At 61.3% G+C, this 108401-nt stretch carries 122 protein-coding genes and 1 pseudogene (2 of these 123 running past the window's edge); 76 read left to right on the plus strand and 47 right to left on the minus strand.

Annotated elements, in window-relative coordinates:
• Both MOV63_RS02970 and MOV63_RS02975 read left to right on the plus strand, forming a co-directional pair.
• On the plus strand, positions 1–194 hold the 3' portion of the coding sequence (locus MOV63_RS02970) for a hypothetical protein (protein WP_247031551.1). 1144 nt of this gene lie to the left of the window's left edge; only the last 194 of its 1338 coding nucleotides appear in the window; the start codon falls outside the window, past its left edge; it ends in the stop codon at positions 192–194.
• Complete coding sequence (locus MOV63_RS02975; protein ID WP_247031553.1) at positions 181–957, plus strand: hypothetical protein; 777 nt, start codon at positions 181–183, stop codon at positions 955–957. The genes MOV63_RS02970 and MOV63_RS02975 overlap by 14 nt, the downstream gene beginning before the upstream one ends.
• Before the next feature lie 27 nt (positions 958–984).
• Here MOV63_RS02975 and MOV63_RS02980 read toward each other — a convergent pair whose 3' ends face one another.
• Positions 985–1545 carry a glyoxalase superfamily protein gene (locus MOV63_RS02980; RefSeq protein WP_247031555.1) on the minus strand — a complete coding sequence of 187 codons (561 nt, stop codon included), beginning with the start codon at positions 1543–1545 and terminating at the stop codon, positions 985–987.
• Positions 1546–1767: 222 nt separating this feature from the next.
• Positions 1768–2127, minus strand: coding sequence for a hypothetical protein (locus MOV63_RS02985; RefSeq protein WP_038548570.1), 360 nt, complete (start codon positions 2125–2127; stop codon positions 1768–1770).
• A gap of 128 nt (positions 2128–2255) precedes the next feature.
• Between MOV63_RS02985 and coaBC the strand changes: the two genes are divergently transcribed.
• The gene (gene coaBC, locus MOV63_RS02990; RefSeq protein ID WP_247031557.1) at positions 2256–3461 is read left to right on the plus strand and encodes a bifunctional phosphopantothenoylcysteine decarboxylase/phosphopantothenate--cysteine ligase CoaBC; all 1206 of its coding nucleotides are present in this window, start codon (positions 2256–2258) and stop codon (positions 3459–3461) included.
• 3 nt (positions 3462–3464) lie between these two features.
• Here coaBC and MOV63_RS02995 read toward each other — a convergent pair whose 3' ends face one another.
• Entirely contained in the window at positions 3465–4259 is a 795-nt protein-coding gene (locus MOV63_RS02995) for a class II glutamine amidotransferase (RefSeq protein WP_038548565.1), read from the minus strand.
• A gap of 194 nt (positions 4260–4453) precedes the next feature.
• Between MOV63_RS02995 and otsB the strand changes: the two genes are divergently transcribed.
• Positions 4454–5269: a trehalose-phosphatase gene (gene otsB, locus MOV63_RS03000; protein ID WP_247031559.1), complete on the plus strand. Its 816-nt coding sequence runs from the start codon at positions 4454–4456 to the stop codon at positions 5267–5269.
• Positions 5270–5286: 17 nt separating this feature from the next.
• Positions 5287–6663 carry an alpha,alpha-trehalose-phosphate synthase (UDP-forming) gene (otsA, locus tag MOV63_RS03005; RefSeq protein ID WP_247031561.1) on the plus strand — a complete coding sequence of 459 codons (1377 nt, stop codon included), beginning with the start codon at positions 5287–5289 and terminating at the stop codon, positions 6661–6663.
• A gap of 103 nt (positions 6664–6766) precedes the next feature.
• On the opposite strand, the gene MOV63_RS03010 is transcribed toward otsA, so the two are convergent.
• Positions 6767–7474, minus strand: coding sequence for a glutathione S-transferase family protein (locus MOV63_RS03010; RefSeq protein WP_247031563.1), 708 nt, complete (start codon positions 7472–7474; stop codon positions 6767–6769).
• Positions 7475–7585: 111 nt separating this feature from the next.
• Between MOV63_RS03010 and MOV63_RS03015 the strand changes: the two genes are divergently transcribed.
• Complete coding sequence (locus tag MOV63_RS03015) at positions 7586–8479, plus strand: LysR substrate-binding domain-containing protein (protein ID WP_038548552.1); 894 nt, start codon at positions 7586–7588, stop codon at positions 8477–8479.
• A 62-nt stretch (positions 8480–8541) separates the two neighbouring features.
• Positions 8542–9486 (plus strand): threonine/serine dehydratase, encoded by a 945-nt coding sequence (locus tag MOV63_RS03020; RefSeq protein ID WP_247031565.1) that lies wholly within the window; start codon positions 8542–8544, stop codon positions 9484–9486.
• A gap of 14 nt (positions 9487–9500) precedes the next feature.
• On the opposite strand, the gene MOV63_RS03025 is transcribed toward MOV63_RS03020, so the two are convergent.
• Positions 9501–11084 carry a peptide chain release factor 3 gene (locus MOV63_RS03025; RefSeq protein ID WP_247031567.1) on the minus strand — a complete coding sequence of 528 codons (1584 nt, stop codon included), beginning with the start codon at positions 11082–11084 and terminating at the stop codon, positions 9501–9503.
• A gap of 98 nt (positions 11085–11182) precedes the next feature.
• Between MOV63_RS03025 and dut the strand changes: the two genes are divergently transcribed.
• Positions 11183–11653 (plus strand): dUTP diphosphatase, encoded by a 471-nt coding sequence (dut, locus tag MOV63_RS03030; protein ID WP_247031747.1) that lies wholly within the window; start codon positions 11183–11185, stop codon positions 11651–11653.
• Positions 11654–11782: 129 nt separating this feature from the next.
• Complete coding sequence (gene cysK / locus MOV63_RS03035; protein WP_038548543.1) at positions 11783–12751, plus strand: cysteine synthase A; 969 nt, start codon at positions 11783–11785, stop codon at positions 12749–12751.
• Between the two features lie 267 nt (positions 12752–13018).
• Here the strand turns inward: cysK and MOV63_RS03040 are convergent, their stop codons facing one another.
• From MOV63_RS03040 to rsmI, 9 genes are all read right to left on the minus strand, one after another.
• Positions 13019–14554 carry a YifB family Mg chelatase-like AAA ATPase gene (locus MOV63_RS03040; RefSeq protein WP_247031749.1) on the minus strand — a complete coding sequence of 512 codons (1536 nt, stop codon included), beginning with the start codon at positions 14552–14554 and terminating at the stop codon, positions 13019–13021.
• 195 nt (positions 14555–14749) lie between these two features.
• Positions 14750–15700: a glutathione synthase gene (gene gshB, locus MOV63_RS03045; RefSeq protein WP_038592651.1), complete on the minus strand. Its 951-nt coding sequence runs from the start codon at positions 15698–15700 to the stop codon at positions 14750–14752.
• Positions 15701–15774: 74 nt separating this feature from the next.
• Positions 15775–16278 carry a cupin domain-containing protein gene (locus MOV63_RS03050; protein WP_247031569.1) on the minus strand — a complete coding sequence of 168 codons (504 nt, stop codon included), beginning with the start codon at positions 16276–16278 and terminating at the stop codon, positions 15775–15777.
• A gap of 108 nt (positions 16279–16386) precedes the next feature.
• Positions 16387–17487, minus strand: a complete 1101-nt coding sequence (locus MOV63_RS03055) for a sn-glycerol-3-phosphate import ATP-binding protein UgpC (RefSeq protein WP_038548531.1) — start codon at positions 17485–17487, stop codon at positions 16387–16389.
• Between the two features lies 1 nt (position 17488).
• Entirely contained in the window at positions 17489–18337 is an 849-nt protein-coding gene (ugpE, locus tag MOV63_RS03060; RefSeq protein WP_247031571.1) for a sn-glycerol-3-phosphate ABC transporter permease UgpE, read from the minus strand.
• A gap of 9 nt (positions 18338–18346) precedes the next feature.
• Entirely contained in the window at positions 18347–19231 is an 885-nt protein-coding gene (ugpA, locus tag MOV63_RS03065) for a sn-glycerol-3-phosphate ABC transporter permease UgpA (RefSeq protein ID WP_247031573.1), read from the minus strand.
• A 77-nt stretch (positions 19232–19308) separates the two neighbouring features.
• Complete coding sequence (gene ugpB / locus MOV63_RS03070; protein WP_247031575.1) at positions 19309–20631, minus strand: sn-glycerol-3-phosphate ABC transporter substrate-binding protein UgpB; 1323 nt, start codon at positions 20629–20631, stop codon at positions 19309–19311.
• Positions 20632–20744: 113 nt separating this feature from the next.
• Entirely contained in the window at positions 20745–21134 is a 390-nt protein-coding gene (locus tag MOV63_RS03075; RefSeq protein WP_051900016.1) for a YraN family protein, read from the minus strand.
• Positions 21115–22035: a 16S rRNA (cytidine(1402)-2'-O)-methyltransferase gene (rsmI, locus tag MOV63_RS03080; protein ID WP_247031577.1), complete on the minus strand. Its 921-nt coding sequence runs from the start codon at positions 22033–22035 to the stop codon at positions 21115–21117. Before rsmI ends, MOV63_RS03075 begins: the two co-directional genes overlap by 20 nt.
• A gap of 269 nt (positions 22036–22304) precedes the next feature.
• Between rsmI and dnaN the strand changes: the two genes are divergently transcribed.
• The 7 genes from dnaN to MOV63_RS03115 all read left to right on the plus strand — a co-directional run bounded on the left by dnaN (position 22305) and on the right by MOV63_RS03115 (position 27357).
• Positions 22305–23423 carry a DNA polymerase III subunit beta gene (gene dnaN, locus MOV63_RS03085; protein WP_247031579.1) on the plus strand — a complete coding sequence of 373 codons (1119 nt, stop codon included), beginning with the start codon at positions 22305–22307 and terminating at the stop codon, positions 23421–23423.
• A 120-nt stretch (positions 23424–23543) separates the two neighbouring features.
• Positions 23544–24137 carry a phospholipid N-methyltransferase PmtA gene (pmtA, locus tag MOV63_RS03090; protein WP_247031581.1) on the plus strand — a complete coding sequence of 198 codons (594 nt, stop codon included), beginning with the start codon at positions 23544–23546 and terminating at the stop codon, positions 24135–24137.
• A gap of 2 nt (positions 24138–24139) precedes the next feature.
• The gene (locus MOV63_RS03095; RefSeq protein WP_247031583.1) at positions 24140–24733 is read left to right on the plus strand and encodes a histidine phosphatase family protein; all 594 of its coding nucleotides are present in this window, start codon (positions 24140–24142) and stop codon (positions 24731–24733) included.
• Complete coding sequence (gene pyrF / locus MOV63_RS03100; protein ID WP_247031585.1) at positions 24730–25422, plus strand: orotidine-5'-phosphate decarboxylase; 693 nt, start codon at positions 24730–24732, stop codon at positions 25420–25422. Before MOV63_RS03095 ends, pyrF begins: the two co-directional genes overlap by 4 nt.
• Before the next feature lie 152 nt (positions 25423–25574).
• Positions 25575–25862, plus strand: coding sequence for a DUF1330 domain-containing protein (locus tag MOV63_RS03105; RefSeq protein WP_037079589.1), 288 nt, complete (start codon positions 25575–25577; stop codon positions 25860–25862).
• 102 nt (positions 25863–25964) lie between these two features.
• The gene (locus MOV63_RS03110; RefSeq protein ID WP_247031586.1) at positions 25965–26945 is read left to right on the plus strand and encodes a complex I NDUFA9 subunit family protein; all 981 of its coding nucleotides are present in this window, start codon (positions 25965–25967) and stop codon (positions 26943–26945) included.
• 259 nt (positions 26946–27204) lie between these two features.
• Positions 27205–27357, plus strand: a complete 153-nt coding sequence (locus MOV63_RS03115) for a hypothetical protein (RefSeq protein WP_007763306.1) — start codon at positions 27205–27207, stop codon at positions 27355–27357.
• A gap of 147 nt (positions 27358–27504) precedes the next feature.
• Here the strand turns inward: MOV63_RS03115 and MOV63_RS03120 are convergent.
• A pseudogene (locus MOV63_RS03120) lies at positions 27505–28305 on the minus strand (undecaprenyl-diphosphate phosphatase); the annotation flags it as partial.
• A 155-nt stretch (positions 28306–28460) separates the two neighbouring features.
• On the opposite strand from MOV63_RS03120, the gene MOV63_RS03125 reads away from it, so the two are divergent.
• The 13 genes from MOV63_RS03125 (at position 28461) to guaA (ending at position 41856) form a co-directional block, all read left to right on the plus strand.
• Positions 28461–29153, plus strand: a complete 693-nt coding sequence (locus tag MOV63_RS03125) for a glutathione S-transferase family protein (protein ID WP_247031588.1) — start codon at positions 28461–28463, stop codon at positions 29151–29153.
• Complete coding sequence (gene queG, locus MOV63_RS03130) at positions 29134–30309, plus strand: tRNA epoxyqueuosine(34) reductase QueG (RefSeq protein ID WP_247031590.1); 1176 nt, start codon at positions 29134–29136, stop codon at positions 30307–30309. Before MOV63_RS03125 ends, queG begins: the two co-directional genes overlap by 20 nt.
• Positions 30309–31181 (plus strand): SDR family oxidoreductase, encoded by an 873-nt coding sequence (locus MOV63_RS03135; protein WP_247031593.1) that lies wholly within the window; start codon positions 30309–30311, stop codon positions 31179–31181. The genes queG and MOV63_RS03135 overlap by 1 nt, the downstream gene beginning before the upstream one ends.
• A gap of 382 nt (positions 31182–31563) precedes the next feature.
• A complete protein-coding gene (locus MOV63_RS03140; protein WP_247031595.1) occupies positions 31564–31974 on the plus strand; it encodes a septal ring lytic transglycosylase RlpA family protein in 411 nt (136 codons plus the stop codon).
• A gap of 97 nt (positions 31975–32071) precedes the next feature.
• Positions 32072–33361, plus strand: coding sequence for an RsmB/NOP family class I SAM-dependent RNA methyltransferase (locus MOV63_RS03145; protein WP_247031597.1), 1290 nt, complete (start codon positions 32072–32074; stop codon positions 33359–33361).
• A gap of 134 nt (positions 33362–33495) precedes the next feature.
• On the plus strand, positions 33496–34773 hold the full coding sequence (locus tag MOV63_RS03150) for an imelysin family protein (RefSeq protein WP_247031599.1): 1278 nt from the start codon (positions 33496–33498) through the stop codon (positions 34771–34773).
• 53 nt (positions 34774–34826) lie between these two features.
• On the plus strand, positions 34827–36365 hold the full coding sequence (locus tag MOV63_RS03155) for a di-heme oxidoredictase family protein (protein ID WP_247031601.1): 1539 nt from the start codon (positions 34827–34829) through the stop codon (positions 36363–36365).
• Complete coding sequence (locus MOV63_RS03160; RefSeq protein WP_247031603.1) at positions 36365–37468, plus strand: imelysin family protein; 1104 nt, start codon at positions 36365–36367, stop codon at positions 37466–37468. Before MOV63_RS03155 ends, MOV63_RS03160 begins: the two co-directional genes overlap by 1 nt.
• Before the next feature lie 4 nt (positions 37469–37472).
• Positions 37473–38555, plus strand: coding sequence for a DUF1513 domain-containing protein (locus MOV63_RS03165; RefSeq protein ID WP_247031751.1), 1083 nt, complete (start codon positions 37473–37475; stop codon positions 38553–38555).
• 37 nt (positions 38556–38592) lie between these two features.
• Positions 38593–39045 (plus strand): TspO/MBR family protein, encoded by a 453-nt coding sequence (locus tag MOV63_RS03170; RefSeq protein ID WP_038548487.1) that lies wholly within the window; start codon positions 38593–38595, stop codon positions 39043–39045.
• 72 nt (positions 39046–39117) lie between these two features.
• The gene (locus MOV63_RS03175) at positions 39118–39567 is read left to right on the plus strand and encodes a PaaI family thioesterase (RefSeq protein WP_038548484.1); all 450 of its coding nucleotides are present in this window, start codon (positions 39118–39120) and stop codon (positions 39565–39567) included.
• On the plus strand, positions 39564–40217 hold the full coding sequence (locus tag MOV63_RS03180; RefSeq protein ID WP_247031605.1) for a 5'-methylthioadenosine/S-adenosylhomocysteine nucleosidase: 654 nt from the start codon (positions 39564–39566) through the stop codon (positions 40215–40217). The genes MOV63_RS03175 and MOV63_RS03180 overlap by 4 nt, the downstream gene beginning before the upstream one ends.
• A 61-nt stretch (positions 40218–40278) precedes the next feature.
• Positions 40279–41856 (plus strand): glutamine-hydrolyzing GMP synthase, encoded by a 1578-nt coding sequence (guaA, locus tag MOV63_RS03185; protein ID WP_247031607.1) that lies wholly within the window; start codon positions 40279–40281, stop codon positions 41854–41856.
• Positions 41857–42097: 241 nt separating this feature from the next.
• On the opposite strand, the gene MOV63_RS03190 is transcribed toward guaA, so the two are convergent.
• On the minus strand, positions 42098–42487 hold the full coding sequence (locus tag MOV63_RS03190; RefSeq protein ID WP_247031609.1) for a nuclear transport factor 2 family protein: 390 nt from the start codon (positions 42485–42487) through the stop codon (positions 42098–42100).
• Positions 42488–42620: 133 nt separating this feature from the next.
• Between MOV63_RS03190 and MOV63_RS03195 the strand changes: the two genes are divergently transcribed.
• Positions 42621–43529: an AraC family transcriptional regulator gene (locus MOV63_RS03195; protein WP_247031611.1), complete on the plus strand. Its 909-nt coding sequence runs from the start codon at positions 42621–42623 to the stop codon at positions 43527–43529.
• Positions 43530–43749: 220 nt separating this feature from the next.
• Here MOV63_RS03195 and MOV63_RS03200 read toward each other — a convergent pair whose 3' ends face one another.
• Both MOV63_RS03200 and MOV63_RS03205 read right to left on the minus strand, forming a co-directional pair.
• A complete protein-coding gene (locus MOV63_RS03200) occupies positions 43750–44211 on the minus strand; it encodes a GFA family protein (RefSeq protein WP_038548399.1) in 462 nt (153 codons plus the stop codon).
• A gap of 39 nt (positions 44212–44250) precedes the next feature.
• Positions 44251–45678, minus strand: coding sequence for a coniferyl aldehyde dehydrogenase (locus MOV63_RS03205; protein WP_247031613.1), 1428 nt, complete (start codon positions 45676–45678; stop codon positions 44251–44253).
• A 97-nt stretch (positions 45679–45775) separates the two neighbouring features.
• On the opposite strand from MOV63_RS03205, the gene MOV63_RS03210 reads away from it, so the two are divergent.
• Entirely contained in the window at positions 45776–46387 is a 612-nt protein-coding gene (locus tag MOV63_RS03210) for a TetR/AcrR family transcriptional regulator (RefSeq protein WP_247031615.1), read from the plus strand.
• Positions 46388–46514: 127 nt separating this feature from the next.
• On the opposite strand, the gene MOV63_RS03215 is transcribed toward MOV63_RS03210, so the two are convergent.
• Together MOV63_RS03215 and MOV63_RS03220 are read right to left on the minus strand one after the other, a co-directional pair.
• The gene (locus MOV63_RS03215) at positions 46515–47126 is read right to left on the minus strand and encodes an NADPH-dependent F420 reductase (RefSeq protein ID WP_247031617.1); all 612 of its coding nucleotides are present in this window, start codon (positions 47124–47126) and stop codon (positions 46515–46517) included.
• A 190-nt stretch (positions 47127–47316) separates the two neighbouring features.
• Positions 47317–48051 carry an SDR family NAD(P)-dependent oxidoreductase gene (locus MOV63_RS03220; protein WP_247031619.1) on the minus strand — a complete coding sequence of 245 codons (735 nt, stop codon included), beginning with the start codon at positions 48049–48051 and terminating at the stop codon, positions 47317–47319.
• A 274-nt stretch (positions 48052–48325) separates the two neighbouring features.
• Between MOV63_RS03220 and MOV63_RS03225 the strand changes: the two genes are divergently transcribed.
• On the plus strand, positions 48326–49240 hold the full coding sequence (locus tag MOV63_RS03225; RefSeq protein ID WP_247031621.1) for a LysR family transcriptional regulator: 915 nt from the start codon (positions 48326–48328) through the stop codon (positions 49238–49240).
• Positions 49241–49247: 7 nt separating this feature from the next.
• Here the strand turns inward: MOV63_RS03225 and MOV63_RS03230 are convergent, their stop codons facing one another.
• Positions 49248–50138, minus strand: coding sequence for a transcriptional regulator GcvA (locus MOV63_RS03230; RefSeq protein WP_038549974.1), 891 nt, complete (start codon positions 50136–50138; stop codon positions 49248–49250).
• A 141-nt stretch (positions 50139–50279) separates the two neighbouring features.
• Here MOV63_RS03230 and MOV63_RS03235 point away from each other — a divergent pair, with 141 nt between their 5' ends.
• From MOV63_RS03235 to MOV63_RS03245, 3 genes are read left to right on the plus strand one after another with little or no spacing between them, the layout of a single operon-like run.
• Positions 50280–50522, plus strand: a complete 243-nt coding sequence (locus MOV63_RS03235; RefSeq protein ID WP_247031623.1) for a hypothetical protein — start codon at positions 50280–50282, stop codon at positions 50520–50522.
• Positions 50523–50564: 42 nt separating this feature from the next.
• On the plus strand, positions 50565–51017 hold the full coding sequence (locus MOV63_RS03240; protein WP_038549972.1) for a VOC family protein: 453 nt from the start codon (positions 50565–50567) through the stop codon (positions 51015–51017).
• Between the two features lie 52 nt (positions 51018–51069).
• Entirely contained in the window at positions 51070–51801 is a 732-nt protein-coding gene (locus tag MOV63_RS03245) for an SDR family oxidoreductase (RefSeq protein ID WP_247031625.1), read from the plus strand.
• 275 nt (positions 51802–52076) lie between these two features.
• Here the strand turns inward: MOV63_RS03245 and MOV63_RS03250 are convergent, their stop codons facing one another.
• Positions 52077–53348: an FAD-dependent monooxygenase gene (locus tag MOV63_RS03250; protein WP_247031627.1), complete on the minus strand. Its 1272-nt coding sequence runs from the start codon at positions 53346–53348 to the stop codon at positions 52077–52079.
• 68 nt (positions 53349–53416) lie between these two features.
• On the opposite strand from MOV63_RS03250, the gene MOV63_RS03255 reads away from it, so the two are divergent.
• Positions 53417–54028, plus strand: a complete 612-nt coding sequence (locus MOV63_RS03255) for a TetR/AcrR family transcriptional regulator C-terminal domain-containing protein (RefSeq protein WP_038548372.1) — start codon at positions 53417–53419, stop codon at positions 54026–54028.
• Between the two features lie 49 nt (positions 54029–54077).
• Here the strand turns inward: MOV63_RS03255 and MOV63_RS03260 are convergent, their stop codons facing one another.
• A complete protein-coding gene (locus tag MOV63_RS03260) occupies positions 54078–54974 on the minus strand; it encodes a LysR family transcriptional regulator (RefSeq protein ID WP_038548368.1) in 897 nt (298 codons plus the stop codon).
• 150 nt (positions 54975–55124) lie between these two features.
• Between MOV63_RS03260 and MOV63_RS03265 the strand changes: the two genes are divergently transcribed.
• Both MOV63_RS03265 and MOV63_RS03270 read left to right on the plus strand, forming a co-directional pair.
• Complete coding sequence (locus MOV63_RS03265) at positions 55125–55778, plus strand: hydrolase (RefSeq protein WP_247031629.1); 654 nt, start codon at positions 55125–55127, stop codon at positions 55776–55778.
• 522 nt (positions 55779–56300) lie between these two features.
• Complete coding sequence (locus MOV63_RS03270; protein ID WP_247031631.1) at positions 56301–56891, plus strand: YqaA family protein; 591 nt, start codon at positions 56301–56303, stop codon at positions 56889–56891.
• A gap of 47 nt (positions 56892–56938) precedes the next feature.
• On the opposite strand, the gene MOV63_RS03275 is transcribed toward MOV63_RS03270, so the two are convergent.
• Together MOV63_RS03275 and MOV63_RS03280 are read right to left on the minus strand one after the other, a co-directional pair.
• Positions 56939–58906 (minus strand): phospholipase D-like domain-containing protein, encoded by a 1968-nt coding sequence (locus tag MOV63_RS03275; protein WP_247031633.1) that lies wholly within the window; start codon positions 58904–58906, stop codon positions 56939–56941.
• Between the two features lie 116 nt (positions 58907–59022).
• Positions 59023–59580, minus strand: coding sequence for a methylated-DNA--[protein]-cysteine S-methyltransferase (locus tag MOV63_RS03280; RefSeq protein WP_247031635.1), 558 nt, complete (start codon positions 59578–59580; stop codon positions 59023–59025).
• A gap of 155 nt (positions 59581–59735) precedes the next feature.
• On the opposite strand from MOV63_RS03280, the gene MOV63_RS03285 reads away from it, so the two are divergent.
• The 5 genes from MOV63_RS03285 to MOV63_RS03305 all read left to right on the plus strand — a co-directional run bounded on the left by MOV63_RS03285 (position 59736) and on the right by MOV63_RS03305 (position 63425).
• Positions 59736–60506, plus strand: a complete 771-nt coding sequence (locus MOV63_RS03285) for an AraC family transcriptional regulator (RefSeq protein WP_247031637.1) — start codon at positions 59736–59738, stop codon at positions 60504–60506.
• A 95-nt stretch (positions 60507–60601) separates the two neighbouring features.
• On the plus strand, positions 60602–61324 hold the full coding sequence (locus tag MOV63_RS03290) for an alpha/beta hydrolase (protein ID WP_247031639.1): 723 nt from the start codon (positions 60602–60604) through the stop codon (positions 61322–61324).
• A gap of 48 nt (positions 61325–61372) precedes the next feature.
• Positions 61373–62020, plus strand: coding sequence for a nuclear transport factor 2 family protein (locus tag MOV63_RS03295; RefSeq protein WP_247031641.1), 648 nt, complete (start codon positions 61373–61375; stop codon positions 62018–62020).
• Between the two features lie 278 nt (positions 62021–62298).
• Entirely contained in the window at positions 62299–62862 is a 564-nt protein-coding gene (locus MOV63_RS03300; protein WP_247031643.1) for a 2'-5' RNA ligase family protein, read from the plus strand.
• An 80-nt stretch (positions 62863–62942) separates the two neighbouring features.
• Positions 62943–63425: a VOC family protein gene (locus MOV63_RS03305; RefSeq protein ID WP_244447458.1), complete on the plus strand. Its 483-nt coding sequence runs from the start codon at positions 62943–62945 to the stop codon at positions 63423–63425.
• A gap of 20 nt (positions 63426–63445) precedes the next feature.
• Here the strand turns inward: MOV63_RS03305 and MOV63_RS03310 are convergent, their stop codons facing one another.
• Positions 63446–64840: a methyl-accepting chemotaxis protein gene (locus tag MOV63_RS03310; RefSeq protein ID WP_247031645.1), complete on the minus strand. Its 1395-nt coding sequence runs from the start codon at positions 64838–64840 to the stop codon at positions 63446–63448.
• A 179-nt stretch (positions 64841–65019) separates the two neighbouring features.
• On the minus strand, positions 65020–65184 hold the full coding sequence (locus MOV63_RS03315; RefSeq protein WP_173426764.1) for a hypothetical protein: 165 nt from the start codon (positions 65182–65184) through the stop codon (positions 65020–65022).
• Positions 65185–65357: 173 nt separating this feature from the next.
• On the opposite strand from MOV63_RS03315, the gene MOV63_RS03320 reads away from it, so the two are divergent.
• Genes MOV63_RS03320 through MOV63_RS03330 form a run of 3 tightly spaced genes read left to right on the plus strand, consistent with a single transcriptional unit; the run spans position 65358 to position 67097 of the window.
• The gene (locus MOV63_RS03320; RefSeq protein WP_247031647.1) at positions 65358–65711 is read left to right on the plus strand and encodes an ArsC family reductase; all 354 of its coding nucleotides are present in this window, start codon (positions 65358–65360) and stop codon (positions 65709–65711) included.
• A 16-nt stretch (positions 65712–65727) separates the two neighbouring features.
• Positions 65728–66201, plus strand: coding sequence for a Cys-tRNA(Pro) deacylase (ybaK, locus tag MOV63_RS03325; RefSeq protein ID WP_038548349.1), 474 nt, complete (start codon positions 65728–65730; stop codon positions 66199–66201).
• Between the two features lie 8 nt (positions 66202–66209).
• Positions 66210–67097 carry an MBL fold metallo-hydrolase gene (locus MOV63_RS03330; RefSeq protein WP_247031649.1) on the plus strand — a complete coding sequence of 296 codons (888 nt, stop codon included), beginning with the start codon at positions 66210–66212 and terminating at the stop codon, positions 67095–67097.
• Positions 67098–67126: 29 nt separating this feature from the next.
• Here the strand turns inward: MOV63_RS03330 and MOV63_RS03335 are convergent, their stop codons facing one another.
• A complete protein-coding gene (locus tag MOV63_RS03335) occupies positions 67127–67936 on the minus strand; it encodes a hypothetical protein (protein ID WP_247031651.1) in 810 nt (269 codons plus the stop codon).
• A 79-nt stretch (positions 67937–68015) separates the two neighbouring features.
• Here MOV63_RS03335 and MOV63_RS03340 point away from each other — a divergent pair, with 79 nt between their 5' ends.
• The 3 genes from MOV63_RS03340 to MOV63_RS03350 are packed head-to-tail and all read left to right on the plus strand — an operon-like array spanning position 68016 to position 69903.
• On the plus strand, positions 68016–69269 hold the full coding sequence (locus tag MOV63_RS03340) for an aminopeptidase (RefSeq protein ID WP_247031653.1): 1254 nt from the start codon (positions 68016–68018) through the stop codon (positions 69267–69269).
• Positions 69270–69319: 50 nt separating this feature from the next.
• Entirely contained in the window at positions 69320–69616 is a 297-nt protein-coding gene (locus tag MOV63_RS03345; RefSeq protein ID WP_038548341.1) for a type II toxin-antitoxin system RelE/ParE family toxin, read from the plus strand.
• A complete protein-coding gene (locus MOV63_RS03350) occupies positions 69616–69903 on the plus strand; it encodes an addiction module antidote protein (protein ID WP_038548338.1) in 288 nt (95 codons plus the stop codon). Before MOV63_RS03345 ends, MOV63_RS03350 begins: the two co-directional genes overlap by 1 nt.
• A gap of 48 nt (positions 69904–69951) precedes the next feature.
• Here the strand turns inward: MOV63_RS03350 and MOV63_RS03355 are convergent, their stop codons facing one another.
• Both MOV63_RS03355 and xseA read right to left on the minus strand, forming a co-directional pair.
• Complete coding sequence (locus MOV63_RS03355; protein WP_247031655.1) at positions 69952–70545, minus strand: NAD(P)H-dependent oxidoreductase; 594 nt, start codon at positions 70543–70545, stop codon at positions 69952–69954.
• Entirely contained in the window at positions 70545–72152 is a 1608-nt protein-coding gene (xseA, locus tag MOV63_RS03360; RefSeq protein WP_247031657.1) for an exodeoxyribonuclease VII large subunit, read from the minus strand. The genes MOV63_RS03355 and xseA overlap by 1 nt, the downstream gene beginning before the upstream one ends.
• A 302-nt stretch (positions 72153–72454) precedes the next feature.
• Here xseA and MOV63_RS03365 point away from each other — a divergent pair, with 302 nt between their 5' ends.
• The 3 genes from MOV63_RS03365 (at position 72455) to MOV63_RS03375 (ending at position 73380) form a co-directional block, all read left to right on the plus strand.
• The gene (locus MOV63_RS03365; RefSeq protein ID WP_038548331.1) at positions 72455–72718 is read left to right on the plus strand and encodes a hypothetical protein; all 264 of its coding nucleotides are present in this window, start codon (positions 72455–72457) and stop codon (positions 72716–72718) included.
• Between the two features lie 18 nt (positions 72719–72736).
• Entirely contained in the window at positions 72737–73009 is a 273-nt protein-coding gene (locus MOV63_RS03370; protein ID WP_247031659.1) for a hypothetical protein, read from the plus strand.
• A gap of 140 nt (positions 73010–73149) precedes the next feature.
• Positions 73150–73380, plus strand: a complete 231-nt coding sequence (locus MOV63_RS03375; RefSeq protein WP_038548326.1) for a hypothetical protein — start codon at positions 73150–73152, stop codon at positions 73378–73380.
• Positions 73381–73398: 18 nt separating this feature from the next.
• On the opposite strand, the gene MOV63_RS03380 is transcribed toward MOV63_RS03375, so the two are convergent.
• Complete coding sequence (locus MOV63_RS03380; protein WP_247031661.1) at positions 73399–75240, minus strand: hypothetical protein; 1842 nt, start codon at positions 75238–75240, stop codon at positions 73399–73401.
• 136 nt (positions 75241–75376) lie between these two features.
• On the opposite strand from MOV63_RS03380, the gene MOV63_RS03385 reads away from it, so the two are divergent.
• From MOV63_RS03385 to MOV63_RS03400, 4 genes are read left to right on the plus strand one after another with little or no spacing between them, the layout of a single operon-like run.
• Positions 75377–76384: a glycosyltransferase gene (locus MOV63_RS03385; protein WP_038548323.1), complete on the plus strand. Its 1008-nt coding sequence runs from the start codon at positions 75377–75379 to the stop codon at positions 76382–76384.
• Entirely contained in the window at positions 76381–77079 is a 699-nt protein-coding gene (locus MOV63_RS03390; RefSeq protein WP_247031663.1) for a bifunctional 2-polyprenyl-6-hydroxyphenol methylase/3-demethylubiquinol 3-O-methyltransferase UbiG, read from the plus strand. The genes MOV63_RS03385 and MOV63_RS03390 overlap by 4 nt, the downstream gene beginning before the upstream one ends.
• A gap of 9 nt (positions 77080–77088) precedes the next feature.
• Entirely contained in the window at positions 77089–77451 is a 363-nt protein-coding gene (locus tag MOV63_RS03395) for a transporter (protein ID WP_247031665.1), read from the plus strand.
• A gap of 7 nt (positions 77452–77458) precedes the next feature.
• The gene (locus MOV63_RS03400; protein ID WP_247031667.1) at positions 77459–77824 is read left to right on the plus strand and encodes a hypothetical protein; all 366 of its coding nucleotides are present in this window, start codon (positions 77459–77461) and stop codon (positions 77822–77824) included.
• Here the strand turns inward: MOV63_RS03400 and MOV63_RS03405 are convergent.
• On the minus strand, positions 77821–78807 hold the full coding sequence (locus MOV63_RS03405; RefSeq protein WP_247031669.1) for a Gfo/Idh/MocA family protein: 987 nt from the start codon (positions 78805–78807) through the stop codon (positions 77821–77823). The genes MOV63_RS03400 and MOV63_RS03405 overlap by 4 nt on opposite strands.
• Before the next feature lie 191 nt (positions 78808–78998).
• Between MOV63_RS03405 and MOV63_RS03410 the strand changes: the two genes are divergently transcribed.
• The 3 genes from MOV63_RS03410 (at position 78999) to MOV63_RS03420 (ending at position 81441) form a co-directional block, all read left to right on the plus strand.
• On the plus strand, positions 78999–79949 hold the full coding sequence (locus MOV63_RS03410; RefSeq protein ID WP_247031671.1) for an aldo/keto reductase: 951 nt from the start codon (positions 78999–79001) through the stop codon (positions 79947–79949).
• Positions 79950–80009: 60 nt separating this feature from the next.
• Entirely contained in the window at positions 80010–81005 is a 996-nt protein-coding gene (locus MOV63_RS03415; RefSeq protein ID WP_247031673.1) for an aldo/keto reductase, read from the plus strand.
• A gap of 76 nt (positions 81006–81081) precedes the next feature.
• The gene (locus MOV63_RS03420; protein WP_247031675.1) at positions 81082–81441 is read left to right on the plus strand and encodes a nuclear transport factor 2 family protein; all 360 of its coding nucleotides are present in this window, start codon (positions 81082–81084) and stop codon (positions 81439–81441) included.
• 15 nt (positions 81442–81456) lie between these two features.
• On the opposite strand, the gene MOV63_RS03425 is transcribed toward MOV63_RS03420, so the two are convergent.
• The 7 genes from MOV63_RS03425 to infC all read right to left on the minus strand — a co-directional run bounded on the left by MOV63_RS03425 (position 81457) and on the right by infC (position 87616).
• The gene (locus MOV63_RS03425; RefSeq protein ID WP_247031677.1) at positions 81457–82074 is read right to left on the minus strand and encodes a hypothetical protein; all 618 of its coding nucleotides are present in this window, start codon (positions 82072–82074) and stop codon (positions 81457–81459) included.
• A gap of 80 nt (positions 82075–82154) precedes the next feature.
• Positions 82155–84578 (minus strand): phenylalanine--tRNA ligase subunit beta, encoded by a 2424-nt coding sequence (pheT, locus tag MOV63_RS03430; RefSeq protein WP_247031679.1) that lies wholly within the window; start codon positions 84576–84578, stop codon positions 82155–82157.
• A gap of 3 nt (positions 84579–84581) precedes the next feature.
• On the minus strand, positions 84582–84980 hold the full coding sequence (locus MOV63_RS03435) for a hypothetical protein (RefSeq protein WP_247031681.1): 399 nt from the start codon (positions 84978–84980) through the stop codon (positions 84582–84584).
• Between the two features lie 16 nt (positions 84981–84996).
• Positions 84997–86079 (minus strand): phenylalanine--tRNA ligase subunit alpha, encoded by a 1083-nt coding sequence (pheS, locus tag MOV63_RS03440; protein WP_247031683.1) that lies wholly within the window; start codon positions 86077–86079, stop codon positions 84997–84999.
• 154 nt (positions 86080–86233) lie between these two features.
• The gene (rplT, locus tag MOV63_RS03445; RefSeq protein WP_037079680.1) at positions 86234–86638 is read right to left on the minus strand and encodes a 50S ribosomal protein L20; all 405 of its coding nucleotides are present in this window, start codon (positions 86636–86638) and stop codon (positions 86234–86236) included.
• A gap of 39 nt (positions 86639–86677) precedes the next feature.
• On the minus strand, positions 86678–86881 hold the full coding sequence (gene rpmI, locus MOV63_RS03450; RefSeq protein WP_007751830.1) for a 50S ribosomal protein L35: 204 nt from the start codon (positions 86879–86881) through the stop codon (positions 86678–86680).
• 198 nt (positions 86882–87079) lie between these two features.
• The gene (gene infC / locus MOV63_RS03455) at positions 87080–87616 is read right to left on the minus strand and encodes a translation initiation factor IF-3 (protein WP_038548290.1); all 537 of its coding nucleotides are present in this window, start codon (positions 87614–87616) and stop codon (positions 87080–87082) included.
• Positions 87617–87797: 181 nt separating this feature from the next.
• Here infC and MOV63_RS03460 point away from each other — a divergent pair, with 181 nt between their 5' ends.
• The 3 genes from MOV63_RS03460 to MOV63_RS32740 all read left to right on the plus strand — a co-directional run bounded on the left by MOV63_RS03460 (position 87798) and on the right by MOV63_RS32740 (position 91067).
• On the plus strand, positions 87798–88601 hold the full coding sequence (locus MOV63_RS03460; protein WP_247031685.1) for a carboxylesterase: 804 nt from the start codon (positions 87798–87800) through the stop codon (positions 88599–88601).
• Positions 88602–88731: 130 nt separating this feature from the next.
• Positions 88732–89346, plus strand: a complete 615-nt coding sequence (locus MOV63_RS03465) for a transglutaminase-like cysteine peptidase (protein WP_247031686.1) — start codon at positions 88732–88734, stop codon at positions 89344–89346.
• A gap of 140 nt (positions 89347–89486) precedes the next feature.
• On the plus strand, positions 89487–91067 hold the full coding sequence (locus MOV63_RS32740) for a sensor histidine kinase (RefSeq protein WP_247031688.1): 1581 nt from the start codon (positions 89487–89489) through the stop codon (positions 91065–91067).
• A 102-nt stretch (positions 91068–91169) separates the two neighbouring features.
• Here MOV63_RS32740 and mbfA read toward each other — a convergent pair whose 3' ends face one another.
• Positions 91170–92153, minus strand: a complete 984-nt coding sequence (gene mbfA, locus MOV63_RS03475) for an iron exporter MbfA (protein WP_038548275.1) — start codon at positions 92151–92153, stop codon at positions 91170–91172.
• Positions 92154–92393: 240 nt separating this feature from the next.
• Here mbfA and MOV63_RS03480 point away from each other — a divergent pair, with 240 nt between their 5' ends.
• Entirely contained in the window at positions 92394–93500 is a 1107-nt protein-coding gene (locus MOV63_RS03480) for a TRAP transporter substrate-binding protein (RefSeq protein ID WP_247031690.1), read from the plus strand.
• A gap of 54 nt (positions 93501–93554) precedes the next feature.
• On the opposite strand, the gene MOV63_RS03485 is transcribed toward MOV63_RS03480, so the two are convergent.
• Positions 93555–93839 (minus strand): helix-turn-helix domain-containing protein, encoded by a 285-nt coding sequence (locus MOV63_RS03485; protein ID WP_405029297.1) that lies wholly within the window; start codon positions 93837–93839, stop codon positions 93555–93557.
• 190 nt (positions 93840–94029) lie between these two features.
• Here MOV63_RS03485 and MOV63_RS03490 point away from each other — a divergent pair, with 190 nt between their 5' ends.
• From MOV63_RS03490 to MOV63_RS03510, 5 genes are all read left to right on the plus strand, one after another.
• Positions 94030–95136 (plus strand): TRAP transporter substrate-binding protein, encoded by a 1107-nt coding sequence (locus MOV63_RS03490; RefSeq protein WP_247031692.1) that lies wholly within the window; start codon positions 94030–94032, stop codon positions 95134–95136.
• A 358-nt stretch (positions 95137–95494) separates the two neighbouring features.
• Positions 95495–95704, plus strand: a complete 210-nt coding sequence (locus tag MOV63_RS03495; RefSeq protein ID WP_007770461.1) for a cold-shock protein — start codon at positions 95495–95497, stop codon at positions 95702–95704.
• Positions 95705–95830: 126 nt separating this feature from the next.
• Positions 95831–96118, plus strand: coding sequence for a hypothetical protein (locus MOV63_RS03500; RefSeq protein WP_038548261.1), 288 nt, complete (start codon positions 95831–95833; stop codon positions 96116–96118).
• 51 nt (positions 96119–96169) lie between these two features.
• Positions 96170–96412 (plus strand): 30S ribosomal protein S21, encoded by a 243-nt coding sequence (gene rpsU / locus MOV63_RS03505; RefSeq protein WP_038548258.1) that lies wholly within the window; start codon positions 96170–96172, stop codon positions 96410–96412.
• Positions 96413–96453: 41 nt separating this feature from the next.
• A complete protein-coding gene (locus MOV63_RS03510) occupies positions 96454–96675 on the plus strand; it encodes a hypothetical protein (protein WP_038548255.1) in 222 nt (73 codons plus the stop codon).
• Positions 96676–96735: 60 nt separating this feature from the next.
• Here MOV63_RS03510 and MOV63_RS03515 read toward each other — a convergent pair whose 3' ends face one another.
• Both MOV63_RS03515 and MOV63_RS03520 read right to left on the minus strand, forming a co-directional pair.
• Positions 96736–97950, minus strand: coding sequence for an MFS transporter (locus tag MOV63_RS03515; RefSeq protein WP_247031694.1), 1215 nt, complete (start codon positions 97948–97950; stop codon positions 96736–96738).
• Between the two features lie 200 nt (positions 97951–98150).
• Positions 98151–98321 carry a hypothetical protein gene (locus MOV63_RS03520; protein ID WP_167551681.1) on the minus strand — a complete coding sequence of 57 codons (171 nt, stop codon included), beginning with the start codon at positions 98319–98321 and terminating at the stop codon, positions 98151–98153.
• Positions 98322–98509: 188 nt separating this feature from the next.
• Here MOV63_RS03520 and MOV63_RS03525 point away from each other — a divergent pair, with 188 nt between their 5' ends.
• The 3 genes from MOV63_RS03525 to MOV63_RS03535 all read left to right on the plus strand — a co-directional run bounded on the left by MOV63_RS03525 (position 98510) and on the right by MOV63_RS03535 (position 101563).
• Positions 98510–99118 (plus strand): TetR/AcrR family transcriptional regulator, encoded by a 609-nt coding sequence (locus tag MOV63_RS03525; RefSeq protein WP_038548249.1) that lies wholly within the window; start codon positions 98510–98512, stop codon positions 99116–99118.
• Between the two features lie 35 nt (positions 99119–99153).
• Positions 99154–100368: an MFS transporter gene (locus MOV63_RS03530; protein ID WP_247031696.1), complete on the plus strand. Its 1215-nt coding sequence runs from the start codon at positions 99154–99156 to the stop codon at positions 100366–100368.
• Between the two features lie 112 nt (positions 100369–100480).
• On the plus strand, positions 100481–101563 hold the full coding sequence (locus MOV63_RS03535) for a dienelactone hydrolase (protein ID WP_247031698.1): 1083 nt from the start codon (positions 100481–100483) through the stop codon (positions 101561–101563).
• Between the two features lie 8 nt (positions 101564–101571).
• Here MOV63_RS03535 and MOV63_RS03540 read toward each other — a convergent pair whose 3' ends face one another.
• The 4 genes from MOV63_RS03540 to MOV63_RS03555 all read right to left on the minus strand — a co-directional run bounded on the left by MOV63_RS03540 (position 101572) and on the right by MOV63_RS03555 (position 103968).
• The gene (locus MOV63_RS03540; RefSeq protein ID WP_247031700.1) at positions 101572–102045 is read right to left on the minus strand and encodes a hypothetical protein; all 474 of its coding nucleotides are present in this window, start codon (positions 102043–102045) and stop codon (positions 101572–101574) included.
• 301 nt (positions 102046–102346) lie between these two features.
• The gene (locus tag MOV63_RS03545; protein ID WP_038548243.1) at positions 102347–102736 is read right to left on the minus strand and encodes a hypothetical protein; all 390 of its coding nucleotides are present in this window, start codon (positions 102734–102736) and stop codon (positions 102347–102349) included.
• A 108-nt stretch (positions 102737–102844) separates the two neighbouring features.
• Positions 102845–103366 carry a GNAT family N-acetyltransferase gene (locus MOV63_RS03550; RefSeq protein ID WP_247031702.1) on the minus strand — a complete coding sequence of 174 codons (522 nt, stop codon included), beginning with the start codon at positions 103364–103366 and terminating at the stop codon, positions 102845–102847.
• A gap of 26 nt (positions 103367–103392) precedes the next feature.
• Complete coding sequence (locus MOV63_RS03555; protein WP_247031704.1) at positions 103393–103968, minus strand: helix-turn-helix domain-containing protein; 576 nt, start codon at positions 103966–103968, stop codon at positions 103393–103395.
• A 174-nt stretch (positions 103969–104142) separates the two neighbouring features.
• On the opposite strand from MOV63_RS03555, the gene MOV63_RS03560 reads away from it, so the two are divergent.
• The 5 genes from MOV63_RS03560 to MOV63_RS03580 form a co-directional block, all read left to right on the plus strand.
• On the plus strand, positions 104143–105396 hold the full coding sequence (locus MOV63_RS03560; RefSeq protein ID WP_247031706.1) for an MFS transporter: 1254 nt from the start codon (positions 104143–104145) through the stop codon (positions 105394–105396).
• Positions 105397–105477: 81 nt separating this feature from the next.
• A complete protein-coding gene (gene lepA, locus MOV63_RS03565) occupies positions 105478–107304 on the plus strand; it encodes a translation elongation factor 4 (protein ID WP_038548234.1) in 1827 nt (608 codons plus the stop codon).
• Positions 107305–107359: 55 nt separating this feature from the next.
• Complete coding sequence (locus tag MOV63_RS03570) at positions 107360–107590, plus strand: type II toxin-antitoxin system CcdA family antitoxin (RefSeq protein ID WP_105438741.1); 231 nt, start codon at positions 107360–107362, stop codon at positions 107588–107590.
• Positions 107590–107889 carry a CcdB family protein gene (locus tag MOV63_RS03575; protein ID WP_038548227.1) on the plus strand — a complete coding sequence of 100 codons (300 nt, stop codon included), beginning with the start codon at positions 107590–107592 and terminating at the stop codon, positions 107887–107889. Before MOV63_RS03570 ends, MOV63_RS03575 begins: the two co-directional genes overlap by 1 nt.
• Positions 107890–108123: 234 nt before the next feature.
• On the plus strand, positions 108124–108401 hold the beginning of the coding sequence (locus MOV63_RS03580; protein ID WP_247031708.1) for a flagellin. The gene runs 670 nt beyond the window's last position; 278 of the gene's 948 nt are visible here — the first part of the coding sequence; its start codon is at positions 108124–108126; the stop codon falls past the right edge of the window.

A 108401-nucleotide genomic window follows, 5' to 3' on the forward strand; every position in this document is an offset into this window, starting at 1 on the left:
TTCTCAGGGCGCTGGAGGTGCAGCGCGCCGTTACCGCCAGCGGCGTCACCATCGAACAGGCCGTTTCCAAAACAGACGCGAAGAGCGAAACACCAACGTCAAATCCGGAATTGTCGCCGGAGACCGAGCCGAACAATATCACCGCCATCGACCTCAAGTCGCGCAGCCGGGACCGGACGCATGAGGATCGGTGAGGCGATCAGCAAACTCGACGAAGGCGTGCTGATGCGCGCCGCCTTCTACATGCTGCTCTCGGCCGCGGCGGTGTTCCTCGTCGTCGATATTCGCGACATGACGGTGATGAACGCCGCCTTGCCCGGCTTCGATCCGATGCACGAGGACCAGCCCGTGCTGCCGCCGGCGCTGACCGAAGGCGTGCCCGCAGCACCGCCGGTGCAGCCCGCCAGCCCCAAGGAAGTGCTGCGCAAGCCGATCACCTTCGAGCTCACCACAGGCGGCGTGCTGCTCGCCGAAGGGACGATCGACCGGGGCGCCGCCGCCCGCTTCTCAAAGGAGATCGAGACCCGCGGGGAATATGTGAAGACGGTGACGCTCAACTCCCCCGGCGGCTCGGTTGACGATGCCCTCGCCATGTCGAAGCTGATCCGCGACAGGAAGCTCGACACGAAGGTCGCGTCAAAAGCGCTCTGCGCCTCTTCCTGCCCGATCGTATTTGCCGGCGGCGTCGGGCGTTTGGCGGAAAAGGATGCAGTGATCGGCGTGCACCAGGTGTTCAACGGAGCCAAGGACCGGCCTTCGGCGGAACAGGCGATGTCCGCCGCGCAGGCGACCACCGCGCGGGTCGCACGGCATCTCGACCAGATGGGAATTGGCGCGGGCCTCTGGATCCATGCGCTCGAAACGCCGCCGGACCGGCTCTATTATTTGACGCCGAAGGAAATGACGGATTTCAAGCTGACGACCGAGCCGCTCGCGACCGCCAGGAAGAAGATCTAGCGTCCCGTCGGGCCTCGAGAGGCTAGGTCAGGCTTGGGGCTTGATCTCCCGCTCGCAGAAGGTGATGCGGTTGCTAAACGGGTCGGTGACCGTCACTTCCAGTCCCCAATCCGCCTGTTCGAGCCCTGGCTTCATATAGGGGTAGTTCTTGCCGATCAGCTCCTGCTGGAAGGCGCGCGCACCCGTCATCGGCACGAAGACCCTTGCTGCCGGCGACGCATCGCCTGCATGCTCGGAAAGGTGCATCAGCATGCCGCTTCGCGAAATCTGGCAATAAAGCGGGAAGTTTTCGCCGAAGCGATGCTCCCAGTCCACGGTAAAGCCTAAGAAATCGCGGTAGAATTCCATCGCCTTATCGACGGAGAATATCCGGAAGATCGGGATCGCCGGCTGGATCGACACCGCATCCGGCTTCCTCTGCTGCGGCTCTGACGCGTCGATCTTTGCAGCAAGGATATTCCAGTTGTCGTAGCCGAACTGCGCTGCGACCAGTTCCAGGACCTGGCTATGCGTCAGCTCGACCTTACGTTCGGCAAGCGCCTCGCGCAGGTTTTTGGCCATCAGTTTTGCATCGCGGAAATCGCGCATCTCATCATCCTTTCAACAGACGAGCAAAGACCGGTCAGGTCCATCAATCAGCGCCCGCATTGCTGATCCGTTCGTCATCGCTGGCCGGATTGGCAAAGGATGAGAGGCGGTGGATGCGTTCACCTTAGCGCTTGAGGCGCCGCGGGCGGCTGGCCGCATCCGGCCGCAAACAGGAGTAGTGCAGTCCAGAATCTAGCGCAAGATGTCCAAACCGCCTTCGCGTCAGTGCGTGACCGGTTCCGGGAAAATCCGGCCCTCCTTCGCCTTTGCGCTTGCCTTGAAGAGAGAGCGCGTCGGGCTGGTGACGACGTCGATCGCTGCTGCAGTTGCGCTCTCGATCGCCTCGCCTGCAACGCTTGCGGCAAGGGCGCGTCTGCGGCCGCTTATCTTGCCGGGCTTGCGGACATCGGCCCGCTCGTCGGTCAGGACGGCGGCGGCGGCATTGGCGCCTGCGACGAGGGCTCTCGCCAGCATCTGCCGGCCGGTGCGGCTTGCCAGCATGTTGCGCAGCAGTGACGACTTGCGCACGGATTTCGGCACCTTGAACCCCGCGACCTTCTTCGGAACGATCTTCTTTTTCATGACGGCTCTCCTTTGCCGTTGAACTCCCATCGGCTGCAACTGTTCCGTGACGCCGTCAAATGGGGAAGGCAATTGCAACTTGGCGACCGAAAGCTTAGCTTCCGGCCATTCTGGTATCGGGTAACGGCATGGAACTCTCCGGCAAGCGTATTCTTCTGATCATCTCCGGCGGCATCGCGGCTTATAAAAGCCTCGATCTCATCCGTCGGCTTCGCGAGCGGGGCGCATCGGTTCGTCCGATCATGACCAAGGCGGCCCAGGAATTCATCACACCGCTCGCGGTCGGCGCGTTATCCGCCAGCCACGTCTATATCGATCTGTTTTCCCGCGAGGACGAGCAGGATGTCGGCCATATCAGGCTCGCCCGCGACAACGACCTCGTGATCGTGGCACCCGCCAGCGCCCACCTGATGGCCAAGATGGCGCATGGCCTGGCGGACGATCTGGCGAGCGCCGTGCTGCTTGCCACCGACCGCCCGGTCCTGGTCGCACCCGCCATGAACCCGAAGATGTGGGCGGCGCCCGCGACCAGGCGCAATGTTGAAACGCTGAGGGCAGATGGTATCCATTTCATAGGCCCTATGGCCGGTGAGATGGCCGAAAGCAACGAGGCGGGCACCGGCCGCATGGCCGAGCCGCTGGAAATCGTCGTGGCAGCGGTCAAACTGCTGGACGGCGCACCGAAGCCGCTGACCGGCAAAAAGGTGATCGTCACATCCGGCCCGACCCACGAGCCGATCGACCCGGTGCGTTATATCGCCAACCGCTCCTCCGGCCGTCAGGGCCATGCGATCGCCGCAGCACTCGCAAAGCTCGGCGCAGATGTGACGCTCGTCTCCGGACCGGTGAACATACCCGATCCGGTTGGCGTGAAGACCGTACATGTGGAACGCGCCGAGGAGATGCTGGAAGTAGTGATCTCGCGCCTGCCAGTCGATATCGCGGTCATGGTCGCGGCCGTTGCCGACTGGCGCGTCGCCTCGTCGGCCGGCCAGAAGATCAAGAAGCAGCCGGGCGAGGCCCCGCCTCCCCTGTTGCTGACCGAAAACCCGGACATCCTGAAGACCGTGGGTCATCACGAAAAGCGGCCGAAGCTGGTGGTCGGCTTTGCCGCAGAGACCCAGGATGTCGAGAAGAACGGCCGCTCCAAGCTGGAGCGCAAGGGCGCCGACCTGATCGTTGCCAACGACGTGTCGCCGGAAACCGGCATCATGGGCGGCACCCGCAACCGGGTGAAGATCATCAGCGCCAAGGGTGTCGATGAATGGCCCGAGTTTGACAAGGACGAGGTGGCGGAGCGTCTCGCTACGCTGATCGCCTCGAAGCTCGGGTAGATCTCAAGCCGCTTCCGAGAGCGCCTTCGGCCGGAAGAGCGTGGCCTGCAGGCCATCGGCACCAACCACGACGGCGCTGCCGTCCGGGATTTCCACCCAGGTATCGACTTCATCGTTGAGCGGCTCGGAAACAAGGCAATAACCCGTCTTGCCGCCCATCGGTGCCGCGTAGAGCGTCGGCGGTTTATGGTCGGTAGCGTAACGCACCGCATAAAGTTCGCGGCCGTTGGAATAGGCGGCGGTGAAGCGCACCAACGCCTCGCCCGATTTTTCCAGAGACAGGTCCTCGACCGTGGCGATCGCCTTTTCCATGGCCTGGAACGGATCGGTATCCAGGCCAAATTGCAGGGCGAGCAGGAAGAGAAGCTCGGAATCGGTCGTGCCGTTACGGGCTTCGAACAGCGCGTCCGAAAGCATGCCCTCCATATGCCGGCGGATGCGCTCGAAGCCGGAGATCTGGCCATTGTGCATGAACGACCAGTGGCCCTGGACGAAAGGGTGGCAATTGTCGCGCCGCGTCGCGCCATTGGTTGCCGCCCGCACATGGGCGAGGAAGAGCGGCGAACGGATCTGCCGCGCCAGGCTCTTCAGATTGCAATCGGACCAGGCAGGCAGGATGTCGCGGTAACGGCCCGGTTCCGGCCGGTCTCCATACCAGGCAATTCCGAAACCATCACCATTCGTCGCGGTCTTGGCGCGGGTGGCGCAATGAGACTGCTCGATCAGGGAATGCGCCGGCGAGGATACGAGTTCTTCGAGATAAAGAGGTTCGCCGCGATAGGCTGCCCAACGACACATGAGTATTTCTGCTCCGACGTTGCCGCCCGTCCGCGGCCTGAAAATCCAGGAATTTCAGGGTCTCTACAAAGGCTTAATGAAACATGAATTCAATGGTTACATGCCAGCTTCTTGCTAAAGAATGTATCACTTTTTGCGACAGAGCGTGATCTTTCGAGGTTGCCGCCGGAGTTTGGCGGCCTAGATAGAGGCTCATGTCGCGTAAAGAACAGCCGAGCCCAGCTACTGCAGAAGCGCCCCTTCCGGAGGATTCCGTTCTCGCCAGGCTGATGCTCGAACCGGAGCGATGGGCGCTGTTTCTCGATATCGACGGCACGCTGATTGAGCTTGCCGAGACCCCGGACGCGATCGTCGTACCGCCGGATCTGCCCGAGAACCTGCATCGTCTTTCCATGAGGCTCGGCGGCGCGCTGGCGCTGGTCACAGGCCGGGCTCTTCCCTATGCCGACCAGCTTTTCACCCCGTATAAATTCCCGATCGCAGGCCTGCACGGCTCGGAGCGCCGCGATCCCTCCGGGGCGATCAGCCGCGTCGAGGTCGGTGCCGCGTTCGAGGATCTGAAGGCGGCTCTTTTCCGCGAAGCCCGTCAGTGGCCGGGCGTTCTGGTGGAGGACAAGGGGGCGGCCGTCGCCGCCCATTATCGCCAGGCGCCGAAGCAACGTGAAGCGGTCGAGGCGGCCATGCCCCGCTACCTCGATATGGCAGGACCCGACTTCACGCTCCAGCACGGCAAGATGGTGATGGAGATCCGGCCGGCCCAGGCGAGCAAGGGCCACGCATTGCAGGCCTTTCTCGATCAACCGCCCTTCAAGGGCCGCAAGCCGATCGCGATCGGCGACGACGTGACCGACGAGGCGATGTTCCGCACCGCCAACCAACTCGGCGGCCATTCCATCCGCATCACCGAGACGCCGGGTGACACGGAAGCCAAATCCACCCTCCCCTCGGCCGCTGCCTTGCGCGCGGCAATCAAAGCGCTCGCGAGTGGCGTCAAGCCCGACGCCGCGTGAGCCGAAAGGACAATATCTTGAGCCGACTTGTCGTCGTTTCGAACCGTGTCTCCCTGCCGCAGAAGAGCGGCGATGCTCCAGCCGGCGGGCTGGCTGTCGCGCTGCAGGCCGCTCTGGAGGAGCACGGCGGCATCTGGATGGGATGGTCCGGCAAATCCAGCGGCGCGAAGGAGCCGGCGCCGCTCGACATGCAGCAGCACGGCAACATCACCTATGCGCTCACCGATCTCACCAAGACGGATGTCGAGGAATATTACCACGGGTTTGCCAACCGGGTGCTCTGGCCGATCTGTCATTACCGGATGGATCTTGCGGAATATGGACGAAAGGAGATGGCCGGGTACTTCCGCGTCAACCGCTTCATCGCCCATAAATTGGCACCGCTCATAGAGGACGATGACGTCATCTGGGTACACGACTATCACCTGATCCCGCTTGCCGCAGAACTGCGCCAGATGGGCCTCAAGAACAAGATCGGCTTCTTCCTGCACATTCCCTGGCCGCCAGCGGACGTGCTCTTCACCATGCCTGTCCACGAGGAGATCATGAAGGGGCTGTCGTATTACGATCTTGTCGGGTTCCAGACAGACCATGACCTTGCCAATTTCGTCGGCGGGCTCGTGCGAGAGGGCATCGGTGACGCACTCGAGGGCGGGAAACTGACCTCCTATGGGCGCACCTTCAAGGGCGGCTACTACCCGATCAGCATCGAGACGGCGATGTTTGCGGAATATGCGAAGAAGGCAGCGAGCAACGTCATCGTGCGTAAGGCCAAGCAGAGCATCGAAGGGCGGGACCTGATCATCGGCGTCGACCGGCTGGATTATTCGAAGGGCATCACCCAGCGGATCGATGCCTTCGAACACTTCGTCAAATCCAACCCTGCCCATCATAACCGCGTAACCTATCTACAGATCACGCCGAAATCCCGCTCCGAAGTGCCGGAATACGAGCAGATGCAGCGCATGGTGGCCGAGCAGGCAGGCCGCGTGAACGGTGCGATCGGCACGGTCGACTGGGTGCCGATCCGCTATATCAACCGCTCGATCGGCCGGCCCGTTCTGGCAGGCCTTTATCGGCTCGCCAAAATCGGGCTCGTCACGCCGCTTCGCGACGGCATGAACCTGGTCGCCAAGGAATATGTGGCGGCCCAAGATTCGGACAACCCGGGCGTTCTGGTGCTGTCGCGCTTCGCGGGTGCTGCGCGGGAACTGCGTGGGGCGCTGCTGGTCAATCCCTATGACATCGAAGGCACGGCAAACGCGATCGCGCGCGGCATCAACATGCCGATTGAAGAGCGCAAGGAGCGCTGGGGCCGGATGATGGAGCATCTCCTCGAATACGACGTGACACGCTGGTGCGACGACTTCCTCAAGGACCTCACCGCGGCGTAAGTTCGTTGAACTCCTAAGGATCAAATCCGAGTATCATTTCAGACAAGCGCCTCAGGTCGCAGCGCCCACCAGGGACGCCACGACTGCGCATGGATATCGGCGATCACGCCGCCTGCTTCAAAGACCCGAGCGCTTCGTCGAGGCTCACATGGCCGAGGAACTGGCCGCTCGTCTGCGCTTCTTCCTGATGTTCGATGGCCCAGGCGAACTGCACCGCCGGGTCCTGCTGCAGACGCTCGTAGAGCGCATTGAGCCCCGGAAACTGCCTCCGGTCGACGACCTGGTGGAAATCGTTCCAGCGGGCGATGCCGGCGAAATAGGCATCCGCAAAGCTTTTCTCGTCGCCGAGTAGCCATTCGCATCCACCCAAGAGCGTTTCGAGTTGCGCATGCGCCTTCTCGACCTTGGCGATACCATAGGTGCGAAGTGCCTGGTTGGCCTGCGGGTCGAGTTCATGCTCCGCTGTGTGCCAGAGCGGGCCGAAGGCGTTGAAGAAAGCGGTATTGAGGAAGGCCAGCATCTGGTTCATCCGGTCGAATTTTTCCGACTTCGGATCGAAACCCCAGCCCTTGCCCACCGTGCGCGCGGCGATATGATTGAGGATTGCCATGCTCTCGCTCATCACCCGGCCGTCCGGCAGCATCAGCGACGGAGTTTCGCCGATCGGGTTGACCGGCTTATAGGCCTCGCTCGAAACCACGGCCGGCATTTCGATCCGGCATAGCCGATATGGCGCGCCGGTCCATTCGAGCGCGACGATCGAGCCGAAGGAACATCCTTCCGGTACGCCGTAAAACAGGATCGGTGTCATTTTCATACTCCCTGGATTGAAATTTTGAGGCCCCGGCAATATGAATTTGTGGACACTGGCGCGGTAGACACCAATTTTCCGCCTTTAAGTCTACAGGCATGGAAGCTGAGAATGACTTTGCCCAACCTCAACGATCTCTATTTCTTCGTGCAGGCAGTGGAGCATGGCGGCTTTTCCGCGGCAGGCCGCCGGCTCGGCGTGCCGAAATCCACCGTCAGCAAACGCGTGGCGGAACTCGAGGACCGGCTTGGCGTGCGGCTGATCCAGCGGACATCCCGCAGTTTCTCGCTGACCGACCTCGGCCGGGATTTCTTCCGGCACGCGCAGGCGTCAGTAATCGAGGCGGAGATGGCGGAAACCATCGTTCGCACCCACCTCGGCGAACCGAGCGGCATCGTGCGGATGACGGCCGCAGTGCCGACCGCGCAATTCGTACTCGCCGATCATCTTGCCGAGCTTTCGACCCGTTATCCGAAGCTGCATCTTTCGCTGCATGTCAGCGACCGGTTCGTCGATATCGTTCAGGAAGGTTTTGACATCGCGGTACGCAGCCACCAGGCGCCGCTACCGGATTCGACACTTCTGCAGAAGAAGCTCGCGGTGCACTCTTTCTTCGTCGTCGCCTCACCGGATTATGTTCGCATCCATGGCGAGCCCTTGCAGCCGGAAGATCTCGCCGGACACAGGGCGGTCACTGCCGGCCCGACGGATACGGTCTGGAAGCTGGCCTCCGAGGATGGCGAAGCGGTTGTGGTGACACCTCAATCTGTGCTTTCCGCCGACGAGCCGATGGTGATCATGAAGGCGACGATGACAGGCCTTGGCCTGACCTGCCTGCCGACGTCCGTCTGCCGCGAAGCGCTTGCCGAGGGCAGGCTGATCCGCCTGTTGCCCGATTGGACCGCCGGCAGCATCACTACGACGATCCTGATGCCGCATCGACGCGGGCAGCTTCCGGCCGTGCGCGCCGTCGTCGACTTTCTCAGCGAACGGATCGGCGCCTAAAGGGACTTTCCTTTCGGCGACTTGGCGGCTACCCATGGCCGTTCCATTCCCAAGAGGCCATCATGTCGATCGAACACACCGTCACGCCCGAACGCATCGCGGAAACCGAAACGCTCATCCGCCCGCATATCCGCCGCACGCCTGTGATGCGCGTCGACATGCGGGATTTCGGCGGGGCACCGCTGCCGGTCGACCTGAAGCTCGAGCTGCTGCAGCATTCCGGCTCGTTCAAGGCTCGCGGCGCCTTCACCAACCTTTTGACGCGCAATGTCCCGGCGGCCGGCGTCGTCGCCGCGTCCGGCGGCAATCATGGAGCGGCCGTCGCCTACGCAGCGATGAAGCTCGGCGTTCCGGCGCATATTTTCGTGCCGAGCGTGGCCTCGCAGGCGAAGATCGACCTCATTCGTTCCTATGGCGCGGAACTGGTGGTCGGCGGCGATCGCTATAACGATGCGCTGGCGGCGAGCCAGACATATGTGGCGACGAGCGGTGCAATCGCCGCCCATGCTTATGACCAGGTGGAAACCCTGCTCGGCCAGGGCACGCTCGGCAAGGAGATCGATGACGGCCTGCCGGAGATGACGACGCTGCTGGTCGCTGTCGGCGGTGGCGGACTGATCGGCGGCATCGCCTCCTGGTTCCGCGGACGGGCGAAGATCGTCGCGGTGGAATCCGACGGCGCGCCGACCCTTTACGAAGCCTTCAAGGCGGGTCACCCGGTGGATGCGCCGACCGGCGGCATCGCCGCGGATTCGCTTGCGCCAAAGCAGGTCGGCGAACTGATGTTCCCCGTTGCCCAGAAATTCCTCCAGCCGCCGATCCTGGTGACCGACGATGAGATCCTCGCCGCTCAGAAGGCACTGTGGGCCAGCGCCCGTATCGTTGCCGAACCCGGCGGCGCTGCGGCCTTCGCCGCCCTGCTTTCCGGCAAATATGTTCCCAGCCCCGACGAACGCGTCTGCGTGCTGGTCTGCGGTTCCAACACGACGGCGGTCAAGTTCGACTAAAACACAGGATGGTATCAGGCCGCCTTGGCGACCTGATATTCCTTGATCGCGACCATCTTGATCGCTGGAAAACGCTCCGACTCATAGCGCAGCGAGAAGCTGTCCTGCGCCAGGAAAACCGGATCGCCATCGAGATCGCGGGCGATATCGCCGCGCTTTACCGTCAGGAACTTGTCGAGATCGGCCTGATGATCGGCCGAGATCCAGCGGCAGATCGAGAACCGCGACATTTCGAAGGAGACCGGCAGGCCGTATTCGCCCTGCAGCCGTTCCTTCAAGACGTCGAGCTGCAGCGCGCCAACGACCCCGACGATGGCCGGCGAGCCGTCTTCCGGCGAGAAGAGCTGCACGACGCCCTCTTCCGCCATCTGCTGCAGCGCTTCCTTGAGCTTCTTCGCCTTCATGGCATCTTCCAGCCGCACACGGCGGAGGATTTCCGGCGAGAAGTTCGGCACGCCCTGGAACACCAGTTGCTCGCCTTCGGTCAGCGTATCGCCGATGCGCAAAGTGCCGTGGTTCGGGATGCCGACCACATCGCCGGCATAGGCAGTATCGGCCAACTGGCGCTGGGATGCGAAGAAGAACTGCGGCGCTGTCAGCCCGAGCTGCTTGCCCGTGCGCGACAGCCGCGCCTTCATGCCACGCTCCAGCTTGCCCGAGCAGATGCGCGCAAACGCGATACGGTCGCGGTGGTTCGGGTCCATGTTCGCCTGGATCTTGAAGACGAAGGCCGTCATCTTGTCGTCGGTCGCGTGCACCGTGCGGATGTCGGCCACCTGGTCTCGCGGCGGCGGGGCGAAATCGCCCAGCGCATCGATAAGGTCGCGCACGCCGAAATTCCGCAAAGCCGAACCGAAGAAGACCGGCGTCATGTGGCCTTCGAGGAAAGCCTTGCGGTCGAACGGCCGGCAGGCCTCGATCGCCAGTTCGGTCTCTTCGACGAAGGCCGCGCGTTCGTTTTCCGGCAGGCGGTCGGCAATGCTCTGGGGTCCGTTGACAGGCGTCGCCTTGACGTCCGTATCCGAGCCGCGGACGGTATTGTCCGCCAGGTTATAGGAACCGCAAAAACTCTTCGAACGGCCGATCGGCCAGGTGACCGGAGCGGTGTCGAGCGCCAGCTTCTCCTCGACTTCATCGAGTATCTCGAACGGATCGCGGCTTTCACGGTCCATCTTGTTGACGAAAGTGATGATCGGGATATCGCGCATGCGGCACACTTCGAACAGTTTCAGCGTCCGCGGCTCGATGCCTTTTGCGGCGTCGAGGACCATGACCGCGGCATCCACCGCCGTCAGCGTGCGGTAGGTGTCGTCGGCGAAGTCTTCGTGGCCGGGCGTATCGAGGATGTTGAAGACGTTGCCGTCATATTCGAAGGTCATCACCGAGGTGACGACCGAGATGCCGCGTTCGCGCTCGATCTTCATCCAGTCGGACCGGGTCTGGATACGGTCCCTCTTCGCCTTCACTTCGCCGGCGAGCTGGATCGCGCCGCCGAACAGCAGCAGTTTTTCGGTGAGCGTCGTCTTGCCCGCGTCCGGATGGGCAATAATTGCGAATGTGCGGCGGCGGGAAACCGCCTCGGCAATCGTTTCGGGCATTTTTTCTAGATCCTTTACGTTGCCGCGTATCTAACGACTCCGTGGATAACTTTCAATTCGTGTTTGACCGGAGCGACCGTGGGTCGACAAATGACATGATGAACATTCACGCCCCCTCCTCACCGAAACTCAATCTCGTCCGCCTTCCTCACGGCGCCGGCCTCGATCTGCCGGCCTATGAAACCGCCGGCGCTGCCGGCATGGACCTGCGCGCCGCCGTCGAGGACGACATGCCGCTGACAATCGCCCCCGGCAAAAGAGCACTGGTGCCAACAGGCTTCATTTTCGAAATTCCGGAAGGTTTCGAGGCGCAGGTGCGGCCGCGCTCAGGCCTTGCCTTCAAGAACGGCATCACCTGTCTCAACACGCCAGGCACGATCGACAGCGATTATCGCGGTGAGGTGACGGTGCTGTTGATCAATCTCGGCGACGAGGATTTCGTCATCACCCGCGGCATGCGGATCGCGCAGATGGTGATCGCGCCGGTGACACAGGCTCGGCTGGCCGAGATTACGGAAACCTCGATGACGGCACGCGGCGCCGGTGGCTTCGGCTCGACCGGCCTTTGAACGCAAAGGCGTTTTCGTTCCCGACCACTTCCGGGAACAAAATTTCCATTTCTCTTTCCGTCCGGTTCCGCCTTGCTGGCATTCGTGGGGAACACGCCCTAACTTCTCTCCAAACTCAGGGAGAGCACCATGCCAGAGACCAGAAAGCCGGGCCGCGGCCGAATCTATTCCTCGATCACCGAAACCATCGGCGACACGCCGATCGTGCGCCTCGACAAGCTGGCTAGGGAAAAGGGCGTGAAGGCCAACCTTCTGGCCAAGCTCGAATTCTTCAACCCGATCGCTTCGGTGAAGGACCGTATCGGGGTGGCGATGATCGAAAGCCTGGAGGCCGAAGGCAAGATCGCGCCTGGCAGGACGACGCTGGTTGAGCCCACATCCGGCAATACCGGCATCGCACTCGCCTTCGCGGCCGCCGCCAAGGGATACAAGCTGATCCTCACCATGCCGGAAACCATGTCGATCGAGCGCCGCAAGATGCTCGCCCTGCTCGGCGCCGAACTGGTGCTGACCGAAGGCCCGAAAGGCATGAAGGGTGCGATCGCCAAGGCGGAGGAACTCGCCGCTTCGCTTCCGGATGCAGTCATCCCGCAACAGTTCGAAAATCCGGCCAACCCCGAAATTCATCGCAAGACGACGGCCGAGGAAATCTGGAACGATACCGACGGCAAGATCGACATCTTCGTCTCCGGCATCGGCACCGGCGGCACGATCACCGGTGCCGGCCAGGTGCTGAAGGAGCGCAACCCGGCACTCAAGATCATTGCCGTCGAACCGGAAGAATCGCCCGTGCTCTCCGGCGGACAGCCCGGGCCGCACAAGATCCAGGGCATCGGTGCAGGTTTCGCTCCGAAGATCCTGGACACGCACATCTATGACGAGATCATCACCGTCAACAGCGGTGAGGCGATGGAGATGGCCCGCCTGGTGGCCAGGCTCGAAGGCGTGCCGGTCGGTATCTCCTCCGGTGCGGCGCTGCAGGCCGCCATCGAAGTCGGCAGCCGCGAAGAAAACGCCGGCAAGACCATCGTCGTCATCATTCCATCCTTTGCCGAGCGTTATCTGTCGACGGCGCTGTTTGAAGGATTGGGTGGTTAGCTGCACTTCTTCAGGTCGTCATCCTCGGGCTTGACCCGAGGATCCACGGCCAAGCCCACCAGGGTTGACTACATTAGGGCGGGTCGCCAGGCGGATGGATCCTCGGGTCAAGCCCGAGGATGAACGACGGAAGGGTATGTTATCCGCGTCTGCCTAAGCGGCGGTCCGCCTAAGTGGAGCTTGGTCATCGGTGACGACTGCCCTGGCCGCAGAGCAAATTCATCGCCATCTCCCGGCCCTCGCAACCCCCATCCCTAACCTTCTGCCTCACGCCGCGGCCGTCGCCAGCCGTTCGCCGGCCATGCGATAGGAAATCGCCTCGGCGAGATGGAGGCGGCCGACGGTATCCTTGCCGTCAAGATCGGCGAGCGTGCGTGCGACCTTCAAAATGCGGTGGTATCCGCGGGCTGAGAACTTGAGCTTTTCCGCCGCATCCCTGAGCAGTTGGAGACCGCCGGGATCGGGTTCGGCGATCTTCTCGATCAACGCCGTCGAGCAGCGAGCATTGGTGAGCACGCGCGGATAACCGGCCTGTTCGAACCGCTCCCGCTGCCTGTCACGCGCAGCCGCCACGCGCCTGGCGACATCCGCGCTGCTTTCCGCCGGCCTCGGGCGAATGAGATCTGCAGCGGACACGGCCGGCACGTCTATGCGGATATCGATCCTGTCCATCAGCGGCCCTGAAATGCGGCCCTGGTAGTCCGATATGCATTTTGGTCCACGTGCGCAGGAATGGCCGGGTTCGCCCGCCATGCCGCAGCGGCATGGGTTCATGGCGGCGACGAGCTGGATACTGGCGGGATAGGAAACCCGGTGGTTGGCGCGGGCGATAATGCATTCGCCGGTCTCCAGCGGCTGGCGGAGCGCGTCAAGCGCCTGCGGCGAGAATTCCGGGAATTCGTCGAGGAACAGCACGCCGTGATGGGCAAGCGATGCCTCCCCGGGCCTGGCGCGCAGGCCACCACCCACCAGCGCTGCCATGGTGGCCGAGTGATGCGGCGTGCGGTAAGGCCGGCGGTCAGAGAGCTTGCCGCCGGAAAGCTGGCCGGCGATCGAATGGATCATCGACACTTCCAGCAGTTCGGCAGCCGAAAGCGGCGGCAGGATGGACGGCAGCCTAGCGGCAAGCATGGATTTTCCGGAGCCGGGAGGGCCGACCATCAGGAGATTATGACCGCCGGCAGCGGCGACTTCCAGCGCCCGCTTGGCGCTTTCCTGACCTTTGATGTCGATGAGATCCGGCAGATTGGCAGGCAAGGCACGGATCGCCGGCTGCGGACGCGAGATGACCTGAGTGCCGCGGAAATGGTTTGCGAGCGCGATCAGGCTGCGCGGCGCGATGATATCGATATCGGCCCCTGCCCAGGCGGCTTCCGCGCCGCTGTCGGCCGGGCAGATCAGACCCTTTCCCAAAGCGTTTGCGGCGATTGCCGCCGGAAGTGCGCCGGCCACGGGCGCAAGCGTGCCGTCGAGGTTCAGTTCTCCGAGCACGACATAACCGGTGAGCGCATCTCCGGGAACGGCGCCCAGTGCCGCCATCAATGCCAGCGCGATCGGCAGGTCGAAATGCGATCCTTCTTTCGGAAGGTCGGCCGGCGCCAGATTGACGGTGATCTTCTTCGGCGGCATGGCAAGGCCCGAGGCATGCAACGCCGCCTGCACCCGCTCGCGGCTCTCGGCCACCGCCTTGTCGGGCAGGCCGACGATATGCATGTTGATTTTTCCGGGTCCGACCATGACCTGCACGTCGACCGGAACGCCTTCAATGCCCTGGAACGCAACTGTGCTGACGCGCGAAACCATATCCACCCCGCCCCTAACCTCATGTCCAGGACGCCAGCGATACACGCTTTCCGTGCCAGGAATTGCAATCTGGCATAGAAATAAGAATGAAACAAGAACATTAATCGAACAACTTCACGCATCCGCTGCAAGTGGGTTGCAGGCGGTTGCAGCGCGAGAACAAAGGCGATCCGTATCCGAAACGCCTTGCCTTCATCAGGCGCGTTTTGCCTCGATTGCATCCCAGAGGAGGCTTGCGACGTCGGCGCCGCCGAACTTCTTGACTTCGCGGATGCCCGTCGGGGATGTGACGTTGATCTCGGTCATATAGTCGCCGATGACATCGATGCCGACGAAGATGAAGCCGCGCTCGCGCAAGGCGGGTCCGATGCGGGAGCAGATTTCCTTCTCGCGCGGCGTGATCTCGGTCGCCTCGGCGCGGCCACCGACATGCATGTTGGAGCGGCTGTCGTGTTCGGCGGGAACCCGGTTGATCGCGCCGACCGGCTCGCCGTCGACCAGAAGGATACGCTTGTCGCCTTTGCGCACGGCCGGCAGATAGGCCTGGGCGATATAGGGTTCGCCGCGATACATCTGGCCGAACATTTCGAGCAGCGACGTGAAATTGCGGTCGTCCCGGGCGGAATGGAAAACCCCGGCGCCGCCATTGCCGTAGAGCGGCTTCAGGATGATATCGCCCATCTCCTCTCGGAAGCGGGCGATTTCGCCCGGATCGCGGCTGATCAGAGTTGCCGGCATCAAATCGGCAAATTCGGTGACGAAAATCTTCTCCGGCGAGTTGCGCACCCAGGCGGGGTCGTTGACGACAAGCGTTTTCGGGTGGATGCGCTCGAGCAGATGGGTCGAGGTGATATAGCCCATGTCGAAGGGCGGATCCTGGCGCAGGTGAACGACGTCCATCTCCGAGAGGTCGATGCGCTCCTTGTCGCCGAGCGTGAAATGATCGCCCTTGACGTCGCGCACCTGCAGCGGTTCGACGGCAGCGAAGATCTTGCCGTCGCGCATGGTCAGGCGGTCGGGGGTATAGTGAAAGAGTTCGAAACCACGCGCCTGCGCTTCGAGCGCCATGGCGAAGGTGGAATCGCCGGCAATGCTGATGCCGGAAATATGGTCCATCTGGAACGCGACCTTGCGGATTTTCGCCATGACTTCAGCCCCCTAGGATTGGCCCGCCTGATGTAGGATGGCGAGCCCCCAAAGGCAACTGCAATCGGCCGATATCACGCGGAGATGCCGACCTGCGTCTTTGCCCGCAACATGTTACGCAGGCGGAAAAGCATGGCGATCGGCTTCGGGAAAGGCCGGCGGATGAATGCTACCTTTTTCAGATAGTTGTCGATGCGCCAGGTGGCCCAGGTCCGGCCCTTGAAATAGCCGACATCGCCTGCCGTCAGCGTGCGCTGCGTGCCGTCATCGGCAGTCACGTGCACTTCGCCCTCAAGGATCACCACCGTTTCGTCCCAATGGAAGTACCAGCGGAACTCGCCGGCCGTGCATTCCCACACGCCGGTCGTGGCGCAATCGTCTTCTGCAGTGGAGTGGGAGGCGGCACGCGCGCGCGGATCACCGGCGAGCACCCATGTGGGCTCGATCGGCATCGGCTTCATCTCCAAAGAATGCGGGCAGGCGCCGATGAACGCCTTAACCTTCGGTTTCTCCGGCGTGTCTGACCTGTATCTGAATGCGATTGCCGCTGCGGTCGCGGCGAGGACATGCCAACTCATCTTTCCCCCAAAAGCTGCCAATTCCGGGAAAATGTAGCGGCAAAGAGTAAGGCTGCTGTTCAGGCCAATCGTACAATTTTAACGATCGGCCTGATTTTCGCACTCTCTTTAGAGAACCGGTTCGACCGGCGCGAGCTTTGCCTCCGCCGGTACGTTGCCCGGCAGCCGCTTGCCCGTATCGAGCGAGAAGAAGTGCAGGCGCTTGGCATCGACGGCGATGCGCATTTCCGCAGAGAGCGCAATCTCCGGCGAAACGGCGGCAGTGATCTGCTGATCGCCGACGGTGCCGTGGATCAGTCGCTGGGCGCCCAGTTCCTCGGTATATTCGAGGCGGAAAGGCAGGGCCTCTTCGTCGTCGCGCGCGATGCGCAGATCCTCAGCGCGGACGCCGACGGTAACGGCGCCCGAAGTCGGTGCAAAACCGTTGAGGCTGATCATCGCCGGGCCGATCGCCAGCTTGTCGCCATGCAACTCCCCCCTGACGAGGTTCATGGCCGGCGAACCGATAAAGCTTGCCACAAAGGTAGAGGCGGGTGCGTGGTAAACTTCCAGCGGCGCACCGATCTGCTCGATCTCTCCCCCGTTCAGAACGACGAGGCGGTCGGCGAGCGTCATGGCTTCGAGCTGGTCGTGGGTGACGTAGATCGACGTGGTGCCGAGGCGGCGCTGCAGGCGCTTGATTTCGCCACGCATGGAAACGCGCAGTTTCGCATCGAGGTTGGAGAGCGGCTCGTCGAACAGGAAGGCTGCCGGCTTGCGTACGATGGCGCGGCCCATGGCGACGCGCTGGCGCTGGCCGCCGGAAAGCGCGCGCGGCTTGCGCTCCAGATACTGGGTGATCTCCAGCATGCGGGCCGCTTCAGCGACACGCGCGTCGATCTCAGCCTTCGGCGTACCGCGGTTCTTCAGACCGTAGGCTAGGTTGTTATACACCGTCATATGCGGATAGAGCGCGTAATTCTGGAACACCATGGCGATATCGCGCTCGGCCGGCTCGACCTCGTTGACGACCCGGCCGGCGATTTTCACTTCGCCCGCGGAAATGGCTTCCAGCCCCGCGACCATGCGCAACAGCGTGGACTTTCCGCAGCCAGACGGACCGACAAGGACGATGAACTCGCCATCGGCTATGTCGATGGAGACGGAGCTTACCGCCTTTACGCCGCCGGTATAAACCTTTGAAACCTCTGAAATGTGAATGCCAGCCATGTTATTTCTCCGTTTCAGTAAGCCCGCGGATGAACAACCGCTGCATGAAAACCACGACGAGGATGGGGGGAAGCATGGCGAGTACGGACCCCGCCATGACGAGTTGCCACTCGATGACGCCGTCCTGCGCCGTGACCATGCGCTTCATCCCCATCATCAGCGTGTAATAACCGGGGTCGGTGGTCACCAGGAGCGGCCAGAGGTACTGAACCCAGCCATAGATGAAGAGGATGACGCATAACGCGCCGATATTGGTACGCGAGAGCGGCAGGAGGATGTCCCGGAAGAACTTCATAGGGCCGGCTCCGTCCACACGGGCCGCTTCCAAAAGTTCGTCCGGGACTGTCATGAAGAACTGGCGGAACAGGAAGGTCGCCGTGGCCGATGCGATCAACGGGACGGTCAGACCGGCCCAGGAATTCAACATGCCGAGGTCGGCGACGATCTTGTATGTCGGCATGATGCGCACCTCGACCGGCAGCATCAGGGTGACGAAGATGATCCAGAACGCCAGTAGCCGGAACGGAAACCGGAAATAGACGATCGCGAAGGCGGAAAGGATCGAGATGGCAATTTTTCCGGCCGTGATCGTCAACGCCATGATCAGAGAGTTCAGCGCCATGTGCGAATAATTGGGCAGGCCGTGAGCGGCCGCGGCGCTCGTCAGAATGGTCGAATAGTTGTCGATGAAATGCGAGCCCGGCAGAAGCGGGACCGGCCCGCTCATCAGCGTCGAGACGTCATGGGTCGACGCCATGATCGCGACATAGACCGGCAGCGCGACCACCAGAAATCCCAGGATCAGGAATGCGTGGGTGAGGAAAGTCAGGAAGGGGCGGTTTTCAACCATGATCGTTCCTCAATACTGGACGCGGCGTTCGACGAAGCGGAACTGAACAAAGGTCAGCAGCATCACGATCAACATTAGCAACACCGACTGCGCCGAGGACGAACCGATGTTCAGACCGACGTAACCGTCCTGATAGACCTTGTAGACGAGCGTGGTCGTCGCCTGCGCGGGCCCGCCGCCCGTCGTGGCATCCACGATCGGGAAGGTGTCGAACATCGTGTAGTTGACGTTGATGATGAACAGGAAAAACGTCGTCGGCGACAGAAGCGGCAGAGAGATGGTGAAGAAGCGCCTCACCGGGCCCGAACCGTCGATCGCGGCAGCCTCGATCAGCGACTGCGGCACCGACTGCAATCCAGCCAGGAAGAAAAGGAAGTTGTAGGAGATCTGCTTCCAGGCTGCCGCGATGATGATCAGGATCATCGCATGCGTGCCGTTGAGGTCATGGTCCCAGCGAATGCCGACGCGCTCAAGGAAAAAGGGCAGCAGACCGGTGGATGTATTGAAGAGAAACCACCACAGGACACCCGCCACGACAGGGGCGACGGCATAAGGCCAAACCAGCAGGGTGGTATAGATTCTGGCGGATCGCGTCACGCGGTTAACCGCGGCCGCGAATGCAAGGCCGAGCATCATCGAAAGGATGGTTACGGACACCGCGAATACGGCGGTGCGCCAGAGAGCATCCAGATAGTTCGGGTCCTCGATCAGCTGCCGATAATGGGTCAATCCGACGAAAACGGTAGAGAAACCAAAGGGATCTTCCCGCTCGAATGAAGACTTCACTGCCTGCGCGGCAGGCCAGATGAAGAAGACGAGCGTGATAGCGAGCTGGGGCGCGAGCAGCAAATAGGGCAGCAGGCGGTTATTGAAGGTTGTTCTTTTGGTATCCACCGTTCCCTCACCACAACGTAATAAGCAAGCAAGGGAGGGCCGGCGGTAGCCGGTCCTCCCTGCGGAGATCGGAACGATCAGTTCGAGTTGGCCGCCTCGAATTCACGCAGAAGCGCATTGCCGCGCTGCACTGCGCTGTCGAGCGACTGCTTGGCGTCCTTCTTGTTGGCGAGGAGTGCCTGGAACTCCTCGTCGATGATGGTGCGGACCTGGGTAAAGTTGCCGAACCGCACGCCCTTCGAATTTTCCGAGGGAGTACCGCGAGTGATCTGCTTGATGGCGATGTCGGAGCCGGGATTCTTTTCGTAATAGCCCTGCTTCTGGCCGAGTTCGTAAGCAGCATTGGTGATCGGCAGATAACCGGTGAACTGGTGCCAATCAGCCTGGACATCCGGCTTGGAGAGATAGCTGAAGAACTTGGCTACACCCTTGTAGGTCGCCTTATCCTTGCCGTTCAGCACCCAAAGGGTGGCGCCGCCGATGATGGAGTTCTTCGGCTCCTTGATCTCATCGTCGTAATAAGGCAGCGGGGCGAAGCCCGGCGTGAAGTTCTTGGCGTTGTTGATGACCCCGGCGCGGCCTGCGGAGGAGTTCATCGTGATGGCGCATTCCTGCGAATAGAACATGGTCGCCGCCTGGTCGCCACCGACCGGGCCACCATACTTGAACAGGCCTTCGTCCTGCCACTTCTTCAGGTTTGCCCAGTGCTTGACCTGCAGAGGACCGTTGAAGGTGAATTCGGACTTCACGCCGCCGAAACCGTTCTGCAGCGTGCCGAAAGGCTTATCATGCAGCGCCGAAAGGTTTTCGGTCTGTACCCAGGTAATCCAGGCCGAGGTGAGGCCGCACTTGGCAGCGCCGGAGGAAACGATCTTCTTCGAGAACTCCTCGACTTCCTTCCAGGTCTTCGGGGCAACTTCTGGATCAAGGCCCGCCTTTTTGAAGACGTCCTTGTTATAATACATGATCGGAGTGGAGGAATTGAAGGGCAGCGACAGGATGTTGCCCTTCGTATCGGAATAGTAGCCGGTAACCGGAGCCAGGAATGTCTTGGTGTCGAAGGGTTCGCCTTCGTCCGCCATCAGCTTGTAGACAGGATAGACGGCGCCCTTGGCAGCCATCATCGTGCCGGTGCCAACTTCGAAGACCTGGACGATAGCCGGTTGCTGGCCGGCGCGGAACGCGGCGATCGCGGCGGTCAACGTTTCCGGATAACTTCCTTTATAGACCGGAACGACTTTGTAGTCGGACTGGCTCTCGTTGAATTTCTGAGCGATTTCTTCAAGCTTCTTGCCGAGTTCGCCACCCATGGCATGCCACCAGGTGACTTCCGTCGCGGCAAGCGACGACGTTGCCGACAGCGCGACCGCGAATGCGGCCATTGAGAGTTTTCTCAACATTATTATTTCCTCCACCTTGATTGGTGTCGGCCCCCAAATAGGGTCCTCCCATGACACCACCGTTACAGTTTTATGTCATTTTTCTAACAGAGCAAGGACACTTGATTTGTTCGTTAGAATGCGTCGGGAAAATGCCGCGGCAGACGCCCTGGAAGCACTGCAATAATGTCGTAGCGCTGCGAAAGCGTCGCTACATGCTTCCGCTTCGAAAGCCACAGCGCGCTTGCCGCGCGAATACGGTTCTGGGTCATGTAGCCGACTGCGTCGATGGCTTCGCTTTCGCCTCTCCGCGCCTTGACCTCGACGAATATGACAAGGTCCCCCTTGCGGGCTATAAGATCGATCTCGCCGATCTTTGTGCGATAGCGAATGGCAAGGATGCGGTATCCCTTCACAAACAGATAGAGCGCGGCGAGATACTCGGAGAGATGGCCTCTTTTATAAGCCTTCTGCCGCTCGGCCTTTCGCCGCTTCAGGCTGTTGTCATTGCGCTCCGCCGCCATCCTCGCCCTTTAACTCCAGGAGCCGCTGATAAAGTACCTTGCGGGCAAGGCCGGTGAGCCGCGCAGCCTCGGCGGCGGCTTTCGCGGCTGGCATGGAGGATGAAAGCTGGCGCAGCAGCACGTCCACCTCGACTTCGCCGGGAGGTTCCTCGGCCTCTGGCGGCGCCAGAAGCAGCACGATCTCGCCCTTCACCACGCGATCGTCGTCGTAATAGGCGGCGAGCTCCTCCAGCGTACCGCGGCGAAACTCCTCGAAAGTCTTGGTCAATTCGCGGCAGACCGTCGCGCGCCGGCCAGTTCCGAGCACCTCGGCGGCAGCAGCGAGCGTTGCACCGATACGATGGGGCGATTCGAAGAAGATCAGCGTTGCCGGCACTTTCGAAAGCTCGGCCAGCCGGTCGCGACGGCCCTTGTCCTTGACCGGCAGGAAACCGGCAAACAGAAACGCATCGGACGGCATGCCGGAACCGACGAGTGCTGCGAGCGGCGCAGAGGCGCCGGGGATCGGCACGACCTTGTGGCCGGCCTGGATCGCCATCTGACCAAGCCGGTAACCGGGATCGGAGACCAAGGGGGTGCCGGCATCGGAGACCAGCGCCACGGACTTTCCTTCTTCCAAAGCCGCGATCAGCTTCGGCCCGACCTCGTCGGAATTGTGCTCATGGTAGGCATAGGGCCGGTTGACGATGCCGTAGCGGTCGAGCAGGACGCGGGTCACCCGGGTATCCTCGCAGGCGAGCACATCAGCGCCGGAGAGTGTCTCCAGCGCCCTCAACGTGATGTCGCCGAGATTGCCGATCGGGGTCGCGACCAGATAAAGCGCCGGCTCCAATGGCCGCGCGGCCACGAAAGTATTGGCGACGCGATAGCCGCGCTGGCTGCTCTTCAGGTCATCGGTCAAGGGGCGTCACGCACAAAAGGATGGTCATGTGCCTTTATGGGCAAGCCGACGGGCTTCGGCAAGTAAAGCCCAAGCTGTTGAGAACGCATATTTTCTGTGTGCAGCGCGTGAGACAGATGCGAAATGACTTGCTAACGCCTTGTTCACCTCTTGCTTTTCGAACGGGTTGTCTGCCATTTTGCCGGTCCACATCATCCGGCTGGCCCAAAGCCGGCAGAATATCAGGGTCCGGCCCTGCCGGATCGCCACGGTCGAAAGCGATTGCGTCCATGCGTATTACTCTTGAGCGGTCAAACCTTCTGAAGTCGCTGAACCACGTGCATCGCGTGGTGGAGCGACGGAACACCATCCCGATCCTCTCCAACGTGCTGATGCGCGCGTCCGGCGCCGGTCTCGACCTGAAAGCGACCGACCTCGACCTCGAAATCACCGAAGCCCTTCCGGCCATGGTCGAGACTGCCGGCGCCACGACGGTTCCGGCGCACCTGCTTTACGAAATCGTCCGGAAGCTGCCGGATGGTTCGGAAGTGCTGCTCGCCACCAATCCGGACGGCAGCTCGATGACGGTGCAATCCGGCCGCTCGAAATTCTCGCTGCAGTGTCTGCCGGAATCGGACTTCCCCGACCTCACCGCCGGCAGCTTCACGCATACGTTCAAGCTGAAGGCGACCGATCTGAAAATGCTGATCGACCGCACCCAGTTCGCGATCTCCACCGAGGAGACCCGTTATTACCTGAACGGCATATTCTTCCACACGATCGAAGCCGATGGGGATCTGAAGCTTCGCGCAGTCGCAACCGATGGTCACCGCCTGGCCCGCGCCGATGTGAAGGCGCCATCGGGTTCCGAAGGCATGCCGGGCATCATCATTCCCCGCAAGACGGTCGGCGAGCTCCAGAAACTGGTCGATGATCCGGAATCGGTGGTCACGATCGAAGTTTCGGACGCCAAGATCCGGGTCACGATTGGCTCAATCGTGATGACCTCCAAGCTGATCGACGGTACTTTCCCGGATTACCAGCGCGTCATTCCGACAGGCAATGACAAGGAAATGCGCGTCGATTGCCAGAGCTTTACCAGGGCTGTCGACCGCGTCTCGACCATTTCCTCCGAGCGCGGCCGTGCCGTAAAGCTGTCGCTGACAGACGGCCAGCTGATGCTGACCGTCAACAATCCGGATTCGGGCAGCGCCACGGAAGAGGTTGCAGTCGGTTACGACAACGATCCGATGGAAATCGGCTTCAACGCCAAATACCTGCTCGACATTACCGCCCAGCTTTCGGGCGACGACGCGATCTTCATGCTGGCGGATGCCGGTTCTCCGACATTGGTGCGAGACACTGCGGGCGACGACGCGCTCTATGTGTTGATGCCGATGCGCGTTTAACATCATCAAGGCGGCCGGAAGCTCCGGCCGCCTTTTTCATGCGGTTTTCCCAGGTGCGACATTTTTCCTTGCTTTTGCGGCATCGGGGTTCCACATGGGGCAAAAGGGAGAGGATAAAAAATGGAACTGCGCTTGAAGGAACGGCTTGGCCGCAAGTTCGATGATGAGATCCGGTTCTTCAAAGGCTGGATCGACGGCCCGAAACGGGTTGGCGCGATCTGCCCCACCTCCTCCGTCACCGCCAAACGCATGGCAAGCGTCATCGACACGGCCTCCGGCCTGCCTGTCCTCGAACTCGGGCCCGGCACCGGCATCATCACCAAGGCGATCCTGAAGCACGGCGTCTCGCCGGAAAACCTGGTCTCCATCGAATATTCGACCGATTTCTTCCAGCACCTAGTCCGCACCTATGAAGGCGTGAACTTCATCAATGGCGATGCCTTCGATCTCAAGCGCACGCTCGGCGCCTTGAAGGACACGACATTCGACAGCGTTATTTCGGCAATCCCGCTTTTGAGCTTCCCGATGGAGCGCCGCATCGCGCTGCTCGAAGACCTGCTCGACCGCATCCCGGCTGGCCGGCCGGTAATGCAGATCACCTATGGCCCCGTCTCGCCGATCATCGCCCAGCCCGACCGCTACCGGATCAAGCATTACGATTTCGTCGTCCGCAATATTCCGCCGGCGCAGCTCTGGACCTACAGCCGCGGCTGACCATGGCATTCGGCCTCTACATCACTCATCCGCAGGTCCGTATCGACCCGAACGTACCGGTGCCTCGGTGGGGGCTCTCCGACGTTGGCGCCGCCCGCGCTCGCGCGGCCGCCCAATCCGAATGGGCAAGGAAACTCGGCCGGATCATCTCCAGCGACGAGGTGAAGGCGATCGAGACTGCCGAGATCCTCAGCCTCGCCTCGGGCATTTCGATCGAGATCGCTGAGGACACCCACGAGAACGATCGCTCGGCGACAGGCTTTCTGCCGCCGCCGCAGTTCGAGGATGCGGCCAACTGGTTTTTCGCCCATCCGGAAGAGAGCTTCAAGGGCTGGGAACGCGCCGTGGACGCCCAGAGCCGCATCGTCTCGGCGGTCACCAGAACTCTTGCCGAGCACGACCCGAGCACGCCGATCGCCTTCGTCGGCCATGGCGGCGTTGGAACGCTGTTGAAATGCCACCTCACCGGCTCGCCGATCGCTCGCGACCGGGACCAGCCGGGCGGCGGGGGAAATCTCTTCTGCTTCACCCTTGCGGATCGGACGCTCTCATGCGACTGGACGCCCATCGAAAAATGGGAAGGGTTCCAGGCATGACAGCTCGTGATCGCCTCATCGTAGGCCTCGACATTCCGACCATCGGCGAAGCCGAAAAGATGGTCTCCACGCTCGGTGACACCGTTTCCTTCTACAAGATAGGTTATCAGCTCGTGTTTGCTGGCGGTCTCGAACTTGCACGCGATCTCGCAAAGGATGGCAAGAAAGTCTTCCTCGACATGAAGCTGCTCGACATCGACAACACGGTCGCGAAGGGCGTCGAGAATATCGTCAAGATGGGCATGACCATGCTCACCCTGCACGCCTATCCGAAGGCGATGCGCGCCGCTGTCGAGGCGGCCAGGGGTTCGGACCTCTGCCTGCTCGCGGTCACCGTCCTGACCTCGATGGACGAAACGGACCTCGTCGATGCCGGTTACGAATACGATCCGCACACGCTGGTTCTGCGACGCTCGGAACAGGCCCTGGCTGCCGGCATGGGCGGTATCGTCTGCTCGGCCGAGGAGTCGGCTGCGGTTCGCAAGATTGTCGGCCCTGATCTGGCGATCGTCACGCCCGGCATCCGCCCTGCGGGTTCGGAAGCGGGCGACCAGAAGCGGGTGATGACGCCGGCCGACGCATTGCGCGCCGGATCGAGCCATCTGGTCGTCGCCCGCCCGATCGTCAAGGCGCCGGATCCGAAGGCGGCGGCGCAAGCCATCCTCGCCGAGATGCAGGGCGTGCTCTGATAATCCGTCGTTGCCGGAGAGATATCCTGCCGGTCGCGATCCGGGACGAGTCCCGGTGGCCGCCGGACAGGTACGCAACGCCCGCCATATTGACTCGCCCGGGAATTTGCCGGAAGTCGTCCTAACCGAAAACACGCTGGAGGAGAGATACCATGGCCAAGGGATATTGGGTCGCTCGCGTCGATGTCCGCGACCCGGAACGCTACAAGGATTATATCGCAGCGGCCACGCCTGCCTTCGAAAAATACGGCGCCAATTTCCTTGCCCGCGGCGGCGCCATGGCGGCGATGGAAGGCAAATCCCGCGCCCGCAACGTCATCATCGAGTTCCCGTCGATGCAGGCCGCCATCGACTGCTACAATTCCCCCGAATATGCGATCGCCATCAAGATCCGCCAGGAAGTGGCGGATGGCGAAATCGTCGTCCTCGACGGCCTTTAAGAACCGGTTATCGCGAGCGGTGCGGCAGTGGAGACACTTCCACCCGTGCCGCGATTCGGTTAAACAGCACTCATCTCGTCCCACAGGCTCCCGGAGCACGCCATGACCATCAACAACCTTCCGCCGCTCGTCACCGTTTTCGGAGGATCGGGCTTCGTCGGCAGGCATGTGGTGCGTACGCTTGCCAAACGCGGTTATCGCGTCCGGGTCGCCGTCCGCCGTCCGGATCTTGCCGGTTTCCTGTTGCCCGCCGGTTATGTCGGGCAGATCTCGCTGGTCCAGGCAAACCTGCGCTACCGCCAATCGGTCCTGAAGGCCGCCGAAGGCGCTTCGCACGTCGTCAACTGCGTCGGCATTATGTTCGAGAGCGGCCGCAACACGTTTGACGCGGTCCAGGATTTTGGCGCTCGCGCGGTTGCCGATGCGGCACGTGCTGCCGGCGCCAGGCTTACCCATATTTCCGCGATCGGCGCCGATGCCAGGTCGGAATCGTCCTATGCCCGCAGCAAGGGCCGCGCCGAGGCGACGATCCTTTCGACGCTGCCAGATGCGGTGATCCTGCGGCCGTCGATCATGTTCGGGCCGGAAGACAGCTTCTTCAACAAGTTCGCCTCGATGGCCCGCACCTTCCCTGCGCTACCGCTGATCGGCGGCGGCAAGACGAAGTTCCAGCCGGTTTATGTGGAGGACGTCGCCGAAACCGTCGCCCGCTCCGTCGACGGCACGATCGCGTCCGGCAAGATCTATGAGCTCGGCGGCGGCGAGGTCATGACCTTCCGCCAATGTCTCGAAACGATGCTGCGCGTCACCAATCGCACCAATGCGCTCGTCTCGCTGCCCTTCGGCATCGCATCGCTGATCGGCAGCATCGCGTCGTTGATCCCTTTTGTCCAGCCGCCGATCACCAGTGACCAAGTGAAGCTCCTGAAGATCGACAATGTCGTTTCCGATGCGGCCGCCACGGAAGGCCGCACGCTGCAGGGAATAGGCATCCGCCCGACGCTCGCGTCCTCTATCCTGCCATCTTACCTTGTGCAGTATCGCCCGCAGGGCCAGTACACAGGCTCTGGCCGCGCGGCCTGATATCATTAACCATATCCAGCAATTTGTTTCGCTTCGACATTCCGGTCGTGCCCGCTGAAAAATCGGGCACCCCTTTGTTGTCGCTCATGTTTCGGGCAAGGATAGTGGCACAAAGGTCGCAGTGGCCGAAGCAGTCGCGTTAACGGCCGGTTCAGCAAAATCCTTTATTGAATTCTTCTAATCCAACCCATAAATCCTCCCTCACCAAACAAGCGGCGCAACCGTGACGATAAAATCTTCCATCGAAAGGCATTCCTCCATGGGCAAGCCCATCGCCCTCTTTTTTGCATGCGCAGCGCTGATCATCCTCGCGGGCTCGTTCATGGCCCCGACGACGGGCGCAGCCGGCAAGAGCGAATGCACGCCCGCATACGGTGTTGATCCGTGCAGCACGGCATCCATTCATCACTAAGCATCGACAAAACAAAAAGGCCGCTCCTTAGCAGCCTTTTTGTTTCAAAGAATTGAGCGCCCTTCACTTTAGCAGTGCAGGACGCAGGGCAGTCTCGGCCGGCGCGACGGCGCTTGAGACTACGGCACTCTGTTCACCGCGTTGCGGGACAGATCCCAGGGCGATCAGGCCGAGCAACAAAAATCCGAGAACGATTCTATAGATCGCGAAGACGGTGAAGCGGTTGCTGCGGATATAGGTCAGCAGCCATTTCACGGCGATGAAGGCGACGATCGTCGACACGACGAAAGCCACGCCGAGCGAGGTCCAATCCTCGTGCGCGGCGCTGCCGTCCTTGAGCGTCTTCAGCAGCTCGTAGCCACTGGCCGCATACATGGTCGGAATGCCGACGAGAAAGGCAAACTCGGTGGCCGCGGCCCGGCTTCCGGTACCGGCCAGCATGGCGATGAAGATCGTGGCACCCGAACGCGACGTGCCGGGAAAGACGCCCGCAACCACCTGCGCAATGCCGACCAGGATCGCGACGAGCCAGGTTATCTGGGTGGAAGCCGGCCTGCGCGCAGCGGCCCATTCCGCAAAGATCATCCAGATGCCGCCGATGATGAGTGCCCAGGCAATCGGTGCCGCGTCCTCGGGAAGCGCGAAACCGAGCTTCTTGACGATCAGGCCGAGAGCCGCCGTGATCAGGAAGGCAACGATCAGCTTGGCGGCATAGTCGCGATTTGCCGGCTCCCGCCAGCCGAGCAACAGGTTAAGCAGGCGACGCCAGTAGATGATGGTTACCGCGATGATGGCGCCGGCCTGGATGACGATATTGAACGTATCAGACCGGTGACCCAGCCATTGTTCCGCGATGATGAGATGGCCGGTGCTGGAGATCGGCAAAAACTCGGTAATACCCTCGATCACACCGAGAACGAGGGCGCTGATAATCGACTGATCAGCCATTCTTAATCCTTTGTTGAGCAGATAAGGACAGTTTTAAGCAGTTTATGAGCCGTTGCTTGTGTTGGACCTACCAAATCCATATAGCTGCCATATGTCACGCGGGCGCGCTACGTGCCCCATCCTTCGTATACGATATTCGTGAAGTTCAAGTATCCATGCCCACGCTCTATCATCATTCCATGTCTTCGGCCTCGCGGTTCGTCCGGCTGATTCTCGCCGAATATGGCTTCCAGGCGGACCTGATCGAGGAGCAACCGTGGGAAAAGCGCCGGGAATTCCTGACGCTCAATCCTGCGGGCACGCTCCCGGTTTATGTCGACGACAGCATGAGAGTGCTTTGTGGCCCTTCCGTGCTCCTGGAATTCCTCGACGAAACCCATGGCGTGCTGAAGCGTGACCGCCGGCTGTTGGCCGAAGACCCGTGGCAGCGCGCCGAAATCCGGCGTCTGACAGAATGGTTCCTGCAGAAGATGGAGCAGGATGTCACCCGGCCGCTGACCCGGGAGCGGGTCTTCAAGCTGCAGATGACGACGGCTCAAGGCGGCGGCGCGCCGGATTCGAAGGTGTTGCGCACGTCCCGCGCCAATATCCGCCAGCATATGAAATATCTCTCCTGGCTTGCCGGCTCACGGCCTTGGCTTGCGGGCGATCGCCTGAGTTATGCCGATCTGGCCGCCGCCGCCTCGATTTCAATCCTCGACTATCTGGGGGAGATCGACTGGTCGGAGACGCCGGTCGCCAAGGACTGGTATCAGCGGCTGAAATCCCGACCCTCCTTCCGGCCGATGCTTTCCGAACGCATCCGCGGCCTCACCCCGGTATCCCATTATGCGGACCTTGATTTCTGACGCGCCCGCGCGCGAGGAAGAAAAGGCGCTCCGGCGGCGGGAGAAGCTGACTGCCTTCATTCGCGAGGAAGCGGCGGCTCAGGGCTTCGATCTTTGCCGGATTACGGCCCCGGACAGCATTCCACGGGCGCCGGAGCGGCTGGAGATTTTCCTCGCCGACGGCCACCACGGCAGCATGGACTGGATGGCAGAGACGAGGCTGCGCCGCGCCGATCCGAGGGTGCTATGGGATCAGGTGCGTTCGATCGTGATGTTCGGGCTGAATTACGGGCCGGACGAAGACCCGCGCGGCATTCTCGACAAACCCGACAAGGCCGCGATCTCCGTCTATGCGCGCAACCGCGATTATCATGACGTCATCAAGGGCCGGCTAAAGGAGATCGCCACCCGCTTTGCGGCGCGCGCCGGCGAGGACGTCAAGGTGTTCGTCGATACGGCGCCGGTGATGGAAAAACCGCTGGCGGAGGCGGCCGGGCTCGGCTGGCAGGGCAAACATACCAATCTCGTCAGCCGCACCCATGGTTCCTGGCTGTTCCTCGGCAGCCTGTTCACCACGGCGGACCTTATCGTCGATGAGGCCGAAACAGACCATTGCGGTTCCTGCCGGGCATGCCTCGACGCCTGCCCGACGGCGGCGTTTCCGGCTCCCTATCGGCTCGACGCCCGCCGCTGCATCTCTTATCTGACGATCGAACACAAGGGTCCGATCGATCCGGAATTCCGGCCGCTGATCGGCAACCGCATCTATGGCTGCGACGACTGTCTTGCCGCCTGTCCCTGGAACAAGTTTGCGGCAAGCGCCTCGGAGATGAAACTGCAGGCGCGCGACGACTTGAAGGAACCGTCGATCGCGTTTCTGCTGACCCTGGACGATGCGGCCTTTCGAACCTTCTTCAGCGGCTCACCTGTCAAGCGCATCGGCCGCGACCGGTTCATTCGCAACGTGCTGATCGCCGCCGGCAATTCCGGCGATGCCAGCCTCATCGGACAATGTCTCGAACTTGCGGGCGACCCCTCGCCCGTGGTGCGCGGCATGGCTATATGGGCCCTGAAGCGCCTGATGACGGATGTGGACTTCGCGCGGTTTGCCGAGGCGCGCAGCGCCGAAGAGGATCCGGAAGTGCAGCAAGAATGGCGATTGGCGGGAGCGGCCTGATGAATGTGATGATCTTCGGATGCGGCTATTCGGGCCAGGCAATCGCCGAGGCCTTCAAATCCGAAGGCCATCGGGTCTCCGGCACGGTCAGGACGGCCCACAAGGCACTGGAACTCGCTGCCCGTGACATCAAGGCCTTCGTGTTCGACGGCAGCCCGTTCAGCGGCGAACTGCTGGCGGAGCTTCAAGAGGTGACGCATCTGGTGCAGTCGATCCCGCCCGGCACCGAGGGCGATCCACTGCTGAAGCTCGTCTCCGGACGGCTGCGTGCGCTTTGCCCGAAGCTCGAATGGATCGGCTATCTCTCGACGGTCGGCGTCTACGGCGATCACGGTGGCGGCTGGGTCACCGAGGAGACGCCGGGCAGCCCGATCCAGGGCCGGTCGATCGAACGGGTCGATACGGAAGATGCCTGGGCTACCGAAGGGCGGGCCGCCGGTCTACCTATGGCCAGCCTGCGCCTCTCCGGTATCTATGGCCCCGGCCGCAACGCTTTCGTCAACTTGGCGCGCAGCACGGCGCGGCGCATTATAAAGAGAGACCAGGTCTTCAACCGCATCCGCGTCGAAGACATCGGCGGCGCGGCGCTCTTTCTCGCCGGAGGCAATATGGGCGGCATATATAATGTCACCGACGACGAGCCCGGTCCGCCGCAGGATGTCATCGTCGAAGCCGCGCGCCTGATGGGTGTCGAGTCGCCGCCGGAACTGGATTTCGAGACCGCTGACATGACGCCGATGGCGCGTTCCTTCTATGGCGCCAACAAGCGCGTTTCCAATGCCAAAATCCGCGCCGCGGGGTTCGAGTTCCTCTTCCCCAATTACCGTATGTCGCTCGCCGAAATGTGGACTTCGGGCCGCTGGCGAGGATAAAATTCCCATTATGAAACGGTTGAAATTTCCATCCTGATCGGTTGATCTAGTTATTATTTCTTAATACTTACGGCTGAGCGTCACAAAATTTGCCCAAATGAGGCAATAAATCACGTATCGCGACAAATTTTTTTCTGCGGTTTTCGTGATCACGGACTCCCTGCGAGTCTCACTGAAACTACATTCCGCTTTCTGACTGTTTTTAAAGGTTTTCTTCCGCAGAAGCTTAGCTGGCTTCTTAAAAAGATCAGCGGCAATCTAATCACAAATGTTACAGACTGTAATGTTCCGTGATCGAAAGCCTCACTTTTTCGCCACTTTTCGCCCCGCTTAGCCGTTTTGCACGCAACGTGCAGGGACAAAACGAACGGGGACGACCGACTTGACAACAATTCGACGCTCGACTTTCGCCGCGGCCTCCATTGCTGCTTTTGCAACTCTCGGCTCCGCGCAGGCCAATGCTGCGCCCGGGTGCGGTCACGCATCCTGGTATGCCCTCGGATCCAAGACGGCATCCGGGGAACGAATGAACCCTTCTCTCATGACAGCGGCCCACCGGACGCTGCCCTTCGGCACCAAGGTGATGGTGACGAACAAGCGCAACGGCAAAAGCGTCGTTGTGCGCATCAACGACCGCGGTCCATTCATCCGCGGCCGGGTGCTCGATGTTTCCAAAGCCGCGGCCAAGGACATCGGCATGATCAGTTCCGGTACCGCCCAGGTCTGTTACCAGATCGTCGATGCCGGCGATCAGAAGGTCGCAGGCAAGGGCCTGAAAGCGATCGACGGCTGAAGCTGTTCAGAGAGACCGTTTAGGCCGGCCTCTTGCCCTATCGCGCAATCGCGGTTACGACCCGTGCCATACGGGTGCAACCGAGACGGAGACTGACATGCGATTGGGCGGACGAATTGCCGGGGCCATAGAGGTGCTGGCCGACATCGAGACGCGCAAACGCCCTGTCGCCGACGCGCTCAAGGACTGGGGCCTCGCCCATCGTTTCGCTGGTTCCGGCGATCGGGCGGCGATCGGAAATATCGTCTACGACGCACTGCGCATGCGGCTCTCGCATGCCTGGCTCATGGACGACGAAAGCCCGGCGGCCCTCGCTTACGCGGTTCTCATCCGGCAGTGGGGCCTGACGCCCGACGCTCTCCAGGCCGAGTTCACGGACGACCGCTTTGCACCGCCGGCTCTGACCGAGGCGAACCTTTCGTCGCTTGCCTCCCGCAATCTCGACGATGCGCCCCTGCATGTTCAGGGCGACATTCCGGACTGGATCCAGCCGTCCTTCGAAGCCAATTTCGGCGAGAACTGGCTGATTGAGGCCAAAGCGTTGGCCGGCCGTCCCACCCTCGATCTGCGTGCCAACACGCTGAAGGCATCCCGCGAGAAGGTCATCAAGGCGTTGGAACGCTCGAACGCAAAGACTTCGCGCATCGCCCGCAACGGCATCCGGATTGCCGCTGGCGAGGGAGCGTCCCGCCTGCCCAACGTCACCGCCGAGCTTTCGTTCCAGAAAGGCTGGTTCGAAGTTCAGGATGAAGGCTCGCAGATCGTTGCCGAGCTCGTGCAGCCCGGCGAACATCATCAGGTCCTCGATTATTGCGCCGGCGGCGGTGGCAAGACGCTCGCCATGGCGGCCGCGATGCACAACAAGGGCCAGATCCACGCCTATGACGCCGACCGCAAACGGCTGGCGCCGATCATCGAGCGGCTGCGCCGCGCCGGCACCCGCAACGTTCAGGTGCACGACGACGCGCGCCAGCTCAATGGCCTGAAAGGCAAGCTCGATGCGGTCCTGGTCGATGCCCCCTGCACCGGCACCGGCACCTGGCGCCGCCGTCCGGACACCAAATGGCGACTGACCCCGAAGAACCTCGACGAGCGCATCGCCCAGCAGCAGGAAGCGCTTTCCGAGGCTGCCGTCTTCGTGAAGCCGGGTGGCGCACTCGTCTATGTCACCTGTTCGATCCTACCGGAGGAGAACGACGCCCAGGTTTCCCGCTTCTGTGTCGAAAACCCGGAATTTTCGATCGTCCCCGCGGCAGAGCACTGGGACAGCATCTTCGAAAAAGATGGCCCGCAGCCTCGCTCGAAAGATGCCCTGACAGTGACGCTGACGCCCGCAAGTACCGATACCGACGGATTCTTTTTCTGCCGCATGCAACGCAGAGCTTGAACGCAGCGGAAGCGAAGACAAAGTCGAGTTCTACTTTCAAATTATTCTAAACTAGATTGTTTGACACCAGTTTCCAATTGCGCGATGAACCCTCTAACGGCCGGGGAGAGATCCGGGCCGTGAAGGAGAGGGACATGATCCGCAAGACCGTTCTTGGCGCCGCCCTGGCGCTTTTCGCCGCCTCCGCGGCGTTCGTCGTGACAGAGGCGCAGGCCGCCACCACATCCGCAGCCGTTCTCAAGCATTATGCCGAACTGGCGCATGCGAAATACGAAGATTCGCTGACAACAGCGCAAGCGCTCGACAAGGCCGTCAACGCGCTGATCGCCAAGCCGAGCGACGAGACGCTGAAGGCTGCCAAGGACGCCTGGATCGCCGCCCGCGCTCCCTACCAGCAGACGGAAGTCTACCGTTTCGGCAACCCGATCGTCGACAATTGGGAAGGCAAGGTGAATGCCTGGCCGCTCGATGAAGGCCTGATCGACTATGTCGATGCCTCCTACGGCACGGAGAGCGACGAGAATGCGCTCTACACCGCCAATGTCATTGCCAACCCGAAGATCAAGGTCAACGGCAAGACGCTCAACCTTTCGAAGTTCAACGCCAAGACGCTGCGCAGCCTGAACGAGGCCGGCGAGATCGAGGCCAACGTCGCGACCGGCTACCACGTCATCGAATTCCTGCTCTGGGGCCAGGATCTGAACGGCACCGGACCGGGCGCCGGCAAGCGTCCCTATACGGACTACGACAAGGCCAATTGCACCAACGGCCATTGCGATCGCCGCGCCGAATACCTGAAGGCCGCGTCCGCCCTGCTGGTCTCCGACCTCAAGGACATGGTCACCGCCTGGGGCCCGAAGGGCAAGGCGACCAAGAACGTCGAGGCCAATTCCAAGAAGGGCCTGACCGCCATCCTGACGGGCATGGGTTCGCTCTCCTACGGCGAGCTTGCCGGCGAGCGCATGAAGCTCGGCCTGCTGCTGCACGATCCGGAAGAGGAGCACGATTGCTTCTCCGACAACACCTACAACTCACATCTCAACGACGCGGTCGGCATCAAGTCGGCCTATACGGGCGAATATACTCGTGTCGACGGTACCAAAATGACCGGGCCTTCGCTCTCCGAACTGGTTGCCGCGACCGACAAGTCGTTGGACAGCGAGATGCTCGGCAAGCTCGACGCGACGCTCGCCGCCATGAACGCCATGGCCGACCGGGCGAAGAAGGTCGAGGCCTACGACCAGATGATCGGCGAAGGCAATAAAGAGGGCAATGCGGTCGTCCAGAAGGCGATCGACGGCCTGATCGACCAGAGCAAGAGCGTCGAGCGCGTCATTGCGTCGCTGAAGCTTGGCAAAGTGGAGCTTGAAGGTTCCGCCAGCCTCGATAATCCCAACGCCGTCTTCAAATAAGCAATGAAAAAGGCGGGCCGCGGCTGACCTTCAGCCTGCGGCCCGATGCGCATATGAGAACGCCCAAGTCTTTCATCTTCCTGTTGCCGTTGCTTTCGGGCGCTTTCCTTCTCACGCCGCTGATCGCGACCAGTGGCGATGCACTTTTCCCGACCGTCCGCACGGATCTCAATCCGAAGGACCAGAAACGCGTCGAGAGCGTTACCCGCCCGACGACCGATTTCTCCAAGCCCGAGCCATTCGAGACCATGTCGGGCGGGGCAGCGACGAGCCGCGCCGACGTCAATGGCGACGCTTTCTCGCATTTCTCCGCCAACATCACCTTCGAGGAAGAAGGGATGTTCAAGCTTGGCAATGCGCTGTTCACAAAACTCTGGGTCTCGGCGCCGTCCTCGACGCAGGCGTCCGACGGGCTGGGGCCGCTGTTCAACGCCCGCGCCTGCCAGAGTTGCCACCTGAAGGATGGCCGCGGCCACCCGCCGGAAGGGGGTGCCGACGCGACCTCGATGTTCTTCCGGCTCGCCCGTCCGGCGCGCACCGACGATGAGCGCGAGGCGGTCGCCGATTACAGGAAGCTCAATTTTCCCGACGCGATCTATGGCGAGCAGTTGCAGGACCTCGCCGTGTCCGGCCTCGCCTCCGAAGGCCGGATGGGGATTTCCTACGAGGAAATCCCCGTCAAGCTCGGCGACGGCGAGATCGTCCGCCTGCGTAAGCCGAGCTATTCGGTCGCCGACCTCGGCTACGGTGCTATGGAAGGCGACGTGACGTTGTCGCCGCGGATCGCGCCGCCGATGATCGGCATGGGCCTGATCCAGGCTATCCACGATGCCGACATTCTCGGCCTGGCCGACCCGGACGACAAGGACGGCGACGGGATCTCCGGCAAGCCGGCCATGGTGCGCGACCACAAGACCGGCGAGCTGAAGCTCGGCCGCTTCGGCTTCAAGGCGCAGAATGCCTCGGTCCGTGACCAGAGCTCGTCCGCCTTTGCCGGCGACCTCGGCATCTCCACTCCCGACAATCCGTTCGACCACGGCGACTGCACCAAGGCCGAGGCTGCGTGCCTCGCCATGCCGACCGGCGTGCAGCAGCGACTCGGGCCGGTCGAAGCACCTGATCCGGTCCTGCCGCTGGTTACCTTCTATTCCGAAAACCTAGCGGTGCCAGCCCGCCGCGATATCGGCGACAAGACGGTTCTGAAGGGGAAGGAACTGTTCTACCAGGCCGGCTGCACCGCCTGCCACACGCCGAAGTTCGTGACCAGCCGCGATGCCGGCAACAAGGCGCAGGTTTTCCAGCTAATCTGGCCCTATTCCGATTTCCTGCTGCACGACATGGGCCAAGACCTTGCCGACGGCCAGCCGGTTGGCGTTGCTACCGGCAGCGAATGGCGCACCCAGCCGCTCTGGGGCATAGGGCTGACCGAAACCGTCAACGCCCACACCTTCTTCCTGCATGACGGCCGGGCGAGAAACCTCACCGAAGCCGTCCTCTGGCACGGTGGCGAGGCGCAGAAGGCCCGCGATGCCTTCGCCGCGCTCGGAAGACAAGACCGTGCCGCCCTCCTCAAATTCCTGGAGTCTCTGTGATGCGCAAGACATTCTTTGCCGGACTCGTCTCGCTGCTTCCCGCCACCGCCTTTGCGCAGGAAGGTGAACCTGCTCCCTCGGTGAATCTGCCGATGGCTGACGTCACCAAGGCGATGACGGCGGCGGTGGACGGGTTTATCCGGCCGGGCTACGACGCATTCTACGCGTCCGCGGGCAAGATGACGACGGCGATGAAGACGCTCTGCGAGGCGCCCTCCAAGACGAGCTACGATGCCGCGAAAGGCGCCTTCCGCGACGCGGCGGTCAGCTGGGCACATATCGAGGTAGTGCGTGTCGGTCCCGTCATCGAGCAGAACCGCTTCGAGCGCATCCTCTTTTATCCCGACCGCAAGAGCACCGGGTTGAAGCAGGTCCAATCGGTCCTCTCCAAGGTCGACGAGACCGCCACCGACCCCGCCACGCTCGGAACAAAAAGCGTTGCGATGCAGGGTTTTGGCGCGCTCGAATATGTGCTTGCCGGCACCGGTTCCGACGAACTACTCAAGGCGAAGAACAGTTATCGCTGCCGCTATGGCGCGGCCATCGCCGGCAATATCACCAATGTCGCCAAGGAGCTTTCCGATATCTGGGACGCGCCCGACGGCATCCAGAAGACGTGGGAACAGCCGGGGCCCGACAACCTCAATTTCCGCACCGGCGGCGAGGCGATCACGGCGCTGCTCGGCATTCTCGTGCATGGCGCCGAAGCGGTGCGCGACCAGCGGATCGAAACCTTCTACAAGGGCGCCGACAAGGCGAAGTTCCCGAAACAGGCACTGTTCTGGCGCTCGGAAAACACCTGGCCCGCTATCAAGGGCAATCTCGAAGGCCTTTCGGCCCTGCTCGAAAAATCCGGCATGGTGGAACTGCTGAAGGAAAAGGACCGGCCGATCGTCGCCGCCACCGAGGCGAAGCTGACGTCGATGATCGAGCTTTCGGCGAAGATCACGCCGGACCTCGACAAGGCGGTCGAGAGTGCGGCCGAGCGCAAGAAGCTCGATACACTGCTCGCGGACGGAAAGGACGTGATCACCAAGCTCAACGACGGTTATGGCGGCGCGATCGGGCTCAGCTCCGGCTTCTCGTTTGCCGACGGCGACTAAGACCATGTGGCGCGGCGAGGCCATCGACCGGCGCGGCTTTCTGAAAGCGGCGGGTGTCATTTTCACCACCGCCCTTGCGCCGCGCTCGCTGATGGCGCTCGAACGCACAGATGCGGTCTATGCCTCCGGCTTCAAGGCGCCGGATGGATCTTTCGGCGTCGCCACCGTTTCCGAACGCGGCGAGATCATCGACCGCGTCGCCCTTCCCGCCCGCGCCCACGGCATGGCCTATAGCACCGCCACCGGTCGCACTGTCGCTTTTGCCCGCCGTCCCGGCACGTTTGCCATGGTCTTCGATCCATCACGACAGGCCGAGCCGATCATGATCACCTCGCCGGAAGGCCGGCATTTTTACGGTCACGGCCATTTTTCACCGGACGGCCGCTTCCTCTATGCCAGCGAGAACGATTTCGATGGCAATCGCGGCATGATCGGCGTCTACGACGCCCGGGACAAATTCCGCCGCATCGCCGAGTTCGACGCGCACGGCATCGGCACCCATGACATGACCGTCTCCGACGACGGAAAGCTGCTGGTCATCGCCAATGGCGGCATCGAAACCCATCCGGATTTCGGGCGCACCAAGCTCAATGTCGACCGCATGGAACCGTCGCTGGTTCTGCTCGATGCGAAGACCGGCGCCCTTATCCAGCGGCACCGCCTGCCCGCTTCGCTGAAACAGCTCTCCACCCGCCATCTCGACATCACTGACAACGGCCGCATCTGGTTCGCCTGTCAGTGGGAAGGTGCGCGTAACGCGCTGCCGCCGCTTGCCGGCTGGTTCTCCAAGGGCGAGGACCTTTCGTTCGTCTCGCTGCCGGAGAAAACGACCGTCCGGCTTGGCAATTATGTCGGCGCTATCGCCGTCAACCGCCGTGACGGCGTCGTCGGCCTCACCTCGCCGATCGGCGGGGCCGCAGTCACCCTCGACGCGAAAACCGGGGCCGTGCTGAAGGAAGAAACCGTCCGCGAGGCCGCCGGCGTCGCGCCCGCCGCGCATGGCGTTGCCGTTTCCTCCTATGACGGGCGGTTCAACCAGACACGCAGCCAAGTTGCCTGGGACCAGCACATCGTCCGGCTGGGCTGACCTTTCCTGGCTGCCGGAGCGCCCTAATTGCGGCGGGATGAGCAAGAACGTCGTTATGATCGCCTTCATCGTCGCCTGCGTCGCACTCGGCGCCTTGAGCGGCGCAAGCAACCAGCCTGGCGAGTGGTATCAATCGCTCGACAAACCATTCTTCAATCCTCCGAGCTGGATTTTCGCTCCCGTCTGGACGGTTTTGTACGTCCTGATCGGGGTCGTGCTTTCCGAAACCTGGTATGACGAGAACAACGGCCGCCGGCTCGTTCTCTTTGCCATACAAGCCGCGCTCAACCTCCTGTGGTCGCCGGCTTTCTTCGGCCTGCAAAGCCCCGTTCTCGGCCTCGTCGTCATCGTGCCGCTGCTGATCTCCATCCTACTATTCATCGGCGCAAGCTGGCGGGAAAACCGCAAATCTGCGTGGCTTTTCGTGCCTTATGCACTCTGGGTCGCCTTCGCGACGCTCCTCAACCTGTCGATCGTTCTGATGAATTAAGTACGCTCCATCGTACGGCTTGCCGAACATCGCCGGCCATGCCAATTTCGCAACTGCGAAAGGGGCGGGAACATGAACGGGAAAGATACGGGCGACTTCCGCGAGCGGGTGCGCCAGAGCTTCGCCCGGCAGGGCGCGATGGGGATGCTCGGCGCAGAGCTGACACGTGTCGAACAGGCGATAGTCGAGATCGAGCTCCCTTTCGACATCAAGCTTACCCAGCAGCACGGTTTCCTGCATGCCGGCGTGATTTCTGCAGCGCTTGATGCCGCCTGCGGTTATGCCGCCTATACGGTGATCGAACCGGACGCCTCGATCCTCACCATCGAATTCAAGGTGAACCTGATGTCGCCTGGCCGGGGTGAACGTTTTCTGTTCCGCGGCGAAATCACCAAGCCGGGCTCGACGATCATAGTCGCCGACGGCCGCGCCTATGCGATCGGCGACGGCCCCGCCAAACTCATCGCTTCCATGACCGGCACCATGATGGTGATCCGCGGCCGAGAGGACGTAACCGGATGACTTCTTCTCTTCCTCTCGGCGAGCCGAGCCTCGCCGGCGGCAAGTCCATTCTTTTCGTGATGGCCGTCGACGCCGAGTACGGCCCGGCGCTGAAATCCCGCATCAAGCCGCTAATGACTGGCGTCGGCCCGGTCGAGGCAGCCGTCGTGCTGTCCCATGCGCTGACGAGGCTGGAAGCGACAGACGACCTGCCCGATCTCGTCGTCTCGCTCGGCTCGGCCGGTTCCCGCAACCTCGAGCAGACAGAAATCTACCAGGCCTCGTCAGTCGCCTATCGCGACATGGACGCCTCGCCGCTCGGGTTCGAGAAAGGCCGCACGCCCTTCCTCGACCATCCGGCGATCATGCCGCTCCCCTTGCGCATCCCCGGCGTCAGGGAAGCCTCGCTATCGACAGGCGGCAATATCGTCTCCGGTGCCGCCTACGATCTCGTCGGTGCCGACATGGTCGACATGGAAACGTTCGCGGTGCTGCGCTGCTGCCAGCTTTTCGGCCTGCCGCTGATCGGCCTGCGCGGTATTTCGGACGGCAAGGAAGAGCTGAAGCATGTCGGCGATTGGACCGAATACCTGCATGTGATCGACAAAAAGCTGGCAGATGCGGTCGACAGCCTGTTCGAGGGGTTGGAGGATGGCGCCATCGTCCTCTGAAGGCGCGATTTTCGCCTTGTTCCCCGTTGCCAGAAAGGGGAAGTTTCTTTAAAGGCTCGGCATGACCCAGATAGCTCATCCCGACAGCATCCTCATCATCGATTTCGGCAGCCAGGTGACGCAGCTGATCGCGCGTCGCATCCGTGAAGCGGGCGTCTACTGCGAAATCCACCCCTTCCAGCACGCCGGCGCAGCATTCGAGAAACTCCAGCCCAAGGGCGTGATCTTCTCCGGCGGCCCGGCATCGGTCACCACCGAAGGCAGCCCGCGCGCTCCGCAGGCGGTGTTCGACAGCGGCGTTCCGATCCTCGGCATCTGTTACGGACAGCAGACGCTCTGCACCCAGCTCGGCGGCGTCGTCGAAGGCGGGCATGCGGCGGAATTCGGCCGCGCCGACGTCGAGATCAAGAAGGCGAGCCCGCTGTTTGACGGTTTCTGGGAAATGGGCGGGCGTTATCCGGTCTGGATGAGCCACGGCGATCGCGTCACCCAGTTGCCGCACGGTTTCGAAGTGATCGCGACGTCGGAAAATGCGCCTTTTGCGATCGCGGCCGACGAGAGCCGGCATTACTACACCACCATGTTCCACCCGGAAGTGGTGCATACGCCCGACGGCGCCAAGCTGCTCTCCAACTTCGTGCACAAGATCGTCGGGCTGAAGTCCGATTGGACCATGGCCGCCTATCGCGCCGAAATGATCCGTAAGATCCGTGAACAGGTCGGCAAGGAACGGGTGATCTGCGGCCTCTCCGGCGGCGTCGATTCCTCGGTTGCGGCTGTCCTGATCCACGAAGCGGTCGGCGACCAGCTAACCTGCATCTATGTCGACCACGGGCTGATGCGCCAGGGCGAAACGGAGCAGGTCGTCGGTATGTTCCGTGACAACTACAATATTCCGCTCGTGCATGTGGATGCGTCCGACCTGTTCCTGACCCAGCTTGCCGGCGTTTCCGATCCGGAAGTGAAGCGCAAGACGATCGGCCGCCTGTTCATCGAAGTCTTCGAGGCGGAAGCCGCCAAGATCGCCGCCGACGGCAAGGGCTCCCCGGCATTTCTGGCCCAGGGCACGCTCTATCCGGACGTGATCGAAAGCGTCTCCTTTTCGGGCGGACCTTCGGTCACGATCAAGAGCCACCACAATGTCGGCGGCCTTCCCGAACGCATGAACATGAAGCTGGTCGAGCCGCTGCGCGAACTGTTCAAGGACGAAGTGCGCGCGCTTGGCCGCGAACTCGGCCTGCCGGAGAGCTTCATTGGCCGCCATCCCTTTCCGGGTCCTGGCCTCGCGATCCGCTGCCCGGGCGGCGTCACCCGCGAAAAGCTCGACATCCTGCGCAAGGCCGATGCGATCTATCTCGACGAAATCCGCAAGGCCGGCCTCTACGATACGATCTGGCAGGCATTTGCAGTGCTGCTGCCGGTGCAGACCGTCGGCGTCATGGGCGACTACCGCACCTACGACTTCGTCTGCGCATTGCGGGCCGTCACCTCGGTCGACGGCATGACCGCGGATTTCTATCCCTACGACATGAACTTCCTCGGCCGCACCGCCACCCGCATCATCAACGAAGTCCGCGGCATCAACCGCGTCGTTTATGACGTGACCAGCAAGCCACCCGGCACGATCGAGTGGGAGTAGGGGTTTAGCGTCGCCTGGCGTAGGAATTCGTATTCTGTCGTTGAAGGTAACGTGTCGTATGCGGACGAACGTTTGGTGCTCATGTTGTTGTCTACTTCAGAGCCGTCCAAATCACCGAAAATTCGCTGGTAGGCGTCGGTGACGATCTGCTTGTTGTTCGCGCTCGTCGCGAAGCTCCCTGGAAAATGGACAAGTCGTTGGAGCAGGGCCACTTTCGTCCCGCTGCTCCAGATGCGGTGACTTATTTGCCCCAGAACTGGTCCTCTTCTTCCGGATCGGAGGAGAACAGCCAGACTTCGACGATCTTGCCGTCCTGCACGCGCAGCAGATCGATACCGGACTGGTCGACCTTGGCGCCTTCGCGTTGACCCGCGAACTCTATCTCGATGGCAACCAGATCCCCGTTGGCGAGATAACGATGGGCATGGGTGATCGCGAAACTACCACCAGACTTTGCCATCATGGCGCCCATCATGGCACCAAATTCGGCAATGCCGTTCTTGGTGCCCGAGAACTGGTTATTGCCCGGCTGATGCCAAATGACCTGGGGCGAAAGCAGTTCGCCAAGCGTGGCCTGATCGCCGGTCTGGACGGCTTTGATATAAGCTTTTCCGATGTCGATAGTGGTCATTGCGGTCTCTCATTTGCAAATGTTGGAACCTGCTGCGAAGTGCCCTTCGCAGCTCATGAGAGTGATAATAATGGGTGGAATGCCATTCTGTCGTGGTTCATAGGCGCCGAAATATGATACTTATCGGACATGCATGGCCGGAATTGGCGCGACGCGAATGACAAAGAGCCGAGCGAAGCTGGATCAACTGAATTACCGTCCGAGCGGGCGCGATCTGGATATTGAGATATTTCATTTTTCGGACTTGCGGCGCCGGGTGAGCTCCGAGCAAATCCTGGCGCTGTATCATTATTCCTTCCACACCCTGATCTGCGTGACCGAAGGTGCGGTGACCCAGGTCGTGGACTTCCAGCCGGTCAATTGCGCGGCTGGATCCCTCCTCGTCTTGAGGCCCGGGCAGGTTCACAGTTTCGGTAGTGATAAAGATTGGGACGGATGGATGGTCCTGTTCCGCGCAGAATTCCTCCCATCGGAGACACAGGCGACTGCCGATCTGCTGCCTGTCCTGAGTCTGGATCGGTTACCGGATCACCTATCCCTGATCGCTGCCGATTTCGGCGCTGTGAAGGAGGCGATCGCCAGGATGCAGCGGGACGCCGCGAGCCCCGCCCCGCCCAAGGATATACACGCGCTCCTGCGATACGAACTTTGTGCGCTGCTTCTGCGCCTTGCCATCCTGCGGGATCAGCACATGGGCATCGACGTGGCACAAAGCCCGGGTGTGCAGCGTTATGCCAGGTTTCGCAGGCTAGTCGAACAAAACTATGCCGGCTGGCATCAGGTATCCGCCTATGCGGCAGCTCTAGGCTGTCCCGAGAAAAGCCTGACGCGAGCGGCGTTGGAGGCGACCGGGCAAAGCGCCAAAAACGCCATCACGGCGCGCATCGCCTTGGAAGCCAAGCGGCTCCTGGTCCATACCAACAGACCTATCTACCTCATTGCAGAGGGCCTCGGTTTCGCGGAGGCAACCAATTTTGCCAAGTTTTTCAGCCGCGAAACCGGTTTCACCCCGATTAAGTTTCGCAAGCAGTACAAGAACTGAACGCCTTGGGGATAGCGCCTTAACCGGCGCGGATAGCTTGGAAATTGATTCCATCCTGCCAAGGGCGCGGCATCATGTCTCGAAACGGCGTTCGTATTCGGCGATTTTCGCTCTAAGTGCCGTCATCCCGGTCTGACAGTACTTTTTTGCAGCTTTGAAAGCCAATGAAAGCCGCCCTTCACGAGGCGTTTCCCGCGCGAACTGTACTTTAGCCGGCGCCCTATAAGCCACCCATGATCAGTTTCCCGACCGCCAACTCGCTCGCGAAATAGCCGCTGTATTTGGGCACGCTATCGGGCATGTCCAGCACTCGACGATGATAGAACATGTCGAACCGAACCGGCGGCAGCCGGGCCTCGGGCTCGAAGTTGCTCGCCGGGATGAACATCACCTTGAAAGGCCCGAAGCCGGCAACCTCCACAACGGGCTTGCCGCAGGTCCGGCAGACCCCGCGATTGAAGTTCGGTGGGGGTCGGTATTTCTTGAATGAGATAGTGCCGGCGTTTTTCAGCACGACATCCTTGCCGCGGACGGCGATCACATCCGCAAACGGTTTGCCGTTGAACGCCTGGCAGATCAGGCAGTGGCACCGGAACCTGGCTTTGGGCGAGGCATGCACCTCGAACGAGCAGGCGCCGCATTCGCATGAGCCGCGTAACGGCAACGACGCGTCATTGGTCATGTTCTTGCTCCCGAGCTTGATTTGATGACGGCATGCTGGTCACCGGAGCATCACGTTGAGGATGGTATCGATCGGCTGTCTGAAGGGCGCGCGAATAAGGTTGGAGAGGTTCCAACGCCCCTGCTCGTAGATCCCCTTGGCATGGCTGAGGGTACGGAAGCCTTCGATGCCATGATATGCGCCCATCCCGCTGGTCCCGACGCCGCCGAAAGGCAGGTCATCCTGGGCGATGTGCATGATCGTGCCGTTGATGGTGACGTTGCCGGAGGTCGTTCGGCTCAGCACCTTGCGTCGATCTTCGTCATCCGCACCGAAATAGTAGAGCGCGAGCGGCCGAGGCCGGGCGTTCACGTAGGCGATCGCGTCTTCGACGTCGCGGCAGGGGAAAATCGGCAGGACCGGGCCGAAGATTTCCTCATGAGCGATGCGCATGTCATCTGTGACGCCAAGCACCACGGTTGGCGCCAGTGTGTTGAGGCGAAGGGATGCTTCACCGGGCCGATTGCCGACCTCGATGATCTGCGCTCCTTTGGAGCGGGCGTCGTCGATCAAGCCCTGGAGCCGGGCATAGTGCCGCTCGTTGATGATCGAGGTGTAATGTTCACTCGTTGGACCATCCGCATAGAAGGAAGCCACCTTCCGGTCATATGCCTTGACGAATGCGTCAACCTCGCTTTCGTGGACCAGTGCGTAGTCCGGGGCGATGCAGGTTTGTCCGGCGCTGAGCAGCTTTCCGTAGGCAATTGACGCCGCCGCCTGGTCGAGGACGTGTCCCTTGGCAACGATGCTCGGCGACTTGCCTCCGAGTTCGAGGGTGACCGGAACGAGGTTGTCGCTTGCGGCCTTCATCACCGATCGCCCTACAGCAGTGCTCCCGGTAAAGACCAAGTGGTCGAACGGCAAAGCCGTGAAGGCAGCCCCCACGGCGGCATCACCACTGACGATCGCGAACTGATCTTCGGCGAATACCTCGCCGAGCATTTTTGCGAGCAGCGTATTGGTGACGGGCGTGAACTCCGAGGGCTTCAGCATCACCCGGTTTCCGGCGGCGATAGCAGTTGCGACCGGCATCAGCGCGAGGTTTACCGGATAGTTCCACGGCGACATCACGCCGACGACGCCAAGCGGCTGGTATTCGATGCGGGCCTTGCCCATTCGCATGTGCAGAGCAACGTGGCGGCGGGTCGGCGCCATGAATTTGGCAAGGTTGCGGATCATATACTTGGTGCCCTCGGCGACCCCTCCCACCTCCATGATCGCCGTTTCATACTTCGAGCGATGCCCGAAATCGGCATTGATGGCCTCTTCGATCACTTTGCGGTGCCCGATGATCGCGGCCCTGAACCTAGTCAGATCAGCGCGTCGCTGCGCCAGCGACGGTGCGCCCTCATGCAGGAAGGCAGCGCGCTGAGCCGCGAGGAGACTGCCTAGCCGATCGGCGTCGGCGGTATTTACGGTTGCGTTCATGGTCCACTCCAATGTAGACAGGAGAAACTTTCGCTCTTGACGTAGGCGTTTAAGCAACCACTGTCAACAATGTAACCACAAGAAACTTTGAGGCATCATGCAAGACGCTCCCAACCGCCCTTATCACCACGGTGATCTCCGTCGCGCGGTAATCGAGACAGCGTTGGACATGCTTGCCGAGGAGAAGGGCTGGCAGTTCACGCTGCGGGAAGTAGCGCGCCGGGCTGGCGTCAGCCACGCAGCACCCTATAAGCACTTTCCGGACAAAGCGGCGCTGCTTGCAGAACTCGCCATGATCGGCTTCGACCGGCTGCGCGAGACCCTATCGGCAACGAAGTCTGAAGCGCCCAAAACTCTGCACGACGAAATTGCCCCAATATCTCGTGCCTACGTCGCGTTCGGAACGGACAACCCGGCTCTCTACCGCCTGATGTTCAGCGCAGGGGAGGAGAAAGCCGAAGGGGTACATCTCAATCAGCGGGCGCTTGCGGTCTTCGATGTGGCGCTCGAAATCCTTCGGCGTGGCCAGGCCGCAGGGAGCATTCGCAAGCGGCCAATAGAAGGCCAGGCAGCAGCTTGGTGGGGGCTCATCCACGGCATGACCATGCTTGCGATCGATGGGCTACTGGTGCCCGAGAAGGTCGGATCGGCTCCCTTGGATGCGGCCTTGGGCACGCTGGTGGAAGGGCTGGCGAACCCGGCAACATGACACTGGCTGAGAACGGCGCCCACACGCTGTCAGGCCACCCCAACCTTCGTGTGGCCTTCAGATATTCGGTCGCGCGCTGTCCGAAGACGTTGGCGCGCGACCAGTTCTTGGCGTCGATCACACGGTCCTAGATCGATTGCTGCTCCTTCTTGAACAAATCCTGGAAGATGAGCTGGCCCCAAGTGCGGCCGCGTGCGTGCACCAGCGCGCCACCCTCGTTGAGCTTTCCGAGCTTGACGGGTGCGAATCCGAGCTGTTTGGCCAAATCCGCCACGGGAGCGATCGCGCCCTGGTCGTCGCTCGACAGAAAGACGACCCGGTGCCCGCCCTCGACGATCGGATCGGCAGCCAGGGTGGCCGCAGCCAAGTGATTGAAACCTTTCACGAACCTGGCGCCGGTGAACGACTTCGCGACGAAGGCGGAGGACGGGAGGCCGTCCAGCTCTTCAGGGGGAACTCCAAACGCATTCGTCGCGTCGATGATTGTCTTGCCTTCCCAGCTCGGCAGGACCTTCGCAACCTCGCGATGCTCCCCGAACGGGACCGCCAGGATGATTGTGTCGGCCTCGACTGCATCCCGCAGCGGCTTGGCGACGACCGTGGAGCCAATCGCCCGAGCCTGCGGCGCCAACGCCTCGGGCGGACGGCGGCTCGCGACGGCCACCTCGATATTTCTACGAGCGAAGGCACGGGCGAGAGCCTGGCCTACGGCACCGAATCCTATAATTGCGTAGCTCATAATGTTTCTCCTGCGTTGATATTGATTCCCCGCCCTCAACGACGCCGGGTTGCCGTGCGCCGACCTTTGCGTAGACGTCCCGTCGTGAACGACTTCCTAGCGGCCGGACCGACCGTTCAACGCGGAAGTCATTTCACCATGGACACGCTAGTTCCCGCCGATCAGCCGCCTCCCGCGATCCGGCACGAATTCAGATGGCCGAGAAGCCGCCGTCGACTGACAACTCCAACCCATTCACGAAGCTCGAATCGTCTGAAGCAAGGAACAGCGCGGCCGCCGCAATTTCCTCAGGACGACCCATCGTTCCCCGTGGGATCAAGGATTCGAACATTTGCTTCGCCTCGGCGGTGAGAACCTGGTCCTGCATCGGCGTGGCGATCGGCCCCGGGTGCAGCACGTTCACCCGGATATTCCTGCCCTTGAGTTCGTTGAGCCAGCCGCGTGCGAACGCGTGCAGCGCCGCCTTGCTCGCCGCATACACGCTGTAACCAGGAAAACCCTTCAGCGAAGCAACTGACCCGGTCATGAAGATCGATCCGCCATCGTTGAACAGCGGCAGCGCCTTCTGAACCGTAAACAGCGTGCCCCGCGTATTCAGGTTGAAGGTCGCATCGAAATGCTGCTCGGTAATCTCGCCCAGGGGGACGGCTTCGCCCGTGCCAGCGCTCGCGTACAGGACGTCGATCTTGCCCTTTTCCCGTTTGACTATATCGAACAGGCGGTCGAGGTCGTCGAGATTGGACACGTCGCCGCGCACGCCGGTCACGTTCCGGCCGATCAGCTTGACGGCCTCGTCCAGCGCTTCCTGTCTCCGGCCCGTGATGAAAACATAGGCGCCTTCTTCAACGAACCGCTTGGCGCTTGCCAGCGCCATGCCGCTCGATCCGCCGGTGATGACTGCAATCTTACCTTCAAGCTTTCCCATGACTTCTCCTTCTAGGCTCTGCCTTTGGTCGTTCGGGGATGCCCCGAGAACCTCCAGATAGGTCCGACGGAGTCAGGCGTTGAGTGCGGAAGCGCGCACATCGGTGGTGCAAAATCGCTCCGGCTGGACGAATGACGCCAACCTCAACGATCGGTGTCCGCCGTTTGAAATCAGGCCGCACATGACCACATAAGCTATGATGACCGCCCGTACTGCTGTACGACGCGTTGGATACGGGCTTGGGAAGGCGCACCGCGCGGTGCGGGATTGCACCATGATCGACTGGGATGACATTCGCTACTTTCTTGCCGTGGCGCGCGGAGGCTCGGTGCGGGCTGCCGCCGAGGGCCTCGGGGTGTATCACTCGACCGTGCTGCGACGCATCGCACAGCTCGAGGAACGCCTCGGGGCGCAGATGTTCGAAAAGTTGCCCTCCGGCTACCGCCTGACGGCTGCGGGCGAAGAAGTCCTCGAACTCGCCAACCAGATGGAAGCGTCGTCGCACCAGCTGGAGACGCGCGTCTTCGGGCGCGACCAGAGCGTGCGCGGGCTTCTGCGGGTGACGCTGGCCCCGACCCTCGCGACACACCTGCTGATGCCGGACTTCGCCGATTTCGCGCGTCTGCATCCGGACATCGAGATGGACATCTTGTCGTCCGGCGAGCTCGCAAATCTGACCAACCGAGAGGCCGACGTGGCGATCCGCGTCGTCTACGACCGCAAAACCCTGCCGGTCAATCTTCACGGCCTGAAGGGACCGGATCTGTTTGGCGGCGTCTACATGTCCCGCGATCGGCTAGCCGCATGGGGTGCGGGCGCACCTGATCCCATCCGGTGGATCGTCATAAGCATTCATGGAATTCCGGATTGGGCCAGCGCGGGTGAGGTTCGCACCACGGGGGTTCCCTTCAGGGTCACGGACGCCGAGGCGCAGATCGCTGCTGTGCGGCAAGGGCTCGGGATCACGACGCTGCCGTGCTTCGTCGGAGATGCCGACCCCCACCTGGTGAGGGTGCCGGGTACCGACCTGCACATGTACGGAACGCTCTGGCTTCTCACACACGGGGAGACACGCAAGACCAAGCGCGTGCGGCTCTTCACGGAGTTCGTATCCCGCAGGCTCGCAGCGTACTCTCCGCTTTTGGCGGGGCAAGCCGCGACGGATCGAGAACGATGCGGGCCGGACTAGTTACAGGCTATCCGTCTTCACCCATCTCGGAAAAAAGCCAGTCCCGAAACGCCTTCACCTTGCGCTGCCGGATCGCATCGGGAGGGTAAACGAGATAAAAACTGGATTGGGCCTTCAACGCATGTTCGAACGGGCGGACCAGCCGCCCCGCTGCGAGGTCGCCTTCCACAAGCATGGTCCGGCCAAGCGCGACGCCTTCGCCCTGAACCGCCGCCTCGATCGCGAAGGTGTAGGAATCGAAGGTCAGCCCCCCGTTTGGGTCTAGGCCCGTCACGCCTGCGCTCTCAAGCCAGGCCGCCCAATCGATCGGATAGCCGTCGCGAATAAGGGTGTGATATTTGAGATCCTCGGGTGTCCGCAACGGGTGCTTGCCGGCCATGAGTCGTGGACTGCAAACCGGCGACACATCTTCGCCGGCCAGGAATTCGCTCGTCAGTCCTGAATAGTCGCCTCCGCCATAACGAATGGCGATATCGATCCCATCGCCTGAAAAATTGGTCAGCGTGCCTGTTGTCGAGACACGCACGTCGATCTCGCTGTGTGCCCGATGAAAGCGATAGAGGCGCGGCACGAGCCATTTGCCCGCAAAGCCGCCCGACGTGCTCACAGTCAATGTCGTGTCGGAGCGGCGCGTCGTTGCAATGCTCGTGGCCGCTGCCAGTTGATCGAGCGCTTCGCGCACCGCGCGCGCATAGGGCTCTCCGATCGCCGTCAGCCGGACCGAACGCGTCCCCCGATCGAACAGCGTTACGTCGAGTTGCTGTTCCAGGTTCTTGATCGCCCGGCTGATGGCGCCGTGGGTCACGAAGAGTTCCTCCGCGGCCTTGGTGAAACTCAGATGGCGAGCCGCCGCCTCGAAGGCGGGCAGAGCGGTCAACGGGGGGAGCTTTCTTGGCATGATAACCTGTGAGCGTTGATCACAAATCATGCAATATTAGTCGTTTGTCGTCCAGCAGGGAAAGAAGCAAACTCCTTCCCATCAACAACGCAAAGGCGACGGCGACCAAGCTGAGAAACGCCACTGAAGAGGATTAAGACCATGAGTGTTACTCACGCATCGCTTGATATTTTTCATGGATCGGCAGCAAGCGAACGCGGGCATCGGCCAATCAATGCAATCGCCGCTTTGATCGGTGCGGCCCGCGATCTGGCCACGCGCCAGGTTCTGGTGATCCGGCATCGAATCGACATGCGGCGTCTCAACCGCTTTTCGGATCATAGTCTTGAAGACATCGGCTTCGAGCGCGACTGGGACGGAACCGTCATCCTGCGGCAGCCATAGCCCGCCGACCGCTTCGCCAGCCATCATCGAGGGACAATGATCATGAACATCTACCCCCATCTCTGGTTCAATGGCCAGGCAGAAGAGGCCATGGAGTTCTATCGATCCGTGTTCAAGGACTCCAGGCTCCTTGCACGCACCGAACTGCCCAACCCGGAACTGTCGGTGGTGCGGTTCGAGCTCGGCGGCCTGCAGATCGCCGCGCTGAATGCCAACTCGCGCGTGCCGTATAACGAGGCGTTCTCGTTTCTCGTCGAAACAGGTGATCAGGAAGAAACCGACTACTACTGGAATGCTCTGATCGCCGACGGCGGCAAGGAGCAGCCCTGCGGATGGCTGACGGACAAGTTCGGCGTTTACTGGCAGGTCACACCCGCCATCCTGCTGAAGATGATCGCCGACGCGGATAAGGACAAGGCGGAGCGGGTGATGCAGGCCATGTACAGGATGAAGAAGATCATCATCGCGGATCTCGAACGCGCCTACCAGGGTTAGCGACGCTCGTCGCGCCCGACTTCACAGCACCACTTCAGATATGGAGGAACCCATGGGGACGCTTATGGGCAAGAGAATTCTCGTCATCGGCGGCAGCTCCGGCATCGGTCTCGGCGTTGCGACTGCGGCTTTGGACAAAGGCGCCGAAGTGGTGATTGTCGGCCGGTCGCTGGAGAAGCTGCAAGCAGCCGAACGGGCGCTTGCGGCAGCCGGCAAAGTCAGCACCTTCGCAGCCGACATGACCCAGGAGGCAGAGATCGCTCGCCTGTTCGCAGGAATCGGCGGCCTCGATCATCTTGTCTCGACGGCAGGAACGCCGCCGCCCGGCTACCCCATCGGGGACACCGACTTGAATGTCGTTCGCGGCTTCATCGACAACAAGCTGGTGGGCGCGGTCCTGGTGGCCAAGTACGCAGTCCGCACCTTGAAGAAGGGTGGATCGATGACCTTCACGTCGGGCATCAACAAGGACAAGCCGCCGGTTCCCGGCGGATCGGTCGTGGCAGCCATCGCCGGGTCGTTCAGCTATTTCGCGCATGCGCTGTCGCTGGAACTGGCGCCGACAAGGGTCAACGTGGTGTCGCCGGGCTGGGTCGATACACCCATGTTCACCGAACTGGCCGGCGAGAATAAATCCAGCCTTTTCGAGAGCATGGCGACGCGGCTCCCGGTCGGACGGATCGCGAAACCAGCCGATGTGGCGCTGGCCTATGTCTACGCCATGGAGAGCGAGTTCACGACGGGCCAAACGCTGCATATCGACGGCGGCCAGAGCCTAATCTGATCGCTTCCGCGGAGGAGCCATCAGCAAAGCCATTACCGGCGCAGACATCGCACGTCCGGCTGGCCGGAATCCCGATCGCTGCCCGGACCACTCTCTCGGCATTGCTCGGCTTCAGAAAGACAGGGGCTTCAAGCCGATATTCGACGTCGAGCAGGCCGTTCCTGACTATATCGACTGGCTTAGGCGGCACGACCGCTGGGCCCGGAGGCGATCGATCTTCGAAAGGAAACTCCTTCCGGTGTGGCGCAATCACGGCCTGCATCCTGAGTTCTCACCTAACCCGGTAGCGCAGTTTGATGGGCCGGATGCAGCTCCGTATATTCGGGCAGAAGCCAGCTGCCGTCCCTGTCTTCCGGCAAAAATCTGGCGACCAGGTCCGGGATGCGGAACAGTGCGGCCAAGGCCGTCACGGAAAGAAAGACGTTTATCCCAAATCGCGTCTTGGGCATCCCCAGGCGCAGGAGCGATGGGTTTATGTTCTGGATTTCGTTGACGAAGGGCCGTAGCGTTTTGTCGTAGAGCGCAAAGGCTCGCGCGAGATCTCCCGTATTGCGATTGATCTCACCCGCCAAGACATAAGCTCCGACCAGGCTGCCGGATACGCCCATGCCGCTGAACGGGGATGCACAATGCGCGGCATCGCCGACGAGAACCACGCGACCCTTGCACCAGGTGTCTGTGCGGACCTGCACCACTTCCTGAGAGTAGAAATTGGGCGTCGTCATCATGCCCTGGATGAATCGATCGGTCTGCCAGCCGGCGTCCCGGAACCGCTCTATCCAGAATTGCTTTTGCTGATCCAACGGCGCCCTGTGAATGGCCGATGCTTCTTCGGAGCTTTCCCTGAGCACGAAGTAGACTTGCGTTTCCGTCGGATTATGGCTCCGCCGCATGATCATCCGGCCGCCAGGAGCGAGGTATGTATTGCGGATGTTGCCGTCGTCGGCCGGTGTGCGTGGGATGAACCAATAGGCCATGTGGATGCCCATTCGCAGGTAAGGGTCGGCTGCATCCGGCGGCAGGATACCCTTGCGAATGCGCGATCCCTGACCATCCGCTCCGACCAGCAGATCGAAGGTGTCAGAGGTGCCGTCGGAGAAGTGAGCTAGAACTTTCTCGTCGTCCTGCTCGAACCGCTCCACGGTCTTGCCGAAGACGTATTCAACGTCATCCCTGGTCACGTCATGGAGAATGCGCACGACATCGCCGCGCATGATCTCGTATTCGGATGTGAGCGATTGCGCGCCGCGACCGGATGTGTTGGCCAGAATCGTCGCCTTGGCATAACCTTGGGAGTCGACGAACGAGACGCCAGCCTCATCGACAAGCTTGCTCCGGATGGCGCCGATAAGCCCCATGCGCTTGGCGGCCTCGATGCCTTGACCGCGCAGGTCCACCTGCGCACCCGTGGCCCTGAGGTTTGAGAACCGCTCGACGACGACGACTTGATGGCCGCTTCGGGTGAGCCAATAGGCCAAGGCCGGACCCGCAATCCCTCCACCGCAGACAAGAATCTTGAGGGAGCGATTTTCAGTTTCAATTTTCATGTGCGCAACTCGAATCTATCAGTGATAGGCTGATTTACGAAATTCCCTATCAGCGATAGATTGTCAAGATGGCTAAGCTAACTCGTGAAACCGTAATTGCCGAAGCGCTCGATCTGCTCGATGAGGTTGGTCTTGAGGGCATCAGCACGAGACAACTCGCGAAGCGGCTCGGCGTCGAACAACCGTCGCTGTACTGGCATTTTCGCAAGAAGGAGGAACTGCTCGCCGCCATGGCCGAGACTGCGATGGCGCCCCACGCGACCGCTACGCTTCCAAGGCCAGCCGACGATTGGCGTGATTGGTTCCTCGACAACACGCGCAGTTTCCGGCGAACGCTGCTGATGCGCCGCGATGGCGCAAAGCTCCACGCGGGCAGCCGCCCCGGTGTGGCGGACATCGATCGGATCGCGCACAAGATGGCCTTCCTGGTCGCGTCCGGTTTGCCCGAGCGGGACGCTCAGATGGCGATGCTCGCGTCCAGCCGCTTCACCGTCGGAAGCGTGCTCGAGGAACAGGCCGAGGCCAGTCTCGGCGCAACTGCGGACGATTTGATCGGGGTTCCGCAGATAGATCACGAAGCCGCTTTCGAAGAAGGGCTGAAGCTGATTCTTGATGGCCTCGCCGCACGAGTGGAGCGCCGATCAACGAGGGCGACCATCGACCGTCAGATGCGGACCTGATTCAGCGCGTCGCTTTCTTGTGAGCGAGATGATCGGCCCGCGGCGCCACTCAGACAGGGGCAGGTCCTGCGAGGTGCGGAGCCGGTTCGCAATACTCAATCAGCAATTCGGTGAGGACCCGTATCTTCCGTGCGGGATGCTGACCTGGCGGGCGGATGACATATGCACCGGCCGGGGGTGGTGGATGACGCGTCATGACCGGCATGAGCGCACCGGAAGCTATATATTCATGAGTAAGGTAATCGGGCAGGTAAGCGATGCCGAGTCCCGCTGTCGCGGCGGCAACGAGAGCTATGCCGTTGTCGGCCTTGAAGCGACCTTGCGGACGAACCGTGATGATCTTGTCGCCATCCATGAGTTGCCAGGCTTCGGTGCCCTGCATGAGGGCCTCGTGAGCGACGAGTTCCTCCGGCGTTTCGGGCGCCCCATGCGCCTTGATATAGTCCGGGCTCGCGACGAGCTTCCCATAGATCGGTCCGACGCGCCTTGCGACCAGGTTGGAGTCCTGGAGATAGCCAACTCGTATCGCGCAATCGTATCCCTCCGTGATGAGATCGACGAAGCGATCACTGTAGCAGGTGTGGATTTGGAGCCGGGGGTGGCGTCGCGCCATTTCCGCGAGGATGGGAGCGAAGTGGGTCGGTCCGAAGGAAAGCGGCACGGCAACTCGCAAGCGGCCGCGAAGGTCACCGGCGGGTAGGATCGTTTCCTTGGCAACGTCGATCTCGGCGCAAACTCTGGCTGCATAGTCTCGGAAAGTGGCGCCGGCTTCCGTGAGAGCGGCGCCCCGGGTCGTTCGTGCAAGCAACTGGACGCCAAGTTCCGCTTCAAGCCGGATTAGCCGACGACTGACGATCGACTTGGAGACGCCGAGCCGGAGCGCAGCCGCGGAAACGCCTCCAGCATCAGCAACTTCTACGAAGGTCTGTAGCTCTTCAATGTCCAAATCAGCGTTCCTTATTTCGCGACACAGCTTACCGCCAAAGGGGACTACCGCAACTTGGATAGGAACGGCAATAGTCCTTGCGGGCAACGTGCCCCTGGCACATGTCTCTGAAAAACCAATGCCGCTCACACGGCAGCAAAGGATGTAACAATGACCTTTCGTAATGGCCTTGCTTCGCTTCTTCGTCCCGAAGATTCAGTACTCGTTCTGATCGACCACCAGCCCTACCAGCTCACCAATCTGAATAGCCACGACCCGCAGGCTGTCGTCAACAATGTGACCGCGCTGGCAAAGCTGGCAAGGGCTTTCAATGTTCCGACGATCCTCACCAGCGTGATCGCGGATCGCGGTGGCAAGCTTTTCAAGCAAATCACTGACGTCTTCCCAGGGCAGGAAGTGATCGACCGGACCTGGGTGAATACCTGGGAGGACGAGAAAGTGGTGGACCTGGTCAAGGCGACCGGCCGCAAGCAATTGATCATCGCAGGCCTATGGACCGAAGTTTGCGTAGCGATGCCAGCGATTCAGGCAGCCGGCGAAGGCTGGGACGTGACCGTAATTACCGACGCATCGGGCGGAAGTTCAACCGAGTCTCACCAGGTCGCCATACAGCGGATGATTGCGGCCGGCGTCAACATGATGACCTGGATGGCTCTGGCTGGCGAATGGCAGCGCGACTGGGCTCGCACCGAGCATGTCGAAGAGCTGACTGAAGTGCTCATCTCGCACATGAGCGGCAGCGGCATCGCATATCTCTGGGAGCAGCAGCTGCTCAATACGCCGGTGCCGAGCAACGCAGGATGATCTGAGCGGGGGGGACGAAAGACTTGAGCGATCCGGCGCCAACACGCTGACTGCATATCGAGTTGCGTCATCCCCGCTTCACAAGATGGCCGCCCATGCCTGAATGCAGGGCGGCCGGCATGATCAACGACCATTCCTCCAGCCCTATCCGCGACTGCAGCCGGCTCAGTCCGGCTATCCATCGCCTGGCCCGTTTGCGGTCACTCGGCCACCGGATCGCGTCTCCGATGATCGTCCCCAGCGCAACAAGGCGCTCGTGATCAAGGCGATGACCTCGCTATTCCAACGTCATGATGCGCCGGCAGTAGAGTTCCTCTCCGTGACGGATTAGATCCAACACAATCCCAACATTCCCCGAGGTCGCGAGGCGCTGAAGGCGCTTGTTGCTGCGCTGTCGAAGGACGTCTATTACGAGCCCGGCCTGATGGTCGCGGAAGGTGCGAGAAATTTGTTACCTTCGTTCGCAAATTCATAAAGGCGGCACACGCTGCCGGTTACCAAAACGTACAGGACGCCTGATTTATGCTTCGCAGCCTCTATAACTGGACGATGGCGCTCAGCGCCCGCAAATCCGCGGCGGTATGGCTTGCTATCATCGCCTTCGTCGAAAGCTCCGTCTTCCTAGTGCCGGCCGACGTGCTGTTCCTGCCGATGGCGCTTGCCCGGCCGGAGCGCGCCTGGCGCTATGCACTGATCGCCACGGTTTTTTCCGTGCTCGGCGGCATTGCCGGCTGGAGCATCGGTTATTTCGCCTTCGATGCGCTTGCCGAACCGATCCTTCAGTTCTGGGGCAAGCTCGACACCTTCAACGAGCTCAAGGCCGGTATCACGTATGAAGCCGTGGTGCTGATGCTGGTGACGTCAGGTTTCGCGCATCTGCCGCCGATCAAGGTGGTGACGATCCTGTCCGGGGTGGCACATATTAATCTCGGCCTGTTCGTCGTCTCGGCGATCGTCACCCGCGGCGCCCGCTTTTTCCTGCTCGCCTGGCTGCTGCGCCGTTACGGCGAGGACATTCGCCATTTCATCGAGAAGCGGCTGGGCCTGATCGCAATGGCGGTCGCGGCGGTGCTGATCGTCGCTTATGTCGCTTACAAATTCCTGACGCATTGAGGCATTCACGTTTCTTGCCTTTGCCCCGGGGGCTCCGGGATCACGCGTCAGCGGGCAAAATAGCGTAGCTCGTCGCCCTTGCGTCCATCGAAATAAGGCGCTTGCCAGCCGTCGTCGGTGTGGAGAAAACCATGCCCGGTCGAGGCTTTCGGTGGAGTTGCACCGGTCAGCAGCGCCTTTCTGCGCTGCTCCTCGAGGACGGCCCGGTAACGGTAATGGTCCTGGACGTCGAGGACATGCACCGCATAGGCGGCCGCGAGCCGCGGCGCGCCCTTGATGATCAGCATGTTCTCGTCATTGGCATAGGACGCCTTGAAACCGAGATTGTGACTGCCGGTGATCACGACACAATCGGTCTGCGACAGCGGATCGATCACCACGACCTTGTCGTGTATGATCGCAGTCCCCGCCGTCAGCAATTCGCGCTGGAAATCCCCGATCAGGTCGCGGATGGCGCTCGCCCTCACCATCATCACGCGGGGTGCACCCTTCAATTGATAGATGGAAGGCGCCGGCGCCTTGGTAGCCCCGTCTTCCTCGTCGGCATCGTCTTCCCGGATCGGAATTTCGTAATTGGGCATCGCCTGTGGCGCGCTGATGGCTCCCAGCACGAGCAGGTCGGGTTTTTCGGCGGCGATCTTGACCGCCTCGCCGATGATGCTGTTGCGGCCTTGCTGGGCCGGATAGAAGCTCAAGAACAGCAAGGCCTGCTTGGCGCCCCGCATCAGGTCGAAGACCTCCTGCATGTCCGGAGGTGTTGCCGGATTCTGGCGCGGAACGCTGACCTTGGACATGTTGGGCGAGAACCATGCTATCGCCTTCGCCGACGGGGCCACCGAAGCAATATCGAGAGGATGCGGAGTCGCTCCATCCGCACGCAGCTGGGGCCCCTGATCGACATTGTTCGGCTTGCTCAGCGGAGCCGGCTCCGGAATCACGTCGGCCAGAAGGCGCTGCCAATAACCGAGATAGACCTCGGCGAGCTTCATATCCTCGATCATCACCGCATTGTTCGTCTGGCCGCAAAGACCGGTCGACGTCCAGTTGGTGCTGCCGGTCAGCACGGTAATGGGCTCGCCCGTCCTGGAGACCAGCACGCCGAACTTGTTGTGGCCGATATGTTTGCTGTTGTTGAACATCCGGTTCTGCAGACGGTCACCAAGCTTGGCCCGCAATCTGGCGCGTGCAGCCTCGTTGGTCGTATCCCAGGTCTTGCCGTCTTCCGACTTGCCGGCAGTCGAAAGGATCAGGTGGATACGGGCATGATGGATGTCGATGAGGTCGATCAGTTCCTCGTCGTGAAGTTCGTAGAGCGCCAGATAGATATCCGCGTCCAGCTTTTCCGCGAGATCAAAGAAACCTTTGACCGTCTTCAGTGCATCGCCGCCCAGGAACCACCGCAGGGGATCGCGCCGATCCGCGATGCGTCTGAGAACCTCGCTCTTCGATGGCGTCTTGCCATCGGGGGTCTTCAATTGCTTCCTCAGATTCTGGGTCGACAGGATGCCGTTGTTGAACGCCACCGTGGCCTTGCCAAAGCGGCCGGTCACCAGCAGTTCATCGGTCAAAACGGGCTCCCCGCAGAAAAAGAGGGGGATCGGGTCACCTTTGTAGCGAGGCTTTCCGGCATCGTCGAGAAAGGGCGCCGTCGCCGAAGGCGGCACAGACAAGCGCCCCGGACCGGCCAAGCCTACCGGTACGACCTCGTAGCGGACCTTGAACTCCCCTTCCCGCAGCACCGTCTCGTTGCGGCTGCGGCGAAGCGTAAGATCGCGCCAGGAAAATTTCTGGATGGGCCAGACGCTGGTATCCTGCTCCTCGCCCTTCGGATTGGACTGCGTGTCGAAAGCGACCCATGCAGGCAAGACACGCCTTGCAACCTCATTGCCGGCAAGATCGAAGTGGATCCGGGTTATCATGAACCCGAGACAATCCTTGATGATCCCGTCAGTCCGCCAAGCCAGATAGCCGACTTCGTTGTTGCACCACGCATTCGCCTTGACGATCCTGGACATGGCCATCCCCTACCCTCTGACCATTTCCTAGCAGATCAAATTCGCAGGAATATTACAATCGCAAATCCATGCGTCGTTTTTATACCCGCCCTGATAGATGAGCGGGAAAGGATGTTTCAGAACCCCATCGATTGCTGCGCCGGTTCCGGCGGTGTCAGGCGTACACCCTCGAGCTCCAGCATGCGGGATTTCGAAGTCGAGCCGCCAGGAGCCGAAAAGCCGCCGATCTTGCCGCCGGCAGCGAGTACACGGTGGCACGGAATGATCAGAGCCACCGGGTTTTTGGCCATTGCCTGGCCGACGTCGCGGGCGGCCTCGGGACCGGCGCCAAGCTGCTTGGCAATTGCGCCATAGGTCGTCGTATGCCCCCAGCCGATCCGGCGGGCGGCGGCATAGATCTGCTTGAAGAAGTCGTCCTGACCATCGAGATCCAGCCTGACCTTCGAGAAATCGACTTCTTCGCCGGAAAAATACCGCTTCACGGCGTCGACAGCTTCGAGCACTTCGACCGGAGGCGTGCCCGGCTGGGCCTCCGGTAACCGGCGGCGCAGCAGCTTTTCGGTCGAATCCGCGCTTTTGGTCGGGAGCTGGAACCGAGTGATGCCGACATCATTCCAGGTGATGCCGCAGAAGCCGCCGGCAGTTTCAAAAATCAGGTATTGATGCATTGTCATGAGGAAACCTCCGCATTGCGATTGACCTTAAAATCGTGCCTCATGCCCAAGGATTCAACCCGTTTCTTGCCTGAAAGGACGAAGTTCTCGCAGAACTGTCGGTTGAAGTTCCCTGGCCGCTCCTTAAATTTTCCGCCATGAGCGGATCGCAAGCATTGGCTGGAAAAGCGCGCCTGACGGCGGAGAGGCTGCATACGCCTCCCGGCGGCGGACGCTTTGCGATATCGCGCCTGACGCTCGGGCTTTTTCTCGTCGATCAGGACCGCCACCGGATCGCCATCGGCTCTGACAAACGGCAACATGTGCCTCTGAAAGCCGGCGAAGGCTGGATCCTGCCGGCGGGTGCGGCGGGTATTTGCGAATATGACGAGGCGCTGTCTTTCCTGAGACTTGAGGTGCCCGAAAACCTGCTCGCCGATGTGGGCTTCGAACGTCATTCGGATTTCAGGCCGGTTATCGGCACTTTCGACCCGCTGCTGGCGCAGCTTGCACACCAAACAGTGTCGATTGCCGGCCATGCGTCGGCGCTCTACGGTGAAACGATGCAATTGGCGCTCGCGGCGCACCTCGCCCAGATCCTGGCTCCCGCCCAGCCGAAGCTTGTCGGCATCGACGACAAGCGGCTGCACCGCGCACTTGACTACATCCACGAAAACCTTTCGACCAACCTGTCACTGGAAGACATGGCAGCCGAAGCGGCGATGAGCCGTTTTCACTTTGCGCGGGCATTTACCAGGGCGCTCGGCAAATCGCCACTTCAATACGTCATCCGTGAGCGGATGGAGTTGGCAAAACTGTTCCTGAAGACCACGCGGCTGCCGGTCGCCTCCGTTGCGGCCCGGGTCGGTTATGAGGATGTCTCGCGGTTCGGCCAGCATTTCCGTCGCCACACGGGCAGGACGCCCGCTGCCTTCAGGGCCGATTGAAGCAATAATCGCATAACGAACGCCAAGATCTGCGCCTGTGCCGCTTCTGCGTAACCACCAAATTCCCGTCATTGTAACCAAGATGGGAGAACGCCATGAAAGCCGCTGCTTTTTCAACCTTCTGCGTCGCGATGATGACCTCCGCTGCCCTCGCGGAGGATATCCAGACCCGCAGCGTTTCCTTCGAGAACCAGGGCGCGGCGCTCGCCGGCACGCTCTATCTGCCACCGGACTACAGAGCCGGCGAGAAACGTCCAGGCGTGGTGGTTAGCGGCGCCTGGACCTCCATCAAGGAGCAGATGGCCGGCCGCTACGCCCGCGAAATGGCGGACCGCGGTTTTGCCGCACTCGCCTTCGATCATCGAGGCTGGGGACAGTCGGGCGGTGAAATCCGCTTCAAGGAGGATCCGGCCGAAAAGACCGGCGACATCGCTGCCGCGGCCGCATTCATGGCGACACTGCCGGAAGTGGATGCGACCAACATCAACGGGCTCGGCATCTGCGCGTCGGCGGGATACATGGCAGCGGCGGCGACGGACAATGGCAATTTCGCTGCCGTTGCCCTGGTCGCACCATGGCTGCACAACCAGCAGATCGTCGAGCAGGTCTATGGCGGGCAAGAGGGTGTTTCCAAGCTGATCGCCACGTCACGCGAGGCGGTGATCTCCGAGCGCCGCGGTGAACCAAGGATCATCACCGCCGCCAGCACGACCGACAAGGGCTCGCTCATGTATCAGGTCCCCTATTACACGGAGACCGATCGCGGCCTTATCCCGGAATATGACAACCGCTTCAACCTCGCCTCCTGGGAGCCGTAGCTGACCTATGATTCCGTTTCCCTCGGGGCAAAGCTCGACAAGCCGACCTTGATCGTCCATTCGGAGGGAGCTGCCGTGCCGCAGGGTGCGCATGCGTTTTACGCGCTGCTGCCGGGCGAGAAATCGGAACTCTGGCTCGACGGTATCAGTCAGTTCGACTTCTACGACCGATCGGAGCCGGTGACGATTGCGGCGGACGCCGCGGCAGCGCATTTCACCCGCGTCAACGCGTCTCGGCAGATCGATCCCGAGGACCGCGCGGAGATCATCGACACGATCACCGATATCGCTGCCGGCGCCGACCGGCATCAATGGGACCGGGTACGTCGCGCCTTCGCCGACGAGGTGACGCTTGACTATACGAGTCTTTGGGGCGGCAAGCCGATTGCCCAACCGGCCGATGAAGTGATCCGGCAATGGTCCGGTTTTCTCCCGGGTTTCGACGAGACGCGGCATCTCGTGACCAATCATACGATCACGGGCTTACAAGGCGAGAAGGCGACCGCCGAGGCCGATTTCCAGGCGACCCATCGCATCGGAACCGATCTCTGGGTGCTGATGGGCCATTACCGGTACGAACTCGTCAAGGTTAACGCCGCCTGGAAAGTGTCCGCGCTGACCATGATTGCGACGGACGAGACCGGCGACAGGGCGCTCACTCAGCGCGCTGCCGAACGCGCGCCGAAAACCCGCTAAACTTGAGGAGGACCAGGCGGCCGCCGACAGCTTTTTCTGGCAGGCTTATCCGCTAAAACCGATGCCGGAGCGGCTTGCAAATTAACCATGATTGCAATTGTTCCGCATTTGTTCTTTACTCATCCAAGGAGTCTCGCTAAAAATCATTCAACGGCATGAGGTCGCATTACTATGACGGTAGCAAGATGAGCTTGCGCAAGCACGCTAGCCAGCTCTCGTTCCCCTTTGGCGAGAGCTGGCAGCTACCCAACCGGCCAGAACGACGGAAGAGCAAGCTGATGTTCGTGCTCAAGCCTTCCGCTCCCCTCGGTCTCATCATGCATGGCGATGCCATGATTCACGCGACAAACCAGAATACTCGCGATGCCTATCCCGCCGATCTTCTTCATATGAGCCTGCTTTGCATGGAAGAGTTCGATGAGCCGCCCCTGGCGCTTATCGAGGCAACCAGGATGGTCATGGCCGGCATCCACGCAAGGCCTATACCGATCACGCTCGACAGCAGCGGCCTGTTTGGAGGCAGGCGTCACCTCGCCCTGTATCGCGCCAAGGGCAATCCGATTGTCAACCAGTTCGCGCAGATGCTGCGTCATGCCCTCACCCGACACAACCTACCGAATGTCTGGATGGCGGACGCCGCCCCGCATGTGACGCTGATCTATGGCTGCGGCCGAATTGAACCCATGCCTATCGAGCGGAACTACGCCTGGATCGCCGGGGAATTCATGCTGGTCTACAGCCATTATGGCGAAACCCGGCACGAGGAATTCGGGAGATGGAGTTTCGATCCGAATGCCCCTGCTTATCCGATGCGGCCAGAACAGCTCCGCATGACGATCTGACGGAAAAGAATTTCGTGAACATGTCGGGCCGACGGGAGCGCGGGCGTCCTGTGGCCGGTCACCCATTTGAGGAGAGAATGATGGTCATCCAGAAACATAAAATCGTGCCCCATCTCTGGTTCGAGAACGACGCCGAAGAAGCGGTCAATTTCTACGTCTCGATATTCGACAATTCAAAGATCACCGATGTCTCGCGCTTTGGCGACGCCGGCCCTGGCTTGAAGGGTTCGGTGATGGCGATGGGCTTCGAGCTCGAAGGCCAGAGCTTTGCGGCGATCAACGGCGGACCTTTGGCGAAGTTCAACGGCGCGGTTTCCTTCCTTGTCCATTGCGAGACGCAGGATGAGATCGACCATTATTACGGCAAGCTCGTCGAAGGTGGCCAGCAGCAGCCCTGCGGATGGCTGACGGATCGTTTCGGCCTCGTCTGGCAGGTCAATTATGCCAGGATGGCGACCATGCTGACGGATAGCGACAACGCCCGGGCCAGTCGTGTCATGCAGGCCATGTTCTCGATGAAAAAGATCGAAATTGCCAAACTGGACGCTGCCTACGCGGGGTGACGCAACGCCACCTGCCGATATCAGACCTTGATCGCGAGGCGCAGCCCACCCCAGTGACGCCCGTTGACGGTGATCGGGGCGGAAATGTCCTTCATCAGCACGAACTGACCGCCGCCCATGTCTCGACGGTAGGTCTGCAGCAGGAAAGGTTCCTTGTTGCGACCTGCCGCCAAGCCGACGCGGTCGTTGAAGATCCGCCGGTTGCGGCAGTTGGCGGTATTCCAGGTCACGTCGCCGGGACGCTGTCGCTGCGAAAATTTTTGATTATGGGTCGGCAGATAACCGTTTTCGTCGATGGCCGCACAGAATGCCACCTGCGGGTCGCTTTCGGCTGCTTGTTCCTGGATCGGCGGCAGGACGGCGTCGGTGAACTCCGTAAAGCGCGTCATGTATTGCACGGGATCGCTGCCGGGGATCGCCGCGTATTGCCGATCGAACAGGGCGCCAAGATCGATGCGGCCGGATTTGACGGCCGCCTCGAAGACAGATGAAACCTCGGCGGCATAGGCCATCACCGCGCGGATATGGGGGCTGTCCGGCGTCTCTATGCCGGCACTCGCCGTCGTCTGGATCATCCGCTCGGAAATAGTCACCACCTCGCCGACGCGCGACGAGGTCTGCTGCAGCTGGTCGTTGGATTTCAGGATCGCGCTTGCGGCGGAAGCGATCGAAGATGCGAACTCGCCGCATTGCCGGTCGACGGTCTCGGTGGTCCCGGCAAGCGAAGACGCGTTGTCGAGGATCTGAGTCATGACGCCTTCGACGCCCTTGAATGAACCCTGGACCTTCATCGCGGTCGTCTTGACGCCCTCGGCCGACTGGCTGGCGCCTTCGCCGGCCGCCACCAGCCGGTCGATGCGGCTGTTCAGTTGATCGAGCGTGACCTGGATCGAACTTGTGGTCTGGGAAGTCTGTAGCGAAAGCGCCCGCACTTCCGCGGCGACAACCGCAAAACCCTTGCCGGCTTCGCCCGCACGGGCAGCTTCGATCGCGGCGTTCAGCGCCAGGAGGTTCGTCTGCCGGGCAATCATGCCGATCGCGTCCGCCAAACGTCCGACGTCTCCGAGCGCTGTGGAAAACAGCTTGATCTCGGCGCCGATTTCCTGCGAGGCATGCACCATGTGGTCGATCGCCGTGATCGAGCCGGAAAGCTGCTCAGCCTGCTCGCCGAGCACCTTGCGAGCGTTCGCGGTCAGCTTGTCGGATTCCTGGAGGGAACGGGCAACATGGCCATTGGCGTCCGCGATCGATTGAGCGGACTGGGTCAAGCGACCAAGCAATTTCGCATGTTCCGAGGATTGCGTCGCCGTATCCTGGATGGCGCCGGCGATATCGACCAGATGAAGGCCGAGTGCGGAAGCCTCGTTTGCAAGCTTGGCGACGGATCGCTTCAACGCCTCGCCGTCGACAGCCATGGGCTCAGACGGCACTTCTTCCCTAACAACCTGTCCGACCAAATCCACATCTCCCGAATATTAGGGGAATATAGGATATCTATGGTTAACGGACAGTTGCCGCGGGTATCTCGCAAAGACATATACTTTAGGCTGAGATACGACACCCCCTCCCGGCCGGATAAGGCGGGAAAGACGGATTAGCCGAGACGATCGAAAGCCTTCGGATCGATGCCGAGGGTGGTCAGGTCGACGTTGCTCGGACGGCGATGGTTTTCAACGGCAGCCGAAACCGAGATTGCGGCGCTCATAACTGCAAAGGCGCGGCCAATGGCGCTGCCACGGGTCTTCTTCTGTACGGACATGTGAAACTCTCCTTTTCGTTCTGCTAAGATATGATGTCTGTGCTGTTTTTGTGCAATGCACAACGAAACAGAGGAGCCATGCAACTGTCACATAACAACCGTTAACCACGCCGGATGGCTTGCGTGGCGAGGGTTGTGCTTGGTATCGGTCGAGCCCAAATGAAGAGGCTTCGATGGCAATCACGATCTACGGCATCAAGAACTGCGACACCATGAAGAAGGCGCGCGACTGGCTCGACCGCAAGGGCGTCACGTACACTTTTCACGATTACAAGGCTGAAGGGATCGACCGGGCGCATCTCGATACCTGGGCGGACCGCGCCGGCTGGGAAATCGTGCTCAACCGCGCCGGCACCACGTTCAAGAAGCTCGACGAAACGGACAAGGCGAACCTCAACCGGGAGAAGGCGATCGCGCTGATGCTTACCCAACCTTCGATGATCAAACGGCCGGTGCTGGAAGCGGAGGGAAAGCTGATCGTCGGCTTCAAGCCGGAGATTTACGAAGAAGCCTTTTCCGAGATCTGAATCCAGGATTCGAGCCATGTCCAAGACAACCCGCGCCACCCAGATGCTCGAAAAGGCCGGTATCGCCTTTGCCACCGTCACCTATGACTACGACCCGAATGCGGACCGGATCGGGATGCAGGCGGCGGAGGCGATCGGCGAGGAGCCGCGCCGTGTCCTGAAGACGCTGATGGCGGAAGTGGACGGCAAAGCGGTCTGCGTCGTGGTGCCGTCGGACCGTGAAGTCTCGATGAAGAAGCTTGCAGCGGCATTCGGCGGTAAGTCGGCGAACATGATGAAGCCCGCCGATGCGGAACGGGCGACCGGTTATCATGTCGGCGGCATCAGCCCCTTCGGCCAGAAGAAACTGGTGCCGACCGCGATCGAGATCACCGCGCTCGACGAGCCGCATGTCTTCATCAATGGCGGCCAGCGCGGACTGCAGGTGCGGCTCGACCCGAAGGCGGCCCGCGACGCACTGAAGGCGGTCGCAGCGCCGCTGGTGGCATGATGGTGATCATGAGTGAAATGACTTCGACCCTTCGAATTCTCGAGCCCTATCCCGGCATCTTCGCCTATTACGATGGCCGGGTGCCCGGCAAACGGCTGCATGCGAAAAGCGCAAACTGGCTGGACGACGGCGCCTATTCGCTGGGCGTCGCGTCCTATGCGATCGTCGATCAAGGCGAGGCGCTGGTCTGTGACACCCATATCTCGCTCAGTCACGCTAAAGCGATCCGCACCCATCTGGAAGGGCTCGGCGTCAGGAAGATCCGCACCGTGCTCAGCCACTGGCACAAGGATCATATTGCTGGAAACGCGATCTTTGCCGATTGTGAAATCATCGCGCTGACGCTGACGGCCGAGAAGCTGAAAGAAAACCGCGAGAAGATCGAAAGCGCCAATCCACCGATCTCACCTCTCATCATGCCGACGACGCTGTTCGATGGCCAGCTCGATCTGACGGTCGGCCGCCGTCGGATCGAGCTGCATCATTTCGCCATCCACAGCGCCGACGGCAACGTGATCTGGCTGCCGCAAGAACGGCTTCTGTTCGCCGGCGACACGCTGGAAGACACCGTCACCTATATTTCGGAAGCGGCCGAGATCGGTACGCATATCGGCGAACTCGCGCGGATGGCCTCCTGGCCGATCGCAAAAATCCTGCCGGCGCATGGCGATGCGGAGCGCATCGCGGCCGGTGGTTATGGGCCGGACCTGATCGACGCCAACCGCGCCTATCTGCGCCGCATGGCGGGCGCCATCGCCGCCGGCAAGGATATCGATCCCTCGCTGAAGTCGCTCGTCGCAGAAGAAATCGCCTCGGGCGCCGTGCTTTATTTCGCGCCTTACGAAGAGGTTCATGCCAGCAACATTGCCGCGGTCAAGGCGGCGCTGCAGCGCTGACCGGCCGGATGAACCGGCGGATCAAATCATCACGGCCATTTCGCCGACCATTGCTTGAGAGCGGCAAGCGCCGGTGCCGGCCATCTGCGGACCGCCGGACGCAGGATGATCTTCTTTCCCATCGGCTTCCAGGCGAGATAAAGCTTTCTCGCCGAAATATCGGCGGCGACCAGCGCCTCGACCTCGGTGCACATATGCGGCATGCAGGCTTCACCGATATAAAAACCGTTCTTGAACGCTCCGCTGCCGGGTCCGGTGATGGAGTTCTCGAATTCCTGTCGATGCTCGCCAAGCATGGCGTTTGCCGTATCGGCGATCGGACCAATGCCGAGAAGTTCGGAAGGGTGCTCCGCCTTCTTCATGTCATCCCACCCCATCGTCGCATTCGGCTGGAAGGCGACCTTGCCTGCCTCGGCGAAACCTTTTCCGGGCGTCCAGGTCCAGCGCAGGCTCGGCTGTCCGGGGATGGCTTCGGTTGCAAGCAGAAGGTGATCGCCCTCTGCCGCAATCGAAGCGGCACCGCGGCAATCGTCCATCGGCTCGTCGACGCGCGGCTCTCCGCCCGGTGGAAACGAGACGACCAGGGGTGAACCCGGGCATGCGTTGCCGCCGTCCGAACTCACCACCACGACGAATGGTACGCCCGCGACCAGACCGACATTGTCGATCAGCAGGAAGCGATTGGAATGGACCTGCCTGCCGTCGATCGTCAGTTTCTCCTCATCGTCATCGGATGCGATGGCCACCTGATGGTCGAACATGGTCGCTGCAAAATCTGCCGAGAGACTGACGGAGGCCGAGGCGCCGAAGAGAACGGCGCCTAACAAGGCGGTTTTCATGAACATCGATCCCTGAGCTTCAATTTTGCCCCAAACCTCTTTAAGTCTCTTCGATGACAGAAATCAGGTGAGGTCTCTCATGACAATCGTGCCGAATTTTCAAACCGTCGTCGATCCTCAAAAGCTCGAAAAGCTGGCGGAAGTGGCCATCAAGGTGGGCTTGCGCCTCGAGAAGGGCCAGGATCTGGTGATCACGGCACCGATCGCCGCCCTGCCGCTCGTGCGGCTGATCACCAAACACGCGTATATCGCCGGTGCCGGCATCGTCTCGACCTTCTATTCCGACGAAGAAACGACCCTCGCGCGCTACCAATACGCGTCCGATGCAAGCTTCGACAAGGCATCCGGCTGGCTCTATGACGGCATGGCCCAAGCCTATGCCAACGGTGCCGCACGACTTGCCATTTCCGGCGACAATCCGATGATGCTCTCCGGCCAGGACCCGGCCAAGGTGGCGCGCGCCAACAAGGCCAATTCCATGGCCTACAAGCCGGCGCTCGAAAAGATCGCCAACTTCGACATCAACTGGAACATCGTTTCCTACCCCAACCCTTCCTGGGCGCGCCAGGTCTTTCCCGACGTTCCGGAAGACGTCGCGGTCGGCAAGCTGGCGGACGCGATCTTCGCCGCCTCCCGCGTCGATCTCGCCGATCCAGTCGCAGCATGGGCCGAACATAACGGCAATCTCAAGAAGCGCTCCACATGGCTCAACGGCGAGCGCTTTTCGGCGCTCCATTTCACCGGCCCGGGCACCGACCTGACGGTCGGCCTTGCCGACGGCCACGAATGGCATGGCGGCGCCTCAACGGCCAAGAACGGTATTACCTGCAACCCCAACATCCCGACCGAAGAGGTCTTCACCACGCCGCATGCGCTGAAGGTCGAAGGCCATGTCTCCAGCACCAAGCCGCTCTCGCACCAGGGCACGCTGATCGACAATATTCAGGTGAAGTTCGAAGGCGGCCGGATCGTCGAGGCGAACGCTTCGAAGGGCGAGGAAGTGCTGAACAAGGTGCTCGATACCGACGAAGGCGCCCGCAGGCTCGGCGAAGTGGCCTTGGTGCCGCATTCCTCGCCGATCTCCAGGAGCGGCATCCTGTTCTACAACACCCTGTTCGACGAAAACGCCTCCTGCCACATCGCGCTCGGCCAGTGCTATTCGAAATGCTTCCTCGACGGTGCGTCGCTCAGCCAGGACCAGATCAAGGCCCAGGGCGGCAATTCGAGCCTGATCCACATCGACTGGATGATCGGCTCCGACAAGGTCGATATCGACGGTCTGCGCGCCGACGGCGCCAAGGTGCCGGTGATGCGCAAGGGCGAGTGGGCCTGATTAGCTCATGATCCGTTGACCATATGTAGTTTTTAAACTACATATGGTCCGTGTTCGAGCTCAAGCAGACGGAAACGTTTCTGAAATGGCGCACGCGTCTGAAGGACGAGCGTGCTCGCGCATTGATAGCCTCGCGTCTGGACCGGCTCGCTTTCGGGCATGCCGGAGATGTGGCCCCCGTCGGTGAAGGTGTCAGCGAACTGCGCATCCATCATGGGCCGGGTTACCGCGTCTATTTTCAGCAGCGCGGTGACATCCTAATCGTTCTTCTGTGCGGTGGCGACAAAAGCAGCCAGGCAAAGGACATCAAGGCTGCAAAGCGACTGGCGATGGAATGGAGTGAGTGATGGCTGAAAAACTAACCGTTTACGATCCAGCCGAAGACCTGGGCTCCGATCAGGCGATTGCGGCATTTATGGCCGAAGCTTTCGAGACGGAGGACGCGGCCTACATTGCGCATGCCTTAGGGGTGGTTGCCCGTGCCAAGGGGATGATGCAGATTGCCAAAGACACCGGTCTTTCCCGAGAGCAGCTCTATCGTTCCTTTAGCGCCACCGGAAACCCGACGCTCAAGACGACGATTGCAGTGATGAAATCGTTGGGGATCGAGTTGACCGCCAAGGCCCATTCCTGATCAGGCCGAGGCCAAGACCGTCGCTATCGCCGATGTGGGCCGAACGGCCTATCGCAGCGCCTGGAGCGCCGTCTTCACGCGCTCCAGATGCCGCCGGCGCTTTTCGTCGGTGGTCCGGTCCATGTCGTGCAGCGCCAGCATGCGGAAATCGACTTTTCTATTGCAGAAGATCGCAATGCCGCGCCTGAGCTGACGGCGCACGGGGTCTCCCATATAGAACTTCACGACCCACCAGGGCGAACCTGTGGTCGTGAAGGCCCAGAAATGGCGGATGTTGGTGAGCAGCGGGACGATCCTTCCGCCTGCCTTGTCGTGGCGGAAGGCGACACCTGGCGCGAAGACACGGTCGAAGAAACCCTTCAGCACCGCCGGCAGGTTGAACCACCATTGCGGAAAGACCAATATCAGCGCCTCGGCCTTCTGCAGCCGCGCCACGAAATCCGCCACCTCCGATGTATCATAGGGCACATCGAAGTAAGCGCGCCGTTCGTGTTCCGTCAGCCGCGGATCAAAACTCTCCGAATAGAGATCGAGCAGCTCCACCGTATGGCCGTTCGCCTCCAGCGTCTCGCGTGCCACGCGGGCAACCGAATGCGCAAAACTTTCCGGCAGCGGATGGGCAAGCACCAGGAGCACATGCATCAGAAGAGCGTGCCCTGTTTTGGCGCGCCTCCGGGCGGCTCCGGTTTCGCCGGTCGCTTCTTGGGCTGAGGCGCCGCAACGGGAGGATCGGCCAATTCGCCGCCCTCACCTGTCACCGCCGTAATCCGGCCGTCGGCAAATTCCACGGAGATCGCCTGCCCCTCGCCAATGCCGGCAGCGCGTGTCAGCGGCCGGTCGTCCTCGCCGCGCACCACGGCAAAGCCGCGCTTCAGCACGTTCTTGTAGGAGAGCGATTGCAGCACGCGGTCCTGCGCGGTGATCGCCGCACGGCTGCGGATCAGCGTGTGCGAGATCGCCGTATCCGCATGACGGGCCATTGACGTGAGGTGCAGGCGCTCGCGCTGCAACTGGCCGAGCAATCTTGCCGGGAGCGCCGAAAGCGATGCGCCGGCCTTGGCAACGCGGTTGTTCTCCTTCAGCAATTGCCGTTCCAGACAGCGGTCGCCGCGCGTCAGCCGGTCGGCCAGCAACTGCCGCTGCTGGGCAAGGCGGTTGGTCAGCAGTTCCAGCCGCAGCCCGGAAGAGGCTCGTTCGAAGCTGCGGCGCTTGACCACCGTGGTGCGCTCCAGCCCGCGGCCGAGACCGGCCGCCGCTTCGTCGAAACGCCGGCGGGGCAAAGCCAGCAGCTGGTCGAGCGAGGGAAGCGCGCGGACCAGCGCACGGACCGACTGACGGCTCTGGTCCATCTGGCGGCTGGCGGCGCCCCGCAAGCGGGCGGTTAGATTGGCGGCCTGCGCTTCCAGATCCGCCTTGACCGGCACCGCCATTTCAGCGGCCCCTGTCGGCGTCGGCGCACGGATGTCGGCGGCGTGGTCGATCAGCGTCCAGTCAGTTTCGTGGCCGACGGCCGAGATCAACGGGATCTCGCTCTCCGCCGCGGCACGCACAACGGCCTCGTCGTTGAAACTCCAGAGATCTTCGAGACTGCCGCCGCCGCGCGCGACGATCAGCACGTCCGGCCGCTTGATCGGCCCGCCGGGCGCCATCGCATTGAAGCCACGGATTGCGGCCGCCACCTCGTCGCCCGATCCTTCGCCTTGCACCTTGACCGGCCAGACGATGACATGCACCGGAAAACGGTCGGCGATGCGATGCAGGATATCGCGGATGACGGCGCCGGTCGGTGAGGTCACGACACCGATCACCTGCGGCAGGAAGGGAAGAAGCCGCTTCCGGCTCTGGTCGAACAGACCCTCGGCCCCTAGCCTGCGTCGCCGCTCCTCGAGCAGCGCCATCAGCGCGCCAGCGCCTGCCGGTTCCAGGTTCTCGATGACGATCTGATATTTCGAGGATCCCGGGAAGGTGGTTATCTTGCCCGTGGCGATCACTTCCATACCCTCTTCCGGGCGGAATTTGATACGGGGGAAAGTGCCCTTCCAGATCACGGCATCGATCCGGGCGCGATCATCCTTCAGCGAGAAATAGGCGTGGCCTGAGGAATGTTGGCCGCGATAGCCGGAAATCTCGCCACGTACCCGCACGTGGTCGAACGCATTTTCCACCGTGCGCTTGATCGAGCCGGACAGTTCCGACACCGAAAATTCGGTGAGGTTCGTGGGCGAATCGTTGTCGAGCAAACTGGTCATCCTTCCCTTCTAAAGGAAGAGCGCGGCGATTTCACCAGTTCCAGGCGGCGGAAACGGGGATGATGTGCCCTCAAAAAGAACGTTTCGAATGGCTCTTTCAATGATGCAACAAGGGCCGGCCCCGCGGGCGGTTCGTGCCCAAGTATTTGGCGTTGCATCTTTTCTTCTGCCGAAGAAACCACATTTTCTTCTGCGGAAGGGCCGGAAGCCTGCGGTACAGCGCTTTTTTAAGCCTCGCATTTTCCCCGCCAGAAAGAGGAGAGCGACAATGACGGACAGCGATATTCAAGGAGATTTCGTCCATGCCCGACCGTTTCGCCAATACCCAAGCCTCGCTTTCCGGCCCCGCGTCCTCCGGCTTTGCGATCACGCCCAGCGACAGTGCAGATCTGCCGGAGGCGACGCGCGCTCTTTATGTGGGAACCGGCGGCCAGTTGTCCGTGCGGATGCTTTCGGGCGAGACGCTGACGCTTTCAAACGTACCGACCGGGGGCTTGCTTCCGTTGCGGGTGACCCGCGTATTTGCCACCGGCACGACGGCGGTGGCGATCGCCGGCCTCGTCTGAGAAAAATGGCGGGTGGCGATGCAGCCTAAACCTTTGCTGCTCCGCTTCGAGGACAGGCGGCAGGCAATGTCCGTGCTCGGCGAGATCGGCGTCGCGTTCGATGCCGTCTCGGGTGACGGCATCATCCGCAAGCCGACCGGGGAGACGGCCGAATTCGAGGGCGAGGTCGTCGCCCTTACCTGTCCGGTCTCCGGTTATCATGTCCGACTTGTCTGGAAGGGAGAGCTGCCGCGCGCGCTGGCACCATATCTTGTGAATCGCGGCGCTTCAGGCAAAGACCAGACCCATTGAGCATGGCTTAGCCGCACCGAATCAGATCGTATCGAAATCGTCGTGGGGTGCATTGACGCCTGCCACGCATCGGAACGAAAGCATTTGTTAGCACGTTGCTAATACGCTCGTGCCCTTGAGGCAGATGAGGAGATATCCGCGTGCTTTTCCTGACCGCTGCATCGATAGGCATCTGCGTCGGCATGATGCGGTCCGCGTTCTCGATCGCTTTCATCGCAGTCATGATCACCGCGACATTTGCACTTGCGACCGCCGTGTCGCCCGGCCCGGCGTCCTATTTCAATCTGCTGATTGCGATCCTCGGCTACAATGCCGGATTGATTGCGTTCCTCACCGGCCTTTTCGCCCTGCAGACCCGCCGCGCGGCTTAAGGGCGTTTTATCCCGTTATCAATTCCCGTCCGGCAGCACCCTATAGAGGCGGAAACCGCTTTTGCTCGGTTGTCCGAACGGCTGCAGATAATCAGGTACCTGGCCGCGGGCGAGGCTGGCATAGAGCCCGTCCGGCTTGCGCCTGATCAAGGCGTCGGTCTGCGGATCTGCCTTGCAGAAAGCGAGCGCCGTCACGCCGGCACCTCTCAGAAAGGCCTTTGCTTCGCCTGGCTGGGCGAGACCTATGTAGAGTTCGGTCAGCATGCCTTTCTGGTTACGATGATAAGGTGCCGACAGGGCCCTGTGAGGGGTCCAGCGCAGGATATCCGCCCCGCTGTTGGAGGGCGCGACTATGACGCCCGTGGGCAAGGTGTTCAATGCGGCCATGTCCGCCGGATCACCGCACTCGCCGACTTCGCCGCCGAAAATGCCGGCCCCGGAGAGCGCCCGCATGTCGGCCGCTTGCTTCCAGCCATTGACCGCAAGGACGCCGCCCAAGGCCCAGACGACAGGCACGGACATCAGCACGGCGCTGATATAGGCAAAGGCCGTGCTGGGGTTCTCGGGATCGGCCGCGGAGGCGCGCCGCAGATCGGTGATCAGCAGCGACAACGGCAGGATGGCCAGCATATTGGAAAAGAAAGCGCCCCGCACCTGCAGCAGCGCGATTCCCCATGACGCCCCGATCAGCGCCAGCAGCACGAGATGGAGTTCCGTCTCCTCGCGCTTCAGGCTGCGGACAAGGCAAACGACAATCGCAAAGAGCCCGACGGCGTAGAACCCACCGACCATTTCCGGCTCTGCCTGGGCTTCGGCGAAGACCGAGCGCGCCTCCGTGACGCCGTTCAGCCATAGCTCGACCAATAGCGGATCGAGCGTGCCGAGCGGATCGCCGAGGCATTGCGGCGCGATGATGCGGGCCGTCAGCAGCAGCACCCCGCCGGTGACACCGGCCAAGGCGACGCGGAAAGGGCGACTGCGCTGTTTCGGCAGGCTTGCGAGGAGAAAGAGCGCAGCTCCTCCCAGTGCGGAAAGCGCATAGAAGCCGAGTGAAAAGTTATCGCAGGTGACGACCGCATAGGCGCGCGGCGGGATCGTCAGGAAGAAAGCCGCCGAGACGGACAACGCCAGCGAGAGGCCGAAGAAACGGGCCGGCCGGGAAAATGCCTGGCCATGCCAAACCCACTGAAGCGCGACGCAGACGCAAACGACGGCAACAAAAGGTGTCGTTTCGACCCCGATTGCCAATGCCAGCGCGCAGGCGACGGCAGCGACGACATAGCTCGATGCGCGCTTCTGCGGATCGACCAGCATGGCGGCGATCCACATGACGAGCGTGAGCTGGACGTTGTGGTGGTCGATGGAACCGGGCTTGAAGCGGACGCAGCCGAGGACGAAGAGCGCACCCAAGCCGAGCGCGATGTGCATGGTCGCCACGCCGGCCAATCTGCGGACAGCCAGGCCGAGCGGCACGAGCAGAAGCGGCACCAGAAGAAGAGGCCAGATCGTGACAACGACGGCTTCGGCCTTGCCCGGAGTGAGGAAGAGCGAAAACAACCGGATCAGCAGACCGATCGGCAGATCGATCAACCGCGACCAATGCATCAGCGTGCCGCCCTCGATACCGAGCCGGTACTGGGTCAGGTCGAACCAGTTCTGGCCGCCGAGAAAATCCCTGATCTCGACGAGCCGCATGACGTCGTCATTGTCGGCTCCGACGTAATCCTTGGCATCCGAGAGAAAAAACGCGAGAGCTATGACGGCGGCGATGGCCGCATAAAGAACCACCGCCGGCAGAAGCCGCGACAGTAGCGGCACGGCGGGCCGGCCGGCCGCCCTCGATAGGGATCTGTCTGCCATGTTTTCCGTCATCTTGGTGCGGACTTTTCGCCTGTTCGAGGGTTGAGGAAACCTAGCCTTAACCTTCCCAAGAAATAGTAAAGCCTGCGGCACGGGAAATTCCCGCGTTCGGTTTTCCGTGTATCGAGTGAAAAACATGAGCGACGCCCTGACCGGCCATTTCGACATCGCGATCCTGCTGCCCTGCTATAACGAGGCGATGACCATCGCCGGCGTGGTGCGCGGTTTCCGCGAGGCGCTTCCCGGTGCCCGGATCTATGTCTACGACAACAATTCCACGGACGGCACCGCCCTCCAGGCGATGCTCGCGGGCGCCCTCGTCATGCGCGAGCGTCGGCAGGGCAAGGGCCATGTGGTGCGCCGCATGTTCGCCGACATCGAGGCGGATATCTACATCATGGCCGACGGGGACGGCACCTATACGCCGCAGGATGCGGAGGAACTGGTCCGCACGCTCTTGACCGAGCGCGCCGACATGGTGGTCGGCACCCGGCGCGGGGTGCATGCGGATGCGGGTCGGCAGGGCCATGCGGCCGGCAACCGGCTGTTCAACTTCCTCTACCGGACGATGTTCGCGCCCGACTTCACCGACATCTTCTCCGGTTACCGGGCCTTCTCGCGCCGGTTCGTGAAGAGCTTCCCGGCTGTCTCCGGCGGATTTGAGATCGAGACCGAAATGTCGGTGCATGCCTCGCTGCTGAAGCTGCCGGTCTGCGAGATCGAGCTCGATTACGGAAGGCGGCCCGAAGGCTCGCATTCCAAGCTCTCGACCTTCAAGGACGGCGCCAGGATCCTCTGGATGTTCGCGATGCTGATGAAGGAAACGCGGCCGTTCGCCTTTTTCGGCCTGATCAGCGGCGCCTTCATGGCAGCGAGCCTGATCTTCATGGCGCCGGTCCTGGTTGCTTATTTCCAGACCGGCCTCGTGGAGCGCATGCCCACCTGGGTGTTCTCGCTGGTGCTGATGCTGGTTTCCTTGCTGATCTTCACCGCCGGCCTGATACTCGATTCCGTGTCGCGCGCCCGCGCCGAACAGCTTCGTATCCACTACATGAGCCTGCCGGCCAGCGTGCATGTCGCCGATCCGGCACAGATCGCGGTCCGGGGGCCCAAGCCGGAACGGCGCAGGACCAAAGCGGCATGAACCGGGAAACCACCAACCGCATCCGCTTCGTCATCGAAGACCTGCTGCCGCCGATCCTCAGGGATTCGCCGCTTTTCCTCTGGCTCGCCAAGCGCGTCTGGGGCGACCATATCAGCCATCTCGCCAGTTTTCGGGAGCGGGCGCCGTTCCTGACGGAGGAGGAATACGCGGACCTCTACCGCAACCATCCGCGCGTCCATGAGGGCACGGACAATTCGGCGGCCTGCATCCGGCGGATTAATTCGATGATTACCGGCACAAGCGTCTGCGACGTCGGATGTGGCACCGGTGCGCTGCTCACCCATATTCGCGCCGCCCATCCCGAACTCACGCGTCTCGTCGGCGTCGATTTCGTCGTCGAGGATGCGGCCGCGATCGAAGGTGTCGAATATGTCGCCGCCAAGATCGAGGACCTGCCGTTTGCCGACGGCGAGTTCGATACCGTAGTCTGCACCCATGTGATCGAGCATGTGCTGGAATACAGGGAGGCGGTTGCGGAACTCAGGCGGATCGCCAGAAAGCGGCTGATCATCGTCGTGCCCCGCGAACGGGAATCCCGCTACACGTTCAACCCGCATTTCAACTTCTTCGCCTACACCCATTCTTTCCTGCGCGCCGCCCATCCGGTACCGGAGGTCTATGTCTGCGAGGATATCGGCCGCGACATCTTCTACAGCGAAGACCGGCCGGGCTGAGGATATTCGATGTTCGCCTCGCTTTCCCCCATCACCTGGCTCGGGCTTCTCGGAACGCCGCTGCTGATCGCCATGGGCCAGGTCCTGTTCAAGATGACCAGCTCCACCGCCGGTAACTTTTCGGTGCGCGGGCTCCTCGCGCTCGCCGCCAATCCGGTGCTGCTCGCCGCACTGGCGCTTTATGGTTTCGGCACGGTCGTCTGGATCTATGTGCTGAAATCCGTGCCGCTGACGCTCGCCTATTCCTTCATGGGGCTGACATTCTGTTTCGTGCCGCTGCTGGCGCAGCTTTTCTTCGGCGAACCGCTGACGTTCCGATATGCACTTGGGACCGTGCTGATCTTTGCCGGTCTGCTGGCCATCAACGGCTGACCGCACGATGACCAGCCGCGCCCGGTTTGCCATTCTCCTCGCGCTGCTGATCACCGTCGATGCGCTGCTACTGCAGGTCCTGACTACAGAGACCGAGGCCGGCACGCTTGTAGACCGCCTAATGTCGCTGAGCGGCGGCTTGGTTGCTGCACTGGCCCTGCACAGAATATTGCCCGCGGCTTCGGATCACGTGCGCCAGCCAGGTTTCTGGCCGCTCGTCACGATCGGCCTTGTGCTGAACTACGGAATTTTCGCAGCGCTGGCGTCACGCGCGCCGCAGGTGCAGCCGCTCGTGCATTTCGGCTTCGCCTGGGCCTGCGCGCTCGTCTTCGGCGGTTTCGGGCTCTACCGCATCCGTCGTTGGCGGGACTAGACCGTTTCCCACCCGTCGTGGCCGCCAGCACGGTAGATGGCGTCGATGAACTTCTGGTTCTTCAGCGAATTCTCGAGCGTCACGACTTCGACCGGCTCGCCCTTGACTGCCTTCGCGAAGGCTTCCGCCTGGCGCTTGTATTGGCGGCTGTCCGGAAAACGGAATATCTGCGACACCGCGTGGTTCTGATTGGTGAGCTCGATTTCTTCGGCGCCCCAGCGGCCGGCATTGAACGGCGACTTGACCTCGATGTAGCCCTCGGTGCCGTGGAAGACCATCAGCTGGCGGGCGGCCATCTGGGTCGCGATATAGAACGTCATTTCGAACGAACCGAAATCTGCCTTGACGCTGGAATAGATATCCGTGCCGAAACCGGGATCGCGTTCCACCCGCGCCTGTATCCTTTGCGGTTCCTGGCCGGTCACGAAACGTGTGGTGATCGTCGGGTAGACGCCGATATCCGGCAGGGCTCCGCCGCCGAGTTCCGGGATATTGCGCATGTTGGACGGATCGCGGTTGAAATAGCTGAACGAGCCCTGCACGTGCTTCAACTCGCCGATCGCCTTTTGGCTCACCAGCTCGCGCACCTTCAGCCAGACCGGTGCGTAAGTGACCATGAACGCTTCGCAGATCAGCTTGCCGGTGCGGTCGCGCACCTTGATCAGGTCCTCGATCTCGCTCGCCTTGATCGCGATCGGCTTTTCGGACAGCACATGCTTGCCGGCTTCGGCGGCCTTGATCGACCATTCGACATGCTGGCTGGAAGGCAGCGGAATATAGACGGCGTCGATGACGTCGGAGGCCAGCATCTCTTCGTAGGAACCGAAGGCGTGCGGGGCACCGAAACGGTCGGCGAGCGCCCGCGCCTTGGCGAGATCACGGCTGGCAAAGGCGGTGACGACGCAGTTCTCCGCGTCCTGGATCGCCGGCGCCACTTGTTCATGGCCGATCCTGGCAGTCGACAGGATTCCGAAACGCAGCATGTGAACCTCCCCATGGCATTGCTGCCGCACCTTATTGGCCTGCCGGCACCCACGCAACGGCAGGCCGGATGCGACGCTTGAAAAAGTGATCGCCCGCCCAAAATAGAGACTGGTCGGCGGCGGAACATCGGCTAATCTCAGGCTCCTTTCCCAAGCTCATCCCACTCACTTAAAAATTTTGGAGGAATATCATGGAGCTGCGCGCACTCGGCCGGACCGGCCTTTCCATTTCCCCCGTCGTTCTCGGCGGCAACGTGTTCGGCTGGACCGCCGACGAAAGGACGTCGTTCGACATCCTCGACCGGTTCTTCGATGCCGGCTTCAACACGATCGATACGGCCGACAGCTACAATCGCTGGGTGCCCGGCCATGTCGGTGGCGAGTCCGAAGCGATCATCGGCAAATGGCTGAAGAGCGGCGGCACCTCCCGCGACAAGGCAATCATCGTCACCAAGGTCGGATCCGACATGGGCCAGGGCAAAAAGGACCTGTCGGCCAAGTGGATCCTCGAAGAGGTGGAAAATTCCCTGCGTCGCCTGCAGACCGACCATATCGACCTCTATCTCGCCCACTGGCCGGACGAGGCCGTGCCTTACGAGGAAACGCTCGGCGCCTTCGCCAAGCTGAAGGAACAGGGCAAGATCCGGGGGATCGGCTGCTCCAACCTCGACGCGAAAATGCTGCAGGATAGCTTCGACGCTGCCAAGCAAGCCGGCCTGCCGCGCTACGACGTGCTGCAGCCGCAATACAATCTCTATGACCGCGACACGTTCGAGGGTCCGCTTGCCGACCTTTGCGTCAACGAAGAGATCGGCGTCATCAACTATTACGGCCTCGCTTCCGGCTTCCTCACTGGCAAATACCGCGATAAGGCCGACACCGAGGGCAAGGCGCGCGGCGGCAAGGCGCTCGGTTATCTCAACGACAAGGGCCTGCGCATCCTCGCAGCCCTCGACGAGGTCTCGGTCGAAACCAATGCCGAGGTCGCCTCGATCGCGCTCGCGTGGCTGATCCAGACCCGCGGCGTCACCGCGCCGATCGCCAGCGCCACTAGCGTCGGTCAGCTCGACGCGATCATCGCCGCCGGCAACCTGACGCTTTCGGCCGACCAGATGAAGCTGCTCAACGAGGCCGGCGCCTGATCAATTCGGCGGGCGCCGCGAGACGCCCGTCAGTTTTTGCGATTACAGAAGGAGGCTCTCATGGAAATGAGGAAGCTCGGAAAAGAACTGACCGTGTCCGCCGTCGGTCTCGGCTGCATGGGCATGAGCCATGGTTACGGCGGCCAGGACGAACAGGAAGCGATCAGGACCTTGCACCACGCCGTCGATCTCGGCGTTAATTTCTTCGATACGGCAGAAGTCTACGGTCCTTTCAAGAACGAGGAACTGCTCGGCAAGGGACTGAAGCCCTTCCGCGACAAGGTGGTCATCGCCACCAAATTCGGTTTCAGGATCGACCCGAATGCCTCCGACGCTCGGGCAATGTCCGGCCTCGACAGCCGGCCGGAACATGTGCGCGACGTGGCGGAAGCCTCGCTGAAGCGCCTCGGCGTCGAGGTGATCGACCTTTTCTACCAGCATCGTGTCGATCCGAACGTGCCGATCGAGGATACGGTCGGGGCGATGGCCGAACTGGTGAAGGAAGGCAAGGTGCGTGCGCTCGGGCTTTCCGAGGCGGGTGCCGCCGCCATTCGCCGCGCCCATGCGGTCCATCCGATTACGGCGCTCCAGAGCGAATATTCGCTCTGGACCCGCGAGCCGGAAGGCGAGATCCTCGACACCTGCCGCGAACTCGATATCGGTTTCGTGCCGTTCAGCCCGCTCGGGCGCGGTTTCCTCACCGGCAAGATCCAGAAGCCGGAGGATTTCGGTCCGGACGACTTCCGCAACACGCTGCCGCGATTCAGCGCCGAGAACATGGCCGCCAACGCCGCTCTGGTGAAGATGCTGGAGGACATGGCAGTCCAGAAGGGCGTCACAGCCGCGCAGCTGGCGCTGGCCTGGGTCCTCGCGCAGGGCGATTTCATCGTGCCCATCCCGGGCGCCAGAAAAATCCCGCATCTGGAACAGAACGTCGCGGCGACGGAAATTTCGCTCTCGGCGGACGAGCTTAAGACGCTTGGCGACCTGCTTGCTCCTGAGAAATTTTCCGGGACCCGCTATGCGGCGCAGGCGATGGCCTGGACGAACCGTTAAGTTTGCCCTTGCTAACGCAAGCTCGGGCTTCCATCTTTCCGTGTTAGTATGCTGGCGCTAACACGGGAGAAGATCGATGTCCGAGGAGCAGGCCGTTCAGGCGGTGATCCATCTCTATGTGGACGGAATGACGTTTGCGCATGAAGCGGCGCTTCGGAAGGCATTCCACCCCAAGGCCTGTATCATCGGCAATTACGATGGCGCGGTCGAATGGCTGTCGCTCGACGACTTCATCGGGGCGGTCACATCGGAAGGTGCGGCACCCGCCGATACACAGCCGCTGATCCAGATCGAGGCGCTCGACGTCACCGGCGACGCCGCGACGGTCAAGGTCGTCGACCAGTTCGCCGGCATGCGATTCTCGGATTATCTCTCGCTTCTGAAGATCGACGGCCGCTGGGTGATCGTCAACAAGCTCTATCACCTGCATTCCTGAACGGTCCGCCATCGCTTACCGTTTAAGCCCCGGAAACCCAATGTAGTGCTCGGAATGATCGCCTTCGTTGTTGGGCATCCCGATCTTTGTGAGCACGCCGCGCGGCTCGGCGAAGCTGCGGATGCGGCGGGCGGGTTTTTCGTGCCACTGGATGTTCATCGCCCAGAGTTTCGGAAAGACCATGATCGACGAGTAAGGCAGGTGGTCGTGGATCCACCAAGCCATCTTCTGCCAATCGCCGTCGTCGTGATAGTTGTCGACCAACCAGGGGAAGACGACGCAGGCGGTAGCACCCATGAAGCCCTTGGCATCGCGCCGATCCCAGATATGGTCGGCCGCCGTGTTGGCATTGGAGGAGCAATTGAGATTGTTCTTGTTGCCGAATTCGTTGACCTTAGCGCAGCGATAACCGGAGCGCAGGTGCAGCCGCCCAAACGTTGCCTGTAAGGGTTCCAGCAGTTCCTCGCAAAGATGCCGGCCAGCCTCGATCGCCAGATCCGGATCTTCCGGAATGTTCGGGATCGCGTAGAAATTGGCGATCTCCGAAAACAGGAAATCGCGGAAGAAGAAGTTCTTCGACAGCCTCACCCGGCCGAGTTCCTCAAGTCCTTTCATCGATCCCGGTGTGCGCATCCGTTCCTCCAAAATAAAAAGCCTGCCCCACATCATCCATGAGGCAGGCTATCTTTCAGAGGTGATTCAGGCCACCCGTTTCAGGCGCGCAGAGTTCCACCCGTGGTCTTTTCGACATTGGCGACGATCTTGGCCGTCAGCGCGTCGAAATCCTCGTCAGTCAGCGTGCGCTCGGCCGGCTGGATCAGCACTTCGATCGCAATCGACTTCCGGCCCTCACCGAGCGATGCGCCCTCGAACACGTCGAAGACGTTGACGCCGGCGATCAGCTTGCGGTCGGCGGTCGACGCCGCCTTGACGATCGCGCCGGCCTCGACATCGCTCGAAACCACGAAGGCGAAGTCGCGCTTGACGGCCTGGAACGGCGAAAGCTCCAGCGGCGGCTTGGTGCGCGTCGCCTTCTTCTTCGGCTCAGGCATGGCGTCAAGGAAGACCTCGAAACCGCAGAGAGCGCCGGAAACGTCAAGGGCGCCGAGCGTCTTCGGGTGGAACTCGCCGAAATAACCGAGCACGACTTTCGGACCCATCTTGATGGTGCCGGAGCGGCCGGGATGATACCATTCCGGTGCGCCCTTCTCTATCTGCACATTACCCATCGGCAGGCCGCAGGCTTCGAGCACCGCGAGCGCATCGGCCTTGGCATCGAAGACATCGACCGGCTTGCCGCCGCCCTTGGCATTGTTCGACCAGAGACGGCCGGTGCCGTTGATCGAGGCCGTGCCGCGACGAATGCCGCCGGCAACGCGGCGCTGGCCTTCCGGCCTGTCGCTTTCGTAAGTGCCGGACACTTCGAAGATCGCCACGTCACCAAAGCCCTTGTCGGCATTACGCTGCGCCGCAGACAGCAGGCCCGGCAGCAGCGACGGCCGCATGTCGGACATGTCGGCTGCAATCGGGTTGGCGAGCTTCAGCGCCCGGGCGCCGCCGCCGAAGAGCTTTGCCTGATCTTCCGGAATGAAGGACCAGGTGACGGCTTCCAGCATGCCGCGCGAGGCAAGCGCCCGCTTGGCGGTGCGGGTGCGGATCTGCAGGGTTGTCAGGATCTTGGCATTGACGCTCGACAGTTTTTCGATCGGTTCGGGCTTGATCTGGTCGACGCCATGGATGCGCATGACCTCTTCGACGAGATCGGCCTTGCCGTCGACGTCAGGACGCCAGGAAGGTACGGTGACGGAAACGCGTTCGCCGGAGCCTTCGACTGCAAAACCGAGGCGCGTCAGGATATGACGGCTTTCCTCGGTCGAGACTTCAAGGCCGGTCAGGCGTTTCACTTCCGCATAAGGGAAATCGACGATCTTCGGCTGATATCCCTTGTAACCGACGACTTTCGCTTCCGCGGCGACGCCGCCGCAGAGTTCCAGCACCAACTGGGTGGTGCGGTCGAGGCCGGGAACCATATATTCCGGATCGACGCCGCGCTCGAACCGGTAGCGGGCATCGGTGATGATGCCGAACGAACGGCCGGACTTGGCGATGTTGATCGGGTCCCAGAGCGCGGATTCGATCAGCACGTCGACGGTGTTCTCGTCGCAGCCGGAATGTTCGCCGCCCATGATGCCGCCGATCGACTCGACGCCGTTGTCATCTGATATAACGACGTTGCTGGGGTTCAGCTTGTATTCGCGCGTATCCAGCGCCAGCACCGTCTCGCCGTCCAACGCGCGGCGCACCGTCAGGTCGCCCTTCACCTTGGCGGCATCGAAGACGTGCATCGGCCGGCCATGGTCGAAGGTCATGAAGTTGGTGATATCGACCAGCGCGTTGATCGGGCGAAGCCCGATCGCCTTCAGCCGCTGCTGCATCCACAGCGGGCTCGGGCCGTTTTTGACGCCGCGCACGAGGCGCAGGCCGAAACCGGGGCAGAGCCGCTCGTCGTCGAGAATGATCTTGAGACCGACGGAGGTCTGGCCTTCTGTCTTGAAGTCCGGCTTTGCCTGAGGTTTCAGCGTGCCGAGACCAGAGGCCGCCAGATCGCGGGCGATGCCGTGGATCGAGGTGCAGTCCGGACGGTTCGGCGTCAGGTTGATCTCGATGACCGGATCGTCGAGGCCGGCATAAGAAGCGAACGGCGTGCCGACGGGAGCATCCTCGGCCAAATCGATGATGCCGTCGTGATTGTCGGACATGTCGAGCTCTTTTTCCGAGCACATCATGCCGTGGCTTTCGACGCCGCGGATGTTGCCGACGGCGAGCGTGACATCAATCCCCGGAACGTAAGTTCCAGGTTTCGCGAAGGCACCGATCATGCCGGCGCGTGCGTTGGGGGCACCGCAGACGACCTGCACCGGCTTGCCGTCGCCGGCATCCACCATCAGCACCTTGAGCCGATCGGCGGACGGGTGTTTTTCGGCCGAGAGAACCTTGGCGATGACGAACGGCTTGTAGGCCGCCTTGTCGTCGACATCCTCGACTTCGAGGCCGATCGCGGTCAGGCGCTCGCAAATTTCATTGAGGGTCGCATCCGTTTCCAGATGATCCTTCAGCCAGGAGAGTGTGAATTTCATCGCCTATTCTTTCAACTCATGGAATCTCAGGATTGTAAAATCTTGCGATGCGGGCAGCAAACCGAGCTCTCGCCGAACCTGTGACCTTACGTATTTCATCAACTCACTGGTGTCCGATTGCCCTGTTGATTTAAGGTCATCGCAAAAAACCTTCGTCAGCTTGAGAAGCTCCGAATCTCCCAATAGCTGAATTCTGTCGACGGCACGCTCGATCGCTTGCACCTCGTCCTTCGGATCTAGGAAAGATGGTGCGGCAATAGCGTCGTAGGTCTCAATTAGATATCTCACTATCAGCTCGCGGCGCTTGCTTTCCCGTTCTCTCCGACCGGTGAGAAGATGATTTACGAGCGCAACAATTCCTCCACCAATCGCCGCGCTCACCAATGCCAGCAATGCAGTCACGAGGGTCTCTTGCATTTTAGCTGCTCAACCCACCAAACAGCGTCGGCATGTCGAGCGGGCGGAAACCGTAGTGGTTCATCCAGCGGACGTCGGCGTTGAAGAAGTCGCGCAGGTCCGGCATGCCGTATTTCAGCATGGCGATACGGTCGAGGCCCATGCCCCAGGCAAAACCCTGGAACTCGTCCGGATCGAGCCCGCCGGCGCGCAGCACGTTCGGGTGCACCATGCCGCAGCCGAGGATTTCCATCCAGTCGGTGCCTTCGCCGAACTTGACGATCGGGCCGGAGCGGTCGCACTGGATGTCCACTTCGAAGCTCGGCTCGGTGAACGGGAAGAAGGACGGGCGGAAGCGCATGGTGACGCTGTCGACCTCGAAGAAGGCCTTGCAGAACTCTTCGAGGATCCAGCGCATGTTGCCGACATGCGACTTGCGGTCGACCACTAGTCCTTCGACCTGATGGAACATCGGCGAATGGGTGGCGTCGCTGTCCTGACGGTAGGTCTTGCCGGGGATGATGATGCGGATCGGCGGGCTCGAGGCTTCCATCGTGCGGATCTGCACCGGTGAAGTATGGGTGCGCAGGACCTTGCGCTCGCCATTCTCGTCGGGCTGGAAGAAGAATGTGTCGTGCATCTCGCGGGCCGGATGGCCTTCCGGGAAATTCAGCGCCGTGAAGTTGTAGTAGTCGGTCTCGACATCCGGGCCCTCGGCGATCGAGAAACCCATGTCGCCGAAGATGGCGGTGATCTCGTCGACGATCTGGCTGATCGGATGAATACGGCCGCGCTCGGCGGGCGAGGAGCGCACCGGCAGCGAGATGTCGACCGTCTCGGCCTTGAGACGCGCCTCGATCGCCGCGTCCTTCAGCACCGACTTACGCTCGGTGATGGCGTCGGTGATCTCGTTCTTCAGCGCGTTGATCGCCGCGCCGCGGGTCTGGCGCTCTTCCGCCGACATCGAGCCCAGCGTCTTCAGGAGCTCGGAGACCGAGCCCTTCTTGCCGAGAGCGCCGACGCGCACGGCCTCGATCGCCGCCTCGTCACTGGTGCCGGCGATTTCCGCCAGAAGCGAAGTTTTCAGGTTTTCCAGATCGGACATGGTTTCTTCCGTTTGATGCTCGGCGAGATCTATTGCGAGGTCGTGACGGCTGTTTGGGGATGACGTGCGGACTGCAAAAGAAAAACCCGCGCCAGCCGTAACCAGCGCGGGTTTCCCAAAATCAGTAAAGCTAAATAAGCTTGGGAAGCGCTGGTTAACGAACCGCGCTTTCAAACTCGTTGGTGGTGCCGGCTTCCTTGAGGTAATCAAGCGCCTTCTTGGCAGCAGCAACCAGAGCGCCGAATGCTTCCGGCTCATGGATTGCCATGTCGGAGAGGACCTTGCGGTCGACTTCGATGCCAGCCTTGTTGAGGCCGTCGATGAAGCGGCCGTAAGTCAGGCCGGATTCGCGGACGGCAGCATTGATACGCTGGATCCACAGAGCGCGGAAATTGCGCTTCTTGACGCGACGGTCGCGCGTGGCGAACTGACGCGAGCGATCGACGGCAGCCTTGGCGGCCCGGATCGTATTCTTGCGGCGGCCGTAGAAGCCCTTGGCTGCCTTCAAAGTCTTGGTGTGCTTGGCGCGGGAAGTGACGCCCCGTTTTACGCGTGCCATGTCATGATCTCCTTAACTGATCCAAAAGTGACGAGGGTCTCAGAGACCGTTCGGCAGGTAGTTCTTGATAACCTTCTTGCCATCGGGTTCGGCAAGGATCATCGTTCCGCGTGCATCGCGGATGAACTTGTTGGACCGCTTGATCATGCCGTGGCGCTTGCCAGCGGCTGCTGCAACGACTTTGCCGGTCGCGGTGATCTTGAACCGCTTCTTGGCAGCCGATTTCGTCTTCATCTTGGGCATTTTGCTACTCCAGTTTTGTATCGAAACCACAGACGATGCTGGTTTCAAGCATTTAGAACAGCCACGGCATGCCCTGCCGGACCGTTCGGAACGCGCGCTTATAACCGCAGTCGGTCAAAAGCGCAATGGGAAAGAAGACATGACGAAAATCCGGCGGCCAAGCCAGCCGGTCCGTCGAAAAGGCATCCGGTGCGGCGCTTATTTCGGCGCCAGCACCATCATCATCTGGCGGCCTTCGAGCTTCGGCTCAGCTTCCACCTTGGCAATTTCCAAAGTATCGTCCTTCACCTGAAGCAAAAGCTTCATGCCGAGTTCCTGGTGGGCCATTTCGCGGCCGCGGAACTTCAGCGTCACCTTGACCTTGTCGCCCTCTTCAAAGAAACGGTTCATCGCCTTCATCTTCACGTCATAGTCATGCGTGTCGATGTTGGGCCGCATCTTGATTTCTTTGATTTCGACGATCTTCTGCTTCTTGCGGGCTTCTGCCGCTTTCTTCTGGTTCGCATATTTCAGCTTGCCCAGGTCGAGGATCTTGCACACCGGCGGCTCGGTGTTCGGCGAGATCTCAACGAGATCGAGGCCGGCGTCCTCAGCCATCTTGAGAGCCTGCTCGGTCGGAACGATACCAAGGTTCAAGCCTTCGGCATCGATAAGCTGGACCTTGGGAATGCGAATTTCCCGGTTGGAGCGCGGCCCGTCCTTAACAGGGGCATCGGTTTTGAATGGTCTGCGGATGGTCGTATTCTCCTAGATTGTTTCGGACCGCAGCGACACATTGACAGCGTCCGGCTTGCGGCCGACGGCAATGTCGTGATCGCTACGGCGAAGTCAATAGCATAGCCGCGCGAAAAAATCACCTGCTGTCCTATGCCTAAGAATCTGTTTTATAAGCGCGGCAAAACCTCAGGATTCCGCCATGACCGACGCAGCCAACCTCACCCGCAAAACGATCACCGTCGGTTCTGGAACGCTTGCGCGGGAGATCGCGATCATCCATCGGGCCGCGCGCAAGAAGACGTCGGGACCTGCCTTCGTCTGGCTCGGCGGCTACCGGTCGGACATGACCGGCACCAAGGCCGTCGAACTCGACGCGCTCGCCGGCGAACTCGGGCTCGCATCCATCCGCTTCGATTATTCCGGCCACGGCGCGTCCGGCGGCGCCTTCCGCGACGGCACGATCTCGCGCTGGCTGGAAGAAGCTGCCGCCGTTCTCGACGACATCAGGCCGAAACGTGTCATCCTGGTCGGCTCCTCGATGGGCGGCTGGATCACGCTGCGCCTGGTGCAGGAACTGAAGAAGCGGAAGAGGGCCGCAAAAGTCGACGGCATCGTCCTCATCGCTCCGGCGCCGGATTTCACGGCGGAACTGATCGAACCGAAGCTTACCGAGGTTGAGCGGCAGTCGCTTGCCGAACGCGGCTATTTCGAGGAGCGCTCCGAATACAGCGCCGAACCCAATATCTATACGCGCGACCTGATCGAGGATGGCCGCAAAAACTCGGTGATGACAGGGATTATCGAGACCGGCTGCCCGGTGCATATCCTGCAGGGCATGAAGGATCCGGACGTGCCCTACGCCCACGCGCTGAAGCTCGTCGAGTTCCTGCCGGCCGACGATGTCGTGCTGACGCTGATCCGGGATGGAGACCACCGGCTTTCCAGGCCCCAGGATATCGAAAAATTGAGAACCGCGGTCTCGGCCCTAATACTTAATGATTAAATTTTGGGCTGATACAAAAATGTTGCAGCCTTAACCATAATGCGAATGGTGAGCCGTTAACAAAAGTCACCGATTGACTCTCTCTCCCGTACGCCCTTAACCTTTCATTAGGATTTGAAGGGACGGGTCCATGAAGATAGCCTTGCAGGCACGGCGTTTCGCCGTGATCCTAGTTAGCATACTTGTACCAGTGAGTGCCGCAGTTCCGGCTCCAAGACCAATGGCCGCCATGGTCACCGGCGCCGTCACCTCCCAGCCGATCGGCCATTACGAATTCTGCCAGAAATATACGGCGGAATGTTCGATCAAGAGCCGTTCCGCTCCTTCCCCCAAAGTCAGCGCCAAAGGCTGGGCTACCGTCCGTCAGATCAACCGGGCCGTGAACGCCCGCTACATCGCCAAGACCGACCGGGAAGTCTATGGCCGCGAAGAGGTCTGGAGCTATCCGACGAATTTCGCAGACTGCGAAGACTATGCACTCGAAAAGCGCAAGGAACTTGCCGCTCAAGGCTTTGCCCTTTCCGACCTTCTGATGACCGTCGTCCGCAAGCCGGACGGCGAAGGCCATGCGGTGCTTACGTTGCGCACGTCCGATGGCGACTTCATCCTGGACAACCTCGATAACGAGGTGAAGCCCTGGTTTGCGACGCCCTACACCTTCCTGAAGCGTCAGGCCTCGTTCAACACGGGACGTTGGGTCACCATCGAAAACGGCCGCGACCTGCTGGTCGGCGCGTTGAAATAAGTCACACACTTAAGTACAAGTTAATATTCGCCTGCAACCATAGAGGCTGCGGGCGAATGTTTTTGGTATCGGCATATCGGAAGACATTTCCTCAATGCAGCCAACCTGCTAGGAGGGAATCTCTGAAACCGGAGCGGGTTGTGCGTGACGAGGTGAAAACAGGTTTGCCACGCGCGGCCCGTGTAACGAGGCCTGCCCTCCCGATCCTGCTGACCGGTGTGTTTGCCCTTGTCCTGCTGACGGTCGCCGGCCTTATTGTCCTCGAAAACTACCGGAACGCCCTGAAGGAAGGCGAAGCCCGCGCCCTCTCGTCTGCGCATGTTGTCGCGGCCCACCTCGAGTGGATGATCGAGGCGAGCGACCAGGCCCTGCGGCGCATCGAAACCGAGGTGGGGGACAGGCCCATCGATGCCTCGCCCAATCTTGCGGCCGACCTGTTGCGGGCTGTCGGCCAACTGCCGGCCGGTTTTCAGTATTCGCTTCTCGATGATGCCGGCGTCGTCCGCTTTTCCAGCCCCGGCGGGGATGCCCTTGGAAGCATATCCAACAGTGAGAACGAACGCGCCTATTTCGCGAGGCTGAGGGATGGCCAGGAACTGACATTCACTCGGCTGCTCGACAACGAACGGGCCGGCAAGCCATCCTTCACCGTCGCACGGCGGATCGACCGGAACGGGATTTTCCGAGGCGTCGCCAGCATTACCATCCCGAACGAGAGCCTGGACGGCTTCTGGGCCTCGATGGGGCTTGGGCCGAATTCAACGATTTTGATCATCAGGGATGACGGCTGGCTGATCGCACGGCGGCCGGCGGCAACACGCCCGATCGATCTCAGCACGACCGCGTGGTACCCGATGACGCGTCAAATGCCCTCCGGCTTCTACCACAGTCCGGTCTCCCCGATCGACGGTCACGCCCGCATCGTCGCCTTCTGGAAGGTCTCCGGATGGCCTCTCATCGCCCTTGCTGCAATCGCACGGCAGGAAATTCTCGACCAGTTCTGGCGCAATCTCTTTTCCGACGCGCTGGTTATGCTGCCGTTGATGGCGTTGCTGGTCCTCGGCGCCTTCTGGATCAACCGCCTTCTCTACCGGACCGCCGTCCGCAACGAGGAACTGGAGCAGGCGGTGGAGCGCAATCGCTTCCTGCTGCGGGAAATTCATCACCGGGTGAAGAACAATCTCCAGGCGGTGCTGGCGCTCGTGCGGCTGCAGGCATTACCGGTCGATGCGCGCGACGACATGACGAGGCGCATCGCGGCGATGATCGCCGTGCACGAGCAGATCTACCAGAACGACCAGTTCGAACAGGTCGAGGTGGCGCCCTATGCCACCAAGCTGATCAACGACATCGCCTCGGGCTACGAGACGCCTGTCGTGCTCGATCTCAGGCTGCAGGCGCTCACTGTCGATCGCGAACAGGCTCTGCCGCTTGGGATGATCATCAACGAGGTCGTTTCCAACTCATTCAAATATGCCTTTGTCGGTCGTCAAAGCGGCAAGCTTTCCGTCGAACTCGGCGAAGACGGCGACAATCTGAGCCTCGTCATCCGCGACGACGGCCCGGGCATCGAGGCCTTCAATCGGACCGGCGGCATGGGCAGCAAACTGATCGCCAATTTCGTCAAACAGCTCGGTGGGCATTTCACCACCCACAACGACGGCGGCGCGGTGTTTTCGCTCGAGATACCCCGGGTCAGGGTGCCGCAACAGGCGGCGTGAGGCTCTTCCCAGCAGACTTCAGGCTGCTCGTTTGAGCTTCGGGAGTGTGCCGCACCGGATCCCGGCCTTCGCTTTGGGCTCAGGGCGTTCAGCCTTCGCGCTTCACCCATTCCCGATCAGAATGCCTGCGGCGAGCACCAGCGATCCGCCGAACACCACCTGGACCACGGCCCGCAGAAACGGCGTTTCCATGTAGCGATTCTGGATGAAGGCGATCGCCCAGAGTTCGAAGAAGACGATGATTGCGGCGACGATGGTCGCGGTCCAGAAATGCGGAATGAGATAGGGCAGCGTGTGGCCGAGGCCGCCGAGCGCCGTCATGATGCCGGAGGCAAACCCGCGCTTGATCGGAGAACCGCGTCCGGAAATCTTGCCGTCGTCGTGGGCGGCTTCGGTAAAGCCCATGGAAATGCCGGCACCGACCGAGGCCGACAGGCCGATCAGGAAGGTCGACCAGGTGTCGCCCGTCGCAAAGGCCGCTGCGAAGATCGGAGCCAGCGTCGAGACCGAGCCGTCCATCAATCCTGCGAGACCCGGCTGCACGTAGGTGAGGATGAACTGGCGGCGGGCGGTCTCGTCTTCCTCGGTCTTCACGTCGTCGGTCACGTGCTTGTCGCCGAGCATGCGGGCGATGTCCTCGTGCCCCTGCTCGGCAATCGCCAGGTCGCCGAGCAGCTGCCGCGTCGAGGCGTCGGAAACCTGCTTTACCGCTTCGGTATAAAACCGGAAAGCCTGTTGCTCCATGGCTTCCGCCTGTTCCCGGATGGTGTCGAGCGACAGGTTGCGGGTCAGCCAATCTGGCTTGCGTTCGTAGAAGCCGCGCACATGTTCGCGGCGGATCAGCGGGATGCGCTCGCCGAAGCGTGAGCGGAACATGTCGATCAGCATGTTCTTATGGGTCTGCTCGACCTCCGCCATGTCTTCGAACACTTTGGCAGATGCGGGAAACTGATCCTTGAGATTGTCCGCATAAGCGAGATAGATCCGCGCATCCTCCTCTTCCGAAGCGATGGCGAGCGCCAGGATTTCCTTCTCGTCGAGGGAGGCGAATGGGCGCTTGGAACTGGAAAGGAGACGGGCGAGCATGAAAAACCTCTTATTAGAATAGTTCTAAACTAAAGCCTCGCCTGAAAACTTCAAGGGATTTCTGCCTCCCCGCGATCGAAAGACGACGAGAAGGCTGGGCGCAATATCCGGAAAGATTTGCTGCGATGCAGCGTAATCTTCTGGATTTTTTTCTTGCCGTTCCCGAAATGAAAGGACTATGAGCTGCCCCGCGCGGGCCAAAATCCGGGCACCTCCCAAAGTTTAGAAGGCATAGATCCCATGAACCGCAGAAACTTTTTCCGGCAGGCCGCGACCGCCGGCGTGGGCGCCGCTGCAGCGACCGCACTCGCAGCGCCTGCCATTGCCCAGGAATCTCCGAAGATCACCTGGCGGATGACCTCGTCGTTCACCAAGAATACCGACATTCTCTGGTCCGCGGCCACCGACATCGCCGAAAGCGTCAAGGAAGCCTCGGACGGCAACTTTACGATCCACACCTTCGCCGCTGGCGAAATCGTGCCGCCGCTGCAGGCCGCGGATGCCGTTTCCAACGGCACTGTCGAAATGGCGCATACTTGCGCCTATTATTATATCGGCAAGGACCCGACGTTTGCGCTCGGTACCGCCGTTCCGTTCGGTCTCAACGCCCGCCAGACCAACGCATGGTTCTCGGTCGGCGGCGGCAACGAGCTGCTCAACGACTTCCTGAGCAGCTACAATCTCTTCGCGCTGCCGGCCGGCAATACCGGCGCCCAGATGGGTGGTTGGTACCGCAAGGAAATCAACACGATCGAAGACCTGAAGGGCCTAAAGATGCGCATTGCCGGCCTCGCAGGCCAGGTGATGCAGAAGCTCGGCGTCACGCCGCAGCAGATCGCCGGCGGCGATGTCTATGCAGCGCTCGAAAAGGGCACGATCGACGCCACCGAATTCGTCGGTCCCTATGACGACCAGAAGCTCGGTTTCGTGAAGGTCGCCAAGTACTATTATTATCCGGCCTGGTGGGAAGGTGGACCGGCCGTCCACGCCTTCATGAACAAGGAAAAGTTCAACGCCCTTCCGAAGAGCTACCAGCGCATGATCAAGGATGCATGCGCCAATGCCAACCAGAACATGCTTTCCCGTTACGACACCAGCAACGCCAAGGCGCTGCGTCAGCTTGTTTCGGAAGGTGCGGTCCTGAAGCCGTTCAGCCCGGAAATCCTCGAAGCCAGCTACAAGGCTGCGCTCGAAGTCTATGCCGAACTCAACGCCAAGAACGCCGCCTTCAAGAAAATCTACGACAGCCAGCAGGCCTTCAAGAAGGAAGGCTATCTCTGGAACCAGATCGCCGAATACAGCTACGACACCTTCATGATGGTGCAGCAGCGCAAGGGCACGCTGTAAACAGCATCCGTTCGCAATATCAAAAGCCCGGAGCATCGCTTCGGGCTTTTTCTATCAGCCTTCGACCAGCTCGATATCGCCAGCCATCCGGTCGCGCAGGCGTCCGACATCGCGGGCTGGCGATGCGCCGAACTGTCGGGAGTATTCGCGGCTGAACTGGGTGACGCTTTCGTATCCCACTGAAAAGGCGACCCGCGCCGTATCGCCCGCTTCCGCCAGCAACCGGCGGCGAGCTTCGTGCAGGCGGATGCTTTTCTGGTACTGGATCGGGCTCATGGCAGTCACGTCCTTGAAGTGGCGGTGAAAGATCGAAACACTCATGCCGGCAACCTGCGCCAATTCGTTCGACGACCAAACTCTTCCATGGTGAATACGAACTTCGCGCGCGCAATTGCCCGGTCGGCTTGGTGTTGGCCGGGCACCAGTGCGACTTTTTGGAATTTCCTTGCCGTTCCCGAAATGAAAGGATTATGAGCGAAATCGACAGGGCCCGGACTGGCCGCGCACTTTTCGCTTTGAGGAGGATTTCATGGACCGCAGACGTTTCTTCAAGCAGGCCGCCACGGCCGGGGTCGGCGCCGCTGCCGCAACCGCACTTGCCGCTCCGGCAATTGCCCAGGAAAGCCCGAGGGTCAGCTGGCGACTGACGTCCTCCTTCCCGAAAAGCCTCGACATCATCTTCAATGCCGCCAACCAGATCGCCGATAGCGTCAAGAACGCCACCGACGGCAAGTTCACGATCCAGACATTCGGGGCCGGCGAAATCGTGCCGCCGTTGCAGGCGGCAGACGCGGTTGCCAACGGTACGGTCGAGATGGCCCATACCTGCTCCTATTATTACATCGGCCAGGATCCGGCGTTTGCGCTCGGCACCGCCATTCCCTTCGGCCTCAACGCCCGCATGACCAACGCCTGGTTCACGGCCGGCGGCGGCAACGACCTGATCAACGAATTCCTGGCCCCGCGCAATCTCTATGCCCTGCCCGCCGGCAATAGCGGCACCCAGATGGGCGGCTGGTTCCGCAAGGAAATCAACACGATCGATGACCTGAAGGGCTTGAAGATGCGCATCGCCGGCCTCGCAGGCCAGGTGATGCAGAAGGTCGGCGTCACCCCGCAGCAGATCGCCGGCGGCGATGTCTATGCAGCACTCGAAAAGGGCACGATCGACGCCACCGAATTCGTCGGCCCCTATGACGACCAAAAACTCGGCTTCGTGAAGGTCGCCAAATATTACTATTACCCGGCATGGTGGGAAGGCGGCCCGGCCATGCATGCCTTCTTCAATCTCGAAAAGTTCAAGGGCCTGCCGAAAAGCTACCAGCAGATCGTCACCGATGCCTGCGCCGCGGCCAACATGAGCATGCTCGCCAATTACGATGCTCACAACGCCACGGCGCTGAAGAAGCTGGTTGCCGAAGGCGCGGTGCTGAAAGCCTTCAGCCGCGAGATCATGGATGTCTGCTTCAAGGCAGCAATGGAGACCTATGCCGACCTCTCGGCCAAGAGCCCGGCCTTCAAGAAGATCTACGACAGCCAGCAGGCCTTCAAGAAGGACGCCTATCTCTGGGCGCAGATCGCCGAATATTCCTACGATACCTACATGATGACGCAGCAGCGCGCCGGCACGCTCTGACCGGATCGTCGTAGTGACATGCGCCACGCCCGGAGCGATCCTCCGGGCGTGGAGTTCGAAAGCCGGCTGCCGACGCATCAGAATCGGTCGCCGAGCCGGCCAAAGCAGTTGCTAATTTCGATATTGCATTGTAAAATCATGTCGTTGATTGAGAAAATCGGCATTGCCGTTGAGCGCCCGGAAAATTAAATCTCCGCGGCAGCATTGATTATCAACGGATAAAGCTTATATTGACGCTATCGAAAATTGCTTGCGACCTTTGTTCACGGGCCTGGTGCTCAGTCAGATTTCCTCTCAAATATCGATCAAAGCGGACGGAATACTGTCCGCAATCTCTAACGATTGAAAGGAAATCGTTATGAATACTGGCACCGTAAAGTGGTTCAATAGCACCAAGGGCTTCGGCTTCATTCAGCCTGATGACGGCGCGACGGACGTTTTCGTTCACGTTTCGGCTGTCGAACGTGCCGGCATGTCTTCCCTGACGGAAGGTCAGAAGATCTCCTACGAGATCGTTCGCGACCGCAAGTCCGGCAAGAGCTCGGCCGACAACCTCCGGGCCGCATAAGGATGTCATTCGCCTCGGCTGACCACGGAAGTACTGGCAGCGACGGCTTGAATGACGGGAAGAGGTCGGGGTAACGCCCGGCCTTTTTGTTTTGCCCCGGCTTTTGGCCGGTTCAAGGAGACCACGATGAGCGCAAATGTCTATGCCATAGGCGATAACATCGTCCTCAAGGCAGGCCTTACCCGGACCGCCACTGGCGACCGGACATGCCGCGTCGTGGGCCTTTTGCCGGCAGCCGACCGAGGTGAAAACCAATACCGGGTACGTTTCGGCAGCGAGAATTTCGAGCGCCGGATCGTCGAAAGTGATATCGACACTTCCGAGACCGCATCGTCCACCAAGAAGGACGAGGCTTCCGACGCCGCCCCAGCCGGACCTTGGCTGAAGCCGTCGAGCATTCGTATCGGCAAGTAATTCAACATCTTGATCGAACGCGGGATCTGCCCGCAATGGAAAGGATTTAGTTTGCAGGTTCTAGTCAGAGACAACAATGTCGAGCAGGCACTCCGGGTGCTGAAGAAGAAGATGCAGCGCGAAGGCGTCTTCCGCGAGATGAAGGCGCGCAGCGCCTACGAGAAGCCCTCCGAAAAGCGGGTGCGCGAAAAGGCTGAAGCCGTTCGCCGTTACCGCAAGCTGGCGCGCAAGAAGATGCAGCGCGAAGGCCTCCTGCCGGCTCCCAAAAAAGTGGTCCGTCCGGCGCGCGGATAATTTGTCGACCGCACGGACATCCCATCAGGAAGGAGGATATTATGGCCGCAACCAAGGACGAATTCTTCAATCCCACCAAGCTTTCCGCGCGTGACAAAGCTGCCGCGACAGATCACACCGCGCGCTCCATCATTTCGGCGGAAGCGACCCAGCGGGAAAAGAAAACCGAGAAACTGAGGCAGCTTCGCCTTGAACGCGAAGCGGCGGAGCCTGCTCCGGCCCCGGTTCGAGCCAAGGGCCGCAAGGCCCCGGCAGATCACTGAATTTCAAAAGCCCGGAATTTTCCGGGCTTTTTGCTTTGTGGCTCAGCATGTGTGAGCCGCTCAAGCGGCCTGAAGCTGCGCCGGCTGGCGTGGCAGCGGCGGAAAGGCGAGAGCGATCGCCACCGCCCCGAGACCGACCAGCGCCGAGCCGAAGAACAGCCAGTCATAATTTGCGAAATGGTCGAAGGCCCAGCCGCCGGCGAGAGGTCCGAAGGCCATGCCGAGGCTCGAGAGCATGGTCGCCGCGCCGAACACGGTACCCATGATTTTCGGTCCGAAATAGTCGCGCGCCAGCACCGCATAGAGCGGCATGACACCGCCATAGGTGCCGCCGAAGATCACCGCCAACATGTAGAACTGACTGAGATCGCTTGCCATCGTGTAGGCGGCGATGACGGCTGCCTGGACCATCAGGCCGCCGATCAACACCGGCTTGACACCCAGCCGGTCGGCCAGCACGCCGAACAGAATGCGGCCGCCGAGACCGGCCGCGCCCTCGACGCTGTAGATGCTGACGGCCGCCATCGGTGCCACGCCGCAGAACATCGCATAGCTCACCATGTGGAAGATTGGGCCCGAATGGGCCGCACAGCAGGCGAAGAAGGTAAACCCGAGCACCAGGAATTGCGGCGAGCGGAACACCCGCGACAGCGGCATGCCGGCACCTTCTGCCCGCGGTTCGGAGGCCGTGCCGCCCGCAGCCGGCACGGCCGGCGGATTGCGGACCAGAAAGGCCGTCGGCAGGAGCAAGATCCAGGCGCCGATGCCGATGAAGAGCATCGCCATGCGCCAGTCGTCATAAGCTGTGATCAGCCTGCGGGCGAAGGGCGAGATGGTCATCGGCGCCATGCCCATGCCGGCCGATACCAGTGAAACAGCCAGGCTGCGATGCTCGTCGAACCAGGACATGGTGACGGCGATCATCGGCGCGAAAAAGGCGCTCGCGGCAAGCCCGACCAGGCAGCCATAGATCAGCTGGAAAGCGATCAGGCTCTGCGTCTGACTGGCGAGCACAAGCGCAAGGCCAAGAAGCACCGCCCCGATCAGCACGACGACGCGTGCGCCAAAACGGTCGCTCAACGTGCCCCACATGAAGCCGCCGAGGCCCATGACGACGAAATTGAGCGTCATGGCGCTCGATATACCGGCATGCGACCAGCCGGTCGCCTTGGCGATCGGTTCCAGAAAGATGGCCAGCGAGAACATCGTGCCGACGGCGACGCAGCCCATCAAGGCGCCGGCAGCGACGATCACCCAACGATAATTGCTACTCATGTCTACTCCCCTATGTCACAGGTTCCGAAATCCGGACGGCATGCGCAGCATCGCGATGACCATCCTTGAACCGAGGACGTTCGGCTCCCCTCTTCTCCGACAGGCCCAACCGATTTTTTTCGCAACCGGATTTTGGAGCCTACAATAAAGAAGCCCCGCACGCGGCGGGGCTCTCCAAAATCCCTTGATGGTGGTGACGTCTAGCTGCTGCCGGTGTTGGGACGGTTCTTGCCGACATTGGTATTGGTGGACGCCGTCTTGCCGTCCGGGTTCTGGCCGTAATAGGTGCCGCCGAGGTGGCCGCCGGCACTGGTGTTCTCGACCTGGCGTTCGGCGCGTTTTACGGCTTCCTGTACGTCACTTTTGCTCATGTCTGCCTCCGGCTTTTGCGGTTGGTGACAGGGATGTAACCGCCGGGCGCCTCAAGTGTTCCCGCTAATCGTCGGACCCCGCACGCCCGCCAACATCGAAACTTGATATACCACGGCCAGGTTTTCCCTTGACGAAGCGCAAAGACGCCTCTATTTGGGAACGATCGTTTCCAAACTAAGCCGACATCATGGACATCAACAGCACTGGGCGTCCGCCGGGTCGCCCCCGCGAATTCGAGATCGAAGATGCACTCGACAAGGCGATCATCGTGTTTTCCGAGAGGGGTTATCACGCGGCCTCGATTTCCGAGCTGAAGGACGCCATGGGGCTTGCCGCCGGTAGTCTCTACAAGGCGTTCAAGGACAAGAAGGCAATCTTTCTCGCAAGCTTCGACCGCTATAAGCAGGTCCGCAATGCACTTCTCGACCAGGAACTGGCCGAAGGCGCAAACGGCCGCGACAAGGTTTCCCGCATGCTGCGCTTTTATGCCGAAGCCTCGCACGGCGAAAACGGCCGGCGCGGCTGCCTCGTCGTCGGTACGGCAATCGAACTCGCAGTCTACGATGCCGACGCAGCTGAACGCGTCGGCCGCTCGATGGCCCGGACCGAAGCCATGATCGAGGCACTCATCCGCGAAGGCCAGGCGGATGGCTCCATTCCGCCGGCGATCGATCCCCTCGCCACCGCCCACGTCCTGCTCTCTGTGACGCAAGGCCTGCGAGTGCTCGGCAAAACCGGGCCGAACCGGGACCGCGCCTTTTCCGTGGTCGATGCGGCCATGAAACTTCTCGACTGATTTTCAATGCAATCCTTCCTCCCAAGGAGCTTCCCATGACCACCAATACCGCAACGATGGCCACGCCGACGGCCGCTTCCGGCTTGTCCACCGCGATGACCTTCGTCATGGCAGCAGCCTGCGGGCTCATCGCCGCCAATCTCTATTATTCCCAACCGCTCGCAGGTCCGATCGCCGCCTCGATCGGTCTGCCGGCGCATGCGACAGGCCTTATCGTCACACTGACCCAGATCGGTTATGGCCTCGGCCTGCTGCTGGTCGTGCCGCTCGGCGACCTTCTGGAAAACCGCCGGCTGATCCTCACCATGATCGGCGCGGTCACCGTGGCGCTGCTCGGAGCCGGCCTGTCGACCGCGACCGTCCCGTTCCTCGCCGCGTCGCTGGCGATTGGCATCGGCTCCACCGCCGTGCAGATGATCGTGCCGTTTGCCGCCAGCCTGACCAATGACGCCAATCGCGGCCGAGTGGTCGGCAATGTCATGAGCGGGCTGATGATCGGCATCATGATGGCCCGGCCGGTCTCGAGCTTCGTTGCCGAGTTCTCCTCCTGGCACATCGTCTTTTTCCTGTCGGCTGCGGCGATGATCGTGCTCGGCTTCGTGCTTGCCGCGCGGCTGCCGAAGCGCATGCCGCAGACGAAGCTCTCGTATTTCGGCCTGCTCGGATCGATGGGTCGCCTTTACGCCACCCAGCCGGTTCTGCGCCGTCGCGCTTTCTACCAGGCCTGCCAGTTCGCCACTTTCAGCCTGTTCTGGACGGTGACGCCGCTGGTTCTCGCCGGCCCCGCCTTCCATCTCAGCCAGGCCGGCATCGCGCTGTTTGCCCTAGCAGGTGTGGCCGGCGCCATCGCCTCGCCGATCGCCGGACGCCTGGCCGACCGGGATCTCGGCCGGCCCGCGACGATCTTTGGGATCGGAGCCGTCGCCGTCGCCTTCCTGATCACCCATATCGCGCCCGAAGGCTCGCTCGTGGCACTCGCGCTGCTGACGATTGCCGCCATCCTGCTCGATTTCGGGGTAACGATGACGCTCGTGATCGGCCAGCGGTCGATCTACAATCTCGGCGCGGATTTGAGAAGCCGGCTCAACGGCCTCTACATGGCGACGTTCTTCTGTGGCGGCGCGATCGGCTCCGCCGTCGGCGCCTGGGCCTTTGCCGAAGGCGGCTGGCTGCTTGCCTCGTCGCTCGGACTTGCCCTGCCGGTCATCGCCTTCCTCTATTTCCTGACGGAAAAGCGCGCCGGGGCTTGAGGCGATAGGACAAGATCACGTTCGAGGACGACCTCGAACGTGATCGAGGTCGCCGAAAGACCGCCATGACGCCAGGAAGGAGCCTCCGTTTTTTAAACAGGACGAGGCTCACATGCGATTGAAACTTCCCTTTCTTGTTCTTCTTCCCTTCATCGGTCCGTTCCTGGCCGATACCGCCCTTGCCGGCGATGTCCTACCCGTCGGCATCCAGAAGATCAGCGTCGTCTCACCCACCCGCGACCGTGCGCTGGCAGTCACCGTTTGGTATCCGTCGAAGGGTGACGGCCGGACCGGCTCCGACGGCGAAAATCCAATATTTGAAAGCTCCACCGCCTCCCGAAACGCCACCATCGAAGCCGGCCGGTTCCCCATCGTACTCGTCTCGCATGGTTCGGGCTCACGAGCAGACGGCATGGGCTGGATCGCCATCGAACTGGCGAAAGCCGGCTTCATCGTTGCCGGCCCCAACCACCCCGGTACGACGAGCGGTGATTCCACGCCGGAGGCCACGCCTAAAATCTGGGAGCGCGCACAGGATATCTCGGACGTCATCACCGCGCTTTCAGCCGATCCGCGCTTCAAGACTTCGGCGGACAAAACACGCATCGGCGTGCTCGGTTTCTCGCTTGGCGGCAGCACGGCAATCGAACTTGCCGGCGCGCGTGCCGATCTCGATGCCTACAAGCACTATTGCGAGACCAATTCCGACATGATGGATTGCCGCTGGTTCCGCGGCGGGCGCGGTTTTGCCGGCGGCGAAGAGGTGGCGGTCGAGCCGCTGAACCTCGACAGCGTCGATCACAGCCGCTTCGAGCAGTCGAACCGAGACGCCCGCATTTCGGGAGCCGTGCTGGTTGATCCCGGTCTGGTCGAGGCTTTCAAGCCTGATAGTATCGGGGCGATCGATATCCCGCTCGCCTTCATCAATCTGGGCAGCGCGGGTGAGATCCCGGCCGCCGTGCTTTCGGAGGCGCTCGCAAAAAAGGCTTCGAAAGCGACTTATGCCCAGGTCGATAAAGCCGACCATTTCAGCTTCCTGCCCGTCTGCAAACCTGGCGCCGAGGAATTCCTGAAGAAGGTCGGCGAGCCAGACCCGATCTGCAGCGACACCAGTCGGCCGCGCAGCGATATCCATCGCGAACTGGCTGGGCTGATCATCACAGCTTTCAAGAGGATGTTGAACGCCGGCGATTGATCGGCCGGCTACTTCGCCGGCTTCGGAATGCCGGAAAGGGCCGTGCCGTCCTTGGCGCGGCTCGTCACATGCAGAAACACGCCATCCCGTAACTCGAAGAAATGCGCGCCCTTCGGGCTTTCCTCGTTGAGCACACCGGAAAAGACGACCAGCCGGCTGTCGCTGCGGTAATAAAAGGGCTCGCCCTTACCCCAGCAGCAGACCGAATAGGGAAGGAAGGTGACCTTGCCGCTGCGGGCATCGATGACTGCGCCGCCCAGGCATTCGGCGCCGCAGCCCCATGTCGTGAGAATATAATGCCCTGCAAAATTCACCGGCTGTTTCGCCGCTGCCCGCAGCCGGGTTGCGAAACTCCGGTCGTCCGCCGCCACCAGCTTTACCGGGGCACTCGGGCCGGAATAGACTTTCTCGGCAAACTGCGCGAATTTCGGCACATCCTCGGCGGCCGCAGCCGCGGCAAGGCTCAGCCAGAGGCACGCCAATAGTCCGATCCTATATAAATCCCGCATCATGTTCCCGATATCATCCGCGACTGGATGGACGATGGTGGAAGCGGCATATTCGCTTGCGGCGCCTGTTTTATATCCGTTTTCAAATCTGGAAAATACGCATTGAAAATCTTGATGGTCGATGAAAATCTTGATGGTCGATATCGACGGTGTGCTCGTTCACGGACGACCCGCTGACGGCCGAGCGGCCATCACCCCGTTTGCGGCCACTCAAGAAAGCCGCTGAGCCGAAAGGATCGGCCGACAGCGCGGCCGATCCTGTTGCAGATCCCGCTTACTCGACCAGATTGATTTCCTCGGTCTCGCCGCCGCTGCAGACGTAGCAGCAGTCTTCGCAAGCTTCCTTGTTGTTCGGGCCCGTGCCCCAATAGGTCTGCTTGTCGCCGGAGACCCAGGCACCGTAGCAGATATTCTCGCCCTGCTGGCAGGAGAGGTGGATCTGCTTGGATTCGCCGTCATCCAGATAATAGACCTGGTTGCCGCCCGGCCAGACATGCTTGCGGTCCTGGCTGTAGAGCTCGACCTCGACGGCGTTCGGATGTTCGTTGCGCATCACGAAGCTGACGTCAGCGGACATAACCTGACCAGCGATGGAGCAGACGGTTGCCGTCAAAGCCACCAGGGCTGCGCGGCGGATCGCCGGCAGCGAATTAAAAATCAACATGAAGCCCCCTATGATAGCGCCTGATCAACGGGCGCCCGTCCATATGCCCTGATTTGCAAGAATAAATCGAGATGGAGGGGGACGTGCTGCTGGATTTTTCTTGGACCTTCAAGCAATGCGCTTGTAAAACAGCGTCGTGGCGCAGAAACCACCTTCCGGCCACATGGCATAATCCGGAATGACGCCTACCCGCTCCCAGCCGAAGCGCGGATAGATCTTTTCCGCCTCGCTGCCGGTCGCGGTGTCGAGCACCAGAAGGGTGCGGCCGCGCCGTGCGGCTTCCGCTTCCACCGCCTCCATCAGCCTGCGCGACAGGCCGAGCCCGCGGGCGGAGCGATGCACTAGGAGCTTCATCAGGTCGCCGCGATGCGGCTGGTTCGGCTTTGAGGCAAGACCCACCTGCACCGTGCCGACGACCTTGCTCTCCACTTCGGCCACCGCGAGGATGATACCTCCCTTTTCGACCGCATCGGCAATCTCCTGCCAATAGCCGACCGCATCCTCCGGCGCGAAGGGCAACATGAAACCGAGCGAAGCCCCGCCGTTGACGCAGTCGGACAGGGTCTCGGAGAGATCGGCTATGGCAGCGCGGGTTTCGCCGGCATCGAGGATGCGGATGGTGACGGTCATCTTGAAAAATCTTCTGATGAAAATGCTCAGCGGCCGCGGTCGAGGATGACAGCATACCGGGCCGGCTTGTCGGACGGATTGTGGAAGTCGAAGGCGGCGCCGATATCCATGTAGAGGCAGTCGCCGGGATGAAGCGTATGGACGGTCTCGCCGATGACCATCTCCAGCACGCCCTCGAACAACCAGACATGCTGGGTCATCACCCGGCTCTCCTCGCGCGGCGGAAAGCTAACCCGCGCATGGGCGGGGAAATCCACCTCGACGATATCTACCCTGCTCGGCGTGCCCGGCGGCGAAACCGAGCGGCGCAGATAACCCGTATGCGAATCGCGCCACAGCTTCTGTTCCGCCCGGCGGCTGAGCGGCGAGTTCTGCGGCTCGTCATCGGCGAAAAAGGCCGAGAGGGAGAGCCCGAGGGCCTCCGACAGCCTTGCCAGCAGCGCCGCCGTCGGGCTCGCCTCGGCCCGCTCGATCCGCGAAATCATCGCACGGCTGACGCCGGAGCGGTTCGCCAGTTCGTCCAGCGTCAGACCGGCGCGGGCCCGCAGGCTCTTCAGCCGCTCGCTGATAGCGTTTTCAATGTCATGATCCGTGGCTTCCATGATTTGAGAATTGCATTCTCTTATCGTGGAATCAAGTGCGCAAATGATAGAGTTGGCGAATTTTACAAGCGATGGCGCTTCCGCGATAGCTCCTGTCATGGTCCATCGGCTATGGAGCAGTATCGGGCTTTAAATCGGCGGAAATCGCCAACGCCCGCGCTTGCGGGGGACGAGATGAACGGCCAGACATCCGAGACGGCGTCGCCCCTGTCGATCGCCAGCATCGTCGTTTCGATGACGATTGCCGCCATCGGCAGCGGCATCATGTCGGCCTATGTTCCTTTCGTGCTGACGGAGACGGGTTCATCCTGGGCCGCCAGCGCCGCGGTTCCGACGCTTGCCTTCGGCGGGCTGATCGGCTGCATCGTCGGCGGACCTCTGATCCGCCGGGTAGGCCATGCGCGGCTGTTCTCCTGCTCGATGGCGATGGTGATCATCGCCGCCGTGCTGATCGCCACCAACCCGCCGCCGATCTACTGGGTTTTGGCGCGCGGCGTCTATGGGGCAGCGTCCAACGTCAATTTCATCATCGCCCAGAGCTGGCTCAACCACGCCGCCTCCAACGAATGGCGCGGCCGGGCGATGTCGTTCTTCTACATGGCTTTCGTGCTGGGGCTCGGCGCCGGCGCCTGGCTGTTCGGTCGCATTCCGACGGACGGCAATCTGGCGCCGCTCGCCGTGGTATTCGTCACCGCGCTCGCCATCCTGCCGATCGGGCTGACCCGCCTGCCCAACCCGCCGGCGCCGGCCAATGTCAATGTCGACATCAAGATGGCCTGGCGCATCTCGCCGGTCGGGCTGATCGGCGTGCTCGCGTCCGGCGGCCTTTCCATGGTGATCCAGGGCTTCGTGCCGATCTACGCCACCACCAGCCACGTGGCGCAGGCGGATGTCGCGCTTTTGATGCTGGTGATGCAGACGGGCCTGCTGTTCGTGCAATATCCGCTCGGCATGCTGTCGGACCGCATCGACCGCCGTTTCGTGCTCCTGATCACCTGCGCGCTGATTGTCGCGGCGGGCACTGCGGCGCTGTTCGTGTCCTTCTCGATGATGATCATCCTGATGCTGGTCTTCCTCGTCTTCGGCGGCGCGGTCGAGACTGTCTATTCGGTCGCCAATGCGCATGCCAACGACCGGGCCGATCCCGGCGATTTCGTGCCGCTCTCCTCGACGCTCTTGGTCGCCTGGTCGACGGCTGCGACCATCGTGCCGCTCGGGGTGACGCTGCTCACCCCGGCTTTCGGCCAGCACACCTTCATCTACGCGGTCATCCTGGTGGCGATCGCCTACGGGACTTACGTGATCTGGCGCCTCAAGGAACGCGTGGGCGTGCCGGCCGACGAACGGGAGAATGTCGGGCTCAGAAGCGCCCAGCTTCCGAACGCCTCCGTGATGACCGGTCCGGAGACCGAAAAGCCCGCCAAATAGCCCACGCCGCTGGGCTTTATCCTCAACGAAAGGTTATCTTTCCGCTTTGCGGCAGGGATTCGCGCTGCTATATGCGCGACCATGAGCACCAATTCCACCCGCACTCCGCTTGACCATATCCGCAACTTCTCGATCGTGGCACATATCGACCACGGCAAGTCGACGCTCGCCGACCGGCTGATCCAGACGACCGGTGGCCTTGCCGAGCGCGACATGTCGGAACAGGTGCTGGACTCGATGGATATCGAGCGCGAACGCGGCATCACCATCAAGGCCCAGACGGTGCGCCTGCACTACAAGGCGAATAACGGCGAGACCTATATCCTGAACCTCATCGACACGCCCGGCCATGTCGACTTCGCCTACGAAGTGTCGCGTTCGCTGTCGGCCTGCGAAGGTTCGCTTCTCGTCGTCGACGCATCCCAGGGCGTCGAGGCGCAGACGCTCGCCAACGTCTATCAGGCGATCGACAACAACCACGAGATCGTCACCGTCCTCAACAAGATCGACCTGCCGGCCGCCGAACCCGACCGCATCCGCGAACAGATCGAGGAAGTGATCGGCATCGACGCGTCGCACGCCGTGCTGATCTCGGCGAAGACGGGCCTCGGCATTCCGGACGTGCTGGAAGCGATCGTCCACCAGCTACCGCCGCCGAAGAGCGAACTCGGCGAAAAAGGCCCGCTGAAGGCGCTGCTGGTCGACAGCTGGTACGACACCTATCTCGGCGTCATGGTTCTGGTACGCATCCTCGACGGCGTGCTGACCAAGGGGCAGACCATCCGCATGATGGGCACCGATGCCAAATACCAAGTGGAGCGCGTCGGCGTCCTGACCCCGAAAATGCTGGCCGTCGACAGCCTCGGCCCCGGCGAGATCGGTTTCTTCACCGGCTCGATCAAGGAAGTGGCCGATACCCGCGTCGGCGATACGATCACCGAGGACAAGCGCCCGACCGCCAAGGCGCTGCCGGGCTTCAAGCCGGCCCAGCCGGTGGTGTTCTGCGGCCTCTTCCCGGTCGATGCCGCCGATTTCGAGGACCTGCGCGCCGCGATGGGCAAGCTGCGCCTCAACGACGCGTCGTTCTCCTTCGAAATGGAAAGTTCGGCAGCACTCGGTTTCGGTTTCCGCTGCGGCTTCCTCGGCCTGCTGCATCTGGAAATCATCCAGGAACGCCTGGAACGCGAGTTCGACCTCGACCTCATCGCCACCGCACCCTCGGTTGTCTACAAGCTGACGATGACCGATGGTTCCGAGCGCGAGCTGCACAATCCGGCCGACATGCCGGACGTGGTCAAGATCTCGGAAATCCAGGAACCGTGGATCAAGGCGACGATCCTCACCCCCGACGACTATCTCGGCGGCATCCTAAAACTCTGCCAGGACCGCCGCGGCATCCAGACCGAACTCACCTATGTCGGCAAGCGCGCCATGCTCACCTACGAGCTGCCGCTCAACGAAGTGGTGTTCGATTTCTACGACCGCCTGAAGTCGATCTCCAAGGGTTATGCCTCGTTCGACTACCATCTGCACGGCTATCGCGAGGGAAACCTCGTGAAGATGTCGATCATGGTCAACGGCGAGCCAGTCGACGCGCTCTCCATGCTCGTCCACCGCTCCGCTGCCGAAAAGCGCGGCCGCGACATGTGCGAGAAGCTGAAAGACCTGATCCCGCGGCACATGTTCAAGATCCCGATCCAGGCGGCGATCGGCGGCAATGTGATCGCCCGCGAAACGATCTCGGCGATGCGCAAGGACGTGACCGCAAAATGCTACGGCGGCGACGCCACCCGCAAGCGCAAGCTGCTCGACAAGCAGAAGGAAGGCAAGAAGCGCATGCGGCAGTTCGGCAAGGTCGACATCCCGCAGGAAGCGTTCATTGCCGCCTTGAAAATGAAGGACGATTGATCTTTCCAATGACCGTTTATGCGCATATAGTTTGCGCATAAACTTGGAGATCGGAATGTCCCAGTCCGCCCGAAAAGCAGCCAATCTTTCGCTGGACAGCAACCTTGTGTCCGAAGCCCGCGAGCTGAAGATAAACGTATCGCGGGCGGCCGAAGAAGGCATAACAAAGGCGATCAAGGCCGAGCGCGAACGCCTTTGGCGGCTGGAGAATGCCGAGGCAATCCGGCTTGAAAATGAATATATCGAGAAACACGGTTTGCCACTCGCCAAGTATCGCCAGTTCTGATGGCGCGTTTTCGTGCTTACAAAATGGCATCCAGCAAACTGCTGGTGCTCGACCTTCAGGCGGACCTTTTGGATGATCTCAAGACTCGCGTCATAGTCCCGCTATATCCGGTCGCGGAGCTCTCGTGGTCGATGCCACGTCTTAACCCGCGTTTTGCAATCCGTGGCGAACTGCACGTGATGGCGACGCAAAGAATGGCCGCCGTGCCGGCCCAGGATCTCGGCGAACTGGTTGCTGACCTTTCCGCGTATCGCGACGAGATTCTCGCCGCGACGGACTTTTTATTTCAGGGCTTCTGAGTTCAGAGTACGCAGCGGTGATTTCTTAGGTCTACCGCATCTGAACACATTCCCGCCAACAAACCCGCCAATCATTAAAACCTTAATAAATCCTGCAAATGCTTTGAAATCTCGCTCGTGCAAGGTGATTGCAGGTGATGAGTTCGTGGGCTGATATGGCGACGGCTCAAGGGCATGACGCCGATCTTCACTGCCTGAGCCCGTAACGTGTCCTTCCCACCTGCGAGACGCTTCATGAGCAGCATTTCTTACAATCAGTCGGCGGCGTCTGCGCTGTTGCTGCTGACCGGCTCCGCCAAGGCGCTGGAGCGCAACACGGTCCAGGTGGCAACCGGCCGCAACGTCAACACGGCATCCGACAACGCCGCCTATTGGTCGATCGCCACGTCGATGCGTTCGACGGGCATGTCGCTTTCGGCAGTCGAGGACGCATCGGGCCTTGCAGCCGCGATGACGGATACGGCGTCGCTCGGCATGGAGGCTGCGACCGGTCTCGTTTCCGAGATCAAGGC

Origin of the sequence: Neorhizobium sp. SHOUNA12A (assembly GCF_023006505.1) — a bacterium.
GTDB lineage: Bacteria > Pseudomonadota > Alphaproteobacteria > Rhizobiales > Rhizobiaceae > Neorhizobium.

Excerpts from the sequence above, each read along its gene's own strand:
- MOV63_RS03180 (WP_247031605.1), top strand. The coding sequence starts at position 39,564 with ATGACTTCTTCTCTTCCTCTCGGCGAGCCGAGCCTCGCCGGCGGCAAG.
- MOV63_RS03165 (WP_247031751.1), top strand. The coding sequence starts at position 37,473 with ATGTGGCGCGGCGAGGCCATCGACCGGCGCGGCTTTCTGAAAGCGGCG.
- MOV63_RS02995 (WP_038548565.1), bottom strand. The coding sequence starts at position 4,259 with ATGTGTCGTTGGGCAGCCTATCGCGGCGAACCTCTTTATCTCGAAGAA.
- pheS (WP_247031683.1), bottom strand. The coding sequence starts at position 86,079 with ATGTCCGATCTGGAAAACCTGAAAACTTCGCTTCTGGCGGAAATCGCC.
- MOV63_RS03515 (WP_247031694.1), bottom strand. The coding sequence starts at position 97,950 with ATGAGTAGCAATTATCGTTGGGTGATCGTCGCTGCCGGCGCCTTGATG.
- MOV63_RS03335 (WP_247031651.1), bottom strand. The coding sequence starts at position 67,936 with ATGAAAACCGCCTTGTTAGGCGCCGTTCTCTTCGGCGCCTCGGCCTCC.
- MOV63_RS03495 (WP_007770461.1), top strand. The coding sequence starts at position 95,495 with ATGAATACTGGCACCGTAAAGTGGTTCAATAGCACCAAGGGCTTCGGC.
- MOV63_RS03530 (WP_247031696.1), top strand. The coding sequence starts at position 99,154 with ATGACCACCAATACCGCAACGATGGCCACGCCGACGGCCGCTTCCGGC.
- rplT (WP_037079680.1), bottom strand. The coding sequence starts at position 86,638 with ATGGCACGCGTAAAACGGGGCGTCACTTCCCGCGCCAAGCACACCAAG.
- otsB (WP_247031559.1), top strand. The coding sequence starts at position 4,454 with ATGTCGCGTAAAGAACAGCCGAGCCCAGCTACTGCAGAAGCGCCCCTT.
- MOV63_RS03415 (WP_247031673.1), top strand. The coding sequence starts at position 80,010 with ATGGAAATGAGGAAGCTCGGAAAAGAACTGACCGTGTCCGCCGTCGGT.
- MOV63_RS03015 (WP_038548552.1), top strand. The coding sequence starts at position 7,586 with ATGACTTTGCCCAACCTCAACGATCTCTATTTCTTCGTGCAGGCAGTG.
- xseA (WP_247031657.1), bottom strand. The coding sequence starts at position 72,152 with ATGACCAGTTTGCTCGACAACGATTCGCCCACGAACCTCACCGAATTT.
- MOV63_RS02975 (WP_247031553.1), top strand. The coding sequence starts at position 181 with ATGAGGATCGGTGAGGCGATCAGCAAACTCGACGAAGGCGTGCTGATG.
- mbfA (WP_038548275.1), bottom strand. The coding sequence starts at position 92,153 with ATGCTCGCCCGTCTCCTTTCCAGTTCCAAGCGCCCATTCGCCTCCCTC.
- MOV63_RS03155 (WP_247031601.1), top strand. The coding sequence starts at position 34,827 with ATGAGAACGCCCAAGTCTTTCATCTTCCTGTTGCCGTTGCTTTCGGGC.
- MOV63_RS03405 (WP_247031669.1), bottom strand. The coding sequence starts at position 78,807 with ATGCTGCGTTTCGGAATCCTGTCGACTGCCAGGATCGGCCATGAACAA.
- coaBC (WP_247031557.1), top strand. The coding sequence starts at position 2,256 with ATGGAACTCTCCGGCAAGCGTATTCTTCTGATCATCTCCGGCGGCATC.
- MOV63_RS03175 (WP_038548484.1), top strand. The coding sequence starts at position 39,118 with ATGAACGGGAAAGATACGGGCGACTTCCGCGAGCGGGTGCGCCAGAGC.
- MOV63_RS03305 (WP_244447458.1), top strand. The coding sequence starts at position 62,943 with ATGGTCATCCAGAAACATAAAATCGTGCCCCATCTCTGGTTCGAGAAC.
- MOV63_RS03510 (WP_038548255.1), top strand. The coding sequence starts at position 96,454 with ATGGCCGCAACCAAGGACGAATTCTTCAATCCCACCAAGCTTTCCGCG.
- MOV63_RS03275 (WP_247031633.1), bottom strand. The coding sequence starts at position 58,906 with ATGTCCAGGATCGTCAAGGCGAATGCGTGGTGCAACAACGAAGTCGGC.
- MOV63_RS03160 (WP_247031603.1), top strand. The coding sequence starts at position 36,365 with ATGCGCAAGACATTCTTTGCCGGACTCGTCTCGCTGCTTCCCGCCACC.
- MOV63_RS03365 (WP_038548331.1), top strand. The coding sequence starts at position 72,455 with ATGCCCGACCGTTTCGCCAATACCCAAGCCTCGCTTTCCGGCCCCGCG.
- MOV63_RS03135 (WP_247031593.1), top strand. The coding sequence starts at position 30,309 with ATGAATGTGATGATCTTCGGATGCGGCTATTCGGGCCAGGCAATCGCC.
- MOV63_RS03075 (WP_051900016.1), bottom strand. The coding sequence starts at position 21,134 with ATGGCGGCGGAGCGCAATGACAACAGCCTGAAGCGGCGAAAGGCCGAG.
- MOV63_RS03555 (WP_247031704.1), bottom strand. The coding sequence starts at position 103,968 with ATGGAAGCCACGGATCATGACATTGAAAACGCTATCAGCGAGCGGCTG.
- guaA (WP_247031607.1), top strand. The coding sequence starts at position 40,279 with ATGACCCAGATAGCTCATCCCGACAGCATCCTCATCATCGATTTCGGC.
- MOV63_RS03380 (WP_247031661.1), bottom strand. The coding sequence starts at position 75,240 with ATGGCAGACAGATCCCTATCGAGGGCGGCCGGCCGGCCCGCCGTGCCG.
- MOV63_RS03420 (WP_247031675.1), top strand. The coding sequence starts at position 81,082 with ATGTCCGAGGAGCAGGCCGTTCAGGCGGTGATCCATCTCTATGTGGAC.
- MOV63_RS03500 (WP_038548261.1), top strand. The coding sequence starts at position 95,831 with ATGAGCGCAAATGTCTATGCCATAGGCGATAACATCGTCCTCAAGGCA.
- MOV63_RS03570 (WP_105438741.1), top strand. The coding sequence starts at position 107,360 with ATGTCCCAGTCCGCCCGAAAAGCAGCCAATCTTTCGCTGGACAGCAAC.
- MOV63_RS03105 (WP_037079589.1), top strand. The coding sequence starts at position 25,575 with ATGGCCAAGGGATATTGGGTCGCTCGCGTCGATGTCCGCGACCCGGAA.
- MOV63_RS03095 (WP_247031583.1), top strand. The coding sequence starts at position 24,140 with ATGGCATTCGGCCTCTACATCACTCATCCGCAGGTCCGTATCGACCCG.
- MOV63_RS03355 (WP_247031655.1), bottom strand. The coding sequence starts at position 70,545 with ATGCATGTGCTCCTGGTGCTTGCCCATCCGCTGCCGGAAAGTTTTGCG.
- MOV63_RS03195 (WP_247031611.1), top strand. The coding sequence starts at position 42,621 with ATGGCCGGAATTGGCGCGACGCGAATGACAAAGAGCCGAGCGAAGCTG.
- MOV63_RS03110 (WP_247031586.1), top strand. The coding sequence starts at position 25,965 with ATGACCATCAACAACCTTCCGCCGCTCGTCACCGTTTTCGGAGGATCG.
- MOV63_RS03150 (WP_247031599.1), top strand. The coding sequence starts at position 33,496 with ATGATCCGCAAGACCGTTCTTGGCGCCGCCCTGGCGCTTTTCGCCGCC.
- MOV63_RS02985 (WP_038548570.1), bottom strand. The coding sequence starts at position 2,127 with ATGAAAAAGAAGATCGTTCCGAAGAAGGTCGCGGGGTTCAAGGTGCCG.
- MOV63_RS03010 (WP_247031563.1), bottom strand. The coding sequence starts at position 7,474 with ATGACACCGATCCTGTTTTACGGCGTACCGGAAGGATGTTCCTTCGGC.
- MOV63_RS03050 (WP_247031569.1), bottom strand. The coding sequence starts at position 16,278 with ATGAGTTGGCATGTCCTCGCCGCGACCGCAGCGGCAATCGCATTCAGA.
- MOV63_RS03370 (WP_247031659.1), top strand. The coding sequence starts at position 72,737 with ATGCAGCCTAAACCTTTGCTGCTCCGCTTCGAGGACAGGCGGCAGGCA.
- cysK (WP_038548543.1), top strand. The coding sequence starts at position 11,783 with ATGCCAGAGACCAGAAAGCCGGGCCGCGGCCGAATCTATTCCTCGATC.
- MOV63_RS03525 (WP_038548249.1), top strand. The coding sequence starts at position 98,510 with ATGGACATCAACAGCACTGGGCGTCCGCCGGGTCGCCCCCGCGAATTC.
- MOV63_RS03490 (WP_247031692.1), top strand. The coding sequence starts at position 94,030 with ATGGACCGCAGACGTTTCTTCAAGCAGGCCGCCACGGCCGGGGTCGGC.
- MOV63_RS03245 (WP_247031625.1), top strand. The coding sequence starts at position 51,070 with ATGGGGACGCTTATGGGCAAGAGAATTCTCGTCATCGGCGGCAGCTCC.
- MOV63_RS03040 (WP_247031749.1), bottom strand. The coding sequence starts at position 14,554 with ATGGTTTCGCGCGTCAGCACAGTTGCGTTCCAGGGCATTGAAGGCGTT.
- MOV63_RS03520 (WP_167551681.1), bottom strand. The coding sequence starts at position 98,321 with ATGAGCAAAAGTGACGTACAGGAAGCCGTAAAACGCGCCGAACGCCAG.
- rpmI (WP_007751830.1), bottom strand. The coding sequence starts at position 86,881 with ATGCCCAAGATGAAGACGAAATCGGCTGCCAAGAAGCGGTTCAAGATC.
- queG (WP_247031590.1), top strand. The coding sequence starts at position 29,134 with ATGCGGACCTTGATTTCTGACGCGCCCGCGCGCGAGGAAGAAAAGGCG.
- MOV63_RS03350 (WP_038548338.1), top strand. The coding sequence starts at position 69,616 with ATGGCTGAAAAACTAACCGTTTACGATCCAGCCGAAGACCTGGGCTCC.
- MOV63_RS03250 (WP_247031627.1), bottom strand. The coding sequence starts at position 53,348 with ATGAAAATTGAAACTGAAAATCGCTCCCTCAAGATTCTTGTCTGCGGT.
- lepA (WP_038548234.1), top strand. The coding sequence starts at position 105,478 with ATGAGCACCAATTCCACCCGCACTCCGCTTGACCATATCCGCAACTTC.
- MOV63_RS03055 (WP_038548531.1), bottom strand. The coding sequence starts at position 17,487 with ATGGCTGGCATTCACATTTCAGAGGTTTCAAAGGTTTATACCGGCGGC.
- ybaK (WP_038548349.1), top strand. The coding sequence starts at position 65,728 with ATGTCCAAGACAACCCGCGCCACCCAGATGCTCGAAAAGGCCGGTATC.
- MOV63_RS03545 (WP_038548243.1), bottom strand. The coding sequence starts at position 102,736 with ATGTTGATTTTTAATTCGCTGCCGGCGATCCGCCGCGCAGCCCTGGTG.
- MOV63_RS03270 (WP_247031631.1), top strand. The coding sequence starts at position 56,301 with ATGCTTCGCAGCCTCTATAACTGGACGATGGCGCTCAGCGCCCGCAAA.
- MOV63_RS03170 (WP_038548487.1), top strand. The coding sequence starts at position 38,593 with ATGAGCAAGAACGTCGTTATGATCGCCTTCATCGTCGCCTGCGTCGCA.
- MOV63_RS03330 (WP_247031649.1), top strand. The coding sequence starts at position 66,210 with ATGAGTGAAATGACTTCGACCCTTCGAATTCTCGAGCCCTATCCCGGC.
- MOV63_RS03115 (WP_007763306.1), top strand. The coding sequence starts at position 27,205 with ATGGGCAAGCCCATCGCCCTCTTTTTTGCATGCGCAGCGCTGATCATC.
- MOV63_RS03400 (WP_247031667.1), top strand. The coding sequence starts at position 77,459 with ATGACCAGCCGCGCCCGGTTTGCCATTCTCCTCGCGCTGCTGATCACC.
- MOV63_RS03255 (WP_038548372.1), top strand. The coding sequence starts at position 53,417 with ATGGCTAAGCTAACTCGTGAAACCGTAATTGCCGAAGCGCTCGATCTG.
- MOV63_RS03240 (WP_038549972.1), top strand. The coding sequence starts at position 50,565 with ATGAACATCTACCCCCATCTCTGGTTCAATGGCCAGGCAGAAGAGGCC.
- pheT (WP_247031679.1), bottom strand. The coding sequence starts at position 84,578 with ATGAAATTCACACTCTCCTGGCTGAAGGATCATCTGGAAACGGATGCG.
- MOV63_RS03220 (WP_247031619.1), bottom strand. The coding sequence starts at position 48,051 with ATGGGAAAGCTTGAAGGTAAGATTGCAGTCATCACCGGCGGATCGAGC.
- MOV63_RS03560 (WP_247031706.1), top strand. The coding sequence starts at position 104,143 with ATGAACGGCCAGACATCCGAGACGGCGTCGCCCCTGTCGATCGCCAGC.
- pmtA (WP_247031581.1), top strand. The coding sequence starts at position 23,544 with ATGGAACTGCGCTTGAAGGAACGGCTTGGCCGCAAGTTCGATGATGAG.
- MOV63_RS03290 (WP_247031639.1), top strand. The coding sequence starts at position 60,602 with ATGAAAGCCGCTGCTTTTTCAACCTTCTGCGTCGCGATGATGACCTCC.
- MOV63_RS03200 (WP_038548399.1), bottom strand. The coding sequence starts at position 44,211 with ATGACCAATGACGCGTCGTTGCCGTTACGCGGCTCATGCGAATGCGGC.
- MOV63_RS03230 (WP_038549974.1), bottom strand. The coding sequence starts at position 50,138 with ATGCCAAGAAAGCTCCCCCCGTTGACCGCTCTGCCCGCCTTCGAGGCG.
- dut (WP_247031747.1), top strand. The coding sequence starts at position 11,183 with ATGAACATTCACGCCCCCTCCTCACCGAAACTCAATCTCGTCCGCCTT.
- MOV63_RS03410 (WP_247031671.1), top strand. The coding sequence starts at position 78,999 with ATGGAGCTGCGCGCACTCGGCCGGACCGGCCTTTCCATTTCCCCCGTC.
- MOV63_RS03300 (WP_247031643.1), top strand. The coding sequence starts at position 62,299 with ATGTTCGTGCTCAAGCCTTCCGCTCCCCTCGGTCTCATCATGCATGGC.
- MOV63_RS03190 (WP_247031609.1), bottom strand. The coding sequence starts at position 42,487 with ATGACCACTATCGACATCGGAAAAGCTTATATCAAAGCCGTCCAGACC.
- MOV63_RS03315 (WP_173426764.1), bottom strand. The coding sequence starts at position 65,184 with ATGTCCGTACAGAAGAAGACCCGTGGCAGCGCCATTGGCCGCGCCTTT.
- MOV63_RS03550 (WP_247031702.1), bottom strand. The coding sequence starts at position 103,366 with ATGACCGTCACCATCCGCATCCTCGATGCCGGCGAAACCCGCGCTGCC.
- MOV63_RS03225 (WP_247031621.1), top strand. The coding sequence starts at position 48,326 with ATGATCGACTGGGATGACATTCGCTACTTTCTTGCCGTGGCGCGCGGA.
- MOV63_RS03145 (WP_247031597.1), top strand. The coding sequence starts at position 32,072 with ATGCGATTGGGCGGACGAATTGCCGGGGCCATAGAGGTGCTGGCCGAC.
- MOV63_RS03210 (WP_247031615.1), top strand. The coding sequence starts at position 45,776 with ATGCAAGACGCTCCCAACCGCCCTTATCACCACGGTGATCTCCGTCGC.
- MOV63_RS03265 (WP_247031629.1), top strand. The coding sequence starts at position 55,125 with ATGACCTTTCGTAATGGCCTTGCTTCGCTTCTTCGTCCCGAAGATTCA.
- gshB (WP_038592651.1), bottom strand. The coding sequence starts at position 15,700 with ATGGCGAAAATCCGCAAGGTCGCGTTCCAGATGGACCATATTTCCGGC.
- MOV63_RS02980 (WP_247031555.1), bottom strand. The coding sequence starts at position 1,545 with ATGCGCGATTTCCGCGATGCAAAACTGATGGCCAAAAACCTGCGCGAG.
- pyrF (WP_247031585.1), top strand. The coding sequence starts at position 24,730 with ATGACAGCTCGTGATCGCCTCATCGTAGGCCTCGACATTCCGACCATC.
- MOV63_RS03390 (WP_247031663.1), top strand. The coding sequence starts at position 76,381 with ATGAACCGGGAAACCACCAACCGCATCCGCTTCGTCATCGAAGACCTG.
- MOV63_RS03340 (WP_247031653.1), top strand. The coding sequence starts at position 68,016 with ATGACAATCGTGCCGAATTTTCAAACCGTCGTCGATCCTCAAAAGCTC.
- MOV63_RS03535 (WP_247031698.1), top strand. The coding sequence starts at position 100,481 with ATGCGATTGAAACTTCCCTTTCTTGTTCTTCTTCCCTTCATCGGTCCG.
- MOV63_RS03480 (WP_247031690.1), top strand. The coding sequence starts at position 92,394 with ATGAACCGCAGAAACTTTTTCCGGCAGGCCGCGACCGCCGGCGTGGGC.
- MOV63_RS03280 (WP_247031635.1), bottom strand. The coding sequence starts at position 59,580 with ATGACAATGCATCAATACCTGATTTTTGAAACTGCCGGCGGCTTCTGC.
- ugpE (WP_247031571.1), bottom strand. The coding sequence starts at position 18,337 with ATGGTTGAAAACCGCCCCTTCCTGACTTTCCTCACCCACGCATTCCTG.
- MOV63_RS03310 (WP_247031645.1), bottom strand. The coding sequence starts at position 64,840 with ATGGCTGTCGACGGCGAGGCGTTGAAGCGATCCGTCGCCAAGCTTGCA.
- dnaN (WP_247031579.1), top strand. The coding sequence starts at position 22,305 with ATGCGTATTACTCTTGAGCGGTCAAACCTTCTGAAGTCGCTGAACCAC.
- MOV63_RS03460 (WP_247031685.1), top strand. The coding sequence starts at position 87,798 with ATGACCGACGCAGCCAACCTCACCCGCAAAACGATCACCGTCGGTTCT.
- MOV63_RS03025 (WP_247031567.1), bottom strand. The coding sequence starts at position 11,084 with ATGCCCGAAACGATTGCCGAGGCGGTTTCCCGCCGCCGCACATTCGCA.
- ugpB (WP_247031575.1), bottom strand. The coding sequence starts at position 20,631 with ATGTTGAGAAAACTCTCAATGGCCGCATTCGCGGTCGCGCTGTCGGCA.
- MOV63_RS03020 (WP_247031565.1), top strand. The coding sequence starts at position 8,542 with ATGTCGATCGAACACACCGTCACGCCCGAACGCATCGCGGAAACCGAA.
- MOV63_RS03575 (WP_038548227.1), top strand. The coding sequence starts at position 107,590 with ATGGCGCGTTTTCGTGCTTACAAAATGGCATCCAGCAAACTGCTGGTG.
- MOV63_RS03385 (WP_038548323.1), top strand. The coding sequence starts at position 75,377 with ATGAGCGACGCCCTGACCGGCCATTTCGACATCGCGATCCTGCTGCCC.
- MOV63_RS03125 (WP_247031588.1), top strand. The coding sequence starts at position 28,461 with ATGCCCACGCTCTATCATCATTCCATGTCTTCGGCCTCGCGGTTCGTC.
- MOV63_RS03235 (WP_247031623.1), top strand. The coding sequence starts at position 50,280 with ATGAGTGTTACTCACGCATCGCTTGATATTTTTCATGGATCGGCAGCA.
- MOV63_RS03205 (WP_247031613.1), bottom strand. The coding sequence starts at position 45,678 with ATGAACGCAACCGTAAATACCGCCGACGCCGATCGGCTAGGCAGTCTC.
- MOV63_RS03320 (WP_247031647.1), top strand. The coding sequence starts at position 65,358 with ATGGCAATCACGATCTACGGCATCAAGAACTGCGACACCATGAAGAAG.
- MOV63_RS03215 (WP_247031617.1), bottom strand. The coding sequence starts at position 47,126 with ATGAGCTACGCAATTATAGGATTCGGTGCCGTAGGCCAGGCTCTCGCC.
- MOV63_RS03395 (WP_247031665.1), top strand. The coding sequence starts at position 77,089 with ATGTTCGCCTCGCTTTCCCCCATCACCTGGCTCGGGCTTCTCGGAACG.
- MOV63_RS03425 (WP_247031677.1), bottom strand. The coding sequence starts at position 82,074 with ATGCGCACACCGGGATCGATGAAAGGACTTGAGGAACTCGGCCGGGTG.
- MOV63_RS03465 (WP_247031686.1), top strand. The coding sequence starts at position 88,732 with ATGAAGATAGCCTTGCAGGCACGGCGTTTCGCCGTGATCCTAGTTAGC.